Here is a 114,960-nt window from a genome sequence, read left to right as displayed (position 1 = left end):
TTAATAGAAGATGTTGCACGTAAAACAGAATATGTAGCAAAACAATTAGAAGCGCTTAATGAATATAAGCACGTAGGAGATATTCGTCAGTGCGGGCTAATGGTTGGCATTGAACTTGTGAAAAATAAGGAAACGAAAAAATCGTTTGAATGGACGGAAAGAGTCGGTGTTCAAGTGTGTAAACGTTCAAGAGCGTTAGGCATGATTTTACGTCCACTCGGTAACACCATTGTATTTATGCCTCCTCTTGCATCTACAGTGGCTGAAATTGATGAGATGTTACGCATTTTATATAAAGCAATCTCGGATGTTACGGAGGGAGAGTAATGAGTGGTTTCTTTATAACAGCAACGGATACAGAAGTTGGCAAAACGGTAGTGACAGGAGCATTGGCAGGTATATTTCGGGAGCTTGGACATAATGTTGGTGTATATAAACCGTTGCAAAGTGGTCATGTTGCTTCAAATCCAGAAGGAGATGCAGCAAGATTAAAAGCGTTCTCGGGTGTACCGACAAAAGAGGATGAAATTTGCCCTTATTCAATTGAAGAGCCACTTGCTCCGAGACTTGCTATGAAAAGAGCTGGAAGGACAGTAACATTAAAAGAAATTACTGATCACTATAATGAACTACTAAAAGAGTTTAATAGCCTATTTGTAGAAGGTGCTGGTGGGCTTGCCGTCCCATATGCAGAAGACGCTTTAGTAATTGATTTCGCAAAAGAGTTAAAGCTCCCTCTTATTGTAGTAGCGCGTCCTACACTTGGGACAGTTAATCATACTGTTTTAACAATTTCTTATGCGAAGGCACATGGTTTAACAGTAGCAGGTGTAATTTTATCTGGTTGTAAAAAATGTGAAAAAGAAAGAGTGCAAGAAAATAAAATAATGATTGAGGAGTTAAGTGGAGTGCCGGTTTTAGGGTTATTACCATTCCTTGAAGGAGAGTTTACAAAGGAAGAATTATTAGAATCGGCAAAAGAGCATATTATGATTTCAAAATTAGAGGAGCTCATCCAAAATGAATCAAACGTGGCGCGCGCATCTTCAATCTAAAGTAGAACAATTAAAGGAGCAAGGGCAGTATCGTAATTTACATATAACAGAGCGATCTGAAGAGACATGGCTTATTCGAAATAAGAAAAGGATGCTAAATCTAGCATCGAATAATTATTTAGGATTAGCTGGAGATGAAAGGCTGAAAGAAGCTGCTATTGCCTGCACAAGAAAATATGGAACTGGAGCGACAGCATCTCGTCTCGTTGTAGGAAATTATCCACTGTATGAAGAGGTTGAGAGAAGTATATGCGATTGGAAAGGCACTGAAAAAGCCTTAATTGTAAATAGTGGATATACCGCGAATATTGGGGCGATTTCTTCGTTAGTTGGTCGCCACGATAGTATTTTTAGTGACAAATTAAATCATGCAAGTATCGTTGATGGAATCATATTAAGCGGAGCAGAACATAAAAGATATCGTCATAATGATTTGGATCATTTAGAGAAGCTATTGAAAATGGCATCATCTGAAAAGAGAAAATTAATCGTAACAGATACTGTTTTTAGTATGGATGGAGATACCGCAAATTTACAAGATTTAGTGCAACTGAAAGAAAAATATGGGGCACTTCTTATGGTTGATGAAGCGCATGCGAGTGGAATATTTGGGAAAGATGGTGCCGGATTATCTCATATTGAAAAAGACATTGCCAATAACATTGATATACATATGGGGACGTTTAGTAAAGCGCTAGGATGTTATGGTGCTTACTTAACAGGTAATTCGACTTGTATAGAGTATTTACAAAATATGATGAGGGGCTTTATTTTTACTACAGCTTTACCACCAGGAACATTAGGAGCGATAAAGAAGGCAATTGAAATAGTGAAAGAAGATAACGAAAGAAGAGAGAGTCTCTTAGAAAACGGGGCATACTTCAGAAGTCGTTTACGAGAAGCCGGTTTTGATATTGGGAATAGTTCAACGCATATAGTTCCAATTATAGTCGGTTCCAATGAAAATGCTATGCGCTTTAGTAGAGAATTACAAGAGGTAGGTATTGCAGCAATTGCAATTCGTCCACCAACTGTTCCTGTTGGTAGTTCCCGAATTCGCTTTGCAGTTACGTCACAACATATGAGAGCTGATTTAAAGTGGGCAACGCAGCATATTATTCGCATTGGTAAAGAAGAGGGGTTTTTAGTATGAAAGAGCTGAAGATCATTTTTATTCCTGGATGGGGAATGGAAGAAGATGTTTGGACTTTAGTTCTGCCGTATTTTAAAGGATATTCTGTTCAATGTGTAGAGTGGCGTAACGTGAAAGAACAAAGTGAGTTTGAGGGACGAATAATAGGTGTAGCGCATGATGAAAATGTAATTTTGGTGGGATGGTCACTGGGAGCTTTAGCCGCAATTCAAGCTTATAAAAATATTAAGGCGAAAGGTATCGTATTAATTGGTGGTACTGCTAAATTTACAAATACGAGTGACTATACAAGTGGATGGAATTCTTTGCATGTAGAACGGTTGAAAAAGAATTTGGCGAGAAAGAAAGAAGATACGTTGAAGCGGTTCTATGCAAATATGTTCACCAAAGATGAGCTGAAAGAGAATAAAAGTTTTGAAGACATTGTAAAACGTTTTAAAGGTGATTCTATTCAGTCTTTACAATTAGGTTTGGATTATTTAATAGAAACAGATATGAGAGAGGAACTTAAAGAAATTAAGGTCCCTATACTACTTATTCATGGAGAGCAGGATGTAATATGCCCGTTGTCTGCAGCGCGTAGTATGACGGAAAATAGGAACGTCACGCTGAAAGTAGTAAGCGAAGCTGGGCATGCATTATGTGTTGTGAATTTTGAATATTGCGCAAATGAGATAATTCAATTTGTAGAGGGGATACGACATGATCAACAAAACGTTACTGCAAAAACGGTTTAATGGGGCAGCCGTATCTTACGATCAATATGCAAGTGTACAAAAGAAAATGGCACATTCGTTACTTTCTATATTGAATCGGCGATATAGTACAACAGCATCAATACGTATTTTAGAACTTGGGTGCGGGACAGGATATGTAACAGAGCAATTATCAAATTTATTTCCGAAAGCGCATATTACAGCTGTTGATTTTGCTGAAAGTATGATCGCAGTTGCGAAAACTAGACATAATGTGAAAAATGTAACGTTTCACTGTGAGGATATTGAACGATTACGACTAGAAGAATCATATGATGTCATTATTTCAAATGCCACATTTCAATGGCTGAATAATGTAAAACAAGTGATAAGAAATTTATTTCATCAATTGTCTATAGATGGCGTACTACTCTTTTCAACGTTTGGACATGAAACATTTCAAGAATTGCATGCTTCATTCCAGCGGGCGAAAGAAGAGAAAAATATACGAAATGAAACATCGATTGGTCAACGTTTTTATTCGAAAGATCAGTTACTCGATATATGTAGGATAGAAACAGGGGATGTGCATGTTTCTGAAACATGTTATATAGAAAGATTTACAGAAGTTAGGGAGTTTCTACACTCTATTCGAAAAGTAGGAGCGACCAATAGTAATGAAGAGTCTTATTGTCAAAGCCCTTCACTCTTTCGTACGATGCTTCGTATATACGAAAGAGACTTCACGGAAAAAGAAGGGATAGTAGCAACATATCATGCTTTATTTACGTATATAACAAAAGAGGGGAAGAAATGAAATGAAACAAGTACAAACAAAAAGGGATTGGAAAAAACTTGCATACGACGTAGTAGAGGAGAAAATGATTGCGAAAGAAGATGCAATTGCAATATTAGAAGCTGATGATACAGAGGTTTTAGAAATTATGAATGCAGCTTACATCATTCGCCATCATCATTTTGGTAAAAAAGTAAAGTTGAACATGATTATAAATACGAAATCTGGATTATGTCCTGAAGATTGCGGGTATTGTTCACAGTCTATTATTTCAGAAGCACCGATTGATAAGTATGCATGGTTAACACAAGAGAAAATTGTTGAAGGAGCGCACGAAGCAATTCGTCGTAAAGCGGGGACATATTGTATTGTTGCATCTGGTCGTCGTCCGACGGATAAAGAAGTAAATCACGTTATTGGAGCAGTTAAGGAAATTCGTGAAACGACAGATTTGAAAATTTGCTGTTGTTTAGGATTTTTAAATGAAGATCAAGCAGGTCAGTTAGCAGAAGCTGGTGTGCATCGTTATAACCACAATTTAAATACGCATGCCAACAATTATGATAGCATTTGTTCAACGCATACGTATGACGATCGTGTTGATACAGTCCAAAAAGCGAAGCAAGCCGGTATTTCTCCATGTTCTGGAGCGATTTTCGGAATGGGAGAAACGATTGAACAGCGCGCTGAAATTGCCTTTGAATTACAACGTTTAGATGCGGATTCTATTCCGTGTAATTTCCTTGTTGCTGTAAAGGGCACTCCGCTGGAAGGACAAAAAGAATTAACACCTGTAGAATGTTTAAAAGTGCTGGCGATGATGCGTTTTGTAAATCCAACGAAAGAAATTCGTATTTCAGGCGGTCGAGAACTTAATTTACGTTCTGTACAGCCACTTGGTTTATTTGCAGCAAACTCTATTTTTGTCGGGGACTATTTAACAACAGCTGGACAAGAGCCGACTGCGGACTGGGGTATGATTGAAGATTTAGGATTTGAGATTGAAGAATGTGCGCTATAAGATAGATGAAAAGCAAACTCTTTAAAGGGTTTGCTTTTTTTGTAAATAAAATGTAATGAAAATCCATTAACGCTTGATAGTAGTCACTTTTGGATGAGAAAAATAATTTTGTGGACGAATTTTCCAAGCTCTAATTGTACATAGTAAAAATGTAAGTTATATCGGGTTGGAGGATTTTACATGTACAAATACATATTAGCCATTATGACTTGTCTGATTTTAATAAAAGCGATAAGTGCTGATCCAGTTAAGGCGGCTGAAAATCCTGAACAAAAAGAAATGCAACAAAGAATTGAACAGCATTTTCGAACGAAAGCTGAACATTTTGGACTTGAAACAGAAGGAAAAGATTTAAAAGAAGTAAGGAAGGAAATTTCTATTATAGAAGAAGCGAAAAAGAGAGAAAATGTGTGGAGAACAGCACAAACTCTTCGTATAAAAACAGAAGGAAAAACGATGGATGAATTAATAGAAGATGTACGAAAAAAAGCGAAAAAATAAAAAGAGGCGTTAGCCTCTTTTTTTATGCCCATTGTTTTGATAAGTGAGCCATTTCAATGGCAGCAACGGCTGATTCATATCCTTTATTACCAGCTTTCGTGCCTGCACGTTCAATCGCTTGTTCAATTGTTTCTGTCGTTAATACACCGAAAATAACAGGGATGTCAGTTTGTAGTGATAAAGACGCAACACCTTTTGCTACTTCATTACAAACGTAATCGTAATGCGTTGTAGCACCGCGGATTACGGTACCTAATGTAATAACAGCATCATACTTTCCGCTACTAGCCATCTTTTTAGCGATTAAAGGAATTTCGAATGCACCAGGAACCCATGCAACATCAATATCATTTTCTTCTACACCGTGACGCTTTAATCCGTCTAAAGCACCGCCAAGTAACTTGCTTGTAATAAATTCATTAAAACGTCCAACAACAACCCCAACTTTTAACCCTGTACCAACTAAATGACCTTCGAATACCATAATTTATCTCTCCTTTAATTATAAAGTGAAACTATAATCAGTGGGGGTTCATCCCCCGCTGATTATTAGCCCTCACCAATCGGGCGTTTACGGGCAGCCCGACTCCCACCTAACTTCTTTGCTCCAGCCGAATTTTGAGGTGGGAGTTTTACTGCCCGTTAATGCGGGATAAGTTTAGTAAATGTCCTAATTTGCTTACTTTCGTTTGTAAATACGTTTTATTTTCTTCTTTTGTTGGCATTTGCAACGGTACACGCTCGGTTACTTCTAAATCATAACCTTGTAAGCCAGCAATTTTTCGTGGATTATTCGTTAATAATCGTAAACTTTGTAATCCTAAATCTTTTAAAATTTGAGCGCCAATACCGTAATCACGAAGATCAGCTGGGAACCCAAGTTTTTCATTTGCTTCTACAGTATCTAACCCTTCTTCTTGTAACTTATAAGCGCGAAGCTTATTAAGAAGGCCAATGCCTCGTCCTTCTTGTCTCATATAGAGAAGAACGCCTTTTCCTTCACGCTCAATTTGAGCAAGTGCAGCATGTAGCTGTGGTCCACAATCACAGCGGCACGAACCAAATACATCTCCTGTTAAGCATTCTGAATGAACGCGTACAAGTACAGGTTCGCCTGTTGAAATATCACCTTTTACGAGCGCGATATGTTCTTTCATATCTAATGAGTTAGAATAGCCAATTGCATGAAAAGTACCGAAATCTGTAGGTAATGTAATTGCCACTTCTCTCGTCACAAGTGTTTCGTGATGGCGGCGATAAGCAATTAAATCTTCAATTGTAATCATTTTCATATCAAATTGTTTGGCGCACTCTAGTAAATCAGGTACACGTGCCATCGTCCCATCTTCATTTATAATCTCGCAAATGACGCCGGCTGGCTCAGCTCCGCAAAGTTTTGCTAAATCAACAGCAGCTTCTGTATGACCTGCGCGGCGAAGGACGCCACCTTCTTTCGCAATTAATGGAAAGATATGTCCAGGACGGTTAAAATCAGTTCCTTTAGATGCGGGATTTAATAATTCCTGTATTGTTGTAGCACGCTCATGAGCACTAATGCCTGTTGTTGTAGAAACGTGATCGATACTTACTGTAAAAGCAGTATGATGCGAATCCGTATTATGAGAAACCATTGGTTCTAACTGTAAACGCTCTGCGTACCCTTCCGTAATCGGTACGCAAACGAGACCACGACCGTGTGTAATCATAAAATTAATCGTTTCTGGTGTAATGTACTCTGCTAAAGCAATAAAATCGCCTTCATTTTCCCGGTTTTCATCATCACATACGATAACGACTTTTCCTTGTTTTAAATCTTCTAGAGCTTCTTCAATACGATGAAACATTGTGCTTCCCCCTTATAGAAATCCGTTTTCTTGTAAAAAGCTTTCGGTCATTGAATCTGTTCTTTTTGCGGGCTGTGAAATAAAGCGTTCAATATATTTACCAATCATGTCACACTCAATGTTTACGATATCCCCAGCTTTTTTTTCTCCGATGACAGATTCACTTACTGTGTGCGGGATGAGTGAGATTGTAATTGAAGATTCGTCTATATCAAATATTGTTAAGCTAGTGCCATCAACAGCAACGGATCCTTTATGCAAACAATAGTGTAGTAACTCATCAGAAATTGCTATTTTGTAATAGACGGCATTGTAATGTTGTTTTTTAGTTAAAATCGTACCGATGCCGTCGATATGTCCGGTGACGAAATGTCCACCGAATCGTCCGTTTGCAGCCATCGCCCGTTCTAAATTCACTTTGGCACTTGGCTTTAGCATACGAAGTGATGTTGCTTTCATTGTTTCAGGCATTGCGTCGACAGTGAATGAAGTAGTTGTAAAATTAGTTACGGTTAAGCAAATGCCGTTAACCGCGATACTATCACCCAGCTTAACATCCGATAAAATTTGATTTGTGCTAATAGTTAGTTTCATTGCTTCCCCGCTTTGAGTCATGCTTGATATCGTTCCTAACTCTTCTACAATTCCTGTAAACATTCCGTCACCTCGCTTTTTAAGGTTGCAACAATTTTTATATCATTACCAATTTGTTTCATCTCTTGAATTGTTAAGGAAAGTGCGTCTTGTAACTTCGAAAAACCAGCTCCGCCAAATAAAGTGGGTGCATCTTTTCCACCAATTAATTTCGGGCTTATATAGGCCACAATTTCATTAAAACTATTTGTTTTTAAGAAGTTCGCATGCACCGTTTGACCACCTTCAACGAACAGAGAAAGAATTTGTTTTTCACCGAGTAGGGATAGGACATCTTGTATTTCAATTTGCTGTGTTTTCATTTGGAATACAGCTATATTGTTAGATTCATAAGACGCTATTTTCTCTTTATTTACATCCTTACCGACAATAATCCATGTCGGAGTTAAGCCATCTGTTATGACATGAGAAGATGGCGGCGTTCGTAAGTGGGTATCTAAAATAACACGTATAGGATGTTTACCTCCGTTTGGAATTCGTGTTGTTAAGTGTGGATTATCAGTTAGAACTGTATTCACACCGACTAGGATAGCATCATGCATATGACGATATTGGTGAACATCAGCGCGTGTTTCTTCGCCTGTAATCCACTGGCTTTCACCCGTTACAGTTGCTGTTTTTCCATCTAAGCTCATTGCTGTTTTTATTGTTACAAAGGGACGTTTCGTTTTCATATAGTGAAAAAAGTATCGATTTAATAAAGTGGCTTCCGCCTCAAGAACACCAGTAGTTACCTCGATTCCAGCTTCTTCTAATCTCCTTTTTCCATTGCCAGAAACGAGTGGATTGCAATCAAGGGTAGCAATTACAACCCGCTGGACTCCTTTTTCAATGAGTAATTCACAGCAAGGTGGTGTTTTTCCAAAATGGCTACATGGTTCAAGTGTTACATAAACAGTAGCGTCTTTTGCTCTTTCACCAGCCATGTGAAGAGCATGAACTTCAGCATGTTCTTCACCAGCACGCAAGTGAGCTCCCATTCCTATGATGTTTCCATCTTTTACAACAACAGCACCAACCATAGGATTTGGACTCGTTTGCCCAGTTGTACCGTGTGCTAACTGCAAGGCAATCCTCATATATTCTGGATCTGTCATTCTCTTCACCTCTCCTGAAAAAATCAAAAAACCCCAAGAATATAAAATCCTTGGGGTTTGGGAGACGTGATTTCTAGAAATATAGTTCGAATACGAAAGTATAGGAAAGAAACCTAACGATGACTGATATTTTGGCATAAGGAAAAAACCTAGCAAAATATCAAATTTTTTCAACGCTAGTCGTATCTTTTTATTTCAGTATAGAAACATAAGTATACAAAATAAAACATATATAAAGATTCAAAATGAAACTTTAAAAATATGCATACTGAAATAAAAGTGTATTCGCTATATAAAATTACTAGAAAACATATCCTTCTCCCATCCAGACTATACTGTCGGCCCTAGAGTTTCACTAGATCCACCGTTTTCGAGTTGAAAACGGGTCACGGACTTAGAAGCTCTCGCTTCATCACCGCCGGTTGGGAATTTCACCCGACCCCGAAGGATGTTGTTTGCTCACATTATAGCACAAAAAAGAAAAAAGCAAAGTGAAAAATATTCGAATGTGAAGAATTGTGTGAAAATAGATGTAATAGGAATGGGGATAAAATCAGTAGAAATGTTGCAAGGATACGGTGTTAATAGTAAAAAAACATGCACAAAAAAATGTGCATGTTACATCCAAAATTACTCTGCCTCTGGTGCTCTAACAACAGACTCGAATTTTCCTTTATGCGAAGCATCGCAATAAGGCATATTTTTTGATAAACCACAACGACATAAAGAAAATGCCGGTTTTGCTGGGAATACATTCCCTTGTGAGTCAACTAATTCCACGTCCCCTGTAACGCGAAAAGAGCCATTATCATTTACTTTAATTTGTACTTTTGCCAACGTTATCCCTCCTTTCCAAACGCTTACTCTCATCATATAATTAGGGAGAGTACTTGACAATATAAAAAGAGCACTTTGTTTGAGAGAGAAGAGAGTGTTATAATAGTTTTTATAACTGACTAGAGTAAGGTGACGAAAGATGGATAAAAAATTACAAACACTACAAAATATTGCAAATGAGCGCACATGGGCATCATTTTTGAATGATAATCATCCATATAGTTTACTTCATTGGTCAATCGCAGGTGTAGGACAAGAACCGAAAGATGTTTGGTTACTTCAAGATGAGGTGACTTTTCAAACGACGGAATTCTCAACGCTAGACGAGGCAGTAAAGTGGATTTCTGAAAATATGGAACAAGTTACAGACGTTTTAGCGCAGTAAAAAAACAGGCTTATGCAAGCCTGTTTTTTGTTTCTTTTACATATGTGTTTAAAAATTGATCGATGGCATCTTCGTATGCTTCTTTATTTTCATTATAAGAGCAAGCGTGTGCACCATGTTCTGCAATATAAAGCTGTTTATTATTTTCTTTCGCTTCATAAAGTGACTTCGTCATATCAGATAAAATATAGTCATCATCTTTACTATGAATAAAGAGAACAGGATTGTTAATATTTTTTATACAATCGATTGGTGAAACTTCACGAATTGTATAGCCATCACGAACTTTTAAAAAGGCATTTGCTAAAGGTAATAAAGGCCATTTTGGCAAATGAAACTCAACTTTCAAACGATGTTGTAACTGTCCATAAAAATCAGAGAAAGGACAATCAGCAATATAAAAATCAGCACCATCTTCTACAAGTCCTGCATATTGAAGAAGAGTTGCAGCACCCATAGATTCACCATGAATTCCGAGTGTAATATTCGTTCCGAAACGATCTTTTAGCCAGTCAACTACTGACTTTAAATCATGTTTTTCATAATAGCCATAACTTGTTGTTTTACCACCGGTTTTACCATGACGGCGATGATCATAAATAAATACGTTATATCCTCTATTTAAAAATAAGTTTGCATATTTAACGGAATTCATTTTATTTACAGTCACACCATGACAAAAAATCATAAACTTATTGGAATGACCAGCTGGCATGTAATATCCGTGAAGTTCGTATCCGAATTGAGAAGGGATGTGAACCTCTTCTTTTTGAATAGCCTTAAAATCGTCCAAATGAAAATGCCTTTTCGTTTCGCGTTCTAAAACTTCTTCCTCTGTTTTTTTCTTCAAGTACATAACTTTATTTGTAAAGAAAATCCCAATCGCAGTTAGTGCACCTAGTATAGTAAACAATGCTGTAAAAAAACGTTTCATACTTTACCTCATCCTCCAAATACCTCTACATATGATACACTTACATTGTATCACAATGATATAAAAAGGGGAGAAATCGTATATGGTTCATATACAAAAAATTACACCAGAAATGAAAGAAACCATTCGGGGGTTTATGTGTGAAAACTGGGGGAGTTCAATGATGGTCTCGCGAGGCAGAGCACATCAATTAGAAGAATTACCTGGTTTTATCGCACTTAAAAATGACAGAATAGTGGGAATTATAACGTGTGAAGTGCTAAAAAACATGTGTGAAGTTGTATCGCTAGATAGTTTTGAGGAAGGAAATGGGATTGGAACAAAACTGGTGGATTGTGTATTGCAAATGGCAAGGGAAAATGAGTGTGAAAAAGTGTGGCTCATTACGACGAATGATAATATGAACGCACTTCGTTTTTATCAAAAACGTAACTTCATGATGACGAATTTGTATATTGATGCGGTAAAGGAAGCACGAAAAATAAAGAAAGAAATTCCGTTTATTGGTTATGATAATATCGCGATTTCACATGAAATTCAGCTGGAGTATATTTTATGAGTAGAGTGGAAGTTGTGTAACAATTTTCAGAAATATAAAACAATAACCTTGACGAATGTTATATTTTGGTTTAGTTTAAAATTGTAATCTATTACCATATTAAGGGGTGACGATGTGGCAACTATACGTGATGTTGCAAAATTGGCCGGTGTTTCAGTCGCAACCGTTTCAAGAGTCATTAACGAAAAAGGATATGTCCATGAAGATACGGTGAAACAAGTAAAAAAAGCAATTGAAGAATTACATTATAGGCCGAATGCTACAGCAAAGCCTTTATTTAAGCAGCCTTCAACGATGATTGCATTACTTGTAGATAATTTGCATAATCCATCATACATCACCTTGCTTCGTTTCGTTGAGGAAATAGCATATAAAGAAGGGTATCAAGTAATAGTTTGTAATATAGAAAATAAGAATAGATACATAGATATGTTGGAGCAAAATAACATTGCAGGCGTTATAATGACGAAATCTGTTTTTCGAAGTATAGGAGAAATCTCACTTCCTTTCGCTGTGCTTGAAGAACGACAATCTCTTATGAGCTATTATGAAAGTGGTCAGAAAGCTGTTTCTTTATTAAAAGAGAAAGGCTGCCAGTTTCTTGCTTATATCGGTGAGGGAGTAGAGAGTGAAGAAATGGAAGAGCATGTGGCAGGATTTCTAGATACTGCTTGGAAAGAAGGACTTTCTTATCGAGAGGAAATTGTACAAGGGTATACGAATCAACAGTTTCTTGAATTGTTACAAAAGCATCCATACATAGATGGAGTTGTAGCTTCAAGTGATAAGGTCGCTATTGAGCTAATTAGGGCGGCGAAAACTCTTAATATCCATATACCAGGTAAGTTGCAAATCATTGGATTTAAGGGGAGTGTAGAGGGTGAATGGATAAGTCCATCATTAACGACGATTGGAAGTTATATCGAAGAAAATGGGGAAATAGCTTTTCAACAGTTAATAGGAAAAATAAAGAAGAAACAAGTGCGACAAGAAGAAGTGAAAACAGAATTTAGGTGCATTGAAAGAGAAACAACAAAGTAAAAGGTGCGTTTTTAAAACGCACCTTTTATAGTGTAATTGCGGCAATAAAGCCGAATATAAGTAACGGTATATTATAGTGCAGAAAAGTTGGAACGCACGTATCCCATATATGGTGGTGCTGACCATCAACATTTAAACCGGATGTTGGTCCAAGTGTACTATCAGATGCTGGAGAACCTGCATCACCAAGTGCACCAGCTGTACCGATAATTGCGATTGTAGCCATTGGACTAAATCCGAGCTGGACACATAACGGTACGAAAATTGTTGTTAAGATTGGGATGGTTGAAAAGGAAGAACCAATTCCCATCGTAACGAGAAGTCCAATAACGAGCATAAGAAATGCAGCAAGTGGTTTATTATTTCCGATTATATGTGCACTCGTTTGCACAAGAGATTCAACATGTCCAGTTTTTCGAAGAACAGCGCCAAATCCAGCGGCAGAAATCATAACAAATCCGATAAAGGACATCATACGCATTCCACTCGTTAAAATAGCATCGGCTTCTTTAAGAGGGAGACTACCGCTAACTGATAAGACGATAATACCTGCTAAAGCACCAAAAATCATTGATTCTGTTGCTAATTGCACAGTTAATGTAGCAATTATTGATAATAAACCAAAAGTAATACTTCTTTTCGTATAGGGAACGATTTCATTCTGTGCAGCATGAATTTGTTCTGTTTCATATGTACGTGGTTTTCGGTATGTAATAAAAACCGCTACACATAATCCGATAATCATACCGATTGCTGGAATAGTCATTGCTTTTGGAATAAGTGCGACATCAAATGTAAGACCGCTTTGCGCAGCATTTGTTTGCAATACGTCATGATAAATTTTTCCGAACCCTGCAGGGATCCACATATAAGGGGTAATTAACCCGAATGTAATAATACATGTAACAAGTCTGCGATCCACCCTCAGCTCATTTAATACTTTTAAAAGTGCTGGAATTAAGATTGGGATGAAGGCGATATGAACAGGGATAATATTTTGTGAGAAACAAGCCATTGTTAAAATGATAAATAATATAAGTATTTTAGAATAGACTTGTTTTTTCGTGTCTTGTTCGTTGCCAATCCATTTTAAAGCTGATTGGATCATTGCATCAGGAAGTCCTGTTTTTGAAAGGGAAATAGCAAATCCACCGAGCATTGCGTAGCTTAATGCGATAGGAGCACTGTTCCCAAGACCTGCTGTAAAAGTACTAATTGTTTCTGAAATACCGAGTCCGCCGATAAGTCCGCCTGTTAAAGCTCCAACGATAATGGCGACAATGACTTGGACACGTAACAAACTAAGCAGTAGCATGACTGCTACTGCGATGAGTACAGCGTTCATAATAAATGTAATCTCCCTAATTTTTATTCTGTTAAGGCAAGCAAGTGTTTGCAGTGACATATACTTGCGACATATCATTATAAAATGTTTTCTATGAAATGTAAAAGCGCCTTTTGTTATTAATGTTGAAAAGATAGTTCTTGTTTAATTGATTGTAAAGATTTAGCGAATAACTCAGGCTCTTCTAAATCTGGAGAATGTGCCGAGTTTGGAAACCAAATCATCTTTTTAATAGGAGCTTGAATGATATCGCAATATTGTTGAACGAGTGCATAAGGAGTTTGATAATCATAGCGACCAGAACAAAAATAAACAGGAACAGATAAACTTGAAATAGATGAAAAGAAATCGATTGTCAGCATCTCTTCCCATAAAACTCCGGATTTCAAATTTCCTGCGAGAAATTTGAACCAATCTAATAGCGTATATTCAGGAGAAAAGAAGCCTTTTCGTATGAAAGAAAAGGAAGATCCATTTTGGATTGCTCCTCCGAATGTCCCCAGCCACTTTCTTTGAATAATGAGGCGTCTCGTATCTAAAAAGGGTGGTTTCCCTAATTTTAAAAGAGAAGCTAATGCCTTTTTATGGTCATGTTTTTTGGCAGAGCTAATTAAATGTTGATATAGTAATTCTTCATTTTGCTTCATATGTACAATTTGACCGATGCCGATGTATGCTTCTATATATTCGGGACATTGATTAGCGATTTGTAGTCCGATAATACTTCCCCAAGAATGACCAGCGAGAAATAGTTTTTGCTTATTAAAGCGTTTGAGAAGATATTGAATAACCTTTTTTGCATCTGAAAAAAATTGATTAATCGTAAAATTTGTTTGGATATCCCGCCATAAAAAGGATTTACCTGCCCCTCGCTGATCCCAATTAATAACGATAAAGTGCTTTTCTAACTCTTTTTGAAAATGGCGAATAAAGCCGATTTGTGCCATACCAGGACCGCCATGACAGCATAATAAAATAGGCTGTGCCACGTTTTGGCCGCGTATAAGGAGAGATTGTTTCCGGTCATTAATCATAACGTTTTCTATCGTAGCGATACTGTTAGGGATTAATTGCTTCTTTTCGTTATAAAACTTTGGTGTATAGCTACGAAAAAGCATATGTAAACCTCCTTTTCTTAAATGGTATGAATCGCACAGGCTCTTTCTTTTGCATATACTACTAGAAAATCATTGTATCATAACATACTGGTTTGATTTCAAGTGTAGGCGATTAAGAGAGGAGGGAGAATGTGACGATTGGAGAAATTATTGATTCTTTAAATAGACGCGAATCAATCGCTATTATAGCGAAACGGCTTGAAATGAGCCCATATACATTATCAAAGAAATTAAGGGTGATTGGATATGAATATGATGGAGAGCAGAAAAAACGTATCTTTATAGGTGATGGTGAAGAGCCACGTCATTTGCAAATCCAAGAAGCTACTGCCCTTCAATATGCAAAAACAGACTATCAATTACTAATTTACGAACAATTACAAAGCATTTATGAATTGCTAAGAAAAAGAGAAGAAGTAAGTGTTCAAATTATAAGTAAGAGCACAGAGAAAAAGAAACGGACCTTTTCGATTAATATAGAAGTATTAGCAAGACTAGATGTTATATCGGAATCGAAAGGGATTCAAAAGTCTAAAATTGTAGAAGAAGCACTACAGGAATTTTTGCAACGGTATGATGTTAATCATGAACCGTATCCAGAGAAATAAAAGAAAGGATACTATGTTCCATATAAGAGCGTGTATCCTTTCTTTTATTCCATTTCATTGCATTCTTTGTTTTGTTTCGAAAAGTAATATAGGAACCAAACGGGATGATTTTGTTCATCATCAGCTGCGCGCCGAAATGTTTCTTTCATTTGTTGATTTATCACTTCGTCTGCAATATCTAAGTAAAAATCAACTGTTCGTTGCTCATCTTGCCGAATTTCAAGGATTTGATTTCGTTCATTTATTCCTGGAGCTAAATTAGCTAATCAGCATAACAATGAATGGCGCTATATTCTCCGTTAATGGCTTTCTCAATACTACGAATGAGTTTGTCGTTTTGTCGATATAATGTATCGTCATTGTTTGGATAGAAATACATACAAACCCTCCTATTATAGTTTTCTATATACTACGAGGAAACAAGGGCTATGTGCTTATCCTTTACTGCACTAGAAGAATGACAATACGAATGACTCTAAAAGAAGAAGCTCCTTGCATATAAAAGGAGCTTCTTCTTTCGAGTGTTACGTACTAGTTTGAATAGTGTTTAGTTGATTTTTTGAATACGTCCATCAATAATTGGCTGAATTGGTTCTTTCACTTGTTTTACATAATCGACTAATGCTTCAAAATCGTTTGGACCAGTTTCAGCATTTTTTCCATTTTTAAAGGATACGAATCCATCACCACCAGAAGCTAAGAAAGCATTTGCAACTACGCTATACGTTTTAGAGGAAGCTAATTCTTCACCATTTGTTAAACGGATATTAGTAACCTTTTCACCGTTTGGTTTGCTTGCATCCCAAGTATATTGAATACCTGAAATTTGCAGCATTCTCGTTGCTCCTTTTTGCCATTGTTGATTTAAAATATCACGAATATCTTGACCTGTTAAATCTACTTTAATCAACTGATTTCCAAAAGGTTGAATGCCGTACAATTCGCCCCATGTAATATCGCCAGCGTCTAAGTCATTACGAATGCCGCCAGGATTCATAAGTGCGATTTGAGTTTGCATCGTTTGGCGCTGTGCATCGGCAACTAAATTTCCAAGTGTAGATTCACCAGCATCGTTTTGTTTACGGTCAATAGGTGCTGTAGATTTTCCGACAACTTCATTTACAAGAGGTGCGATTTTTTCTTTATATTGATCTAACTTTTGTTTTACTTGTTTATCAGGTTCGACACCTTCATGGTATGTTGTAACAACTTCAGCTTTTTTCTTCACAATATCTTTTGTTTTTCTATCAATCGTTACATCTACATCAGAGAAAGCCATCCCGTAAGAGTTCGCTTGTACGATAAGCTTATTATTAACAGTACCATTTACATACGTATGACTATGTCCACCGAAAATAACATCAACTTCTGGATCCGTTTCATTTGCAATTCGAGTAAGGTCTCCATTTGTTACGCCAGACTCATCGGTAGTTCCGCCAACATGGGCGAGAACGACGATGGATTTAACGCCGAGACGTTTTAATTGTTGCGTTGATTTATTAATTGCTTCAACTTCGTCAGTGATTTGTACATTTTTAAGCATAGTAGGCATAACGACATTTGGTGTATCAGTTGTAACGACACCAATGAACCCTACAGGAACACCATCTACCATTTTTACAGTAAATGGTGGTAAAAATAAGCGGCCAGTTGATTTGTTATAGAAGTTTGCAGCGACATAAGGGAAGTTTGCTCCTTTGAAATTCCCTGTTTTTTCGTGATATCCACCGTAAATGAGGCGTTTCATTTCATCGATACCTTCATCGAATTCATGATTTCCAATTGTACCAACATCAAACTTTAAGTCATTTAAAAATTCAATAGTTGGTTCGTCTTGTAATAAAGCTGAAACTGGTGGGCTAGCACCGACAATATCTCCAGCATGTACAAGAAGTGTATTTGGATTTTGTTTTTTACGTTCTTTTAAATAAGTGGCTAAGTAATCAGCACCACCAGCTTCTTTGTTGTTAATTTTTTTTACAGTGTCTAGTTGTCCATGGAGATCATTAATACCAAGCATTTGTATGTCTATGTATCGGTTTTGTTCAGCAGGAGTCTGAGATGGAGGAGCGGCGAACACGCTTGAAAAAGTCATGGTGCTTAAAATAGCGACAGCAGGAATAATTTTTTTCCACATAATTAATTTCTCCTTTTTTTATAATCTGACATCATACGACATAATTTTAATAGATTAATAGGATTATATCTATAGTTAAATTTAGTTTTTTCGAAAAATTAACATATTTACAAAAAATGAATAATAGAGAATGCGAGAGTAATGTACCTTTTTTATTGTCGATTTCGCCGTGTATCCTCTATAATGGAGAAAAAAGTAAAAGGTGAGTAGTATGAAAAAAAAGAAGCAAAGACAAATGCAAAGACACTCTCAAATGAATCAAGCAGAGAAAGAATCACTTACACTAGGTGATCAATTGAACGATTCGTTAATGCAACAATTAAAGAATAAGAAAAAAGAGTTGCAAGTGAGAGAAGAGAAAAAAGAGGCAGCAGAACAAGAAAGAAAGCGTAAAGAACAAAAAGAACGTGAAAAGAATAAATCATTTGAAGAACTGTTAAGTGAAAGTAGCCTTACTTGGAAAGACTTTAAATAATAAAAGATGATCAGTGAAATGCCACTGATCATTTTTTTGACGAGTTTGTAAGAAAAGGGGAGTTAAAATGAGAAAAATTGTAGTCGTTCCGCATGAAAATCATTGGGGTGAAAAATTTCAAATGGAGGCTGAAAGATTAAAATTGGCGATGCCAGAAATGGTGAAAATTCATCATATTGGAAGTACATCAGTGCCAGGACTAGCAGCTAAACCTATTATTGATATGATCATGGAAGTAGAAAGTATCGACAGAGTAGATCAATGGAATGAGCAATTTAAAGAACTTGGTTACATCATTAAAGGAGAAAATGGTATTTCAGGCCGCCGTTATTTTATTCATGGAACGGAGGAAAAACGTTCGTATCACTTACACGTATTTGAAAAAGGAAATCCTGAGATAGTAAGGCATTTAGCATTTCGTGATTATATGATGGCTCATTGTGAAGAAGCAGAGGCGTATGCAGCTCTAAAGAAAGAACTAGCCGAAAAATATACATATGATGGTACGTTATATACGGAAGGGAAAAATGAGTTTGTACATAATGTTGATGAAAAAGCGAAGAAATGGATAGAAAGTAACGTGAATGGCTGAGTTCACGTTATTTTTTTTAAAAGGTGTATAAAATTATTATGTAAACTATACGTATGTTTTGACTTTTTGGATGAATCTTGTTGAAATAAAGTGGTGGTTTATAAAAATGTAACAATGAAAGGGAGAACGACTGTGTATATTCCAACAACTACACTTCATAACGGCGTGAAAATGCCGATGATTGGTTTAGGCGTTTATAAAGCGAAAGAAGGCGACGAAGTAAAAGAAGCAGTAAAAACAGCGTTAGAAGTTGGATACCGTTCGATTGATACAGCGACTGTATATGAAAATGAAAGCGGTGTCGGAGAGGCTATTTGTGAATCAGGGATCCCGCGAGAAGAATTGTTTATTACAACGAAAGTTTGGAACGATGACCAAGGATACGAGGAGACTCTTCGGGCGTTTGAAAAAAGTTTAAAGAAATTACAAATGGACTATGTAGATTTATATTTAATCCATTGGCCGATAAGAGGGAAGTATGTTGATACATACCGTGCCCTAGAAAAGCTATATGAAGAAGGTAAAGTGCGTGCCATTGGTGTTTCTAATTTTCATAAACATCACTTAGAACTGTTATTACCAAATTGCAAAGTGAAGCCGATGGTAAACCAAGTTGAACTTCATCCAATGTTAGCGCAATTTGAATTGCGTGATTTCTGTCAAGGTGAGCAAATTCAAATGGAAGCGTGGAGTCCTTTAATGAGAGGCGGCGAAGTATTCCAGCATCCAATTATTCAGGCTATTTCTAAAAAATATGAAAAGTCACCTGCACAAGTTATATTAAGGTGGGATATTCAAAGTGGGATTGTGACTATTCCTAAATCTGTTACGCCAACTCGTATTAAAGAGAACTTTACTATTTTTGATTTCTCATTAACTGAAAAAGAGATGGATCAAATTAATACGTTAAATCGTAATTTACATGTAGGAACGAATCCTGATAAATATGATACGTTATAAAAAGACGCTACCAGTATGGTAGCGCCTTTTTAACGATGTAAAGCATATGTATCAAATTTAACAATTTGCTGAAGTTGTGTATATTCTTCTTTTGTTAAAGACATTGGTTTCCCAGCATGTACATTTGCTTGCAACTGTTGAATAGAGCTTGCACCAGGTATAACAGATGCAACAGCTTCATTATTTAAGCAGTATTGAATGGCCGATTCAGTTAAAGATCTTTCTCCTATAATTTCTTTTACACTCGCGAGTGTTATATTTAATTCATCATAAGAATAGGAGAGGTAATCTTTTTTCTTTACTCTTTCTATCTTGCTTGCATTGTTGTTAGTTAAAATGCCTTTCGCAAGTGGTCCGCGTGCGATGACACTAATTTGATGTTCATTAAGAAGTGGGAACCATTCTTCAGGACGACGATTTAAAAGGCTGTATTCCATTAATACACTAACGATATTTGAACGTTTTGCATACTCACGAATGACATTTGGACGTATAGAAGAGATACCATAATGACGAATAATACCCTCTTTTTTCAATTCTTCAAAGGCTCCAATTGTTTCATCTATAGGATCTTCAGTCTTCCCGCCATGCAGTTGATATAAATCAATATAATCTGTTTGAAGTCTACGTAAACTCTCTTTTACTTCGGCCTTTATATAAGCTTTAGAAGGATCCCAAGACCAGCCGTTTTTTTCTTCTGTCCATCGATTTCCAACCTTTGTTGTAAGAACAATTTGGTCGCGTTTTCCTTTCAGAGCTTTTCCAACAAATTCTTCATTTAATCCATAATCGTATAAGTCCGCTGTATCAAAAAAGTTAATTCCTAAATCGATTGCCTCATCGATAATACGCATAGCTTCAGCCTCAGATGTACCGAGAGACATACAGCCAAATCCAATTTCCGTAACATATAAATCTGAGTTTCCTAATTGACGTTTTTTCATAGGTCAACCTCCTTACCTTTATTGTACGAAAGGGGAAGGAGGTTGACAAACGTTTACTTTTTATTTGCTGTAATCCACTCTTGTACAGTTGTATATTCTTTGCCATATTGTTTTAGCTTATGACGAATTTGCCATGCTTTGCCGACTAAAGTGACGCGATTTGGTAAAATGTAAACTTTCATTTCTATCACGCTCCTTTCAATGTGGTAAAATGTATGAAGAACGATTAGGAAATAGAACAGGGAGATGAAGTAGTATGAGTAATCTTGCAGAAAGAACAGTAAAAACTGAACCGATTTTTGATGGTAGAGTTATAAAAGTTCGTGTTGATGATGTAGTATTACCAAATGGAGAAATGAGTAAACGTGAAATCGTAAATCACCCTGGGGCAGTTGCTATTATTGCTATTACTGATGAGGGGAAAATTGTACTCGTTGAGCAGTATCGTAAAGCTCTCGAAAAGCCAATTGTGGAAATTCCTGCTGGGAAGTTAGAACCTGGGGAAAAGCCAGAGGTAACAGCAGTTCGTGAATTAGAAGAAGAAACAGGATATGTGTGTGAAAATATGGAGCTTATTACATCTTTCTATACATCACCTGGTTTTGCAGATGAGATTTTATATGTATATAAAGCGACAGGATTAAAACAAAAAGAAAATAAAGCAGCTTTAGATGAAGATGAATTTGTAGAATTAATGGAAGTGTCATTAGAAGAAGCGGTGGATCTTATGAAAGACCTTCGCATTCATGATGCTAAGACGATGTTTGCAGTACAATATTTACAATTACAAAAATAAACACTCGCCTAAGGCGAGTGTTTTTAGTTAATTTTTGCATATACACGTGCATCGCGTAAGCTGCCATCGGGTGCTAGGAAATCGTTTTCCATTGTACCTTCTAAAATAAATTCTAGACGTTCTGCCAAGTTACATGCGTTTATATTTGTTGCATCAGTACGAATTTCAATTCTTCTAGCACCTAGTTTATCAAATGCAAATTGAATCGCACCTTTAATGGCTTCTGTCATATAGCCATGCTTTGTATAAGCGCTATGTAGCCAGAAGTGAAGTGAAAACTTTGGAATATCCCAGTTTTCAGGTTTGAGAGTAATAGCTCCGATGAATGTACCAGATACTTTATCGTATAAGTGGAAATCAAGTGTTTCACGAAGTAAAAACTGTCCGTGAGCTTCGCGAACAATTTCTTCAGCACGTTCTTCTGTTTCAGCTGTAATTGGCATCCATGGTAATAAGTCTTCTAGAGAAGCTTGGATTGCTTCATATACTTCTGTGCCATCACCTGGAAACGGCTTACGTACTTGCAAGCGCTCAGTTTGAAATAATGTTGGAAAATCTAATAATAATGGTTTCAAGAGAAATCCCTCCTATTCTCTACTTTTTAGTTTAGCAAAGTAGAGCGGAATTTCAATGTTAATTCGTCATACTTTTTTTCTTTCTTTCATACATTTTTAGTAAGAGTGTGAACGGAGGGAAGGAAAATGTGGCGAAAAACGTGGCAAGACCGTGTAATGTCTCACATACAGGAAAATTCTTCACTATATATATTTAATGCGGTTTTATTACTGATGGGAGTAATATTTGGAGCGATTCTTGTGAATAGTTTACAAATAAACCAAAAGCAAGATTTATCATTTTATTTACAGCGTTTTTTTGGACAAGTTTCTAAAGGAGAATTTGCTGTCGCGGGCGAAATGTTTCGAGAAAGTTACTTTTCGCAATTAAAATATATCGGCTTTATTTGGATTTTGGGAATTTCAATTATTGGGTTGCCACTCATTTTTATCTTACTATTTTTAAAAGGGGTAGTTGTTGGATTTACAGTAGGTTTTTTAGTAAGTCAGCACGGATGGAATGGACTATTATTAGCATTTGTATCTGTATTGCCACAAAATTTAATTATAATTCCTGTATTTCTCGTAATGACAACAATTGCTGCAAGCTTTTCCTTGAGAATGATTAGGCATCAATTTATCCGGAAAATAACGGAGCCACTATTACCGTTATTAATTCGCTATACATGCTTTTTTCTCGTGATTGGAGCGGTATTAGCTATTGCTTCCAGTGTCGAAGCGTATGCATCACCAGTTTTAATGAAAGAAGTTGTGGAGGCTATCAACAAACAATAAATACTTTGTGAGAATAATTATCAATTTGTTTTTATTGTTTTTCTTTTGACAGGAGCCCTTCTTCTGATATAATGGTGTAAGAGTGGCGAGGAGGGAGTAGTACCGAATGGAAGAAAGAATTGAACGAATTAAGAAGCAATTACATGCAGCGAGCTATAAATTGACACCACAACGTGAAGCAACAGTTCGTGTGCTGCTAGAAAATGAAGAAGATCATTTAAGCGCAGAAGATGTATACCTCCTTGTAAAAGAAAAGTCGCCAGAGATCGGATTAGCAACCGTTTATCGAACTTTAGAGTTATTGTCTGAGTTGAAAGTTGTCGATAAGATTAACTTTGGAGACGGTGTTTCGCGTTATGACTTACGCCAAGAAGGTGCACAGCGTTTCCATCATCATTTAATCTGTACACAATGCGGTGCTGTACAAGAAATACAAGAAGATTTACTTGGTGAAGTGGAGAATAAAGTGGAACGAGACTGGAGCTTTAAGGTGAAAGATCATCGTTTAACATTCCATGGGATTTGTAAAAATTGTCAAGAAAATGAAACGGATGAAAAATAACCTTTTCCTATTTAACTAGGAAGAGGTTTTTTATTTGAATAAGGTATAAATTGGTGAAAGCTTGGCATATGTTGTAATAACTTATATTTTGGAGGAATTTACAATGCGCCGAGCTTTAAAATTAACTTTTGATGGGATGAAAGTATTTTTATTATTTACAAGTTGTACGATTTTGTTTTATTTCGCTATACTATGGATAAATGAAGAATATGAAAGTTACCATCGTTATGAAAAGCCAAAAGAAGAGACTGTAGAAAAAGTATCAGGGAATGAGGAGCTGGAAAAGGATGCTTTCGTAAATAGAATGATGTTTTTCTATGAAAATGGGGAGTAGTGTAGATTGGAAGATCAATTAAAAGATTTTATTCATTATATGATTGTTGAAAAAGGTTTGGCGAAAAATACAGTTGTATCTTATGAACGCGATTTGAAAAGCTATGTGAAGTATTTGCAAAATGTAGAACAAACGAAGACGTTTCATGAAGTGACACGCTTGCATATTGTTAACTTTTTGCAGCATTTAAAAGAAAACGGGAAATCTTCAAAAACATTGGCGCGTCATATTGCATCGATTCGTTCGTTTCATCAATTTTTACTTCGTGAACGAGCAGTGGAGCATGACCCATCGGTACATATTGAAACGCCGCAAGGGGAACGGAAATTGCCAAAAGTATTATCAATCGACGAAGTGGAAGCATTGCTTCAAACACCGAAAACGGCAAGTGCTTTTGGGATTCGTGATAAGGCAATGTTAGAGTTGTTGTATGCGACAGGACTTCGTGTTTCAGAATTAATTGCATTAAATTTAGAAGATGTACACTTAACGATGGGGTTTGTTCGCTGTATTGGGAAAGGGAATAAAGAAAGAATTATTCCATTAGGAAGTTTAGCGACAGAAGCGATTCAAAAGTACATTGAAAAAGGAAGAAGAGAATTGATGGGTAAAAAAGTAGTAGATGCACTATTTTTAAACCATCACGGCAATCGATTATCAAGACAAGGGTTTTGGAAAATTTTAAAACGATTAGCGAAAGAAGCGAATATTGAAAAAGAACTTACACCTCATACGTTGCGTCACTCGTTTGCTACTCATTTATTAGAAAATGGGGCAGATTTACGTGCTGTACAAGAAATGCTTGGACATGCAGATATTTCAACGACGCAAATTTATACGCACGTTTCAAAAGCTAGATTAAAAGATGTATATAAACAGTTTCATCCGAGAGCATAGTTACTATGCTCTTTTTTCATAGATTAAGAAGAGTAAACCGTTTCACAGAAACTTCACAAACATTTCGTATATTGTTTTCAGCAGAAGACTGGAATATTACAATGTATTTCCTCTATACTAAATAAAGTACGAAGGAGGAAATGATGATGAAAAAACTTATTGTGACGTTATTTATCGCGATGCTAGCATTGGCTGGTTGTAATACAAACAAAGAAGAACCGAAAAAAGAAAAGAAACTTGAAGCTATAAAAGTAGCAGTTCAAACGAATCCGAAAGAAATTAAACCTGGTGAAAAAACAGAAGTACAAGCACTTGTTACACAAGGAAAAGAAAGAGTAACGGATGCTGATGACGTAAAGTTTGAGATTTGGAAAGATGGCGATGAGAAACACGAGATGTTAGATGGTAAGCATAAAGGCAAAGGTGTTTATGCAGTAGAGAAAACATTTGAAACTGATGGAGTATATCATATTATTCCTCATACAAATGCACGTGATATGCACGTTATGGAAGAACACAAATTTGCTGTAGGGAATGCGAAAGTAGAAGATGCGAAAAAAGAAAGTGGTGATCATAGTGCAGGACACGGTGATCATAAAAGTGACACAATGATTCATCTTATGGCCGGTGACATAAAAGCAAATGCTGAATCAACAATGAAAGTCCATTTAAAGCAAAAAGAAGAAGCGTTAACTGGTGCTGAAGTGCAACTTGAGATTTGGAAAGATGGTGTTGAAAAACACGAATTTATTCCGGCGAAAGAAGGGAATAAAGGAGAGTATGAAAGTAAACATACTTTCAAAGAGAACGGTGCTTACAAAGTGAAAGTGCATGTAAGAAAAGGCGAACTGCATGAACATAAAGAAGAAACAGTAGAAGTAAAATAAAAAGCAGCTCTTTAGAGCTGCTTTTTATTTTTATATTAGGAAATATGTTATGAAATGATTAGCACTTCTTTGCAGAATGGATTACAATAGAAGGGTAAAGAAAATGAGAAATTCTACGAAAAGGTATTAAAAAGAAAGCGTAAACATGTTATGATATCAATATCAGATGTCTGACATCTGACTTAGAAAAAACTAGAAATTTTTTTGATTCGTTTGAAAGTAAAACGAAAAAGTTAGAGAATGATTTAAAGCAGTACTGTTTAATAATGAGGACGAAAGATAATTCCCATTGATAACAGTTTCACTTTATAGCGTTTTGAACATACTACAAGAAGTAGAACTGAACATATAGGAGGTTGCAGTTATGAATAAATATAAACGTATTTTCCTAGTCGTAATGGACTCTGTGGGGATCGGTGAAGCACCAGATGCTGAGCAGTTTGGTGATTTAGGTTCTGATACAATTGGTCATATCGCTGAACATATGAATGGATTACACATGCCAAATATGGTGAAATTAGGCCTTGGTAATATTCGTGAAATGAAAGGAATCTCTAAAGTAGAGAAACCGCTTGGATATTATACAAAAATGCAAGAGAAATCTACAGGTAAAGATACAATGACAGGTCACTGGGAAATCATGGGCCTTTACATTGATACACCATTCCAAGTGTTCCCTGAAGGATTCCCGAAAGAATTACTTGATGAATTAGAAGAAAAGACAGGTCGTAAAATTATCGGTAATAAACCAGCCTCTGGAACTGAGATTCTTGATGAGCTTGGTCAAGAGCAAATGGAAACAGGCTCTTTAATCGTTTACACTTCTGCTGATAGTGTATTACAAATAGCAGCACACGAAGAAGTAGTGCCACTTGATGAGTTATATAAAATTTGTAAAATTGCCCGTGAACTAACGTTAGATGAGAAGTACATGGTAGGACGTGTTATCGCTCGTCCGTTCGTTGGAGAACCAGGAAAATTCACACGTACACCAAATCGTCATGACTATGCGTTAAAACCATTCGGTCGCACAGTAATGAATGAATTAAAAGATAGTGACTACGATGTTATTGCTATCGGTAAAATTTCTGATATTTATGATGGCGAAGGGGTAACGGAATCACTTCGTACGAAGTCTAACATGGATGGAATGGATAAGCTTGTAGATACATTAAACATGGACTTTACAGGTCTTAGCTTCTTAAACTTAGTTGACTTTGATGCATTATTCGGTCACCGTCGTGATCCACAAGGATATGGAGAAGCTCTGCAAGAATATGATGCACGTCTTCCAGAAGTATTCGAAAAACTTAAAGAAGATGATTTATTATTAATTACAGCAGACCATGGTAATGATCCAGTACATCCTGGTACTGATCATACACGTGAATATGTACCGTTATTAGCATATAGCCCAGGCATGAAAGAAGGCGGACAAGAATTAGCACTTCGTCAAACATTTGCTGATATTGGTGCAACTGTAGCAGAAAACTTCGGTGTGAAAATGCCAGAATACGGAACAAGCTTCTTAAACGAGCTAAAGAAATAGGGGGATAAACAAATGAATCGTGAACTTATTACAAAATCAGCTTCATACTTAAAAGAGAAATTTCAAGAAACACCACAAGTAGGACTAATCCTTGGATCTGGACTAGGTGTATTAGCAGATGAAATCGAAAATGCGGTAACAGTGCCTTACAGCGAAATTCCTGAATTCCCAGTATCAACTGTAGAAGGACATGCAGGTCAACTAGTATTTGGTACACTTCAAGGTGTACCTGTAGTAGCAATGCAAGGACGTTTCCATTTCTACGAAGGATATGACATGCAAAAAGTAACATTCCCAGTTCGTGTTATGAAAGAACTAGGTGTAGAAACAGTTGTTGTAACGAACGCAGCTGGTGGTGTAAATACATCATTTGAACCAGGCGATCTTATGTTAATTTCAGACCACATCAACTTCATGGGTACGAACCCATTAATCGGACCGAATGATTCTGAAATGGGCGTACGTTTCCCTGATATGTCTACATCATATACGCCAGAACTTCGCGAAATGGCGAAACAAGTTGCAGCAGACTTAAACATTAAAGTACAAGAAGGTGTATACGTTGGAATGACAGGTCCTGTATATGAAACACCTGCTGAAATTCGTATGCTTCGTACACTTGGCGGAGATGCAGTTGGTATGTCAACAGTACCGGAAGTAATTGTAGCGCGTCACGCAGGTATGAAAGTACTAGGTATTTCTTGTATTTCAAATATGGCAGCTGGTATTTTAGATCAGCCACTTCACCACGATGAAGTAATTGAAACGACAGAACGTGTTAAAGCTAACTTCTTAGCACTAGTAAAAGCAATCGTAAAACAAATGAAGGGGTGACTTCACAATGAGAATGGTGGACCTAATTGCAAAAAAACGTGATGGACATGCATTAACGACAGAAGAAATTAACTTTATCGTTGAAGGATACACAAATGGTGATATTCCTGATTATCAAGTAAGTTCACTTGCAATGGCAATTTTCTTCCAAGATATGAATGATCAAGAACGTGCAGATTTAACGATGGCAATGGTAAATAGTGGTGATACAATTGATTTATCAGCCATTGAAGGAGTAAAAGTAGATAAGCATTCAACAGGTGGAGTTGGTGATACAACGACACTTGTATTAGGTCCATTAGTAGCTGCTTTAGGTGTACCAGTTGCGAAAATGTCTGGACGAGGTCTAGGACATACGGGTGGTACAATTGATAAATTAGAAGCAGTACCAGGATTCCATGTGGAAATTGAAAATGATGAATTCATGCGTCTTGTAAATGAAAATAAAATTGCTGTTATCGGTCAAAGTGGAAACTTAACACCTGCTGATAAAAAATTGTATGCACTTCGTGATGTAACGGCAACAGTAAACTCAATTCCGCTTATTGCAAGCTCGATTATGAGTAAAAAAATTGCTGCTGGTGCAGATGCAATTGTTCTTGATGTAAAAACTGGAGCAGGAGCATTTATGAAAACGGATGAAGATGCAAAACGTTTAGCAGAAGCAATGGTACGAATCGGTAATAACGTTGGTCGTAATACGATGGCAGTTATTTCTGATATGAGCCAGCCGCTTGGTGAGGCTATTGGTAACGCATTAGAAGTACAAGAAGCAATTGATACATTACAAGGTAAAGGACCAAAAGATTTAGAAGAGTTATGTTTAACGCTTGGAAGTCAAATGGTATACCTTGCTGGACAAGCTTCATCTTTAGAAGATGCTCGTGAAAAGTTAATTGAAGTAACGAACAACGGTAAAGCGCTAGAATCATTTAAAATGTTCTTATCAGCGCAAGGCGGCGATGCATCTGTTGTTGATGATCCTTCTAAATTACCACAAGCACAATTTAAAATTGAAGTGGAAGCAAAAGAAGACGGTTATGTATCGGAAATCGTTGCAGATGAAATCGGAACAGCAGCAATGCTTTTAGGGGCAGGTCGTGCGACGAAAGAGTCTGAAATCGATTTAGCAGTTGGTCTAATGCTTCGCAAAAAAGTAGGCGATAGCGTGAAAAAAGGTGACTCTCTTGTTACAATTTACGCAAACCGCGAAAATGTTGAAGACGTAAAAGCGAAAATTTATGAGAACATGAAAATCGCTAAAGACCATGTAGATGCACCAACTTTAGTACACGGTATTGTAACAAAGTAATAAAAAAAAAGCTGAGGAGATTTCTCCTTGGCTTTTTTGACTATTTTTTGTTTATAATAATAATGGGTGAAATTATGATTAGAATTTGTGCAGTAACGAAAAAAAACGAAGTTTTATATGATGTTTCGCTAGAAGAAACGCAAAAAGAAAATATCGTATGGTATTGGCTTGATTTATATAAGCCGACGAAAGAAGAGTATACATATATTTTGCAAGATCATTTTAAGTTCCATCCCCTTGCAATTGAAGATTGTGTAGAATATGTACAGAGACCAAAGGTAGATTTTTATGATGGTTATAATTTTTTAGTTCTCCATGCATTCGGCGAAGACGGATTAGAACCGCATGAAATCGATTTATTTGTTAGTGATCGATTTATAGTCTCTTTCCATTTTTCTCATAACAATGCGATTGAAAGGGTATGGAAAACGCTCGGTGAGAAGAAACGTATTAAGAAGAGTCCTTTAAATGTAGCGCATACCATTATTGACCAAATTGTAGATGATTATTTCGCACCTGTTTATTACATTGAAGACCATTTAAATGCAATTGATGATAATTTAACGGGCGAGACGGCAGGAAGCGTGCTAGAAGAGGTATTTGATATTCGTGCAGATTTATCTAAGCTAAGGCGTACGATTATTCCGATGCGTGATTTATTGTATCGCATTTTAAATTCAACTCGTTTTTACGGTATAAGCGACCATGAAATTTATTTTAAAGATATACATGATCATTTGCTTAAACTGACAGAGATGATTGAAGCGAGTCGTGAATTAACAGCAGATATTCGAGACAGTTACTTTTCATTGAATTCGCACCATATGAACAACATTATGAAAACATTAACTGTATTCTCGACGATTTTCATGCCATTAACATTTATCGCAGGGGTATATGGAATGAACTTTTCACATATGCCAGAGCTTGGCGGGAAATATAGTTATTTTATCTGTTTATTTTTAATGGCGTTAATTGGCGGGGGAATGATGGCTTGGTTTTATAAAAAAGGATGGTTTAAGTAAAAAAACACCGAGGGCTTTTCCTCGGTGTTTTTTACTAGCCAATAGCGTGTAATACGAACATGGCTAAGAATAAGCATGTAATGATATACATGGATGGTGCAACCTCTTTACGCTTTCCAATAGCAACTTTTAAAATAGGATAAGCGATAAATCCGAACGCAATGCCATCAGCGATACTATATGTGAGCGGAATCATAACGATAATTAAAAACGCTGGAAACCCTTCTGAAAAGTCGTTCAGAGGAATTTGTTGAATGCTTGTAATCATCAGGCCGCCAATAATAATTAAGATTGGTGCAATGGCACTATCAGGAATTAGTTTGACAAACGGAAGTGCGAACAGTGATGCGAAGAATAACAACCCTGTAACGATAGACGTCAGACCTGTCTTTCCGCCTGCAGTAATACCTGCGGCACTCTCTACTGTTGAAACGGTAGGGCTTGTGCCAAATAGACCACATGTCATTGCTGAAATTGCATTTGCTTGGTAAGCACGTGGGAATTTACGGTCATCTTCTAATAAACCGTGCAGTAGTCCCATGTTCTCAAAAATAAGCACCATGCTTAAGGAGAATGTTGCAATCCAAAATGGTAAGGAAGAAAGTTTCCCAAATGACATAGCTCCAAACACATCGCCGTAATTAGCGAATGAAAACGAACTATTTCCCATTTGACTCGTATCAACAAGACCAAACAGCCATGCAATACCAGTGCCAATTGCAATCGTCCATAAAAAGCTTCCACGTACGTTACGCACGAATAGCACAAGTGCGACAATAAGAGTAAGTAGTGTGGCAAGAACGACAGGACTACTTAATTTCCCCATTGCAACAGCAGTATTAGGATGCGAAACGACTAAACCACCTTTTTGCAAGCCGATGAAAGCTAAAAACAACCCGATACCGACAGTGATCGCTTCCTTTAATGACTTTGGAATCGATAACGAAAGCACGCGAGCAATCGGTGTAAAAGCAGCAATTGCAAAAATAATACCGGCGATAAAAACAGCTGCCAATGCTTCTTGCCAAGTTAAACCGAGCGTATGCACAGCAGTGTACGTGAAGAATGCATTTACACCCATACCAGGGACAAGAATAGCAGGTGCATTTGCCAAAAATGCCATGAGTAGACATCCGACAAATGAACTAAAAACAGTTGCCAAAATTCCTGCCTCAAGAGGAATGCCGGCATCTGATAAGATTGACGCATTTACAATCATAATATAAACAATTGTGAAAAATGACGTGACTCCAGCTAAAACTTCTTGTTTTGGTGACGTTTGGTGTAAGTCTAATTTAAATGTTCTTTCAAGTATTCCTTTCATGTTAAACCTTCTTTTTCATATCCCTCTCCCACCCGTGATATCTCTTATGTAAGAGCTCACCGTCCTTTATTATATCAGAACATCATGTTTTTACAACAACGAAAATGATAACGGTTACTTATAAATGAGTTTATTTATAAATACGTAAAAATTGCCCGGATAGATGAAATGATTTCTAGTTCTCCTGATTGAATGGGTGGAGCTGCTTGCGCATGCAAAGTAGCATATGATGCGATCTCCCGTGGTAATTGGACAGATTCTTCAACGAATGAGAGGGGAACAGGATTAATATTTAAATTGTAGGTACTCGCAATTGTACGAGCTTTGTCTACTGCTTGTTGCAGAGCTTGAATGAGAGCTTGCTCATAATATTTATTTGGATGAGATATTCGAAAACGTAATCCTTTTGCTACGTTTGCACCATTCGTAACGGCTATATCATATACTTCCCCTGCTTTCTGCACATTTAAAACGGTAATTTCATACAAATGTTCCACACGGTAGCCTTGTAGTAATGCTTTATCATTTACATATTCGTATTGAGGAGTAATCGTATAAGAAATGGTTTCTATATCTTTATCGGCAATACCTAGCTGTTTGAGTGCATCAAGCAATTGTTTCGATTGCACTGCATTTTCTTCTTGCGCTTGTTTTACATTTTTACTATCTGTTCGAATGCCTAGTGTTAATATGACAACATTTGGTTTTGCCTTTATAATGCCTTCTCCTTGTACAGTAATAGTAGCTTCTTTACCAGTATTTGTCGTACGGATATTATGTAAATACGGATTCATTCCACCTTGCATTTATGCTCACCATCCTTTTTTACATGTATATGTGTGAACAAAAAAGAAAATCGTATGAAAAAAGTTACATAAATGAGAATGTTGTGGGAAGAAAGCATATACAACATAGGTATTTATAGATTATAATATGTGTAAATATGATAAAAAGGGACGAGGCTAGTGAACGAAAATAGAGAAACACTGATTTTAGATTTATCTGCATCATTTCGAAAGATGATACGTTTATTACAAAATGATATTAATACACGTTTTTCAGAGCATATGCCATATAACGAATTCTCTGTATTACGTGCGTTATTTTTAAAAAGTCCACAGATGGCTTCGCAAATTGCGAGTGAAGTAAACGTAACCTCCAGTCATATTACAGCTGTAACAGATCGTCTCGTGCGAAAAGGGTTTGTTGAAAGAAAACGTTCAAATTCAGACCGTCGTATCGTGTACTTAGAAATTACAGAACACGGACGAGAAGTAACTGAAAAGCTTGAAGCTGTGCGTAAAGAATATTATAAAGAGAGATTTAAAGGTTGGAGCGACCAAGAGATAGAAATGGTTTTAGAACTATTTGGTCGCGTATTATAATAAATGAGGATAGGAAGCGAAAGCTTTCCTATCCTTTTTCTTTTGAATAAAAATATTTTGAAACTCCGATACTTTAATTAAACAGATCGGAGGAAAGATTATGAAATATATTGCTGCAATCACCATTTTATTTGGAAGTTTTTTCTGCTTTCAAACATTCATGTACGCCGATAGCCCTATACAAGTGGTGCAAAAAGAAGTGAAGTACATTGAAAACGATAATACTGTCTTATATTCGAAATTATGGGTTCGTTCTATGCGAAGTGCAGTATTATTCCACCATAGCGATAATATTCGTAATCAGGACACTTTGCGTAACGTAACAAGTTCATCGCTCGTTAAAGCGAAGCAATTACCGTTTCAAAAAGCATCTATGTACATCCCGAGATTATCGCAATACGTATCAAAAGCAGGAAAAGAAAATATCCAAGTGTATTACATTGCGGTGCACTATAATGTGAAAAAAGAAAATGCATATCAATTAAATGGTATGAACTATTTTCTGCAAGTGTTTCTGAAAGAGCGTGGGGAATGGAAAATTGCTGAAAGTGTAGTTGCACCGACAGAGCAAATTGTGAAAAATGGTGATGGATTTGGAATGAAGGAAGAGATGGTGTATGGGGATAGGAGAGAGAATGTGAAATAGCCTCCTTTTGAAGGAGGTTATTTCGTATGAAGTAAAAATTTTTTATTTATCAAATAGTGAAGTATTACATAGCCAAATAGTCCTATTATTATGAACCCAGCGTAATAACTTAATAGCGGATCGTTTTTTCCACCTGTTATCCGGCCTCCTAATAGAGCAAAACATATTGTAACACAAGGTATAAATAGTCGATGTAGTTTAGTGAATAATAATATTTTACCGTTATTTTCATTAGGAGTCCGATTATACAAAAATACTCCTAATGGTAAAAGAATGAGAATATATAGAATCGGAGTGATAAGCTTCCAGATGGGCTGGAATTGATGCTGCTCCTTAACGGATTCTTTTAAATTATTAATGTCTACTTCCTTTACTTCTGGATTAAATGTATAAGATATATAAGTATTATTAGTAGGTGCAAAAACTTCAATATTCTCTATATATGATGTATAATTCGTTTTCTTAATGAAAAACTCAGTTGCAGGTACATTTGTGTGAATCCAAGCAAAATGAAACAGTAACACGCCTATTCCATATGGTAATATAATGAAAATCAAGCTTAATATACTATGTGAAATAACATTCCCAGCAATTGTTCCGATAAAAATAGCTATTGTAAAAATCGCAATCCATGTAATGGTAACATAACATAATAATGTACCCATTGGCCCAAAAGATTGGTATTGGCTAAAAAGATTAATCTTTAGGATGAAATAAGTTAAGATGCCATTAAGACTCATTATGAATAGAATTGTGATTGTCCCGAACAGCCACTTAGAAAGAAAAAGCTCTTTTCTCGAGAATGGCATTGCAAATAACAGATAATCTGTTTGATTTTGTCTTTTCCAACTGATTAATGAACAGGCAAGTAATATGAAAATTGGAATGAAGGGAATGATAAGAGTATCCCCATTTAAACTATAGCTGAAATAGCCATCTTCGTTTGGCTGAACCTGTAAATCATTAAAGTAGCTAATAGGTAAAAACCAAAAACTACTACAGGCAAAGAGTAAAAGAATGTACTTACTTTGCTTGTAATGATGGAGCCATAAAGCTTTATGAAACATGTAATCCCTCCAGTACAAAATTGTGATAATGATGAGTTTATTTAGCGTTCCAAGAGAACTTCCATTTCAATAGCTTGGATAGAAGAAAATAGCTAATTGTGCCTGCGCCAAAAAATCCAATGTAAAAATTAAGTAATAATTTATCTCCCCTTAAGACTAAACCAGCAACGATTCCTATAAAGAAAATAACAAAGCTCATAACTATTTTTTGTAACTTCGGATAAAGTAAGAAACTGCCATTCCGCTCATTGACTGAACGAACATATAAATACATACCGAGCGATAATAAAATAATGGTATGTGTAATAGGTGCAATCAATAATTTTGCTGTAGGAACATATGTAAAGTTTGGCTCATTATGACGTACTCCATCTGGATCGGTATAGGCACTATATGGATCATAATCAAATCTAATACGAAAATCTTCTGCTGGACCAGAAATACGTATGTTTTCTAAGAAATGGTTCATATCACTACTGTTCTCATGAAAGTCAATATTTAAGTGAACAGCGATGACTCCTGAGATAAGTGATGGAAGTAATAATGGGAACATGAATATAGCTGCAGTGAGAAGTCCCTGCGAGATAATATTCCCAGTGATTGTTCCTATACATAAGGCAAGTGTATAAATAGCAATTAATACAATTAACATGTATATAAAATAAGAATGAAATGGGGAAAACACTTGATATTTATTATGAAAAGTCATCTTTTTCATAATAGCAAATAGTCCCCAGTTTATACTGACAGCTGCTATAATGTTACAAATACCAAAAAACCATTTTGTCATAAAAAGGTGTGAACGTTTAAAAGGCATAGACCAAAGAAAATCAATGGAATTATTGTGTCTTTCCCAACCGATTAAAGTACAGGCCAGAATGATAAGTGCACCACCTTGAAACATGACGGGATCCATAAGTGATAAATTGAAATGGTAATGATATACATAATCACCTTCTTTTGGCGTATTTAGAAGGTGTTGTTGTTCAATAGCTGCCATATAGTATTTGTATGACAAATTGTAGAAGCTAACGAACCAAAATAACCAGACCATATATTTACTTTGTTGATACGTCCTTAGCCATAATGCTTTTTGAAACATAGGATCTCTCCTTTAAAAGACTTTATAATTTGTAAGGCGCTTTAGTACGAAATAAGTGATGATTCCGGCAAAACACATACCGGTATATTGATTAAATAAGAAATTAAATAGAGGTAATCTATAGCTACCTAGTAATGCAAAATAGATTGTCGCTATCCATATCCATATTCGTAAATGCTTTTGGGAAATAAATACCTTTTGACTATTTTCAATTGGCGACCGCTTGTATAAATATGTGCCAATTAGTAAATAGAATATTGTATAAAAAATAGGAACTAGCATCGATTTAGCTGAATAATAACTCTGGAACTCTGGACCTTTTAAAAGCGATGAATCGGGTGTTTCCTGATCTCTTTCCGAATTATAGTAGTAACTAATAGAAAAATTATTTATCGGTGCAACGATATTTGTTTTTTCATTAATTTTGAAAAGACTTACATATAAGTGTCGGTCTTTCTTATATGTAATATCTAGAGAATTGATTGTAAAATTGTATAGTAATGAAATAAATGTAAGACCCATTAGTAACAAAGGAATACAAAAAACGACTTGTGAAACGACACTTCCAGTAAAAGTACCGATACATAATGCTGCTGTATAGACTGCAACATATGAAACAATCGCATAAAGAAAGTATCGATGAAATGGTCCAAATGATTGATACTCAAAATGAATTGTAGTTCTATAAATAAAATACATAAGAATCCAATTTATAAGAAATGAGCATACAATACAGAATGCACCGAAAGCCCATTTAGATAAGAAAACATCTTTTCGTTTAAAAGGCATTCCCATAAGTAAAGTAATAGATTGGTTGCTACGCTCCCATCCTATTAATAGACACGCTAAAGAAATAATAAGAATAGTTAACCAAAAACTACTATTATTTGACCCAAATGCGTAATGATAATCGAAAGTTCCTTTTTCTTTTAAATTATAATATTTAGCAAGTTGTAGTTGAGCTTCCCTATAGTATCTGAAAGATAAATAATAAAGTGAACTCAAGAAAAATAGTAACGCAGCGTATTTCCCGCGCTTCCAATTCCACATCCACAGCGCCTTATGAAACATACCCATCCTCCTCAAGTGTTGTAACAAAGACATCTTCCAGTGACATTGTTAATTCTTCAATGAGTATTGGTTGCTCTTTATAAAACTTCTCAAGAGTTGTAGCTACATTGCCTTCGATTAAAATCGTATATACTTTTCCGGTTTGGTTTAATATTTTAATATTGCTTAAGTTTTCTAGTTTTTGAGGTAATGATCGTTCATAAGCAACTTGTATTTTAGCAAATTGTGATTTTGCATCGTCTAGTGATGTAATAGAATCTACTGTATGCCCTTTTAAAATAATGATTGTATCGGCAATTTTTTCAACTTCATCTAAATGGTGAGTTGAGATGAAAATTGTAATTTCTTTTTCTGCTACTTCTTCAACGAGAAATTGTAGAATCTGTCTTTTAACGATAGGATCAAGTCCGTTTGTCGGTTCATCTAAAATGATATATTCTGCTTTTGCAGCGAAAGCTAAAATGATCGCAAGCAATGCTTTCATTCCTTTTGAGTAACTACGAATACGTTTGTTTGGTAAGTTGAAACGTTCTAACAGTTCATAGAAATATGATTCATCAAATGCTGTATAAACTGCTTTATAAAACTTCACGATTTCCTTCACTGTATATCCGTTCAGTATATTAGTAGAATCCGGCACGTATACAACTTTTTGTTTAATTTCAGGATGCTTATGAACATCTGTTTCTTCATATGTAACAGTTCCTGCATCTGGGTCTAAAATGCCGACCATCGTTCGTAATAAAGTTGTTTTTCCCGCGCCGTTTCTTCCGAGCAATCCGACGATACTACCTTTTTGTAATGTGAAAGAAACATCGTCTAAAATCGTTTGGTTATCAATTGTTTTCTTCAAGTTTGTCACTTTCAGCATCTATATTTCCTCCAATCTCTTTATAGTATGAATCTATCCAATCGTGAATTTTATCTTTCGTAATCCCAAGATAAGAGGCTTCTAGTAATAATTGATGAAATTGCTTTTCAACCATAGCGATTTTCCTTTCGTCTAATGTTGGGGTAATCGATTGGGCTACAAATGTTCCTTTTCCTCGTAATGTTTCAATAATCCCTTGTCGCTCTAATTCTTGATAAGCTTTACTTACTGTATTTGGATTTATAACGAGCAAAGAAGCAAGCTCGCGTACAGAAGGAAGCTTATCACTTGGAGCTAACATATTTTTTAGTACGAGCTCTTTTATATTTTGAACAATTTGTTCCCATATCGGAGTGTTGCTTCTTGGATCAAGTTGAATATGCAAGAGCAATGTCTCCTTCCTGGTGAGTATTAAGTGTACTACTACGTGTAATACACTTAATACAATATCGGCAATCACTTTATTTGTCAACTGAAAATAATAGAAAAATTTGGTATTAAAAAAAGAAAAATTGGGAAAAATAGGTTTGATATAGAATGGAGGGTTAGTCATGAAGCGAGTTTTTGGAATACTTGTTTGTTTCATGTTATTGCTTTCTGGTACTTCTGTTAGTTTCGCACAATCTGAGAAGACGAAGCAGGAGAAAACAGAAGAAACAATGCCTAAGTTAGCGGAACAAGCGTCGTCAGCGATCGTAATTGAGCAAGATACAGGTAAAGTTTTGTTTGATAAAAATCCGAATGAAAAGTTACCACCTGCTAGTATGACAAAGATTATGACGATGCTATTAATTATGGAACAAGTTGAAAAAGGAAAACTAAAACTAAACGATAAAGTTAGAGCGAGTGAACACGCAGCTTCAATGGGCGGATCACAAATTTTTCTAGAACCTGGGGAAGAGATGACTGTAAATGAAATGTTAAAGGGCATTGCAATTGCATCTGGAAATGATGCATCTGTTGCAGTAGCTGAGCATATCGCTGGTTCAGAAGAAGGCTTCGTAAATATGATGAACAAAAAAGCGAAAGATCTAGGACTGAAAAATACCCATTTTCAAAATCCGACAGGTCTCCCGGCCAAAGATCATTATTCTACAGCGAATGATATGGCTATTATGGCGAAAGAGTTGATGAAGTATCCACTTATTCGAAAATACACAGGTAAATATGAAGACTATTTACGTGAAAATACGGATAAGAAGTTTTGGCTCGTTAATACGAATAAGTTAGTACGTTTTTATCCTGGAGTAGATGGAGTGAAAACAGGCTTTACGACAGAAGCGAAATATTGTTTAACGGCATCGGCTGAGAAAAATGGTATGCGTGTTATTTCAGTTGTAATGGGAGCACCTACATCAAAAGAGCGGAACAATCAAGTAACGAAGCTTCTTGATTATGCATTTGGACAATACATGACAAAGAAATTGTATACACGTGGTGAGAAAATTAAGACTGTACAAGTAGGAAAAGGTAAGGAAGAAAAAGTAGATTTAGTTGCATCAGACAATGTGTCTCTTCTTATGAAGAAGGGCGAAAATATGGACAAAGTAAAACAAGAAGTGATTGCTGAAAAGAAAGTGAAGGCACCGATTAAAAAAGGTGATGCACTTGGCACACTTGTTATTAAAAGAGATAAAGATGTTTTATTAAAACAAACAATTGTAGCGAAAGAAGATGTTGAGGCAGCGAGCTGGTGGGAGTTATTTAAAAGAAGTTTTGGGATGTTTTCAACATCAAAATAGCGGCAAAAATTTTGACGTTTTTCTGTTCGTATTTACTGAAATAATTGCTGAAAGGTTTCACTTTATGACGAAATGGTTCTTCTTTTGTCAGTAGGAAGGATTCTTATTTTATATCACGAAAATCTTATGTTAATGAGTAAAGTTTGAGCATAAGGAGGAAATCGTGTGAGTCTTTCCATGCATTTAGAAGTAAAACGTGACGTCTTATGTGTGAGGCTAGAGGGCGAGTTAGATCATCATACTGCTGAAGAGTTGCGAACGAAAGTCACAGATATGATTGAGACACATGGTGTTCATCATATTGTTTTGAGCCTAGAGAACTTAACATTTATGGATAGTTCTGGTTTAGGCGTTATATTAGGCCGATATAAACATGTAAAGGGATTAGGTGGAGAAATGGTTGTCTGTGCAATTTCACCGCCTGTTAAACGTTTATTTGAAATGTCAGGTCTATTCAAAATTGTTCGTTTAGAAGAAAGTGAAGCGCATGCGCTCGCGACGTTGGGGGTGGCATAAATGAGAAACGAAATGAACCTTCAATTTTCAGCGTTAAGTCAGAATGAATCATTCGCTCGTGTTACGGTAGCTGCTTTTATTGCGCAATTAGACCCGACGATGGAAGAACTAACAGAGATTAAAACAGTTGTGTCAGAAGCGGTTACAAATGCAATTATTCATGGGTATGAAGGAAATGCAGAAGGTGTTGTTTATATTTCAGTGATTTTGGAAGAAGCAATGGTGAAACTCACGATTCGAGATGAAGGGATTGGTATCTTTAACTTAGATGAGGCAAGACAACCCCTTTTTACAACTAAACCTGAATTAGAGCGTTCCGGAATGGGATTTACTATCATGGAAAATTTTATGGATGAAGTAGAAGTTATTTCAAACGAATCTTTCGGGACAACAATCCATTTGACAAAATACTTATCAAATAGTAACGCTCTATGCAATTAAGGAGAATAGCCAATGGACATAGAGGTCAGAAATGAGAAGAAGAAACCTCAGTTAAAGGACCACGAGCTAAAAGCGTTAATTCAAAAAAGTCAAGATGGAGATCAACAAGCGAGAGATACAATCGTTCAAAGTAATATGCGTCTCGTATGGTCGGTTGTGCAGCGATTTCTTAATCGAGGATACGAACCAGACGATTTATTTCAAATTGGATGTATTGGACTCTTAAAATCGGTAGATAAATTTGATTTATCTTTCGACGTGAAATTTTCAACATATGCAGTTCCAATGATTATCGGTGAAATACAACGATTTTTACGTGACGATGGATCAGTGAAAGTAAGTAGATCTTTAAAAGAAACAGGAAACAAAGTCCGAAAGATGAGAGACGAGCTTTCGAAAGAATTTGGAAGGGCTCCAACGATTAATGAGGTAGCAGAGGCTCTTGAACTAACGCCGGAAGAAGTTGTTCTGGCGCAAGAAGCGAGTCGCGCTCCTTCGTCGATACATGAAACTGTGTATGAAAACGATGGAGATCCAATTACTATTTTAGATCAAATTGCCGATCAATCGGAAACGAAATGGTTTGATAAAATTGCTTTAAAAGAAGCAATTAGAGAATTAGATGAACGAGAAAGGTTAATTGTGTATTTGCGCTATTATAAAGACCAAACTCAATCAGAAGTAGCGGAGCGCATAGGCATTTCGCAAGTACAAGTTTCAAGACTTGAAAAGAAAATATTAAAACAGATGAAAGATCGAATAGATGAGTAGCTATCTATTCGATTTTTTTTGTTGTAACGTATGGTTGGTCGATAGCGGCAGCGTTTCTTATAGTTGCACTAGTCATTAGTCTGAAGAAATGGAATGCACAAATACATTCAGACTCTGCGCAGCTTGAAAAAGAATGGAGGGACCGAGGTGTTTCATGATGAACGGATCAGCGATTATGATGATGGTTATAGGTATGGTAGTCATTTGGGGAGGACTTGCATTAAGTATTGCAAATTTATTTAAGAAAAAGGCATAAGCTAAAAACATCTGTACCGAAATGGTACAGATGTTTTTTTATGAAAAAATTGTATTAGAAAAAATTCCAATAACCATACTACAACTACGAGGAAGAGTGAAGGGGTGAATGGAAATTGGAACAAACGATTTATATTAAAATGCGCAATCGCTTAAAAGTGTCTCCTACGTATGAAGTAAAGCTGAGCGACGTTGCTCAGCTTGCCGGGGATTCTTTGGTAGTTGAGTCGTTACAAAATGAGATAGTCTACAAAATAACAGCGCATGATAAAACACATGTTGTAATTGATGTTATGAAAGTGATTGAGATTATTCAACAAAAAGTGGCTCACATACAAATTAATTTACTTGGTTCTGGACAAACTCTTGTTGAAATTATATACGAAAAAAAGAAAGTGCATCCGGTTTTCTTCGGACTTGTATGGTTGTTACTTTTCATTGGAGCGGCCCTTGCGATCATTTATTTCCATGAAGATGTAAGTATGCAACAAGTACACCAACGGTTATATTACATGATTACTGGAGAATTTAAGGCGCAACCACTTTTATTTCAAATTCCTTATTCATTAGGTCTTGGATTAGGTATGGTCTTATTTTTTAATCATGTATTTCAAAAGAGAATTAATGAAGAGCCGAGCCCATTAGAAGTTGAGATGTTTCAATATCAGCAGTCGCTTGATCAATATGTAATTGTTCATGAAAACAAGGATAATATGAAACAGATTGCTGATGATTGAGTGTGCATTTGTTGTATTAATTGGTTTAGCTGGAGGGATCGCAGTAGGTAGCGGATATGTCGCGTTTTTAGCTGTACTTGGTATAATCCCTCGTTTAGCTCAATTAACGAGAAGTGGAAAGCATATTCAGTATTTTGAGTGGGCGGTCATTGCAGGTACTTTAGCAGGGGCTTGGTGTAGTCTGAAAAATATTACATTTCACACGTCACAATATTGGCTTGTTATATTAGGGATATTTTGTGGCACATTCATTGGAATGCTCGCTGCGGCGTTAACGGAAGTGTTAAACGTTTTACCTATTTTAGCGAAACGAGTAAGGGTAGAGGGGAAAATTGTTGTTTTACTCGTTGCTCTTGTACTTGGGAAAGTAATAGGCTCGTTGTTTCACTGGATTTATTTCGTAAAGTAGGAGGCAATATATATGGCAGGGCGAAAATTGAAGGACGATTACATAAATAAAGTGAAGGAGTACCATCCAAAACCGAACTATTTCATAAATTGTGTGAAGGCATTTCTTGTTGGTGGACTCATTTGTACGGCGGGAGAAGTATTGATGAAATTTTATATACATTACTTTCACTTTAGTGAGAAAGAGGCAGGAAACCCTACAGTTGCAACTCTTGTTTTACTATCAGCGATTTTAACAGGGTGTGGTGTATATGATAAAATCGGGCAGTTTTCTGGAGCGGGATCAGCAGTACCAGTTACCGGATTTGCGAATTCTATGGCGAGTGCCGCACTAGAACATAGAAGTGAAGGGATTGTTCTAGGAATCGCTACTAACATGTTTAAGCTTGCAGGAAGTGTCATCGTATTTGGAGTCGTCGGTGCATACATTATCGGGTTAATAAGATATACATTTCAAATTTTAATGTCTTAAAGGAGGGGTGGGTATGAGATTGACAGGAAAACAAACGTGGGTATTTCAAAATGATATCTTCGTGAATGCAACTGGTACTGCTGTCGGTCCGAAAGAAGCTGAAGGCCCTCTTGGAAAGGATTTTGATATTTCATATTCTGACTTACATTGCGGAGAGGAAAACTGGGAACTTGCTGAACGAAGGTTAATGTCAGACTCAATTCAACAAGCGATGCAAAAAGGGAATATAAAAAAATCGCAAATTGATTTCTTTTTAGCGGGAGATTTATTAAACCAAACAGTGACAGCAAATTATGTTGCTCGTGAGTATGGTATTCCTTTTTTAGGGATGTTCAGCGCTTGTGCGACGTCAATGGAAACTTTAGCGGTTGGATCAGCATTTATAGACGGTGGATTTGCGAATCGTGTCTTAGCTACGGTAAGTAGTCATAATGCAACGGCTGAAAGGCAATTTCGTTATCCAACAGAGTATGGGGGACAAAAGCCAGAAACCGCAAATTCAACTGTTACAGGTGCAGGATCCATATTAATTAGCAAAGAAAAAAGTGCAATTAAAATTACGGCAGCAACAATTGGTAAAGTACAAGATTTAGGAATTGCTAATCCTTTAGATATGGGATCAGCGATGGCACCAGCTGCTGCTCATACAATTCAACAGCATTTTGAAGATTTGAGAAGAAGTGCAGCTGATTATGACCTTATTGTTACTGGAGATTTATCAGCTGTTGGGACACCAATTGCGAAACAACTTTTACTTGAGGAAGGGTATGATTTGGGGAATGTATACAATGATTGTGGATTAATGATTTACAATTCAAATCAAGAAGAAGTGTTTGCAGGGGGGAGTGGTTGTGCTTGTTCAGCTGTTGTAACATACGGCCATTTATTGCGTGAAATGCAAAAAGGGAATTTACAAAGAATTTTTGTCGTTGCAACTGGAGCTCTATTAAGCCCCATGATGATGCAGCAGAAGGAAACGATTCCAACGATTGCACATGGTGTTGTGTTTGAATGCGTTAAAGGAGAGTGAATTGTGGATTTTATATATGCATTTCTTGTAGGAGGAGCTATTTGTGTAATTGGACAAGTGTTGCTAGATTTCGCAAAGTTAACGCCGGCACATTTAATGGCAACTTTTGTAGTCGCCGGAGCTATTTTAGACGGATTTGGATTATACGATAAGCTTATAAAATTTGCAGGTGCTGGGGCAACAGTCCCTATTACAAGTTTTGGACACTCACTATTGCACGGGGCAATGCATGCGGCAGAAAAACATGGATATTTAGGAATTGGAATCGGTATGTTTAGCTTAACGTCTGCGGGGATTTCAGCAGCGATATTATTTTCATTTTTTGTTGCACTTATATGTAAACCGAAAGGATAAATCAAATGAGACGAAGGGTTGTTTTGGTAACAGATGGAGATGAATATGCAAAGCGGACAATTGAGCTGTTAACAAAGGAATTTGGGGGAAGGTGTATTTCAGCATCGCAAAGTAATCCGACCAAATTGACAGGGAAGAAAGTTGTTGAGCTTATTATGCAAACGCCATATGACCCTGTATTTGTCATGTTTGATGACAGCGGATTTATAGGAGAAGGATCTGGTGAAAAGGCGTTAAAGTATGTCGCAACACATAAACAAGTCGATGTACTGGGTATTTTAGCAGTAGCATCTAATACACATCATTGGGAATGGGCACGTGTAGATGTAAGTGTAGATCGGAATGGGAATTTGACAGAATATGGCGTTGATAAATTTGGACTCCCAGATGGTGAAATTGGCAGGATTAGTGGGGATACGATTTATTGTTTAGATGGTCTGAATGTTCCTGTCATAGTGGGGGTAGGTGATATTGGCAAGATGTGCGGAAATGATGAATGGGAGAGAGGATCACCTATTACTAGAAAAGCGATTCAATTAATTTTGGAAAGGAGTGGGTTTTATGACGAAGCCTAAAAAAGTGAATATCCCGATTTCATCTTTTTTAAGTGATAATGAAAATTATTTAAAGCAAACGGTCGGACTCGGTGTTACATACGATGTTGGTATTCGTAAATTTCAAATTTTAAATAAAGAAATTGGTGTGTTATTTGTAAATGGACTTTGTGATACGAATTATATTATCCCTATTTTAGAAGAAGCGGTGGATACAAATGAAATAAGGGATGTAGAAGAAGATACAGTGAAGCTTTTAGAGAATCGTTTAATTCATCAACAAGTAAGTAAAGTGAAAACGATGGATGAGGTAATGATCCAAGTATTATCAGGACTCATTATTATATTTGTGGAAGGCGAAACGGAAGCGTTCGCAATAGATGTTCGTAGTTATCCGGGCAGGACACCGACAGAACCAGATACAGAAAAGGTAGTGCGCGGTGCAAGGGATGGTTTTGTTGAAAATATCGTTGTAAATACAGCATTAATTCGTAGAAGGATACGCGATCCACGTCTTCGAAATGAAATGATTCGAGTCGGGGATAGATCGCAAACGGATATTTGTATTACATACGTTCAAGATGTTGCAAATCCAGATTTAGTAAAGATTATAAAACAAGAATTAAATAACATTGATGTAGACGGGATTACGATGGCGGATAAAACAGTAGAAGAATTTGTAGTGAAACAAGGCTATAATCCATTCCCGCTTATTCGATACACAGAAAGACCAGATGTAGCAGCAAATCATCTATTAGAAGGACATGTGTTAGTACTTGTTGACACATCACCAAGTGTTATGATCACTCCAACAACATATTTCCACCATTTACAGCATGCAGAAGAGTTTAGACAAAATCCAGCTGTAGGTACATTTTTACGTTGGGTACGTTTTTTAGGTGTTATATTTTCGCTGTTCTTACTGCCATTTTGGTTAGTTTTTGTTTTTAATCCAACTCTTTTACCGGATAGTCTTGCTTTCATTGGACCAAACAAGATGACGCACTTACCAATTTTATTACAAATTTTGATGGCGGAAGTCGGACTCGAATTTTTAAGAATGGCTGCCATCCATACACCGACATCATTGTCGTCTGCAGCAGGATTAATTTCTGCCATATTAATCGGTCAAATTGCAATTGATGTAGGTTTATTTGTACCAGAAGTTATTTTGTATGTAGCGGTTTCTATGATTGGATCATTTGCAACGCCGAGTTATGAACTTGGACTTGGAAATAAGGTCGGAAAATTGTTTGTTATTATTTTAACAGGCATATTCCATGAAATGGGATTTGTCATTGGAATGACGATGTTGATTCTATTTTTAACATCTATAAGAAGCTTGCAAACACCATATTTATGGCCGTTTTTACCGTTTGATTGGGGCGCGTTAACGAAAATTTTACTTCGTCCAACTATGTCTAGTTTAAAGGTTCGTCCAAGTATTGTAAGACCTCAAAATGTGCGAAGACAAAAATAAGCGGGATTATACTTCCGCTTATTTTTTATTGAAAATTTATTGTTTTTTTAACAAAAATCAAACATTTTTTTTGTACAATTAGAGTAGATATTGTGTATGAAAGGGGAAGAGGACATGATTAAACTATTTGTAAGTGATTTAGATGATACGCTCGTTTACAATGTGAATCATATGCAAAAAGAAGATGAACGAGCGCTTTGTTGGCTAGCTGAAAAAGGGACAAATATTTGTTTTGCCTCTGGCCGTTTTACTCACCGAATTGATGAGGCGGTAAAAAGGTTTTCGTTCCCATATTACACAACTAGTTTAAATGGAGCGACAATGATACTACCGGATGGAAAAGTATTTCATGAATCGAGTTTTGAAGATGGGGTTGCCCAGGAAATATATCGATATATACATAAAAAGGGACTAGCAGATATTGTTTGTGCAAATGAGCAGCGATATACAAAAAGGAAGAATAAACATCATCATACTTTTGAAGAGTATATGGGAGTGCATATTGCTGAAATTGAAGAATTAGAAGAGGAATTTGGGAAGACTGTACATCCTGCGAAATTATTTGTTTTTGGAGAAGAAGAAAAAATTGTAGCATTAGATCAAGAGTTGCGAGATACATTTCATAGCGAAGCGGAGGTCTTTATATCGGGTAAACGCTATGTTGACATTATGCCAAGAGGTGTAAGTAAAGGAAGCGCTCTGAAGCGATTAATGGAACATTTACAAATTGAAGCAAATGAAGTTGCATGTATTGGAGATTCTTTCAATGATATTTCTATGTTTGAAGCAACCCCGCACTCCTTCACCCTCCACCATGCTCATCCGTATGTGAAGGAGAAAGCAAATCATGTTGTTCGTTCGGTTGAAGAAGCTGTTATGAAATTACCGTTACTTGTATAAAAAAGAAGCTCGTCAGTGACGAGCTTCTTTTTTACTTGAATAAAGATTTAACGAAATCAATTATACTAGAGAAGAAATCTTTTACTTTATCTAGGAAACTTTGTCCTTCTTCAGATCCTAAGAAGGCAGACACATGGTCTTTTGCTTTATCTAATTGGCTACCAACTTGGTTCCAATCGATATTAAGATTTTTCATTTTATCAAATAACGATACTAAGTTATCCAACTGTTCATCTGTTAATGTAATGCCAAGTTGATCAGCAATTTTTTTTATTAATGAACGCAAATCTTCAGTTGTTTTTGGCTGTTCTTTTGCAATTTCTTCTTTAATTTTTACAACAAGTTGAACTGCTTTTTCTTCACCGATTTTATCACCAAGTTTTGCTGTTTGTACCATTTCTTCATTGGCTACTTTTTTAACATCTTCTGGAATTTCTTTGTTCGATGTTGTTTCATAGGCCTTCATTAAACCTGTTAAAGCAGCAGTTCCGGAAACCTTAAATGGTGCAGTAATTTGAATCTCTGCATCTTTCACACCTGCTGTAATAAGTGCATTTGTGTACATTGCATCTGTTATCGAATTAATGTTCTTTGAGCGTACAATGAGACCTGATCCTGGCTTTGTGTATGTAATCATAGAAGAGGAAATTGCTCTCGTACCAATTTGTGCTTTTGGAACAATTCCTTCTAGAAATTTATGTTCTTCCGTATTAGACACAGTGATGATTGTAGCATCTTTTGGTGCTTTCATTTCTTTTAGCAGCTCTTGTTTTTGTTGTTCAGATAAGTTTTCTCCTAGTGTAACAATTGATTCTCCCTCAATGATGTCTGCAAATGAAGCTGTTGGCATAATAAATACGGCTACAGCTAATAGCAGAGCTAGTAATTTCGCTTTCACGAAAAATCGCTCCCTTTCTCTTTCTGAAATTTTCGGGCAACACAGTTATTATAGTATATTTTTAAAATTTGTCACCTAGCTTTTTCCACATTTCGAAAAAGAAGTATGCAGATTGTCGGATTCTTTTTGTTTCTCGTCATGAATATGGTAATATAGTGCTGAGATAGTTGAAAGGAGACATATACATATGAAAACTTTAGGATACATATTAATGGAAAATGGCGAAAAGATCGATTTAGAATTTTTCCCAGAAGAGGCACCAAAAACAGTAGAAAACTTTAAAAAATTAGCAGAGCAAGGATTTTATGATGGTGTGACATTCCACCGCGTTATTCCTGGCTTCGTAAGCCAAGGTGGAGACCCAACAGGCACAGGTGCAGGTGGCCCAGGTTACTCTATTCCATGTGAGACTGATGGAAATCCTCATAGACATCTTGTAGGATCACTTTCTATGGCACATGCTGGTCGTAATACAGGTGGTAGCCAATTCTTTGTTGTTCATGAGCCACAACCGCATTTAGATGGCGTACATACTGTATTCGGTAAAGCAACAAGCGGTATTGAAACGGTATTAAACATGCGTCAAGGCGATGTAATGAAAGAAGTTAAAGTTTGGGAAGAATAAGTTATGAGAAAAAGAGAGCGATTTTGCTCTCTTTTTTATTTCCTATAAACAGGAATTGGTATATATTTTAAAGTATATGACACAAATAGGACGGCTACTAACGTTAAATTATATTGTTCATGAGAACATACTTTTAATAAAATACATAGAATGGAGTACGAATTATATGCTTCAATAAATGTATTTCTCTTAACATATTGCTTTTGGTAGAACTACTTTGTTCAAATGTGGTTAATAAGTGCAATGTGATGAGAAGGGGATTTTCCTTTTAGTTCCTATACAGTATTGTCTCTTTTTTGAGCAGTGTAATAGAAAGAAATAGCGTGGAAACATATATTTGACTTTCTTCTTAACGCTTTGTATGATTATCAAGTTGTTTCAGCCTCTTCTCACTCTGGTAAAAATATTGTAGAATGAATGTGATATGAAAAGAGTGATTGATGGGATAAATAGTTTATAACTTTTGTAAGAAGGGATAAGGGTTATGTTAATTCGTTTTAAAAAAAGTTATGAAAAAATTGCAATGGGGCTTCTTTCATTTATGCCAACTGAAAAAGATGTAAAAACATTACAATTGACAATGAAAGAGTATGAAGCGAAAGAGGATTGGCAATTGTATTTGTGGAAACAAAATGAAGATTTTGTTGGGATAATGGGAATTATAAAAAAAGAAGATCAGGTATTGGAAATTCAGCATTTGAGCGTGAATCCGTCTCACCGTCATATGGGGATTGGGACGAAGATGGTTCAAGAGCTTAAGAGTAAATTTCTTGAGTTTACAATTTGCGGAAATGAGCAAACAGCAAGTTTTTGCAAAAAGTGTAAAGAGCTTGAACAAAATATACATTCATGAAAGCAGGGATAAGTAGTTTATTATCTCTGCTTTCTTTTTTGTAGTTGTTCGTGTCGTTCAGAAATGACTTCTGTTCGATCACGCAAAGTGTGCTTATTTATGATGTATTCACCAGGAATGACGGTCACATCTTTCCAAGAGAGGTTTTGTTTCTTACATAACTGTATGCATTGTTTTTCTAACGATGCGTCTAATAATGGTAAAAATAACGGTGTGAAAATGTCTTCTGTATGGATAGATTGTAATCTTTCATTTAACAAGAATAGTAGCTGTTTATGATCTATTCCTAATTGTTGTAAAGATGTACTGTTCTTTTCTAAAAGTGCTATTGCGCTTTTTATCATCTTCTCTGCACCATTCCAGTTCGATCGTCTGTGATGGTATAAGGAAACAGCAATTTGAATGAGACCGACTAAGTAATTGTCGCGTTCTCCTCTAGGTTTTAATTTCCAATACTCTTCTAATATTTCATGACATTCAAAATAATCATAGTCTCCGTGAAAATGAATTAAAAATTGTATGTACTCGGTAGGATACATTTGTTTCACTCCTGTCTAACGGTTATATGTACAGTTTATCATAGAAATATTAACAATAAGCGACTAGGGAAATATCCCTAGTCGCTTTATTGCTTCCTATTAGCAGAAGCAAGCTGCTCCTACAATGATTAGTAAAATGAACAGTACAACAAGTAATGCGAACCCACCGCTAAAACCGCAATCAACGTGACCCATAGTTTTTTGACCTCCTACATTGTTCTTACTACATTGTTATCATATGAAGCGGTGGGCATTATGACATGGGCATAGGTCTATTTTTAATTAAATTTCTTAAAAAGGTTGGATAGAACATGAGTATGCTCTATACTTATGTTGTTATAGAAAAAATGTGGTGGGATGCTTTGTGCAGTATAATTTTAAAGTAGAGGCTTTTGAAGGGCCTTTAGATCTATTGTTACACTTAATACATCGTTACGAAATTGATATATATAATATTCCTGTAGCGGAAATTACAGAGCAATATCTATCTTATGTCCATACGATGAAAGAATTACAATTAGATGTTGCCAGTGAGTATTTAGTAATGGCTGCAACGTTATTACAAATTAAAAGTAAAATGTTGTTACCGAAACAAGAAGAAGATGTACCTGATAACGGTGAAGACTTTATAGATGACCCTCGTCAAGAATTGATGGAGAGGTTAATTGAATATAAGAAATATAAGCAAGTTGCTACTGAGTTAAAAGAAAGAGAACAAGAAAGAGCACAGCTATATACACGTCCGCCAATTGATTTTACATCATTTCAACAAGAAGAGGAGACAAGCTTACCTCTTGATGTTACGTTATATGATATGTTAGCGGCATTTCAAAAGCTAATGCGTCGTAAAAAAGCAAAGACCCCCGTAACAACGCGAATTACTCGCCAAGAAATACCAATTGCACAGCGAATGACTGATATTCTACAACAGTTAGAAGTAAAAGGCGGTCGTCAAAGCTTTTATGATTTGTTTGCTGATGAAGAACGCGAAATAATGGTTGTAACATTTTTAGCGGTTCTTGAGCTAATGAAAAATCAACAAATCATAATCGAGCAAGAACATAATTTTGATGAAATTTTCGTGTTAAGCTCTAATAAATCCTTATAGAGCCAGCATGTGAAGATGGAATAGAAACATTTTATCTTATGTTAGGTTTTAATGTATCGTTTGGAACGAGAGAAGAAATATTGAACCGAACGCATTTACTGTGATTCGGTTTTTTTATGTGTATTTTTATGGAAAATAGGAGGAAGGAGCTCGTAAAATGGACAGAAAAGAACAAAAAGCGATTATTGAAGGGCTTTTATTTGTTGCAGGTGACGAAGGGATTTATCCGGAACAGATAGCAAAAGTTTTGGAAGTTGAAGTGGAAGAAGTAATAAACAGTATAGAGGAAATGCAAAAAGAATGTGAAGGGTCGAATCGAGGTTTGCAAATTGTACAATATGCAAAAGTGTATCGTTTTGCAACAAAGAAAGAACATGCTGCATACTATCAAAAATTAATAAATACCCCAACAACGGCTTCATTGTCTCAAGCAGCTCTTGAAACGTTGGCAATCGTTGCGTACCGTCAACCGATTACAAGGACAGAAATGGAAGAGATTCGAGGAGTGAAAACAGACAAGGCATTACAAACGTTAGTTTCACACTTACTTATAAAAGAAACGGGAAGAGCGGAAGGGCCAGGGCGCCCTATTTTATACGGAACGACGAAAGAATTTTTAGATACGTTTGGGTTGAAAACATTAGATGATTTACCACCTCTTTCGGAAGAAAATGAACAAATGAATGAAGCAGATTTATTCTTTGGTTCTTTACAGGAATTATCAAAATAAAAGCTTAGCATTTTGCTAAGCTTTTTTTGTATATCAATTACAGAGCGTGCCATACTAAATGAAAAAAGGAGACGAGTTATGAAAGGTGTACGGAGTATTCTATTGTTGGTTTCTGTTTTATTATGTTTTTCGTTAAACAGCGCATCGGCTAAAAGATATATGATGTCTATTCATACTACGTCTTCTATACATATGCAGCGGCAACATTTTGGTAAAATGAAAGTGAGTTTTTTAAACGTTGGACAAGGTGATGCAACACTTATTACATTGCCAAATGGTCAAACGATGTTAATAGATGGGGGCCCTTATGAAGCGGGAGAGGTTATTATTCAAAAACTAATTGAAAAAGGAATTAATCATTTAGATGTGATTGTAAGTACTCATCCTGATATGGACCATATAGGGGGGCTTATTCCAATTGTAGAACAAATGCCGGTTTCACTCGTATTAGATAGTGGAAAAACATATAGTTCATTTACTTATCATACGTATCGGAATAATATTAAAAAAAGGGGCATACCTTTCATTTCAGTGAAGGAAGGACAATATATACCGCTAGATCCACATGTTTCTATACAAGTATTGAACAATGGTAAATCGAAAGACGAGAATAATGAGTCTTCAATTGTGTTAAAGATTCGATATGGTAAAGCGGACTTTTTATTAATGGGTGATGCTGATATACGGACGGAAAATGAAATATTAAAGCAATTTGATGTACATGCAGATGTATTAAAAGTTGGGCATCATGGCTCATATACTTCAACGAGTGAAACGTTCTTAAAAAAAGTAGATCCACAATTCGCTATTCTTTCGTACGGGAGTAGAAATCCGTATGGGCATCCTCATCAAAGTGTAGTAAGACGATTAAAACAGCGTGGTATAATGATATATGGAACAAACAAGCGTACTGTAGAAATAGAAACAGATGGCGAACAAATTACTATGGGGGCTAGCGGTCTTATGCCATTACTTAAGTAACTAATTATATAAGAGGGTATTTTCCATTTTGGAAAAAATGAATAATATATATTATAATGAAAAAGAAATCAATTTCCTTTTTTCGCTGAACGAAGAGGAAATTTCATTAGAATGTATAGACAACTACTTGTGTGTATATTAAGATGGAATTAGGCGAATAAGGTAATAATAATAAGTAGGTATTTCATGGGAAAGGATCGATGAAAATGAAAACGCAAGTTGTCATCAATGCCAAAATTTATACAGGTAAAGAAGTAGTGGGAAACGGATTTATTCGTTACGCAGAAACAGTTAAAGAAATTGGTTTGATGGCTCAATATGTATCACAAGAAAATGAAACTGTGTTAGATGTGGCAGGAAAGATTGTGATTCCAGGTATGATTGATGTTCATATTCATGGTGGATACGATATTGATGCGATGGATGCAAATAGCGATGGATTAGTAACTCTTGGTAAAGAAATGTTAAAAGAAGGAGTTACAACTTACTTCCCAACAACAATGACACAAGCTCCAGAAGCGATTGAAGCGGCGCTAAGTGCTGCGAAGGAAGCGAAAGATAAAGGAGCACATTTCGAATATATTCACTTAGAAGGACCATATGTTTCAAAAAAACGTGCGGGTGCACAACCACTTGAACATATTGTTCCTGCGAGTATCGAGCAATTTAAACAATGGCAGGAAGCAAGCGGTAATCTAATTAAATTAGTAACATATGCACCGGAAGAAGCAGGTGCGTTAGAGTTTGAACAGTATCTTGCTGAAACAGGTGTTGTTGGCACAATGGGGCATACAGATGCGATTGATGCACAACTGAAAAATAGAAAAATTACACATGCAACACATTTATACAATCAAATGCGTGGATTACATCATCGTGAACCAGGAGTTGTTGGTCATGTGTTATTAAATCCAGATGTAATGGTTGAAGTAATTACAGATGGTATTCACATTCACCCTGATATGGTGAAATTAGCATATAAATTAAAAGGACCGAAAAAAGTAAGTGTCATTACAGACGCAATGCGCGCAAAAGGTCTTGAAGATGGATTATATGAACTTGGCGGACAGCCAGTACATGTAAAAGATGGCAGTGCCCGATTAGAAGATGGAACGTTAGCTGGTAGTATTTTAAAAATGGATCAAGCTTTCCGAAATGTAATTGAATTTACAGGATGTTCAATCGAGGAGGCAGTGTTAATGACATCAGTTAACCAAGCAGAAGAGTTTGGATTAAATAATAAAGGTGCGTTAGCGGTAGGGAAAGATGCAGACTTTGTTGTGATGACTGAAAATTTACATGTATATGATACCGTTCGTTTAGGAATTCATATGAAGGAAGGGAAGTAATTAAATGAATATTCTTGTTGTAAAAACTCCAGAGGAATTAGCAGAAGCAGGTTATAAGTTAATTAAAGAGGTTGTAAAATCAAAAGAAAATCCAACTTTAGGAATGGCTACAGGAAGCTCTCCATTAGGTATTTATGCAGAAATGCGAAAAAATAAACTTGATACAAGTCATGCAACCACTGTAAACTTAGATGAGTACGTAAATTTACCACACGAAGATAAAAACAGCTATCACTATTTCATGCAAGAACAGTTGTTTGATCATCTTCCATTTAAACAAACTTATGTACCGAATGGGATGGCAAGTGATTTAGAGGAAGAGTGCAAGCGTTATGAAGGCATTCTAGTAGCTAACCCAGTTGACTTACAGATTCTTGGAATCGGTGAAAACGGTCACATCGGATTTAATGAGCCAGGAACACCATTTAATTCTCCAACTAACATTGTAGAATTAACAGAATCTACGCGCCAAGCAAACCTTCGCTTCTTTGAAAATGAAGAAGATGTGCCAACTCATGCGATTACAATGGGAATTGGAAGTATTATGAAAGCGAAACAAATTCTACTTGTTGCTATGGGATCTAAAAAGGCAGAAGCTATTAAAGAATTATTGCAAGGTGAATATAGTGAGGCGTGTCCTGCGACAGTTTTACAACGTCATCCGAATGTAACCGTAATCGCAGATCCAGAAGCTCTATCTTTATGCAGTGAGGCGATTGCTGATGAACATCGACAAGTATTCACCATTTCCGATCTATTATCAGATTCAAGAGTGGGTGAAACAGCTAATTGAGGAAGGTGAATGGAAGCCGGGAGATAAAATTCCATCTGAGAATGAACTTTGTGATAAGTTCGAAGTGAGTCGTATGACAATCAGACAGGCGATTAATAACTTAGTGGAACAAGGTTATTTATACCGGAAACGTGGGATTGGAACGTTCGTCCAACTTCCGAAAGTGGAGCAAAAGTTGCAAGGAATGACGGGATTCACAGAAGATATGATTTCTCGTGGTATGAAACCGAGCAGCCAGTTATTAAGTTTCCGCCTAGTTCCAGCTACTGCTAAAATAGCAGACCGGCTGAGAATACAAGAGGGAGAATCGGTTTATGAAGTGAGGCGTACGCGCTTAGCTGATGACGAACCGATTGCATTTGAGACGACTTATTTGTCACCAACTCTTGTGAAAGATATTAACGAAGAAATATTGCAACAATCTTTATATGAACATTTAGAGAAAAAACTGGGCTTTAAGCTTGTTCGCGCTACTCAATCAATTGAAGCTTCAATTGCAACGGATAATGAAGCTGAACATCTGCATATTCCTAAAAAGGCGCCTGTACTTGTAATGCGTCAATGGTCATATTCAGAAGGTGAGTTACCGTTAGAGTATGTGAAATGTATTTATCGTGGGGATCGTTACAAGTTTATTACGAATATCGCACGTAACAAGTAATATATTTCAGTTTGTGAAGTACAGTGAACTTTGATGTTTTCAACATGTAAAGAACTAAAAATACGACTCATCCTTATAAGGATCGAGTCGTATTTTTAGTTGCTTCTTCATTATAAACAAGTACTTGGTTAACGGCATCTTTGACAGTATCTACTACATAGTGAGCGTGCTCTTTTACCGCGTCATCAGCTTGAGACATAGCAAAACTATGAGGAGTTAAAGAAAACATTGGAATATCATTGTAAGAATCCCCTATGCACGCGATCTCTTCTGGTTGTATTTGAAACTCTTGTAATAAAACAGAAATAGCAGAACCTTTACTAATATTTGGTGGCATTACATCTAAACATTGTTCAGCTGAAATGAAAGTACTAACTTTTCCACGGAATTTTTCATCAATCTTTTTTTGAAGGAGTTGTAAGTTTTCCTTTGTTCCACCGATAGAAATTTTATTTGGAAAAATTGTATCATCGATTTTCTGTAATAAATTTGGTTCTTCAACAGAAGTCATTGTTATTTGTTTTTCGAGGTCATGAATAAAAGGTGTCTTTTCTTCAATATAGTAATTATGCTCATCACTTACATAACGGAAATAAGGGTCTTCATTTGTCATTGCTAACAAATCAGGTAGAATACTGGAATCGAATGTTGCAGATAATAGTTGTTTATTTTCTTGTGTATATACGAAAACACCATTCACACTAATGCGATGGAAATTTGTATTTACAGCCTTCATTAAGTCTGCGATTTCATTATCAAGTCGCCCGGAAGCGAAACAAAGAATAACATTTTGCTCAGCAAGACCGCGAAGTGCTACAATATCTTGTTCATCAATTAGACCTCCATGTTGCATCATTGTACCGTCAATATCACTTACAAACATTTTAATCATGTTGCAATCTCCTTTCTATGTACAGTTGCCCTTACATTATACGCATCATATACAAACATGTCTAAAAAATGAATTTTTATTAAATGGTAGATGTTTTATATTGACGAAAAAGAAGAATGTTCTGTAACATAAAAGTAGGCTATTTAAGTACGAGGGTGGTGTTATATGAGTAATTATCTAGAAATTAAAAAAGTTTTAAATAATAATGTCATCATTGCTAGCCATCCTGAACACGAGGAAGTAGTAGTGATCGGTAAAGGAATTGGATTTGGGAAAAAGGCTGAAGATGTGTTGGAGCAAGAACAAATTGAGAAAATGTTTGTTTTAAAAAATGAACGTGATCGAGAACAATACAAACTTTTAGTACCACATGTGAGTGAAAAGCTAATTGAATTGATGAATGATATTATGTTATATATTCAAGAAAAAGCGGAGTCTCCATTAAATGAACATATTCATATCGCTTTAACAGATCATATTTCTTTTGCAATTAAAAGACTGAAACAAGGATTTACAATAGATAATCCTTTTTTAGTTGAAACGAAAATGCTATATCCAGAGGAATATAAAATTGCTGAAGGAGTTGTGCAACTTTTAAATTCTCGTTTGCAAATTATATTGCCAGAAGGAGAAGTTGGCTTTATCGCACTCCATATTTACAGCTCGCTTACAAACTCTGATTTATCTTCTGTTAATCAAAATTCCCGTCTTATTGCACAACTTGTGTCTTTAATTGAGATAAACCTGCAAATTACATTAGACCAAGAAAGCATTCATTATTTACGCCTTATTCGTCATTTACAATATGCTATTGAACGGGTGAAAAAAGGAGAAAAAGTAGAAGAAGCACAAAGTTTTGCTGATTTATTAAAGATGGAATATCCAGTTTGTTATAATTTGGCGTGGAAACTAGTCAAAGTAATGCAGAAAGAATTGCAACTTCCTGTTTATGAAGCGGAGAGTATTTATTTAACGATGCATTTACAACGATTAGTGAAAGCAGAACATGTGTAAAAAGACATATATTTTTGTCTAAAATGAAAACGTTAAAAAAAATGATTGAATCGCTTACAATAGTTATGTATAATAACTATTGCAAAGTTATACAAAATTCGACAAACACATTAAGGTAAATAACGAAAACGTTTGCTTTAATTATAGTGAACTTATACGTAATCCTATTTTTGACACGTGTTACTGATTCGATCAGGCATGAGTGGAGAAAAGCTGGGAATGTAAGCTAAAGAAAGGGACATACTACCCTTTGTATAGCTATCGTTCTATCTTTTTTTCCTCATGCCTTTTTGGCGTTTGTCGAAAAGTATCAATATAGATAAGAGAGGAAGGGTTTCCATGTTTAAGAAGATCTTTGGTGTTCTTCAAAAAGTCGGAAAAGCGCTTATGCTTCCAGTAGCGATTTTACCGGCAGCAGGTATTTTACTTGGATTTGGTAATGCATTTCAAAATCCACAGCTAACAGATGTTATTCCTGCTTTAAAAGCAGATTGGTTCGTAATGGTTGCAAAAATTATGGAACAATCTGGTGATATTATTTTCGCTAACCTTGCATTATTATTCGCAGTTGGGGTAGCAATTGGTTTAGCTGGTGGAGACGGAGTAGCTGGTTTAGCAGCATTCGTCGGCTACTTAATTATGAACAAAACGATGAGTGTGTTCTTAGAAGTAGATAAGCTAGTGAAAGTAACAAGTTCTGGAACAGATCCAGTGAAAATTGGATTTGCAGATCCAGCATATGCAAACGTATTAGGAATTCCAACGTTACAAACAGGAGTATTTGGTGGTATTATCGTCGGGATAGTAGCTGCATATTGCTACAATAAATACTTCAACATTGAATTACCATCATACTTAGGTTTCTTTGCAGGTAAGCGTTTCGTACCGATCGCAACTGCAACATTCTCTTTAGTAGTAGGTATTATCATGTGCTTCGTTTGGCCATACATTCAAGGTGGCTTAAATACGTTCTCACATCAAATGATTGATGCAAATAGAACGTTAGCAGCATTTATATTCGGTTTAATCGAACGTTCATTAATTCCATTTGGATTACATCATATTTTCTATTCGCCGTTCTGGTTCGAATTCGGTCAGTATACAAATGCAGCTGGCGAATTAATCCGCGGTGACCAAAAAATCTTTATGGCACAGTTAAAAGATGGTGTGGAATTAACAGCAGGTACATTTACAACTGGTAAATATCCGTTCATGATGTTCGGTCTTCCAGCAGCAGCTTTAGCGATGTACCATGAAGCACGTCCAGAAAATAAAAAATTAGCAGCGGGTATTTTAGGATCTGCTGCATTAACATCATTCTTAACAGGTATTACAGAACCACTTGAATTTTCATTCTTATTCGTAGCACCAGTATTATTCGGAATTCACGCTGTATTCGCTGGTCTATCATTTATGACAATGCAAATTTTAGGTGTTAAAATTGGTATGACATTCTCTGGTGGTTTAATCGACTTTATCTTATTCGGTGTACTACCAGGTCGTACGGCATGGTGGTGGGTAATTGTTGTTGGTCTTGTACTAGCAGTTATTTACTACTTCGGATTCCGTTTTGCAATCCGTAAATGGAATTTAAAAACACCTGGTCGTGAAGTAGCAAATGCTAATGACGGTGCAGGAAAAACAGAAGCAGGAGAACTGCCACGTGAAGTATTAGTAGCACTTGGTGGTAAAGAAAACATCGCTTCTTTAGATGCTTGTATTACTCGTTTACGCGTTCAAGTTAACGAACAAAAGAATGTAAATAAAGACCGCTTAAAAGAGCTTGGAGCAGCTGGTGTACTTGAAGTTGGAAATAACATTCAAGCTATTTTTGGACCGAAATCTGACACATTAAAATCACAAATTCATGATATTATGTCAGGTCGTACACCTCATGTTGAAAAAGAAGAGCCTGTAAAAGTGGAAGAAACTCCTCAACAAGTTGATGAAAATGAAACAATCGTTTCACCAATTGAAGGGAAAATCTTACCGATTACAGAAGTACCTGACCAAGTATTCTCAGGGAAAATGATGGGAGATGGATTTGCGATTGAGCCAACAGAAGGAACAGTAGTTTCTCCAGTTAATGGTGAGATTGTAAATGTATTCCCTACAAAACATGCGATTGGTATTCAGTCTGAAGGCGGAAAAGAAATTTTAATCCACTTTGGTATTGATACTGTAAAATTAAATGGTGAAGGCTTTGAAGCGCTTGTAGCACAAGGTGATAAAGTGAAGCAAGGACAACCATTATTAAAAGTAGATCTTGCATTTGTAAAAGAAAATGCACCATCTATTATTACACCAATCGTCTTTACAAATTTACAACAAGGGCAACAAGTCGAATTGAAAAAAGATGGAAATGTTAAAAAGGGCGAAAACGCTATTATTGACATTCAATAGGAATTTGACGCAAAATGTTTATAATTATAATAGGCGATGTGGTTGACCGAACATCGCCTATTATATACAATAGGTGATGTAGTACTCACGTCTATACAACTAAAAAATACGTAATTTAAAGGAGATAAATTATCATGGAAAAAATCTTTAAAGTAACTAGCGACTCAGGAATTCATGCTCGTCCAGCAACTCTACTTGTAAACACTGCAAGCAAATTCGGTTCTGACATTAACTTAGAGTATAACGGGAAGAACGTTAACTTAAAATCAATCATGGGTGTTATGTCTTTAGGAATTCAACAAGGCGCGGAAATTAAGGTCACTGCAAATGGTGATGATGCAGCTCAAGCACTAGCAGCTATCGAAGAAACTATGAAAAACGAAGGATTAGGAGAATAATGACTCTTAACATTCAAGGGATCGCTGCATCAAGTGGGATTGCTATTGCAAAGGCTTTCAGACTTGAGAATCCTGAATTTAACATTGAAAAGAAATCAATTACAAACGAAGCTGCTGAAATTGCACGCTTAGACGCTGCGCTTGAGAAAGCAAAATCTGAACTAGAAGCTATTAAGGACCACGCTTTTGCTGAGCTAGGTGCTGATAAAGCTGCTATCTTTGAAGCACATTTATTAGTATTAAATGATCCAGAATTAGTAAATCCAGTAAAAGATAAAGTAAATAGCGAAAAAGTAAATGCTGAATTTGCAATGGATGAAGTTGCATCAATGTTTATTTCTATGTTTGAAAACATGGATAACGAATATATGAAAGAACGTGCTGCGGATATTCGCGATGTAACAAAACGTGTTCTTGCACATTTACTAGGAATTAACTTCTCAAATCCTGGTACAATTTCTGAAGAAGTAATCATCATTGCTGAAGATTTAACACCATCTGACACAGCTCAGTTAAACCGTAAGTACGCAAAAGGTTTCACGACTGATATTGGTGGACGTACATCTCACTCTGCAATTATGGCTCGTTCTATGGAAATTCCTGCAGTTGTTGGTACGAAAGTTGTTATGGAGAAAATCCAAAACGGCGATATCGTAATCATCGACGGCTTAGATGGAGAAGTAATTGTAAACCCATCTGAAGAAACTCTTCGTTCTTTTGAAGAAAAGAAAGCGAAATTTGAAGAGCAAAAAGCTGTATGGGCAAAATTAAAAGACCAAGCGACTGTAACAAGTGATGGACATCACGTTGAGCTTGTTGCTAATATCGGAACACCAAATGATGTACAAGGTATTATCGATAATGGCGGAGAAGGCGTTGGTTTATACCGTACAGAATTCTTATACATGGGCCGTGACAATCTTCCAACAGAAGAAGAGCAGTTCGAAGCGTATAAAGCAGTTCTTGAAGGTGTAAAAGAAGATCAACCAGTCGTTGTTCGTACACTTGACATCGGTGGAGATAAAGAGCTTCCATACTTACATTTACCAAAAGAAATGAACCCATTCTTAGGATACCGTGCAATTCGCTTATGTCTTGATGAGCAAGATGTGTTCCGTACACAACTTCGTGCATTACTTCGTGCTAGCGTATACGGTAACTTAAAAATTATGTTCCCAATGATTGCAACTCTTGATGAGTTCCGTCAAGCGAAAGCAATCTTATTAGAAGAGAAAGAAAGACTTGTTCAAGCGGGTACAACTGTTTCTGATTCCATTGAAGTTGGTATGATGGTTGAAATTCCAGCTTCAGCAGTATTAGCAGATCAATTCGCAAAAGAAGTTGATTTCTTCTCTATCGGAACAAATGACTTAATCCAATACACAATGGCTGCGGACCGTATGAACGAACAAGTAGCTTACTTATACCAACCATATAACCCATCAATTTTACGTCTTGTAAAAATGGTTATCGATGCTGCTCATAAAGAAGGCAAATGGGCTGGTATGTGTGGTGAGATGGCTGGAGATTCACTTGCTATCCCATTATTATTAGGCTTAGGTTTAGATGAGTTCAGTATGAGTGCAACATCTATTCTTCCTGCAAGAACACAACTAAGCAAGTTGTCAAAAGCAGAAATGGAAACATTAGCAGAAAAAGCATTAACAATGTCAACTGCTGAAGAAGTTGTTGAATTAGTTAAAAGCATATAATAAAAAAACCTGAGTCGATTTGAAATCGGTCTCAGGTTTTTTCTATGAGAAAAGTAAATCTTATTTTCTTACTATAGAGGATAAGGAACAGAATTAGATAGCGATTGCAATAATATCAGTTGGGCATACACGTAAAATGCCAGTAAAAGTATTTTGATTTTGATTGTTCTTATCGTCTTTATTATTATTATCTTTGTCGTTATTATTACGAGCTAAAGCAGAGAAAAGAGCAACACCGTTACAGAATCCTTCAAAAATTACATTGCGGAATGATTGATGGCCTCTAATGCTTAAAAGAGAAATTTCTGTTCCAACTGAAATGGTAGCAAGTACGTTACATACAGCAGGTCGGTGTGGTCTAACTTCTTCTCTTTCTCTCTCTTTCTCGCGATGGTCACACTCTCTTTCACGATGATGACATTCTCTAAAGTTATCACAGCATCCAAATGATCCAAACATAATCCTCATCACCCCCTTCACACTTATAATCTATGTAAGTTCGGTAGTCGGTGACTGGACAGATAATGGAAATTTTTCTAGGGGATTTTCTCATTTTAAATGACTAGATGGGTATTTAGTATGGAATGATGTTTAAAATAGGGGAAATGCCACAAAAAAATGTAAAGACCACCGAAATGAATGAAATAGGTAGCCTTTACACTTTTTTACTTTTATATAAAACGATGATATATACAGGAAGAGCTAAGAGTAGTGGTGCAATGGATCGTGCAGTATGTTTTTCTGCTTCTAATTGTAACGCTTCTTCTTTTGGGAATTGTAACACTGATATGTTTGCAGCATCGCCAATAAAATATAGCAATAGTACAGTTACTATGTAACTTAAAAGTGCGATAAAGCTTCCGTATGAACTCAATGAAAATCCCTCTCTTGTTATCTATTTGTTATCATTGTATCACAATTGTAACAAAAATACACGGTTATATTTCTATACTTTAACAAATTTCGACATAAAACGTCATATTTGTTTATGGGGATAGCATAAAAATTACGATTTCTCTATGTATAGATGTCGAATAATACATTGTAATATTACGGATGTGTGACAGAATAATAAAAAAACGAAGGTAATGAAATTACCTTCGTTTTTTTATTATTTCGCCCATTCACTCACTTGTTCTACGCTCATGCGTGGTGCAGGGTGACCTTTTAAAGTTGATTCACCAATTGTAATAAGCATAATTGGTACGTAACGAGATGAAACATTAAATTCTTCCATTAGTGCTTGTGGGTTGAAACCACCAATTGCGCAAGTATCCCAGCCAGTTGCTTTAGCAGCAAGCATAAGTTGCATTGCTGCTAAAGCAGCATTTGAAAAGGCAGCATCTCGTGGGTATTGCTCACGAGTATATGCAGATTCAATGTTTTTAGCTAAGCGCTCTTTTGCTTCTTCTTTCATAAATCCTTGTTCTACAATTGGACTGTAAACAGGTTCAACATTTTTATATGCTTCTAAATCACCTAAAATAGCGACTACGGCAGAAGCATCAAGAATTTGTTGTTGGTTATAAGCAATTGGGTGTAATCGTTTTTGTACGTCTTCGCCTTGGAAAACAAGGAATTTCCAGTGTTGCAAGTTCCAAGCAGAAGGTGCTTGAGCAGCTGCTTTTAAAATTTCGTGTAATTCTGTAGATGAAATTTCTTTTTCAGGGTTGAATGCACGTGTAGATGTGCGTTCATATAAAACGTTAAAAAAGTCACTGTTTGTCATTATATATCCTCCAAATTGCATATCAGCTTAATTTAAAATACATGAAATATATTCTACTTACATTTTGTAAGTTATTGAATTTAAGAATATAATAACTTTATTTTAATTGTCAAGTTTTAAGTAATAAGGAGGGCATTCATACAAACGATACAATTCATATAATCATACACTAAAAAAGGAATTTCTAGAGTAGATAAGCGAAGATAACATTCTCAATTAGCTTGTTAATATGTATCCCTCACTAATCGGATGTTTTTGAGAACAATCTTTTATAAAATGATTGTGAGGAATTCAGCAAAACAAGATATATGAAGTGAGTGAAGACTAGTGATGAACATACTACATTTTTTATTAGAGAATACTGTTTTCCAAAATGTATTACAAGATCTTCAGTTGAATGTCCTTTATATAGAAGATGGATGTACACATCAACAAACGATAGAAAATGTCCATCCAAAATGTATGTTTATAGCAAATAGTTTTGAAGAAGGCGAAACATTGTTTCATAAGACTAAACCACATATTGTAATTATGTATGTAACAGATTTTGCTCAAATAAAATATATAAAGAATATATATGATTCACGGAGTACATTCATTATCATTTGGGATCAACAGATAACAAACGAGTTTACAGAGGTGCTTACGTTAGGAATACGTAATATTGTGATAGCGCCAGTAACTCCACAAGTAGTGTTAGAGGAAGTGAATAAGAGTCTGTATCAACTTTCTTTAGTACGGCAAGTAAGTTTGCAACAAGAACTACTTCAGACGATGTTTGATTTTCAAAATGATCTATTATTTATAGTAGAAGATGATGAGATTGTTGATTGTAATACGAATTTTTTAGAGTTTTTCGGATATGAAAATTTGTTTGCTTATCGTGAGCAACATTTAGTATTTGCTGAACATTTTATTAGAGAAAATGGATATTATTCAACGACTCATGATATAACATGGTTAGATGATACATTATCATATGATAGAAGAATTAAGATGTCCAATTATGAAGGGATCGTATCAACATTTTTATTACGTGCGACACCGTTGCCAGAAGATTTATCGAGATTTATTGTAAAGTGTACAGAGATTACAGAATTAGACGAAATCTATCAAGAGCAAGAAAGACTTGCTATGATAGATTCATTGACAGAGATTTATAATCGTTTGAAGTTCCAACAAATACTAGAGCTAGAGTGGGACAATGCAATACGTAACGATGAAAAATTAGCACTTATTTTATTTGATATAGATAATTTTAAAACAGTAAATGACACATATGGCCATGATTTTGGCGATTTAGCATTAATACAACTTGCAGATCTTATGAAATCTAAAGTGGAACATCAACATATATTTGCAAGGTGGGGAGGAGAGGAATTCATAATATTAGTGACAAATACGGTAGAAAAAGAAGCTTTTCAAGTTGCGGAATCATTGCGTTTTTTCATTGAAACAAAGCAATTCACTGGAATCTCAAAATTAACAGCGAGTTTTGGAGTTGCGTTACATGAGAAAGGGATTACTAAAGAAGAATTAATGCAAAGAGCGGATATTGCATTATATGAAGCAAAAAAAAATGGGAAAAATCAAGTATGTATATATAGAAAAGAAAAAATGTGATTTTTCGCAACAAATTGTTGCGATTTTTTTTTATTGCCTGATAATAGAATAGGGGAGACCATTCTTCACGAAGTAATTATGGAGGAACAATATGAAAAAAAAAATAATGATTATGGCTTCACTGTCTGCTGTAGTTTGCGGCGGAGTATACTATTTTCTCTATAGTCCAGATTTAAAGGAACAAGCAGTATTAACAACAAAGGTAACTCCCGCTATTGAGTCAGAGGTACAGGATAATATAGAAGAAGTACAAAAAATTGATTATGCTAGTATATCTCAAAAGTTAGATCAATATTTAGTAGGAAAGCAATTTAATGGGACAGTTTTGGTGACAGATAAAGAGCATGTTATATTGAATAAAGGATATGGATATGCTGATATTCAAAATAAAATAGAAAATACGCCTCAAACAAAATATCGTATCGGTTCTATTACGAAAACAGTTGTTGCTACGTCCATTTTACAGTTGCAAGAACAAGGGAAGTTAAATATTCAAGAGAATGTAAATAAGTACATTCCTTCATTTCCAGCAGATAAAAATATCACGTTATATCATTTATTAACACATACTTCTGGTTTACCTGAACATGCCAAAGGAAATGTGAATGCAGCCTCCCGTTTACAGTTAATTAATTGGATTGGACGTCAAAATGTAGAATTTCCTGCAGGAACAGGTTGGAGGTATACAGATTATAATTATATGGTGCTTGCTTATATTATAGAAAATATATCGAAAAAGCCTTTAGGAGATTACATAAAGGAGAATATATTTACAAAAGCAGAGATGCATGAATCAGGTATGGGAAATATGGTGCCTGGAGATAAAAACTTCACGAAGGGTTATGTGAAGAAAGATCAAGAACTTGTACCAGCGCAAAAATTAGGAATGGACTGGTTATATGGATCTGGTGAGATGTATACGACAGTAGGGGATATGAAAAAATTAGATGAAGCGATTATAAATGGAAAGCTTCTTTCTGAACAAAGTATACAAGCGATGTTTACACCTTCAGCAGAACGGAAATATGCATTTAGTTTTTATATATATCCGGACTATTTTCATAATCATGGTGTATTATCTGGTTGGAACACTTTCAATAATTTTAATAAAGAAAAAGGAACTTTTGTTATTTTATTTTCAAATGTGAAAAATAGTATGGATGATGATTTTAATAAAGAGTTCCGAAAGATGGTAAATGATTTATTAGAACAAAGGGGATGAGAAAATGGAACGTAAAACTTTATCAATAGGTTTCATCGGTATTGGTGTAATGGGAAAAAGTATGGTATATCATTTAATGCAAGGCGGTCATAAAGTATATGTATATAATAGAACGAAAGCGAAGGCAGCTTCTTTAGTGCAAGATGGTGCCAATTGGTGCGATACACCGAAAGCGTTAGTAAAGCAAGTTGATGTTGTTATGACAATGGTTGGTTATCCTCATGATGTAGAAGAAGTGTATTTTGGGGTAGATGGAATTTTAGAACATGCAAATGAAGGTACGATAGCGATTGACTTTACAACATCTACACCGACATTGGCAAAACGTATCCATGAATTTGCGAAGAGTAAGAATATATATACACTGGATGCACCTGTATCTGGAGGAGATGTTGGCGCTAAAGAAGCAAGACTCGCAATTATGGTCGGTGGAGAGAACGAAGTATATGATAAATGTTTGCCGTTATTTGAAAAGCTAGGAACAAATATTCAGCTGCAAGGACCAGCTGGGAGTGGACAGCATACAAAAATGTGTAATCAAATTGCGATTGCTTCCAACATGATTGGAGTATGTGAAGCTGTTGCTTATGCGAAAAAGGCTGGACTTAATGCAGATAAAGTATTAGAGAGTATTTCGACAGGAGCAGCAGGTAGCTGGTCATTAAGTAATTTAGCTCCTCGAATGTTAAAAGGAGATTTTGAACCTGGTTTTTATGTAAAGCATTTTATGAAAGATATGAAGATTGCTTTAGATGAAGCTGAAAAAATACAATTACCAGTACCGGGTTTAACCTTAGCGAAGGAATTGTATGAAGAACTAATAGCAGATGGAGAAGAGAATAGTGGAACACAAGTATTATACAAAAAGTATATAAGGGGGTAAATGAGATGGATCTCCAAAAGTTTGATGAGATGATTGATGCTGTGCAGCAATCAACTTGTGTACAGATTAATGATAAGCAAAAAGAAGCTTTTAAACAAAAATACGATTTTGAGCCAAGTTTTGAATATGGACGAGATGAGAAAGGGCATTATGTTATCCGAACTTCGAAAAAGATGTTAGAGGAAATGGATTTTTATTTGGCATTGAAATATGATCGAGATGGAATTGCCCTTTATATGCATGCTGAGATTGAAGGGACATGTCACGTATCTGTTAGCTATAGTGAAGATGCACTTCATTTGCAAGAATTGTTTCAATTTCTAGAAGAAAATAAATAAAAAGTCCTCATCTGAGGACTTTTTATTTATTTAGGCAGGCATAATATTTAAGTTGGATAATTTATCCCGCTATTTGTGGGTAGTAAAACTCCCACCTCAAAATTCAGCTGGAGCAGAGAAGTTAGGTGGGAGATCAACTGCCCGTAAACGCCCGATTGGTGAAGGCTAATAATCAGTGGGGATGAACAAAACCCCACTGATTAAAGTTTCACTTTATAGGCTGGAAGCACGGCGGCATCGTTCAATTGGGAATGGAATAACTTGTGCAATGTGATTAGGACCAAACTGTTTCGCACGAGCATGGCGTAGTATATAAAATGCGCACAGGATAGAAACAGGAATAGCGCCGTACAAACCGAAAAATAAAGCGCTTACACAAGATGCGACAAAACCTAAAACACCAACTTCTAATTCTTCCATAATAGCTCCTAAAATGACAGGAATAGCTCCGCATATAACTCCTAGTATAAGTGCGATAAGTAAACTCATGATTATCCCCCTCTGCTTGCAATATTCTTTTCCTTCTTATTAGTTGTAGTATATCATATATAAAACAGAATTTTCAGAAAAAATTCAAAAAAGTTCAATGAATGTTCAAAAAGTGTTCCGAAATGCACTTGAAAAAATGAAAGTGTGATTTGAGATATTTAATTTGAATAAACGAAAGGGACAAAGTATTTTAGTGAATAAAAAATCAGGCTTACTTCAATGTTATGAAATAAGCCTGTTCCATAGGAGGATGTATATATGTAGAGTGAATAAAAGATTGGAAAAGGGGTTCCAATCTTTTATTCAACTAGCTACCTTAATAAATTGGAACCCAACCTTCTGTTGTAACAAAAATACGAATAGCTACAACTTGGCGATCATCTTGTAAGGTAAAATAATGTCTTGCATTTTCAGATACAGATATAAGATCACCAGGCTCAAGTTCAACGTCAAAGAATCGACCATCTTTTCCTTCAATAGCGAAGATGCCATGACCACTGACAATAAAGCGAACTTCATCGTCAGTATGATGGTGTTCTTTTTGGAAATTAATTAATAACTCGTCAAGGTTAGGTGTGCTACTAGAAAGTGAAATCACATCATATGCTTTATAACCTCGGCGCTCTGAAACATCAGCAATTTCTTTTGAAAACACCGTTAATATTTCAGCTTTGTTTTCATCTGTTAAGGAGTAATTTTCTTTTAAATGAGTAGGAAGTTTAGAAATATTCCATTTCTCATATAAAACATCTTCTCCTTGTAGAAAGTTTGATACCTCTACTTCATTTTCAATACGAGTATTTTCCTCATGAATACGAATTTGCGCCATTAGAAACGCCTCCTTGAATTGATAATAGTTTTATATGAAATTGGAATAAAAACTCATAAGCTTCTAATCTTTTTTTTGCATCAAAGCTGTCACGGCCCCATACGGTAATGCCATGGTTTCGAATTAATACTGCTCCTGAATCTCCTTGTATATGCTTTCGAAATTTCTCTCCAAGCGTTGGGATATGAGCATCATTTTCGATAATAGGAATGTTAATCGATGCATCTTCTTCCCAAATATCAAGAGCTTTAATAATTTCTTGATTTTGAAGGGTGACTTTATCGCTATACAAATTTGTGATGACATTATTATCAGTTGTATGAACATGAAGTACGCACCCGGCATTCGTACTGTTATAAATATGTGTATGCAATATTGTTTCTGCTGAAGGGCTTAACTCAGTTTCTAACACGGGAACTCCTTGATGATTTACTAATAGAAAATCATCTGGAGTGGTTTTTGTTTTATCTTTTCCACTTGCTGTAATAAGAAAAGTAAGGGGATCATGACTGACTTTTATAGAAATATTTCCACTTGTTGCTGGAAACCAATTCCGAGTTGTTAATTCTTTTTTTATTTCACTTAAGTCATACCATTGACGAAAAAGTTGTTTCATGATTTTACCTCCAACAAATGTTGTAATTCGACTTGAATATCGTGAAATGTGTTAAAGGGTGTATAAGCAATATGATTTTCTTCACATTTTGTAATAAGGAAGTCACGGGCAAATACTTTATCTGCTTGTTTTGCTGCTTGTAAATCAGTAATAGAATCTCCTATCACAATATGAAAATCATCTTTAGAGCTTAGTTTACGAATTAATGATGATTTACAGAGACCGCAACTATGCTGACATTGCTCGTCACAAGGGTGCGGCCATTTAACTTCAACAAATTCTCCTGAAAAGTTAGTTGCATTACAATAAATTTGTTCTTTAGGGATTATTTCTTGTAAGAGTGGATAGACGAAGAAATCCATTCCACCTGATATAACGTAAAAGGAAATGTTATTTTCATTAATAAATTGTATGAATTCATGAAAACCTGTACGGATTTCAGCAGTTTCTTGTAAAAACTGAATAATATCATCGTGTAGATTAATAGGTATTAATCGAAATAATTGAGAAACACCTTCTTGAATAGAAAGTTCTTGCGATAAAATTCTTTGCTTTATTTCCTCTGCTTCTGGTGGTGCGAATTTTTCCATAATGGACATAATGTTATCGTTATTTGTAATCGTACCATCGAAATCACAAAACACTTGAATACTCATAATTTCACCTCATGAGAGGGATTGCCCCATATTTGTAGTGCGCTATGCAAATTTATGTCATCTACTTCATGGAGTAGTTTACCTTGCAAAGTAGCATCAATTGCAGTACGGAAAGCTTTTCCACCACCTTGCGCCCCATACGGATGCCCATGTATGCCGCCGCCCGCATTAATAACAACATCTTTACCGAAATCTCGTAGAATAAAGGGAACGAAACCAGGATGAATGCCAGCAGATGGGACAGAGAAACTTTTTTTGAAAAATGCATCGTCTTCAGTTAAATAGTTTGAAATGTTGAGAGCATCTTCCTTTTCTAACGCAACACTTCCGTATGGGGACGGGAATAAAGAAAAATCAGCACCAGCATAACGTAGTAGCTTTCCAAGTAATAATGGAGATGAGACCCCATATAGCTTGGATGCTGAATAAGCACCACTTACAGCAGGGTGTGCCATAATAGGAACTGGGATTTCATCATCTTCTGCAAGTGATTGTAGTACATCTAGTCCGTAAGCAAATACATTAAATAATAGAATATCAGCACCAGCTTGCACTGCGCGTTTCGCATTTTCTTTTAAGTCGAAAGTTCGCCCTGTTAAATTTGCGGCATATAACGTTTTATGGCCGTATGTTTCATATACGGATTGTAAAACTTCTTTTCCAGATACAATTCGCTGCGCAAGTGGTGTTAAGGAGTTCTCAAATAAAATTTCATCATCTTTTACGATATCTACACCACCAATTGCTTGATCGCGTAATTGAGTTTTTAAGTATCCAATATTTCGCCCAATCATTCCTTTGAAAATGCTCATTAAAAGAGGACGGTCATACACTTGTACAAGATTTCGAATACCATCTATACCGAACTTTGGACCAGGGAAATGCTTTTTTAATTCGTCTGAAAACGTTAAGTCAATTAATTTCACTTCGCCATCAAGTGATAGTTTTCCGAATGTAGTTGTTAAAATCGCTGGTAAATCTGGACTGAAATTTAATAATGGATATTCGATTTTAATAATCCCACGTTTTACTTTTTTGCGTAGATACGAATTGATATGTTCTTGTTCATCTAATTCCTCAATATGAATGACGTTGCCTTTATGTTGTTTTAATTGTTCTTGTAATAAATGTGGCAAATGAGTCCAAGAGCCAATTGTTAAACCGAGTGCAATTTGCTCAGCCTTTTTGTCTAAGTTATGTGAATCGTCATGGATTAAATACGTCGCTATAATTCCGCTCATTGTTATAACCTCCTAGTTAAATAAAAAAACCTCTCAGCTAAGGAGAGGTTTTTTTACAACCAGCTCCTTATCTGTCAGCGTAATGCTGCGAGAATTAGCACCGTGTCTACAATTGTAGATCGGTTGCCGGGCTTCGTCGGGCTCGTCCCTCCACCTGCTCTTGATAAGAAGTATTTAGAAATGTTTAAATTTTTAAGATAACTGAATTTTGTCAGATATTTTTCATGTTGTCAATGACTTTTTGAAAAAATTTAATTTATCAATTCGATTAATTGCTTCTCGTAATCGTTCTTCTGTATGCAAGAGACCAACGCGGACGTATCCTTCACCGTGTTCACCAAATCCAACACCAGGAGCAACTGCAACGTGTGCTTTTTCTAGCAAAATATCAGAAAATTCCTCAGATGTATATCCTTCTGGTACAGGAAGCCATGCAAAGAATGATCCGGTTGGAATATCTACATTCCAACCGATGGAGTGACAAGCTGAAATAAGAGAGTTTCTACGAGATTCGTAACTATTTACAAGGTCTACGACGCAAGATTGTGAACTTAATAGCGCTTCGCGGGCAGCGTCTTGAACTGCACCAAAAATACTAACATACATATGATCTTGCAATAGGTTAATTGTTTCGATGACACTTTCATTCCCCACTGCAAAAGCAATACGCCATCCAGCCATATTGAAAGTTTTGGATAATGTGTAAATTTCAATTCCTGTATCCTTTGCACCGTCTGCTTGCAAGAAACTAACCGGCTTTTGACCATCAAACCCGATAGCACCGTAAGCAAAATCGTGAACGACTAATATATTATGTTTATTAGCAAAATGAATGGTTTCATCAAAGAAATCTTTTGATGCAGTAGCACCAGTAGGATTGTTTGGATAGTTTAAAAACATTAACTTTGTGCGCTCTGCAATAGAGTCATCAATCTTCGTATAATCCGGTAAAAATTTATTTTCCGCGATAAGAGGCATTGTTTCAAATTGCGCTTTTGCTAAAGCAACTCCGGATAAATAATCTGGATAGCCTGGATCTGGAACGAGAATGGTATCACCTGGATTTGTAAAACAAATCGGTAATTCTACTAATCCAGCCTTCCCACCAAACAAAATAGAAACTTCAGTTTTTGGATTTAACTTGACACCGTATTCACGGTTATAGAATGTTGCCACGGCTTCCTTTAAGCTTGCATGTCCGCGAAATGGCGGATATTTATGATGAATGGCCTTTTCCGCAGCATGTTGTAAAGCTTTTACGATATGCTGCGGTGTTGGTTGATCTGGATTACCTTGACCTAGATTAATAACATCGTGACCAGCCGCAACGACTTTGTTAACTTTTGCAACAAGTGAAGCGAAAAATTGTGTTGGCAATGATGTTACTATCTCAGAAGGTTGAAATAATTTCATACTTTCCACCTCTTTTGAAAGTTGTTACAATTCTAGTGACAAATGATATAATCTTTCCAGTATTTTGTAAAGAGAAAATTAAGAATGGGGCTGAAAAAATGAAAGTCGCATGTATTCAAATGGATATTGTATTTGGAGATGTAGAAAAAAATATGGAGAATGCTAAAATTAAAATAAGTGAAGCGATGAAGGAAAGACCAGATGTTATCGTTTTACCAGAACTATGGACAACAGGATATGATTTAACGAGGCTTTCTGAAATTGCAGATAGGGATGGATTAGAAACGAAAGAAAAGTTGAAAGAATGGTCGAAGCAATATGGTGTACATATTGTTGGTGGTTCCATAGCAAAGCAAACAGAGCAAGGGGTTACAAATACAATGTATGTTGTAACTAATAAAGGTCAGCTAGTCAATGAATATAGTAAAGTGCATTTATTTCAGCTTATGGATGAACATAAATATTTAATCGCTGGAAATAGTACAGGCGAATTTAAGCTAGATGATGTAGAGTGCGCCGGTACAATTTGTTATGACATTCGTTTTCCGGAGTGGATGCGTGTTCATACTGCTAAAGGTGCAAAAGTTTTATTTGTTGTAGCAGAATGGCCATTAGTTCGTTTAGCTCATTGGCGTTTGCTATTGCAAGCAAGAGCAGTTGAAAACCAGTGTTATGTTGTTGCGTGTAATAGGTCAGGAAAGGATCCGAATAATGAGTTTGCAGGTCATTCTCTAATTGTAGATCCTTGGGGTGAAGTTGTAGTAGAGGCAAATGAAGAGGAATCCATTTTATTTGGAGAACTTATATTTGAGAAGATTAAAGAGGTGCGTAAAGGAATTCCAGTTTTTGCAGATCGCCGTCCAGAATTATACAAATAAAATGTTGACAAGTGATTTTTATTCTTGGTATAGTCTTCAACATAAAGTTAAAAATTCTAAAAAATTATATAACTCTTATCAAGAGCAGGTGGAGGGATTTGGCCCGATGAAGCCCAGCAACCGACCGTAATACCATTGTGAAATGGGGCGTTTATGACGCCAAAAGGCACGGTGCTAATTCCAGCAGAAAGTAAAATTTCTGGCAGATAAGAGGGGAGAAGATAAACTTCAAACCTCTTTCTTAGTGGAAAGAGGTTTTTCTGCGTTAGAAAAACCTCTGAATTTAAAAAGGAGGAAAAGACGATGGGATATTATTCATTAACAGAAGTAACAGCTGTACAATATGCGAAAGAACATGGATATTTTGAAAAAAAAGCGAATGTAGTTTGTCATGAAATCGGAGATGGAAATTTAAATTACGTGTTCAAATTAGATGATGGAGAGAGATCAATTATAATAAAACAAGCACTTCCATATGCGAAAGTAGTTGGTGAGAGCTGGCCGTTGTCTATAAAAAGAGCAACGATTGAAAGCAAGGCATTAAAAATTTTTGCGAAGTATGTACCAGATTATGTTCCGGTAGTGTACAGTCATGATGAAGAGTTAGCAGTTACAGTAATAGAAGACTTATCAAGGCTAACAATTACACGAAAAGGATTAATAGATGGAGAAGGATATCCACTTCTATCCCAGCATATCGGTCGTTTTCTAGCGCATGTTTTATTTTATACTTCAGATTTCGGTTTACAGTCAGAAGAGAAAAGGTTACTAGAAGGTACATTTGTAAATCCAGACCTTAGTAAAATTACAGAAGATTTAGTTTTTACTGATCCGTTTGGACATTACGATACGAATGATTATGAGTCGGATTTACAGTCAGTGATTGATGAACTTTGGAGTGATAAAACTTTAAAACTAAAAGTAGCACAATATAAATATAAGTTTTTAACGAGAAAAGAAGCGCTTATTCATGGCGATTTACATACTGGTAGTATTTTTTCATCACCTTCTGAAACGAAAGTGATTGATCCAGAATTTGCAACGTACGGTCCATTTGGATTTGATATCGGTCAATTTATTGCAAATCTATTATTAAATGCTTTATCTAGAGAAGAAGAAAAGAGAAGTGTACTATTTTTCCATATAGAAAAGACATGGAGTTATTTTGTAGAAAGTTTTACGAAGTTATGGATTGGAGAAGGTGTAGAAGCATATACGAAAGAAAAACAATGGTTACCAATTATTTTGCAAAATATCTTTACTGATGCCGTAGGGTTTGCCGGATGTGAACTGATTCGTAGAACAATTGGCTTAGCTCATGTAGCGGATTTAGATGGAATAGCAAATAAAGAAAAAAGAATTCAAGCTAAGAAGCAAGCGCTGTACTTAGGAAAAGAACTAATAAAATATGAATCTAAGTGTGCTGATATTCAACTGTTTCGAACATTATTTCAACAGACAGTTCCAGGAGGCATAAAAGCATGAGTACAATTGTAACTGTTCCGAGGTCTGTAAGTTGGAAAGGTGATGCAATTGCGGTATTAAATCAAACAAAGCTGCCTCATAGTACAGAATACAAAACGTTAACGACTATTGAAGAGGTATGGAAAAGTATCATTATGTTAGAAGTACGCGGAGCACCTGCAATTGGAATTGTAGCTGCGTTTGGTTTGGCGCTTGCGGCAAAGAAATACGATGCTACAAATATCGATGAATTTCAAAAGAAGTTTAATAGAGATTGTAACTATTTGGGGACATCACGCCCGACGGCAGTCAATTTATTTTGGGCAATTGATCGCATGAGAGAAGCTATACGAAGAATTGCTACAATAAAAGAAGCACAAAAAATATTAGAAGAAGAAGCACTTTGTATTCAGCAAGAGGATGAAAAGGTATGCCGAAGTATTGGAGAACATGCTTTAACATGTTTTAAAGACGGTGATAAGATTTTAACAATTTGTAACGCTGGAAGTATTGCAACTGCTAGATATGGAACTGCATTAGCACCGTTTTATATTGGGAAAGAGAAAGGTGTGCGTTTACATGCGTATGCGTGTGAAACGAGACCAGTTTTACAAGGTGGTCGTTTAACGACATGGGAATTGAAGCAAGCAGACATTGATGTAACGCTTATTACGGATAATACTGCAGCACATGCAATTCGAACGAAAGAAATCAATGCGATTATCGTAGGGGCAGATCGAATCGTTGAAAACGGTGATACTGCTAATAAAATTGGAACATTAAATTTAGCTATATTAGCAAAGTATTTCGGTATCCCATTTTACGTTGCAGCACCGTTATCTACATTTGATACTACGAAACAAACAGGTGCTGAAATTGTCATTGAAGAAAGAGATGAAGCAGAAGTTACGAAAATTTTTGGGAAACAAGTGGCGCCACTTGGAACGCCTGTATTTAACCCTGCATTTGATGTAACGCCGCATGAATTAATTACAGGAATTATAACTGAGGAAGGTATTTTACGTGGAGATTATAAGCAAGAAATTACATCATTATTTGAAAAAACAAGCTAATCACAAATAGCTTGTTTTTTTTATGCCTAAGATTCTCTTTTCCTCTTATTTATGTAATGAAGGGAGGAGAGAAGGATGGAAGAGTGGATCTCGATGATAGGTAATGTTGGGTTTCCAATTGTTGTAACAATATATTTACTACATCGTATTGAAAGTAAATTAGACGGAGTAATTGTTGCAATTGAGAAACTCCCTCAGCAATTACTAAAGTATGAAGATCCTCGCGATAGAAAGTAAAATAAAGTTTGCTCTTCGTGAGCAAACTTTATTTTTATTGAGCGGTATAACCACCGTCGATAACGACAGCTTGACCAGTTATGCCTTTTGCTTTTTCACTCGCTAAAAACATAGCATAATCAGCAATTTCTTGTACTTGTAACAACCGCTTCTGTGGTACAAGTGGATAAATAACATCTTCTAATACATTTTCAAGTGGCACATTTCGTGTAGTAGCTAAATCCTCTAGTTGATTGCGTACAAGAGGGGTATCGACATAACCAGGACAAAGGGCATTTACAGTAATACCATGGGTAGCACCTTCTAAAGCAGCAACTTTTGTTAATCCAATTACGCCATGTTTTGCGCTATTGTAGGCAGCTTTTCCAGCGAATCCGACAAGGCCGTTAATAGAAGCGACGTTAATAATCCGGCCGTATTTTTGTTTTTTCATAATAGGAAAAGCGTGTTTGATGGCGATAAATGGAGCGATTTGCATAATTTTAATAAGAAGTTCGAATTTCTCAGTTGGAAAGTCTTCAATCGGTGAAACATGTTGCATTCCTGCATTGTTAATTAATACATCTAGTGAACCGAAATGACTAACTGTTTGAGAAAGCGCTGCTGTAATTTCTTCTTCAGATGTAACGTCACATTTTAAACCGATAGCTTGAAAGCCTTCTTTTTGTAATTGTTCAGCAGCTTCTTTCGCACGATCTTCAAGGCGATCAGTAATAACAACTTTTGCGCCTTCTTTTGCAAAAGCGTTCCCCATTTCATATCCAATACCACTAGCAGCACCTGTTAAAAAGACAACTCGATTTGTAACCATGATGAAAAACACTCCTTCATAATAAAAGTTCTCTTATTGCTCTATTTAGAGGGGGAACTATGAAATCCCTGCAAACATTTGGAAAAAAACATTAGCTATCTTGTAAAACAAGATAGTGGGAGGATTCGAATTATGTCGACAAGTCAAATGCTGAAAGGGATTTTAGAAGGATGCTTACTTGCTATTATTTCTGAAGGTGAAATATACGGTTATGAAATGAGTGAAAAGCTAGCAAAGTATGGTTTTACAATGGCGAGTGAGGGAAGTATTTATCCGTTATTAATACGGATGCAAAAAGAGGGGCTAATATCAAGTGTAATGAAGGAATCTCCATCTGGTCCGAAACGGAAGTATTATACGTTAACAGAAAAGGGAGAAGATGAACTAGATGAATTTATGGGTCGCTGGGAAGCGATGCAAAGTAGTGTAGAACGTTTACTTGAAGGGAAGGGAAGGAGAAAATAATGCTATCAAGTGAAGCGCAAAAGTTTTTGTTAGATATGAGATTATTTTTGAGCGCAAAGAGTGTGAAAGAAAGCGATATGGAAAGCTTTTTAGAAGATGCAGAGTTGCATTTAATAGAAGGTGAGAGTGACGGGAAAAGTGTAGAAGAAATTTTTGGAAGCTCGCCGAAAGAATATGCCAATGAACTTGTAAAAGTGATGGAAAGAGATAGACAGGAAACGTGGAAGCAGATCGGTTTTACGGTAATGAATATTGTAGCGTTTTGGGTTATTGCTTCTATTTTAATAGTGAATAATGGAATTTTACAGATTTCACTTATTCAGTGCATTGGTTATAGTTTCACATTAATGTTAGCTGTTATAGGTCCTAATTTTTTGCTTCGTAAAATGACCTTTGTAGCAAGCTTTACAAAAACATGGTTTTCTATGTGGTCTTTAGTCATGATCGCTCCAATGTTTTTATTAGGAGCGGTTACGATATTAGACGTGATATATCCTACAAAAATGATTACATTCACCCAAATGCAAAGTTATATATTAGCTGGAATTATCTTAATTGTACTGTTAGTTGCTGAAGCATATATACTTGGCTGGATTGGAATATTAGCTGTCATTATACCGCTATTAATTATGTTTGTATTTAAAGAGTTAGGAAAGCAAAACCCGTATTGGGGAATGGTAGAGCCCTTACTTTTGTACGGAAGTTTATATGTATTAATGCGATGGTCTTTAAAAAATGAAGAGCAAAAAACTGTAAACTAGTTTGATGCTAATAGTGAGTGGACGAAATTTTTTACTAAGAGGAGAACAAATATGCAAAGCATATTTCTAGGTATATTATCTATTGTATTTTTAGGTTTAACGATTTTTGGGCTATATACTACCTTTTCGAAAAAGGTACATGATGACTATTTCAATACTTTATTAGATGACACATCAGGATATATTTTGTTCTTCGGGTTAATAGGAAAAGGGCTGCTCTGGATATGCAAAAAATTATTTCCAAAGAAATATTATATAGGGATTTTTAGAGGGATTACATTTACGTTTAGTTGTCTATTTTTATTTTTAGCAGCCGGAATTTGGTTTGTTGATTGGAATATATTGTTTTAAACAGTAACAATATCGTTACTGTTTTTTTCTTTGTAATAAAGAGCTTTGTAAAGAGAGTTCCTTTTGTTCGTCCGTTAATAAGGAATGAATATGAACGTTTTCTGGACGAGGGACTATAGGATACATGAGATTTAATGGAGAAGGGTGGTGTTCCGAGCCAGTTGGAGAATGAGGATCTGCATGTGTAAGTTTTCCGTGAACACGCCTTGTGAATAAAATATGGCCAATTTCGTGAGCGAGCGTATATATATTTTTCATAGGAGCGGCTGAATTTGTTAAAACGATATAACCAGTAAGTTGTTGTTGTTTAGCTAAAGAGTAAGCGCAGGCAATTACTGCTGTTTCTTTAAAATAATCACTGCCAATATAACAAATATAAAGATCGCATTCTGGAGCTTCATTTACACACGTTTGGAAAAAGGATGCTAATTTTTCCTGACTTTGAATAGAATTTTTATAACTAATTTCACGGTCTGAAAAACGGAAAAGCTCATTTAATACAATTACTTCTTGAATTTGAAATGTAATGGGGTGCCAAATTGATTCTGCGACTGCTAAATCTTTTGCGATACGGTCTTCAGAAATATTGGCGCCTGGCGTAATGCAAATACATATATTGACGTATGGATCCATAAGGAACACCTCAAATGAAAAAATTCTTCCTATAATATATGTGAGAAAAAGGTGCTATGTATGGATAAACGCCTTATTTATTACATGAATATATAGACTACAAGTCGAAAAAATTTCATAGTTCTATAACGTAGTATGGTCATCTTTTTGATATAGTAAAGGAAAGGGGGAGAATATATGTATACATTAAAAATCGTTTCAGACAGAGAAGCTCTTTATCAATTTGCGAGTTATGTAAAAGTTGTGCAAGGGGTTGAAGATGTATATGTAGAGGTGGGAGAACCTGTATATGAACATCCATTAATGAAGTTTTACGTACATATTAAGCTTCAAGAAACATATGACCAACATAAAGCGTTACAAGAAGTAGCAAGATTAGTAGAATTGGGGCGTTTTACATACGTCCATTATCGTAATGATGAAATTGAAGAAGCTTTTGAAGCTGTAAAATATGAAAGTTTTAAGAAATAAAGTGAAAAAAGGGAGCGAAAGCTTCCTTTTTTTCTTGAAATTTACATCAACAAAATGAGAAAAATTTTGTTATGATAAGGGAGGGTGAGGAAAGGAGAGTTTACATATTGGGGTATATTGAAGAGTTACGTAAAGTCGTTGGTACAAGGCCACTTATTTTAGTAGGATCAGCAATTATTATATTAAATGATAGGCAAGAAGTATTGCTTCAATATCGTTCAGATACATATGATTGGGGTGTACCTGGCGGAGCGATGGAGCTAGGAGAAACGACAGAAGAAACTGCTCGCAGAGAACTATTTGAAGAGACGGGACTAAATGCGAAAATTATGCAATTTATCGGGGTTCTTTCGGGAAAAGAAGTGTACTTCCAATATCCAAATGGAGATGAAATTTTTAATGTCATTCATTTGTATCAGGGGCATCATGTGAGTGGGGAAGTTAAGCTCGATCATGAAGGATTACAGCTTCAATATTTTCCGGTGGATAAGTTACCGAATTTGAATAAAACAACAGAGAAGATTTTACAAAAATTCCTATACGCATTAACAGAATAGAAGGTTAATTCCTTCTATTTTTATTATATTAAATATTTTGATTTTTTAGTATGTTTATAGTATGATAGTTGTAGATATACATCTTATGGAATTTCACCTAAAAACTGACTAGGGTACATAAGAGAGGGGCAAGTACAAAATGCATAATGTTGTCATTACAGCTGCAGTTCGTTCACCAATTGGAACTTTCGGAGGAGCACTAAAAAATATAACACCAGTAGAATTAGCTGTTCCCGTACTTCAGGAAGCTGTAAAACGAGGCGGGGTAGAACCACATGAAGTTGATGAAGTAATTTTAGGTCATTGTATTCAAAGAACTGATGAAGCAAATACGGCGAGAACGGCTGCATTAGCGGCAGGATTTCCTGACACAGTTACGGGTTATACAATCCAACGCCAATGTTCTTCAGGTATGCAAGCAATTATGTCAGCTGCAATGCAAATTCAATTAGGTGTGAGTGATGTTGTTATTGCAGGTGGAGTAGAAGCGATGAGTTCGAGCCCTTATGCATTGAAACAGCACCGCTGGGGACAACGTCTACAGCACGGAGAAATTCGTGATACGGTGTGGGAAGTGCTAGAAGATCCGATTCATCATATTATGATGGGTGAAACAGCGGAAAATTTAGTTGAACAATATGAAATTACAAGAGAGGAACAAGATGAAGTTGCTCTTCGCAGTCATACATTAGCGTTACAAGCAATCGAGTCTGGATACTTTGACGATCAAATTGTTCCTATTTCGATAAAAGAACGTAGAAAAGAAGTTGTATTTTCGAAGGATGAACATCCACGTGCAGATATTACAGCGGAAAAATTAGCGGGATTAAAACCAGCTTTCCGTAAAGATGGATCAGTAACTGCAGGGAATTCATCTGGTCTTAATGACGGAAGTGCAGTTCTAGTATTAATGAGTGAAGAAAAAGCGAAAGAAAAAGGCTTACAACCGTTAGCTAGAATTGTTGGATATTCAGTAGCTGGGGTAGATCCTAAAATTATGGGGATTGGACCAGCACCAGCAATTCGTAAAGGATTAGAAAAAGTAGATTGGTCATTAGAAGATGCTGATTTACTTGAAATTAACGAAGCTTTCGCTGCACAATATTTAGCTGTAGAGAAAGAATTAGGCTTGGATCGTGAAAAAGTGAATGTAAACGGTAGTGGTGTAGGACTTGGACACCCAATCGGTTGTACAGGAGCTCGTATCACTGTAAGTTTAATTCATGAATTAAAAAGACGTGGATTAGAAAAAGGAATTGCCTCTTTATGCGTCGGTGGCGGTATCGGGGTTGCCTTATTTATAGAAGCATTATAAAAAAGAAGCAGCAAATGCTGCTTCTTTTTTACGACTCGAATAGATGATGGAATAATCGATCACGATTTTCAAAGAAAAGTTTCGTCGTTTGGTAATGCTCCGTTTCTTCTAAAGATGATTCGTGAATCCCTTCTTGTGTTAAAGAGTATATAGTGGATTCAGGATAAGCCATTAAAATGGGAGAATGCGTCGCGATAACAAATTGTGAACCTTGTTCAGCTAGCTCGTGCATGCGAATGAGCATTGAAAGTTGCCTCATCGGTGATAAAGCTGCCTCAGGCTCATCTAAAATATATAAACCTTGTCCTGAAAAGCGGTTCATAAATAATGAGAAGAATGATTCGCCGTGTGATTGTTCGTGAAGTGAAACGCCGCCATAAGATTTTATAGCATCTATTTCATCGATATAAGAAGCGACGTTATAAAATGATTCAGCACGAAGAAAGAAACCATCGTTTGGTGTATTGAAACTTTTTGAAATTCGAAGATATTCATGTAAAGATGAATGTGAATCGTTTGTGCTAAAACGGAAATTCTTCGTTCCACCTTCTGCATTAAAACCTAAAGCAACTGCAATCGCTTCGAGTAATGTTGATTTACCCGTTCCGTTTTCTCCAATAATGAATGTTACATTCGGATGGAAAAGGAGTGATTGTAATGTTCGTATAGCCGGTAAGCAGTATGGATATGCGGAAAAGCTAGGGATATGTTCTTTTTTTAATGTGACACTTTTTAAAAAGGGTACGTCAATCAATATATAAACCTCAATTCATAAAGAATTTTGTTTCTAAAAAAGCAACGAATACAAGTGTAAGACAACTTGCTATTAAAGTGAAACTTTAATCAGTGGGGGCATTCCCCACTGATTATTAGCCCGCACCAATCGGGCTGCTCTTAAATAGCGGGATAATAATGTATATTGAAGCATGCCAAAACCGAGGCCTTCCCAGCTAAAAGGCATTCTTTTCAATAAAAAAATGAAGAGAACGCTAATAAAGCCAACTAGAGCGGGTATATACTTTATAATTTTTAAATGCTTCCATTGAAAAAATCTTATGTACGTACTTAGTAAAAGAATAGAAAGAATAAGAAAAAAGACAAGTGTTAATGACAAGTGAACCTCCCCTTATTTTCTGAATATTCCATGTGGATTATAACATTTAAACTATCATATTCCAATGTGAAAATAAATATTGCATAGAGATTGTTCATATCGTTATGATAGTATGTATTCTATTGAAATTATGAAAAGGAGTTAAAGCATGCCGTTTACATTTGCACATCCAGCAGCTGTTCTCCCTTTTGCTAAGAAACATTCTAGTTATATTTCAGTGACGGCTCTTATATTAGGTAGTATGGCACCTGATTTTGAATATTTTTTATATTTTAGGCCATACGGTATTATTGGCCATACATGGGCTGGTTTCTTATATTTGAATTTACCACTCGTTTTTTTATTAGCATATGCATATCATCTTATTTTAAAAGGACCGTTTATAACACATCTACCTAAGCCGTTTGCTACGTACTATAAATATATAGCTGATGAAAAGTGGGGGCTTTATACATGGAAAAATATTTTTGTATTTTGTTATTCTGCTTTATTCGGTATGGTGACGCATGTAGTTTGGGATGCTTTTACCCATAAGACAGGCTATTTTGTTATGAAATTACCACTGTTACAGCAAGAAGTATATAGTATTCCAATTTATAAATTTTTACAGCATGGGAGTACTTGTTTTGGTCTACTATTACTAGTAGATATACTATGGAAATATAGAAGAAGAGTGGATAGAGATACTAGTTTAACTTCGGGAAAAAAGAAATATTGGGCTTCATCCATCGTTGTGGCAGCCACTATATTTATCGTTCACGCGTTATTAGACCCCTATTTTCATATTTTCCAAATAGGAGGTATAATAGTATCTGGACTGACAAGTTCGTTTTGTGGACTTCTCATTGTTTCTATAGTTTACAAAACAAGGGACTAATATATTTTAATGAATGATAGTGTTAGGAGAAATTAAATGATGAAAGCATGGAAAAGTATTTTTGTTTTATGTAGTTTTCTTCTTATGTTAAGTGGTTGCTTCCATCAAGAAGAAAAGAAGGCAGAACCTAAAAAGAAAGAATCTATTCCTGAAACAAAAGAGTATGGTGGGCGTGAGCTTAAAAAAGTAGGGCAAAAGGTGAAAGAAAAAGGATGGGGGACATTTGAATTAGAACAGATTCATTCTGTGAATCAGACATTTGAAGTAGCCCCAATGAAAATTCACGTACAAGACGTTAAAGTTATCTCATTATCACAAATGAGCAAAGATGCAAAAAATACATTGAAAGTGTATACTGCATTAACTCCTGAAGAAGTAAAGCGTAGATTGGGAGATAAAGTGAGTCAAGAAGATGCTGAATTATATGCATCGTTAAGTGGAACAGAGATTAGCGATACGATTCGGTATGTTGAAATTACATATAAGGTAGAAAATAGTGGGAATAAGAACATGCAATTTTTCTCTATGAATGATGTTACTATAAATGACAAACAACATTTTAATGTAGCGACTCAAAACTTTTTATATGATGAAGATACGCTCGTTGGTACAAAGAGTGTTTCAAGGGAAGATTATAAGCCTGGTGAGACACGAGAAGGAATTATCGGTTTAATACTTGATGATGGAAAAGAAAAAGTAAAGGATATCAAGTTTACGACAGATGATTTAGCAACAGGAGACACAAATGAAGCTGTTAAAGAACCGCAAATTTTTAATATTTCACTCTCTAAATAAAGTGTCTTTATAATAATTTAAGAAAAAACAGTCAGCATAAAAAGTTATGCTGACTGTTTTTTTAGCTCTTTCACATATGAATCTACACTTTGAAAAGGCACTGTAATTTTAAAAGCATCTTTTTGCTCGTTAAATTGTTTTTCATTATAAGGACCGAATCGTTTATTATGCTTTACGTCAATAATCCAATAATGTTCACTTTTTTTATTTGTAATTGCGGCGTCAGGATTATTTGGATCTGATTTTTCCTCAATTTGTTTTGTGATAATGTATTTATCATCCCAAGCAATTTCTGTAATTTTTGCAGGGATGTATTGTGTAGCATATACAGCATCCTGCGATGGGAAAAGCTCAAATGCATCTCCAGAAGTATGTATGAGTTCATATTCATCGTTAATTGTATAGGTTAAATGGTTTGTATTGCCTGTGCAACCTGTTAATAAGAGTGCGGCAAATAGGATTATCCATCTTTTCAATATGGGAACCTCCTTTACAATGCTGTTGTAACACATTGTACAAGAAAAGTAAGCGAAACGCCAGTTTACAATGTTTTTTAGAAGTGGTACGATGAAACGGGTAAAGAAGGATATGAAGGAGTCGACACAAAATGAAGTTAAAGATGCATCGTCCAGCGCTTGTAATGAATCGCATAGGTGCTGCCCTTATTGACATGTTTCTAATCTCGGTTACGTACGGTGCAGTAGCAGCTATTATTACCGGAAACTATAGTGATATTTTCAATCGTTTTAATATAAGTTTAGGTGACTATAGATATGACCTTACACTTGTTTTCATATTAATGGCTATAAATTTTATTATGTTACCTTTTCTTTGGAACGGTTCTACACTTGGTAAAAAGGTAACAAGAACAAAAATAATCTCGTTAACAAGTGAAAAACTAACGTTACAAACATTAATAATACGATTTTTGGTAGTATTATTACCAAGCATATTATTACTTGGAGTTCCATTAATATGCAATGTATATATGATGTTATTCCGTAAAGATAATTGTGGCTTCCATGATTTAATTGCAAAGACGAAAGTGATGAGTCTTGTATAAAAAATATTTAGATTATACGTACTACTAATGAAATAAGACTTTTTATTGTTTGTATATAAAAAGTCTTATTTTAAATTTCGTGAAAAATCTCATCATTCTCTTATTTTTCCGCAAAATTCGATAAATGGAAATTATATAGGGAGGATATCTCCTATATCGTATCCTCCATATTATTGATGGGTGTTTAAAGAAGTTGTAGCTAATTCAAACATCCTATCTTCGTTTTAAATAGATTGAAAATTAAGATAATGGTATAATGGATATAAATAATATCGTTATATAACAAAGGGGGATTTAAAATGACTGGAGGTAGCTTAATATTTTGGGGAATTCTTATTTTTATCGGCTTAATCTTTGATCAATATAATAGTAAGAAAAAAGAAGGAGTAAAAAAGTAATCGGTTACAATTTGTAGCGTTAACTTTTCCTGCTTGCAGACTAATCTAATAAAGGAGTATACTGAATGACGGTAAGACTTATAGAAGGGGTAATGAAAATGAAGCTTGCAGGAAAAGTTGCCATTGTAACTGGCGGTGGCATCGGTATTGGACGTAGTACAGCTCTTTTGTTGGCTCAGCAAGGCGCAAAAGTAATTGTGACGGACATTGATCAAGAAAGTGGACAAGCAACAGTAGAGGAAATTACGGATCTAGGCGGAGAGGCACTTTTTGTATCCTATGATATGGGAAAGCAAGGAGATTGGCAACGCGTTATCAGTTTTGCGATGGAAGCATATAGTCGTATTGATATGCTTTTTCAAAATGCTGGTTTATATAAAATAGATTCTATATTTTCTCACCAACAAGAGAACGATTCCAATGCACTTTGTATTAATGACGTTTGGATAGAGATAAAACAATTAACGTCATCTTTTATGAAACAGCAAGAAGAAGTGGTGCTCAGTGACTTACCGATTTTCGGTATTATTAGCACGAGAGGACAATCATTTCATACAATAGAAGCCCTAGTATAATAATGAAAAACCGCCCTCAGTATATATGTGGACGGTTTTTTTGTATGCTCTATAATAGAACTTTAATTTTTAACGAATACGTTGTTCGGTTTGGCTATCAAAGAAATGAGCTTTATTCATATCAAAAGCAAGTTTAATTTGGTCACCAGGTGAAAAAGTATGTCTTGCATCAACACGTGCTGCAAAATCTTGATTTCCAAGTTTCATATATATAATGGATTCAGCCCCTAACAACTCTGCAACTTCAATTTTTGTTGTGAAAGTAGTAGATTGTGAAGCTTCTAAAAATAATAGTTCATCATGAATATCTTCTGGACGAATACCTAAAACAATCTCTTTATTTACATACCCTTGTTCGCGTAATAACTTCATTTTTCCTTCAGACACTTTAATCTTTAGTGAATTGTCTATAACGAAATCGGTTTCAGTTAATTTTCCACGGAAGAAATTCATTGCGGGTGAACCGATAAAACCACCAACGAAAATATTTTCAGGTGTTTCATATACTTCTTTTGGAGTTCCGATTTGTTGGATTTTTCCGTCTTTCATAACAACAAGACGTGAAGCCATTGTCATTGCCTCAGTTTGATCATGTGTTACATAAATTGTCGTTGTGCCAAGGCGGTGGTGCAATTTAGAAATTTCTGATCGCATTGCAACACGTAGTTTAGCGTCTAAGTTTGATAATGGTTCATCCATTAAGAAGACTTTTGCGTCTCGAACAATTGCTCTACCTAATGCAACACGTTGGCGTTGTCCACCTGATAAAGCTTTCGGTTTTCTATCTAAATATTGTTCAAGCCCTAAAATTTGAGCTGCATGTTTCACTCGACGGTCGATTTCATCTTTTGGTATTTTTCGAAGTTTTAATCCAAATGCCATATTATCATACACACTCATATGTGGATAAAGAGCATAGTTCTGGAAGACCATTGCGATATCTCGATCTTTTGGAGGAACATCGTTCATTAGCTTACCATCAATTGAAAATTCTCCTTTTGAAATATCTTCAAGTCCGGCTACCATTCGTAGTGTTGTAGATTTTCCACAGCCAGAAGGACCAACGAATACGATAAATTCTTTATCTTGAATGTGTAAATTAAAATCTGTTACGGCTGTTACGTTATTATCATATATTTTATAAATATTTTCTAATTTAAGTTCTGCCATGATATTTCCCCCTAGAAAGTTTATGCAAACGTTTTCTTTGAATTTATTATAAACGAATAGATTCAAAAAAGAAATAAAAACACTATAAAAAAATAAAACGTTTTCATTATTCCTATGAATATATAATAAGTTCCACATGTTTTATTAGAAAATGAAAATAAATATTGTAAGCGCTATTTTAAATTTGGATAGAATCTGTTATCATTCAATAATGAAAACGTTTGCGCCTTAAAAAAGAAAAAAGAATCAATAGTATAGATGAAATGGGGTAGCATAATGGGAAAACAATGGTGGAAAGAAAGTGTAGTATATCAAATTTATCCTCGTAGTTTTATGGATAGCAACGGTGATGGTATAGGTGATCTTCGTGGTATTCTTGCGAAGCTAGATTACTTAAAAGAATTAGGTATTGATGTAATTTGGTTATCACCAGTCTATGAATCTCCAAACGACGATAATGGTTACGATATAAGTGATTATTGTAACATTATGAACGAGTTCGGAACAATGGAAGATTGGGATGAACTATTACATGAAATGCATAAACGTAATATGAAACTTATGATGGACCTAGTTGTTAATCATACTTCAGATGAACATAATTGGTTTATTGAATCATGTAAATCGAAAGATAATAAATATAGAGACTATTATATATGGCGCCCTGGAAAAGAAGGGAAAGAGCCGAATAACTGGGGAGCAGCATTTAGTGGATCTGCATGGCAATATGATGAGATGACAGATGAATATTATTTACATCTGTTTTCTAAAAAACAGCCAGATTTAAACTGGGATAATGAAAAGGTAAGACAAGATGTTTATGACATGATGAAGTTTTGGTTAGAAAAAGGAATTGATGGGTTCCGTATGGATGTTATTAATTTTATTTCTAAAGAAGATGGCTTACCAGCTGTTGAAACGGATGAAGAAGGATATGTTTCAGGGCATAAACATTTTATGAACGGTCCGAACATTCATAAGTATTTGCATGAAATGAATGAAGACGTATTGTCTCAGTATGACATTATGACGGTTGGGGAAATGCCTGGTGTAACGACAGAAGAAGCTAAATTGTATACAGGGGAAGCTAGAAAAGAACTGCAAATGGTATTCCAATTTGAACATATGGATTTAGATTCTGGAGAAGGTGGGAAATGGGATGTAAAACCATGCTCACTTCTTACTTTGAAACAAAATTTAACAAAGTGGCAAAAAGCATTAGAACAAACAGGATGGAATAGCCTTTATTGGAATAACCATGACCAGCCTCGCGTTGTATCTCGTTTTGGTAATGATGGAGCTTATCATACTGAATCAGCGAAAATGTTAGCGACAGTACTTCATATGATGAAAGGGACACCATATATTTATCAAGGAGAAGAAATCGGAATGACCAATGTTCGATTTGAATCAATTGATGAATACCGAGATATTGAAACACTAAATATGTATAAAGAAAAAGTTATAGAGCGCGGCGAAGATATAGATAAAGTGATGCAGTCTATATATATAAAGGGCCGAGATAATGCTAGAACGCCGATGCAGTGGGATGATAGAGAACATGCTGGATTCACAACGGGTGAGCCTTGGATTGCGGTAAACCCTAACTACAAAGAGATTAATGTGAAACAGGCGATCCAAGACGAAGAATCGATTTTTTATTACTATAAAAAATTGATTGAGTTACGTAAAAACAATGAAATAGTTGTGTATGGAACATATGATTTGATACTAGAAAATAACCCTTCTATTTTTGCTTATGTAAGAACATATGGAGAAGAAAAGCTTCTGGTGATTGCAAACTTCACTGCAGATGAATGTGTATTTGAATTGCCAGAGGATATTGTTTACAGTGAAGCAGAGTTATTAATACACAATTATGATGTAGAAAATGTATTGATAGAAAACATTACATTACGACCGTATGAAGCAATGGTATTTAAAGTGAAATAAGAAAAAGCCTTATGCCACCCTGGCATGAGGCTTTTTCTATTACCATTTTAAAATAGAGAATCCGTACGGTGGAAGTGTAACTTGTAATACACTTGCTTCCGCTGAAAATTCTTCGTTTGTATAAATGTTAATTATTTTCTTCCGAGTAATATGAAGAGGGAGTGAAGTTGTAACTTCACTGTTAGTAGGATTTAAAACGAAAAAGATAGTCTCATCTTCATATGTTTTTGTATAAGAAATATAATTATGTTCATCATTTGCCTCAATGAATTGAAAAATACCGTTTCCTCCAAATGCTTTATGTTGTTTCCGTAATGAAATTAATGTTTGTATATGTGTAAATAAAAGAGTATCTTGTTCTTTTTCATCCCATATCATGCATTTGCGGCAATCCGGGTCCATTCCACCATCCATACCGATTTCATCGCCGTAATAAATACAAGGAGAACCGATGAAAGAAAGGTGAAATACATAGAGTAACTTTAACTTATTTTTATCCCCATTACATGTTGCTAAAATTCTAGGTGTGTCATGACTGTCTAATAAATGAAATGCCGCTTCATTTACATTCATAGAGTAGGAATGTAGAGAATCTGTAATTTGTTTCATAAATTCACTTGCATTAATGGACTCGTTAGCAAAGTAAGAAAGTAGAGCGTTGGTAACAGGATAGCTCATGACAGCATCAAATTGATCTCCTTGTAGCCATGGGAGTGCATCGTGCCAAATTTCTCCTAAAATATATACTTCAGGATTTAATGCTTTTATCTCACTTCGGAATTCTCTCCAAAAGCTGTGATCGACTTCATTTGCGACATCAAGGCGCCAACCGTCAACATTAAATTCTCTTACCCAATAACGTCCTACTTCAAGTAAATATTCTTTTACATCTGGGTGTGCTGTATTTAATTTAGGCATATATGGTGTAAATGCGAAAGTATCATAATTAGGAAGCGGCTCAGTTATAATTGGAAATTCATGAATATGGAACCAATCTTTATAGGCGGAATTCTCACCATGGTTCAGCACGTCTTGAAATTTATCGAAGAAGTATCCGCTATGATTAAAAACAGCGTCGAGCATTACTTTTATACCATGTTTATGACACGCCTGAACGAGTTCTTTGAAAGTTTCTTTCGTCCCAAATTGTGGATCGATTTCCATGTAATCAATTGTGTCATATTTATGATTCGAATGAGCTTTGAAAATAGGAGTGAAATAAATGCCAGAGATTCCAAGCTTCACAAGGTAATCAAGATTTTGAAGAATGCCAGCGAAATCACCCCCGAAAAAATTAGTAGCAGTTGGCTCTGCACTTCCCCAAGGAAGGGTGTTTACCGGATTTAATGCGCTATCCCCGTTAGCGAATCGTTCCGGGAAGATTTGATACCATACTGTGTCTTTAATCCAAGATGGTGCCCTGAAAACGTCTTTTGCATGAATGAATGGAAAGCAGAAAAAGTTACCGACATCGTCATTTGGAATGTTAGAAAAAAATCCTCTTTCTGTATAAATAAGAGTGTCTACGTCGTTTTTTAATTCGAATCCATATCGTAAGCGTTTAAATGTCGGTTCGATTGAAACCGACCAATAATCAAATAACTCAGTAGATCCGGTTTTTTTCATCGGTGTACTCGCTGTAATCCATTTCCCATCTTGCCATTCGTATGGATCACCGTAGATGAGGGCGGCGCTGTGAACATCATCTCTTTTTGTGTGTATTCGGATGTGAATTGTTTTTTTGTTGTAAGCGTATGCATAATTATCTTTTGGCCTATGATAGATCGCTTCTTTAAGCATATAGAAAATCCCCCTTTAATATCTCTATACATATTGTTACCTAAAACGAAATAATAAAGATTATGTTGCAAACGATTTCCTTTAACATAACTTTAATATTGCTTATAAGAGTAGTATTCATTTTATGTAAAGTCAATGAATAAAGAGTATGAGGAGATTATTTTGAAAATTAATATTTGCAAAATGAATAAAAGAATGTATAATGATAGACAAATAGCGCAAACGTTTTCATAGATTGAGATATTGTTTGCGCTTCTATTAAACCATTCAATGCAAACGTTTTCAATTTATAAGGTACATAGACAATTTAGGGAGGTTTTTTGGGATGAAGAAAGCATTATCACTATTAACGATTTCAGCATTGTCAATCGGTATGTTATCTGCATGTGGACCGAAAGATTCAGGGAAAAAGGAAGCAAGTAAAGAGAAGAAAGATTATGATCTTCTCGTTTGGGAAGATGAGAAAAAAGGTGTGGGTCTAGAGCCGGCAGTGAAAAGTTTTGAAAAGAAATATAATGTGAAAGTAAAAGTTGAAGAGGTTCAGATGACGAAACAAATAGAAAAACTTCGTCTCGACGGTCCGGCTGGTACAGGGCCAGATGTTGTAACATTGCCACATGATCATATTGGTAATGCGGTAACAGAAGGGCTACTTTCAGAGGTGAAAGTGGATGATACGGTAAAAAATAAATTTACAGATTTATCAATAAAGGCACAAACATACGACGGAAAACTATACGGTTTACCAAAAGCAATTGAAACACCAATCTTTATTTATAATAAAAAATTAATGTCAAAAGCACCAGAAACGATGGATGAGCTGTATAACTTCTCAAAAGACTTTACGAAAGATGACAAGTACGGATTTTTAACATTAGGAGATAACTTCTATTTTGCTAACGCATTTATGGAGGGTATGGGCGGTTATGTATTTGGTGAAAAAGATGGAAAACTGACTCCGACAGATATTGGATTAAATAATAGTGGTGCAGTACAAGGTGCTGAATATATTCAAAAATGGTATAAAGAAAAATTATTACCAAAAGGAATTATTGGTGAATCTGGCGGTTCAGCTGCAGATGGATTATTTAATGAAGGAAAAGCAGCATCTATTATGAATGGTCCATGGGCATTCCAAGCGATGGAAAAGGCTGGAATTGATTATGGTGTTGCTCCAATGCCGAAATTACCAAATGGTCAACCGATGAAAACATTTGTTGGGGTAAAAGGATGGCATGTAACAAGTTTCTCTAAACAAAATGATTTAGCTACAAAATTTACTGAGTGGGTAACAAATGAAGAAAACGCGAAAATTCGATTTGAGAAAACAAAAGAAATTCCTCCAGTAAAATCAGTGATGGAAGATCCAATTATTAAAGATAATGAGGCTGCAAAAGCAGTTGCGACTCAATCAGAAAATGGAATTCCGATGCCGAATATTCCAGAAATGCAAGAAGTTTGGAAACCAGCTGGAGATGCGCTTCAATTAGTTGTATCAAATAAACAAGAGCCAAAAGCAGCACTTGATAATGCAGTGAAACAAATTAAAGGTAATATTGAGGCAAACCACAGCAATAAAAAATAAGGTGAAATTCGTGCCTCTAAATATGAGAGGCACGAATTCTCTCCCTTCCAAGTAGGAAGAAAAAAGGGGGAAGGAACATGCAAACATCTATAGAACCAACGAAAGATGTGAACGGTTCAAAGCATAGGAAAATGGCGACCATGTTATCAATCATTCCAGGCATTGGTCAACTATATAATAAACAATACGTAAAAGGTCTTATTTTTCTAGTATTAACAGGCTCATTTATTGTAGCATTTGCTGATTTGTTAAATATAGGATTATGGGGAATTGTAACGCTCGGTACAGAAGTTCCACGTGACCATTCTGTCTTTCTATTAGTAGAAGGGATTTTGGCACTTATTGTTGTCGTGTTTGGACTAGGGGTATATGCATTTAACTTATATGATGCATACCAAAATGGGAAAAAACGCGATATAGGGACACCATTAAACTCAGTAAAAGAGCAATATCGCAATTTATTAGATCAAGGTTTTCCGTATTTAATGGTTTCACCAGGGTTTCTATTACTTATCTTTGTTGTCGTATTTCCAATCATTTTTGTTATCTTAATTGGATTTACAAACTATGATTTATATCACTCCCCTCCAGCTAAATTAGTAGATTGGGTGGGCTTTAAAAACTTTATTGATATTTTCACATTACCAATGTGGAGAGATACATTTTTAAGTGTATTTTCTTGGACTGTCATTTGGACGTTTGTTGCAACAACATTACAAGTTGCACTTGGTATTTTTTTAGCGATTATCGTAAATCAGCCTGGTATTAAAGGTAAGGCAATTATTCGAACAATCTTTATTTTACCGTGGGCTGTTCCAGCATTCGTATCTATTCTTGTATTTGCCGGTATGTTTAATGAAACATTTGGAGCAATTAATAACCAAGTATTAGCTTTATTCGGGATTGAAAAGATTGCTTGGATGACAGACCCATTTTGGGCGAAGATTGCTTTAATTATGATTCAAACGTGGCTTGGTTTCCCGTTCGTCTTTGCAATGACAACAGGTATATTGCAATCGATTCCAGGAGAATTATATGAAGCGGCTACAGTAGATGGAGCAACAGCTTGGCAACAGTTCCGCAAAATTACATTGCCACTTGTTTTATATGCAACAGCGCCAATATTAATTACGCAATATACGTTTAACTTTAATAATTTTAGTATTATTTATCTATTTAATAGCGGGGGACCTGCTGTGTCTGGACAAAATGCAGGTGGAACGGATATTTTAATTTCATGGATTTATAAGTTAACGATGACTTCGGCTCAGTACGGAAAAGCAGCAGCTCTTACAATGATTTTATCGTTAATCGTTATTACAGTTGCGTTATGGCAATTTAAGAGAACAAAATCATTCCAAGAAGAGGATATGATGTAAATGAATATTAAACGACAAAAGATGTTACGTCTTTCATTAAGTTATTTAGTTATCTTCATAATGTGTGCGATTATTTTCTATCCATTATTATGGATAATTGGCTCATCGTTTAATCCAGGGGATAGTTTATCTGGGTCAAGTATTATTCCGAAAAATGCCACGTTAGATCATTATCGCAAGCTACTTGATCTCGATTCAAGTAATTACTTACTTTGGTATAAAAATACTTTAAAAGTTAGCGTAATGACGATGATTTTCTCTGTGCTAGCCATTAGCTTTACTGCTTATGCATTTTCGAGATATCGTTTTGTTGGAAGAAAGAATGGTTTATTAACATTTTTAATTCTACAAATGATTCCGAACTTTGCAGCGTTAATCGCACTATATATATTAGCTCAGTTAACAGGATTACTTGATACACATCTTGCATTAATTTTAATTTATGTGGGCGGAGCAATTCCGATGAATACTTGGCTTATGAAAGGGTATTTTGATACGATTCCGAAAGAGTTGGATGAATCAGCTCGAATGGATGGAGCAGGGCATTTTCGTATTTTCTGGCAAATCATTATGCCGCTTGCAAAACCAATCGTAGCGGTTGTAGCTTTATTCACTTTCATCGGTCCATTTACAGATTTCATTTTAGCGAGTATTATTTTGCGCACGCCGGAAAATTATACTTTAGCAGTTGGACTATATGAAATGGTAGCGAAAAAATTTGGTAATGAATTTACGACATTTGCAGCTGGCTCAGTATTAATTGCAATTCCGATTTCTATTTTATTCTTATCGCTGCAAAAATATTTTGTTTCCGGTTTAACAGCTGGAGGTACGAAAGGATGAAAATGGGACATTACGTCCCATTTCTCTTTTCATCTCCCTATAAAAAATTTGTAGGGAGATGAAAAGAGATTTGACATTAAATGTGAAAAGAAGTGAAATAAATAGTATATTATAGTATAGGAAAAAAGAGCTATATCCCTTACAATACATGGAGAGGGAGAATATGATAGGTTTTGCAAGATAGAATAAATAAATGAAAGTTTATGACTTCTCCTATGACTTGCAATGAGTGCAAGATAAAATATATGAAAAATGGCAGAGAAGTGAGAGGAGGGGATTTTTATGACAGTTACAATTAAAGATGTGGCGAAGAAAGCAAATGTTGCACCATCGACGGTTTCCCGTGTAATTGCTGATAATCCAAGTATAAGTGAAAAGACAAAGCGCCGTGTTCGAAAAGTAATGAGTGAACTAGGCTATCATCCAAATTTAAATGCAAGAAACCTTGCGAACCAGACAACAAAAACGCTTGGGCTCGTTATGCCGAGCTCTGCAAGTAAAGCTTTTCAAAATCCGTTTTTCCCAGAAGTTATAAGAGGAATAAGCTCATTCGCACACATGGAAGGGTATGCGCTCTATATGTCGACAGGTGAAACGGAAGAAGAAATTTTTAATGGTGTTATAAAGATGGTACAAGGGCGTCAAATTGGTGGCATTATTCTTTTATATTCAAGAGAGAACGATCGGATTATTCAATATTTGCATGAACAAAATTTCCCGTTTGTTTTAATAGGAAAGCCATATGATCGAAAAGATGAAATTACATATGTAGATAATGACAATTATACAGCAGCAAGAGAAGTAGCTGAATATTTGATTTCATTAGGTCATAAACAAATCGCGTTCATCGGCGGTGGATCAGATTTACTTGTAACGAGAGATCGTTTGGCGGGGATGAGTGATGCTTTAAAACTAGCAGATATTCTATTACCGAAAGAGTATATTTTACACTTTGATTTTTCAAGAGAGAGTGGTCAACAGGCTGTTGAGGAATTAATGGGACTAAAGCAACCACCGACGGCAATTATGGCAACGGATGATTTAATTGGACTTGGCGTGTTAAGTGCGCTTTCTAAAAAAGGATTTGTTGTACCGAAAGATGTTTCGATTGTAAGCTTTAACAATGCTTTATTATCAGAAATTGCTAGTCCACCACTTTCGACAGTTGATGTGAATATTTATCAATTAGGGTATGAAGCGGCGAAAGCTTTAGTTGATAAGGTGGAGCATTCGGAGTCTACTGCAAAATGTATTATCATTCCACATAAATTATTGAAGCGTCAAACTTGTGATCAGTATGCAACAAAAAGCTAAGAGTTTAACTCTTAGCTTTTTGCTTTAGAAAGGCTTCTAAACGGTCACAGCCTTCTTTTAAAGTTTCGATACTATAAGCATAGGAAAGACGAAGATAACCTTCACCATATTCAGAAAATGCTGTTCCAGGAACAAGGGCTAGCCCAGCTTCTTTTACAAGATCAAGTGCAAAATCAAATGATGAAGATGTTAAATGTCCAACATATGGGAATAAATAAAATGCACCTGTGGGCTTCTCAACCGTTAAACCCATTTGAATGAGTCTATTATACACGTAATCACGGCGTTTTTTGTATTGATAGCGCATCATCTTCGGTGCATCTTTAGCAGCTGTTAAAGCTTCGATTGCAGCATATTGAGCAATTGAAGTAGCGCATGTAACATTGTATTGATGAACTTTTAAAATGTGTTTTGCTAAATAACTTGGGGCAAATAAAAGTCCGATACGCCAGCCAGTCATAGAATGTGATTTTGATAAGCCGTTAATGACAATAGTCTTATCACGCATTTCTGGGAAATGAGCGATAGATGTGTGTTTGTCTTCATATACAAGTTCGCTATAAATTTCATCGGAAAGAACGAAAATATTTTTATCTTTTAAGATAGATACAATATCTTCCAATTCTTCTTTTGATAAGGTAACACCAGTTGGATTAGAAGGATACGGTAAAACGACGCATCTTGTTCGTTCTGTAATTGCATTTTGCAGAGCTTCAGCTGTTAAACGAAATCCAGTTTCACGAACATCTATAAAAATAGGAGTTGCACCGCATAGTCGAATAATCGGCTCGTAACCAGGATAAATAGGAACAGGTAAAATTACTTCCGTTCCTGGTTCTAAAATAGTTCGGAATGCAACATCAATCGCTTCACTAGCGCCGATTGTAACAATGGCTTCGTTTTCAGGTGAATAGTGTAAATCGTAATTATCTTTTACAAAGTTACAAGCCGCCTCGCGTAATTCTAATAAACCAGCGTTGTGTGTATAGCTTGTATAATTTTCTGTAATGGCCCGTTTAGCAGCTTCTTTTACTAAAGAAGGTGTAGGGAAGTCGGGTTGCCCAATTGTTAAAGAGATGAGATTATCATAGTTTTGAATCATGTTAGAGAATTGACGGATTCCAGAAATTTGGATGTCCTTCACTCTAGGATTAATGAATTGTTCCATTGTATCTCCCTTTCTTCCGTTTGAAAATTAAGTTCATTTTATCATATTTTTAACTATTACGCTTTTTTTATAAAATTTCCCCTGCTATTTGTGAAAGATAAGAATCGTAGCTTAAAATTCAGTGGAAGTAAGAAATTATGTGAGGATTCAAATGTCCATAAGAGTATAAGCTGTGTGAGTTAATTAAAGTTTCACTCCATTTGTTTAAGCATAAACACAAAAAAAGCCGCTGCAAGCGACTTTTTAATAACCATATTCCCAATCTATTTCATCTTCGTTCCAAAGTACGGAAGATACTTTGCCAAGATGGACAACGGATTCATTTACAGCATATGTACAGTCTTCGTCCCCTGCTTTATGTTGCAATTCTTCGTATACTGATTTTTCAACGTTTTCTAGCACAACCAAATTTTCTTCTTTTAAAACAAGCGTAGTACCCGCCATATTTATCTTCCTCCTACTAAAGTAATGATCACTTATTTGTAAACATAGATAGTATGGATTATATGCTGTATTTTGCGATAGTTGTCCGTCTAGTGAAGTGTTTTTTATTTTCTTTGTAATCCGTATTCATTGTATACTGCACGAAGGAAATTTGGTACAGGGTTTACAATCATTTCGGAAATTTGTAACATTTATTATTAGTTGTTAACAAATAATTAACAAAAATGTTAAGAAAAATCAAAATTTTAAAACAAATAGACCTATAAAATGATATAATCATATCAAAATACATATAGGGGATGAGAGGCTATGGAGCTGATTCGTGATTTAATGATCCAAATTGCCATCATTATTTTACCATTATTTTTATATGAAGCGATTCGTTTAAATCGTTATCAAGAAATGCTTCCGAAGCCTAATCGCTACTTTATTATGTTTTTATCTAGCGTTACACTTGTTCTCTCCATGACATACTCTATTTGTTTTGGTACCGTTTGCGGATACAATTTTCATCCAATCCCAATTGTTAGTGGTTTTTTATATGGTGGGATTGTTGGGCTCATCCCTGCCATTATTTTTGTTGCACATGAATGGATTCTTAAGGGGCTCAGTTGGTTGCCTATCGTAGAAGTTATATTTCTTTCGATAATTCCATTGTTTTTGTCAAAGAAATGGTCTCTTTTTTCAAGGGATAAGAAGCTAATATCAGCTTTTATGATTGCATCATTTTATGTTCTTGTTTCATTAGTAGTCGGGATGTTGAATGTCCTTTTAGAAACAGGTTTTACACCGTACATATCTAATCTATATAGTGGGTATATATTTGCATCACTTATTATGGTTATGACAATGGTATTTCAAGTGTATTTGACTGAGTATTTAAATGAAAATGCATTATTGCGTACAGAAATGCAAAAATCAGAAAAACTTAATATTGTAAGTGAGTTAGCTGCAAGTGTTGCACATGAAGTTCGAAACCCTCTCACTGTTGTACGAGGGTTTATTCAATTGCTAGAGAGTACGGAAGACGTAAAAAACAAAGATTATATGCGTCTCGTATTAGCTGAACTGGATCGTGCTGAACAGATTATTTCAGATTATTTAAATTTAGCAAGGCCTCAAATTGAAAAAAAAGAACATATTTGTTTATCAGCACAATTAATTGAAATGACAACTCTTATGTCATCATTTGCAGCGATGCAGGGCGTTTATTTGCAAGTTGAGATTTCTGAGAGCCTTTATACTATCGGCGATAAGACGAAATTGAAGCAAGCTATTATGAATGTTGTTAAAAACGGTATTGAAGCAATTCAAGGAAACAAAGGGTACTTAAAAGTAACAGCTATTCAAAAAGATGAAATGATAATAATAAGAGTTAAAGATAGTGGTGTTGGAATGACAAAAGAACAGTTAGTAAGGCTTGGACAACCATATTATTCTTTAAAAGAAAAAGGAACAGGTTTAGGTCTTATGGTAACATTTAGTATTTTACAAGCGCATAATGGTACATTGGAATATAAAAGTGAAAGCGGAAAAGGAACTGAAGCTATTATTATATTGCCAGCTGTACGATATAAGGAATAAAAGTTACCGGTAGAAGGTAACTTTTTATTTTATTGTGAATTAGAAAAATATACGAAATTTCATTCATTTATTTTTTCTTGTTTTGTTCGAACGAATAAACTTTTAAATGATTGAAAGAAGCTTTGCTCTTTTGAGGCGGCGACTAATCTTTTTGTTTCTTGAATTTCGCGAATAACTTGCATAAGTTGTGCATCACGGTTGCTGTCTTTATTGTAAATTTGATTGACAAGTTTATTCATTTTTTCTTCTTGTTTGGATTCTCGCTTATACATATGATTCATTAATAAGTCCATCTTTTCTTTTTGGAGTGCATCTGTTTGGGCGGCATGAACAACTAGCTCTTGTAACATTTTTTCCTGAGAGCCTTCTTTTACATAAACTTGTTGCATTAGTTCATCTAATTTCTCGTCTTTTAAACGATTTTGTGTAATGAGAGTAGAGTTTTGATGAATAATTGCTTCATTTAATTGAGCAAGCATTTCAAGTTTTAACATGAACTCCTCAAAGTTACGTCCATCTTCTTTTGATTGTATCTCTTGTTTATCTTGAATAACAGGTGCAGGCGGGGCCTCTTTTTCTTTTAAAATAATAGGTATTGTTTCTGAAATGTCTTCTTGTAATGTAGCAGCTCTTTCATGTATAGATTTCAATAGTTTTAAATCATCCAATTTATAAATACGAGCATCAGCTGTTTTTGAAATGATATAACCGTGTTCCTCTAAGAGTTGGCTATATTTTCGGACTATATGTTTTGGGATACCTGTTTTATTTGTAACATCTTTCGTTTTATAAATAGCGTCCATGATAGTTCCTCCCCAAAAAGTATCGTATATATCATTTCAATCTTTTATGAGGACTTCCTTTAAAAAAGAATGTCGGAAGCTTATTAGTTTTCTACAGCATTAGTGAAAAGATGAGGAAAAATGAATGTTTTTGACGGAATGGAGAGGAAGAGCAAAAATAATGTCTGAAAACATACATAGAAGAAGTTTGTTATAATAACTGAGGAAAAGAAATTGGTAGGAACACGGAGGTACACATGAAGCAATTTAAAGGTATTATCATTTCAATTATTGCAATTCTTTCTCTTTTGGTAGCGGTATATGAAGTACTTGTGCCAGAGGAGACAAGTACTAAAAAAACAACTACGTATGATCAAATTCTAGAGTTCCCGAAAGAACGATATCCAGAGACCGGGAAACATATAACAGATGCTATAAAAGATGGGCATTCAGAAATGTGTACAATTGATCGTAATGGTGCAGCGGATAGAAGGAAATTATCGTTAGCGCCATATCCGACGAAGAAAGGTTATGATCGTGATGAATGGCCGATGGCGATGTGTAAGGAAGGCGGAAAAGGAGCTCATATTGAATATATAAGTCCAGCAGATAACCGCGGTGCAGGTTCTTGGGTAGGGAATAAGCTAGACAAATATCCAGATGGTACGCGTGTGAAATTTGAAGTGAAATAGTAATTGGCATACATTTCATAGTGGAGGAGAAGGATAGTTATGGAATTAACAATTTCATATTCGCAATTAATGATAATGAACTATGATGGTCAGCAGCCTTATGTAGATTGGACTCCTGAAGATTTTGAAAGAGGCTATGCTGAGGTGGATGGAGCTATTATTTTTGAGGCAATCTCTGACTATACTTGTGAAGTGGAAGTTACTTGCGGAAATCATATTGAGAAAGAAGAAGTGGTTAGAACGATATCAGTTCCTTTCACAGTGAAGAATGAAGAAGTATATATAACAAGTATTCTTTCTAATAAATTTCATATTCCTATTCCGAACGGGGAATATATGGTAGTCTTGCAGGCAACTCCTCTTGAAGAGCCAACAGACGATGAATTGTATAAAGTACAATACGACTTCTATTTTGAGAGTGTAGAATAAAAAAAACGTGTCATCCTTTTTGAAGGATGACACGTTTTTTATTATGCGTTTGTTTTTAGGAGAGAACGAGCGTCTTTTGCTGCCTGAACCATGTGCTCTAAAGCAGGTATAACTTCCTCAGTTCTTCGTGTTTTTAAGCCACAGTCTGGATTAATCCAGAAATATTTAGGGTCACATACTTGTAAAGATTGTTCTACGATTGTGAACATTTCATCTTTACTTGGGACACGTGGGCTATGAATATCATATACACCTAGACCAATTCCTTTTTCATATGTTGTATGTTTTAATGTATTAATAAATTCTCCATGGCTTCTTGATGTTTCGATAGAAATAACATCTGCATCTAACGCGCGAATTGCATCTACAATATCTTCGAAGTTACTGTAACACATATGAGTATGAATTTGTGTTTCATTTTCTACAGAAGATGTTGCTAAAAGGAATGATTGAACTGCCCATGTAATATATGTATCCCAATCTTTTTCTTTTAACGGCATACCTTCACGAAGTGCAGGCTCATCGACTTGGATCACTCTAATTCCGGAAGATTCAAGTAATTCAATTTCATGACGAAGTGCTAATGCAATTTGATATGAAACTTCTTTTCTTGCAATATCGTTTCGAACGAATGACCAATTTAAAATAGTGACAGGTCCAGTTAGCATACCTTTTACTACTTTCTCTGTTAAGCTTTGTGCATATACAGTTTCTTTAATAGTCATTCCACTTATAAAGGCAACATCACCATAAATAACAGGTGGCTTTACGCAGCGAGAACCGTATGATTGTACCCATCCGTTTTTAGTAAAGGAGAAACCAGCAAGTCTTTCTCCAAAATACTCCACCATGTCAGTTCTTTCGAATTCACCATGTACTAGTACATCAAGACCAATATCTTCTTGGTAACGAATCCACTTTGCAGTTTCTTTTTCAATGAATTGATTATATTGCTCATTTGTAATGTCGCCGTTACGCCACTGTTTACGTGTTTGACGAACTTCAGATGTTTGCGGGAAGCTACCGATAGTTGTTGTTGGTAACAACGGTAATTGTAAAGCTACTTGCTGTAGTTCATATCGTTTTTCAAATGGAAGAGGACGTGAGAAATCATCTTCTTTAAGTGATGTACGTGCCACTTTTACATCTTCACGATTACGTGCAGCTGATGAGCGGATTGCATTATGTGCATTACGATATGTTGTCAAATCGCTACTGATGCTTTCTACACCTTTAGTAAGAGCAGAATGGATAAGGACTAATTCTTCTAATTTTTGATTAGCAAATGCAAGTGCATCAAATAATTCAGTTGCTAAGTGTGTTTCTTCCGTTTTATCAATTGGAGTATGCAATAAGCTACAAGAAGGTTGAACAATTAAACCTTTTGCTGTGATTTGATTTTGTAATGTTGTAAATAAAGAAAGTACATCATCAAGATCAGCTCTCCAAATGTTACGGCCATCTATACAACCGATAGCTAAAATTTTATCAGCTGGGAATCCATATTTTGAAATAGCATTTACATTACCTTCTTTGCCATGAACAAAGTCTAATCCAATACCAGAAACAGGGAATGTAATAATTTCTTCATAGTTCTCTTCTACACTATCAAAATATGTTTGTAGAAGAAGATTAGCATTCGGAACTTCTTTATGAATAGCTTCGTAAAGTTCTTTCGCTTGATTAATTTCATCTTTTGTTAAAGATGCGAAGATTGGTTCGTCAACTTGAATAATTTGTGCTCCAGCTGCGTGTAATTCAGAGAATAATTGTACATAAGGTGCAACTAGCTCTTTTAAAATAGTGGCAAATTGCTCTTCGTTATAACCTTTTGCTAGTTTTAGGAATGTATAAGGGCCTAAAATAACTGGTTTTCCATCAACGCCTAACTCTTTTTTCGCTTCTTCATATAAACGAAGAGGACGATTGTCTTTTAAAGAGATTTGTAATCCTTCTTCATATTCAGGAACAATGTAATGATAGTTTGTGTTAAACCATTTTGTCATTTCAGAAGCAACGTGATCTTTAGAGCCGCGTGCCATTGCAAAATATACATCAAGGTAAGAGGTAAACTCTGAAAAACGTGACGGGATGAATCCTAACATGTAGGCCGTATCCAGAACGTGATCATAATATGTAAAATCGCCAACTGGAATTAATTCAATTCCTTTTTCTTGCTGTACTTTGACGTGTTGAAGGCGAATTTCTTTCATTGTCGTTAAAAATTGTTCTTCATCAATTTTATTGGACCAAAAAGCTTCCAATGTTTTTTTCCACTCTCGTTGTAGTCCGATACGTGGATAACCTAAGTTACTTGTTTGAATTGCCATTTTAAATTCCTCCCTAATTGAAAGTAAGCATTTCCGTTTACTCGGAAATACCTATAACAAAAAGCATAAAGGCATAGAAAAATAAGCCTTCCTTTTTGTTCTTAACACCTCATCATCATCCGTGAGTCTATCAGTGTTGTTAAAATAGGCAGGTCTCCTGACTTATGCTTCATATAATTCCTTTCACCTTCCCGTTTTCACAGTGGCACAAAAAAGAAATCTCAGCATTTACAGTGGCGGGACCGTGTTGGAGTTTCACCAAACTTCCCTTTTAAACACGAAGTGAAATATTCGTGTACCTATTTTCCTTTTGAAAGGAATTTAACAAGCGATATGATATTGAAACAAATTCTAACACAATTTTCGGAATTTTGTCCACTGTTTTAAAATAAGAAAATTCTAAAGTTTTTTTATTCCTATCCATTCAGAAAATTAAGGATTTTTAATAGTTATTTATTATTAAAATGAGGGTGTTTTGAGTTGCGAGGAATAATTATAGTGTTAAGTTTTTCTAAAAGAGGAGGCACCTCTTTTAGAAAAACTTAATCATTATCTACACCTATTTCTGAAAGACGACCTGCAGTTGCATCTTGTAAGAGTGTGTTTAGCCAACGTAATTCAACATTAATATGCTCAATGACGCTTTGTAGAATATATAGTTGAGCACGAGGAACTAGTTGTTTATTATGATCGTATATCGTTTGCATTGTATGTAAATATAGCATTGTATCATCTCTCTTTTTTTCCAAAATAGGAACTAGTGCTTGTTCGTCGCTAAAGTGAGCGAAAGAGAGCGCTGAATAAATAGGTTTATATATTTGGCTTTTCGCTTCAAATTGTTTTAATAATAAAGTATGGAAAAGGGTTTTTCCGTCCCCTGTTATATGGAAGATTGTTTTATCTGGTCTATTCGTATCTCGAACAATATTGGTAACGCTAATCGCACCTTGTTTTTCTAATTGCTCGAAGGCATAGTATAGCGATCCTTTGGCATATTTAATATAACAATCCATTTGTCGTTCTTTCATTATATGTTGAACTTCATATGGGTGTTTATCTCCTTCGAGTAACAAGCCGAGAATGACTAACTTCATGCTCATGCTGCCTCAACTCCTGTATATAGAAACTTTATATATTATAAACGGTATATCCTCTTTCATAAAGGGATATACCGTTTCGTTTTTCTATATTAGCTTACTTGTTTTTGTTTTTGCTTTGTTTTTGGTCCTGTGAAAAGACGTTCATTTCCCATAAGTAAAATACAAATTATACTTAGCGTAGCTGGGATAAGTGCCCAGAAAAATGTATTAGCAATAGATGTTGCAAGAGCCTCTTTAATTCCGATCAGTACTTCAGGAGGTAGCTTTTCAGTAGCATTTGGTGATAATAAAAAGCTTGTGTCTCCACCTTTAGGAGCCATTTTTTCTAGTTCAGGAGGGAAGACTGCTTTTAATTTATCAGTGAAAACATGATTTTGAATCGTACCGAAAATCGTGACGCCAAGGGTCATTCCAAGTGAACGGAAGAATGAGTTCGTGGATGTAGCAGAACCGCGATCTCTCATTTCTAGTTTGTGGATAGATGCCATACTTAAAACTGAGAAGGAGAATCCAACTCCAAGTCCAGCAAGCACCATAAACATAGTTACGAGTGTACGAGGTGTTTCCATTGTTAAAGTACTTAGTAAATAAATACCAAGAACGAAGAAAACTCCAGATACTATCATGATGTTACGATAACTTGTTCGTGAAGCTAACTGTCCACCAGTTTGACTTCCAATTACAGATCCTACCATCATAGGTGTCAAAATTAATCCAGCATTTGAGGCTGAACCACCGAGAACACCTTGAACGAAGATTGGAATATAAACTGTACAGATGATAAAAGCTGCGCCATAGAAAAAGGCAACACCTTGGCTAGCTGCAAATAAAGGTTTTTTAAATAAATGGAAAGAAATAATAGGCTCGGTTGCGTTTCTTTCTACGAAGAAGAAAATAATAAGCATAATAATAACAGTTGAAAATAAACCAATAATCACATTAGAGTCCCATGCATATTCCTTACCGCCAAGTTCTAGGGCAAACATTAAGCAAATGATACTAATGACAAGTGTAATGGCACCAGCCCAGTCAATTTTTTGTTTTCGATATTCTAGAGACTCGTTATAGTATTTAGTAATGAAGAAGAAAGAAATAAGTCCTAATGGAATATTAATATAGAAGACCCAGTGCCAACTTATATAATCTGTAATGTAAGCACCTAATAAAGGTCCGAAAACACTAGATGTTCCGAAAACAGCACCAAATAGTCCGGTCATTTTTCCGCGCTTTTCAGGCGGGAATATATCATACATAATGGTAAATGCGATAGGCATAAGAGCGCCGCCACCAATTCCTTGAATGGCTCTATAAATACTTAGTTGTTCAATACTTGATGCTGTCCCGCAAAGTGCAGAACCAAATAAGAAGAGAATTAATCCGCCAATATAAAAGCGTTTCCGTCCGTACATATCAGATAGCTTACCGAAAATAGGCATACCGGCCATGGTTGCTACCATATATGCAGATGTGACCCAAACGAATTTGTCGAACCCTCCTAAGTCTCCAACGATTGTTGCCATTGCAGTTGCGACTATTGTGTTATCCATTGCTGCCATTAGAATACCAAGTAGTAAACCAGCAACAACAAATTTTGTATTGTTGGAGTCTTTTTTTGATAATTGAGATTCCAAATATAACCCTCCTTTAATAATAAGTAAACAATATTAACTTTCGAGTGCAGCGCATAAAAATTTAAAGTATAGTTCTTTCAAATCAATTCACACAAGTGCACTGACAAAGCCATAAAGAATATTATAGTCAAATTTGACTAAAAGGCAAACTTTTTCTTCCGTCAAAATATTCTGTTGTATGGACAGAGAAAGAGTGAGTAATACTTAGTATTGGTATAAAGTCAATGAAGGAAATTGTAAAAAAATATTTCAGTAAGAATACCTTCTGTTAACAGAGGGAAAATGGTTTTTTCTTTATATTGTCGAATAGGATAAAAGGAAGAGTAATAACTATATATCGTTTGTAACAAGCTTTATTAATATTGTGTAGAGAGGCAGAATAAGGTCGTATGGATATGATGCATTTGAAATGGGGTGAATATTATTATGAAAATATGGAAACGAATTTCGGATCAAGGAAGGTATTCTATACCGTTACAGCCGGTTTTGTGGATGGATGGTTCTAAAAAGGACACGGAAGCACCGAATGTAGCAGTCACATTGCAAATCCGTAGTATGTATAAAGAAAAATTTTCATATGAACTGACCTATGATGTAAATGACATACTTATTATTCGAATTGAAGTTGAAAATAAAGGAATGGAAATGATTTCACGAGTTGTAGTAAGTCATATGATTCGAGATTATTTTGCATATATTCCAAACTCATTAAAGGCTGATAAGGGGATGAGTGAGTTCCTGTTCCAGCTTGTAAGGTGGCGAATCGATAATTTATTACCGAATGAGAAGGTAGAACTAATTTGTAAAATAAAAGCAAATAAAGATAAAGCACTCAAAAATGCATTATTTCAGGCTACATATACATTTCAATATAAAGAAGTATCATATGGTCCACTGCAAACAAATGAAGTTGTTGTGCGGCAATGATAAAAAGGAACCTGTACGAAAGGTTCCTTTTTTTAATGGAGGTTGTGTTTTTTGAGTACTTTTTTTTGCTCGATTCCTTTTTTTCCTACATAATTATTTTTATAACCAAAATATAGAATGAAAAGAAAGGAAGCAACATTTACAATAGCATCAATTTGATCGTTTGTAATAAAGTTCACTCCGAAAGAATTAAATAGTAATTTTAACGATAACAGAAAACCTGCTAGTAAACGTATAATATCTGATAGATTTTCTTTTTGTAGCATATAGGTCACCTCTTTCTAAAACGATATATAGTATATATATGAAATAGAATAGAAATGGTAGACAAGCTTAAGCGGAAATGTACATTGAACATGTACATTTTTTATTTTGTAGGAAAACATAATTGTTATAGAAACATATATTGGTATAGAAAGGAGGAGAAATATGAAACATAAAGGGAAAATTAGTGGGTTATTACTCGGGAATACAGTGGCAGTTACAGAATGGATTGCGCTTCAGGATGTAATTACAAAACTGGATTCGCGATCATTTTATACCGTCTTTATTATTTATATATTGCAAATGATACTCAGCTATTATTTTGGACATTGGTATGATAAAAGAGCGAGTGGGCGTATGGATACGGAAGTAGGGGGAATGGCGAGTAATGATTTTGTAGTTGATTTCTTTGAGAAAGTAGCTGCTTTATCAGAACGGGATTCTCATAATATTACAGTGTACATTCTTTCTGTGAAAGAATGGAAAGAACTAAAAGAAACAGTGCACGAAAAAAAATTGGAGGTGTTAGTACAAAAATTAGAGAGTACGATTGTAAAGACAATTCGTAAAGGGGATGTCGTTACTAAGTGGAATGAAAATAAGTATGTTGTTGTGGCGGTTGATAACGGACATGAAAAATCGACAATAACAAACCGATTAATGAAAAATATTGAAAGTGAAATAGAAAATGGCTTGTTAAGTATGACTCTATTATTTGGAGCTGCTAGTTATCCAGTAGAAGGAAAAACTTTTGAAGAATTGTTAAGAAAGGCACAAAATCAATTGTACCAGCATAGGAATTTGTAAGGAAATAAGTAAAACTTTGATTTAAAGAAATATGATATGAAGAAGTTTTGAATGTAACATTTTTTTGACTTTTATTACAAAAAGAACTTTTTTTGTAATAAAAGTCTTTAAAAATATATGGAATAAGCATATAATTATGATGGATGTGTCAATGCATTTTGCACAATGTGTTTCATTTTAAAAGTGTAGAGGAAAGCATGCTCTACACTTTTCCTTTTTAGGGAATGACAAGAATAATTGTAACTTGTTGCAAGGTAGCGTTTGTACTGTGTAAAATGAACAAAGAGATTATTTGATAGAAAGCGGGAAAGGGAATGATAGATGTGAGAGAACAACGAATATCTTTTATCAGGTGAATTATTACTGTTGTTCTTCAAATTATTATGGCTGTGATGAATTCCGTTGTACTTTTATGTAATACATAGTATGAACAGGTTTTAAAAAGTGCCAAGTAAAAGTATATGTAAAGATGGATACGAAACTGCTATTTAGTTCAAAAATGTAAAATGTGATTTCAAGTAATACAATTTGTACAAGCATTATAAATAATATCAATGATTTTCGTAAAAAGGTGCGAGTGCGGAGTTTATAGAAGGATATATAATTTTCATAGCTTTTTACACGATAATCGTATATAAGTAGGAGGAAAAAGATGTTGAAATATAGTAAATTAGCAATTGTAACTGCATTATCAATGACTTTACTAGCTGGTTGTTTCGGCCCAAAACCAGAAGAGGAGCTATATGTTGCATTTGAAAATGCTGCCAAGCAAGAAAAAACAATGTTTGAAGATGCGAAAAAATTAGAGTCATTAGAGAAAGAGGGGCAAGTATTATATAATCAAATTGTCCAAGAAGGAAAAGATAATAATCAGGCTGTTAAGGATAAGCTTGATCAAGCAGTGAAAAATACAGCTGAACGAGAAAAAGTTCTTATTAAAGAAAAAGAGGCGTTAAATAAAGCGCAAGAAGAAGTGAAGTCAGCTGATAAGCATGTAAAGAAAATTGAAGATAATAAATTAAAAGACCAGGCGGATAAAGTAAAGAGTACTTATGAGAAACGACATGATTCATTCCAAAAGATGTACGATAGCTATAATAAATCTTTAAAGCAAGAAAAAGAATTATATACAATGCTACAAGATAAAGGTACAAAATTAAAAGATATTAGCGAGAAAGTAAAGTTAGTAAACCAAGCATATAAAGATATTGAGACAGAAAAAGATAAGTTTAATGAATATACGAAATCATATAATACAGAAAAAGTTGCATTCTATAAACAAGCGAATATTAAAATTAAGGAAGATAAAAAATAAAACAGTTTGGCCTAATATGGGCCAAACTGTTTTATTTTTTTGTATAGGTACGGCTATACCATGGAACTGGTTCGCTTAATTTTTTTTCTTGTTTTAATGCTTCAGGACCAATATAATCTTGAAGTGTTTTTTTTGCTATTGTTAAAGATAAGGTTGTTTTCGGATTTCGATAGGAGGATTCAAGGTGACCAAGATGTGGTAGGGTGCGAAAATCATCTTTCGTAGGAGGGATATGGAAAAAATAATCACCTAAACGTATAAGAACATCGGATTGTTGTTGACTAAAACGTGGATTTCTAGAAAAATGTAATCCTTCTTTGATAGCCTTTTTTTCAGTAATTAAGCGTTCTAAAGCAGTCTTTTTTAACCAATATAAGTACTTAGGATTAGTTGCAGCTTTAGCATGACGATTCACAACGAAAATAGATTGAGCTAGTCTATTAATAGAATGTTGATTATGTAATTGAGATTGTGGTTGTGAAGGTTTCATATTGAATCTCCTTTCAAGTTTTCCTTATTATAGCATAAATAAAATGGGTTTTTATTATATGCAAAAAGTAATTGTATATATTTTCAATATTAAAGCAATATTGTTATAAAAAACAACTATTTTGTATAATAGTGATAGAATATGTTTCAGAAATTTGATAATGAAAGAGTGAGAAGTTTGAAAGAAATATTAAAACTACAATATGCCATTATAGACATTGGTTCTAATACAATGCGTTTAGTTATTTATGAAAAACAAAGCGGGGGTTTTTATAAAGAGATTGAAAATACGAAAGTGGTCGCTAGGTTAAGAAATTATTTAGTAAATGGTGTATTAAGTGAAGAAGGAATAGAAGTATTATTACAAACATTATTTCAATTTCAAGAAAGTACACGATTCCATAAGTTACATCATGTACTTTGTGTTGCAACGGCAACAATTAGACAGGCTGAAAATCAAGATGAAATTAAAAAACTTGTTGAAGGGCAAACAGATTTTACTCTTAGAGTTTTATCAGAATATGAAGAAGCGCGTTACGGTTATTTAGCAGTTATGAATTCTACTTCATTTTCAGAAGGAATTACAGTTGATATTGGTGGGGGGAGTACAGAAGTTACATACTTCCGAAATAGAGAAATTTTAGAATATCATAGCTTTCCTTTTGGAGCACTTTCTTTAAAGCAACAATTTATTCAAGGTGATATTCCTACTACTGAAGAGTTAGATGAGCTTAAGAGGTATTTATGGTATCAATTTCAAACGCTGCCGTGGTTAATAGCTAAAAAATTGCCTCTTATCGCAATTGGGGGTAGTGCGAGGAACATGGTGAAAATTCATCAAAATTTAATTTGTTATCCTATAGCTGGATTACATTTATACAAAATGAAAGAAGAAGATATTAAAAATGTAAAAGATGAATTAAAAGAATTGTCGTTCATAGAACTACAAAAATTGGAAGGGTTAGCAAAAGATCGAGCAGATACAATTATTCCAGCGGTCGAAGTCTTTCATATGCTTGTAAACGTGATAGAGGCACCGGCATTTGTATTGAGTAAAAAAGGATTAAGAGAAGGTGTTTTTTATGAAGAATTAACGAAAGATTTGGGGATTTCGTACTATCCGAACGTAGTAGAAGAAAGTTTATATTTATTATCATATGAATACGAAATGGATATGGAATTTGTAATTCAACTTATTAAACAAGGAACATTGATTTGTAAACAACTTGAAGGAGCAGGACTTATTTCTATGTCGGAAAAAGACTGGGAAATATTCCATCAAGCGGCGAAAGTATTTAATATAGGGAAGTACATTGATGAAGAAGCGAGCCGCTTACATACGTTTTATTTACTAGCGAATAAAACAATTGATGGTATGATGCATAAAGATCGAGTTAGATTAGCACTTATTGCTTCATACAAATCAAAAATGTTATTTAAACAACATTTAGCCCCATATGAAGGGTGGTTTGATAAAAGTGAACAAAAAAAAATCCGATTATTAGGAGCTGTTTTGCAATTTTCAGCCGCTTTACATGTGAGACAAAGAGCGCTTGTTGAAACGATATCTATAACAGAAAGTAAAGAAGGATTAACATTTAGAATTGTATGTGAGCAATCGGCATTAGCGGAAAAAGTACAAGCTGAAAAACAAAAAAAGCAGCTAGAAAGAGTATTAAAAACGAATATTAACTTATCATTCGAATCAAAATGTTAAGTTGTACGGATGTCTTTACGAAAAATTAACACTTTGGAATATTATAATTTGATAAAATGAAAGTAACTAAATTATAGTGAAAAAGTTTCAAAGGGAAGTGTGAAGAGAATGGAATTGCTAAAGGGGAATTTAGTAAATTTAAATGATACAGCGTATTATAATAACCGTGAGTTGAGCTGGCTAGCTTTTAATGAACGTGTACTACAAGAAGCGCAAGATGAAAAAAATCCACTTTTAGAAAGATTAAAGTTTATTAGTATTTTTAGTTCAAATTTAGATGAGTTTTTTATGGTGCGCGTAGCAGGTTTGAAAGATCAAGTAAGTGCCGGATTTAATCAGCCAGAAAATAAAGCAGGTTTAACACCGAAGAAACAGTTAAATAAGATTGCGATAAAAGCTCATGAATTAATGACTGTACAGTATGATACGTTTAAAAGTTACGTATTGCCAGCGCTTGAACTAGAGGGGATTGAGCGTCTAACATTCCATGATTTGACGAAAGAACAGAGGGAATTTATCGAAGAGTATTTTGATGAACAAATCTTTCCAGTGTTAACTCCTGTAGCTATTGATGCGTATCGTCCATTTCCTATGTTATTAAATAAAAGCTTGAATTTAGCTACTATTTTATACGATGAGAAGCAGGCAGAGGAAGAAAATCGCACGAAGTTAGGAATTGTCCAAGTGCCTTCTTTACTGGAGCGTTTCATATTTTTACCGAGTGAAGGGCAAAAACATAAATTTATTTTATTAGAAGATGTAATTAGTGGATTTACCCATAAATTATTCACAGGATATAACGTATCACCTGTTACTCGTTTCCGTATTACACGTAATGCTGATTTAACAATCCATGAAGAAGGTGCACGCGATTTATTAAAAGTAATTGAAAAAGAATTGAAAAAGAATTGAAAAAGCGTAAGTGGGGAGCTGCCGTTCGTTTAGAAATTGGTAAAGAACACATTGATGAAAGAGTGTTAGCGTTATTGTATGAGGTGTTGGAAGTAAAAGATGAAGATGTGTACATGATGGATGGACCGTTAGATTTAACATGTTTATTCTCCTTATATAAAAAATTAGCGCCTCTATATGAACATCTAGTATATCCGGCTCTTATTCCTCAACCTCCTCAAGATTTAGGTGATGAGGAAGATGTATTTGAAAAAGCGATAGAACATGATATTTTATTACACCATCCCTTTGAGTCGTTTCAGCCGGTCGTTGATTTTGTCCGTGATGCGGCAGATGACTCGAATGTACTTGCAATCAAACAAACATTATATCGTGTAAGTGGAGATTCTCCAATAATTCAGGCATTGAAGGTAGCAGCTGAAAAAGGAAAACAAGTGACGGTATTGGTTGAGCTAAAGGCGCGGTTTGATGAAGAAAATAATGTTCATTGGGCTAAAGAATTGGAACAGGCCGGATGTCACGTTATTTACGGAGTAAGTCACTTGAAAACGCATAGTAAAATTACGTTAGTTGTAAGAAGAAGAAACGGAAAAATTGAAAGGTTTGTACATCTTGGAACCGGAAATTATAATGATGCAACAGCGAAGTTATATACCGATTTTGGATATATTACATCGCGAAAAGACTTTGGTATAGATGCAACAAATTTCTTTAATTATTTGAGTGGCTATACAACGAAACCGCATTTTCATCATTTATCTGTTGCACCATTTGATATAAGAGAGCAATTTATGGATTTAATAGATGAGGAAATCCGTTACCATAGACAATATGGAAATGGATATATTATCGCTAAGATGAATTCGTTAACAGATAAACCGTTAATAAAAAAAATGTATGAAGCATCGCAAGCTGGGGTAAGGGTAGAGCTCATCGTTAGAGGGACATGTTGTTTAAGACCTGGGATTCCAAATGTAAGTGAAAATATTCGTGTAGTTAGTGTTGTGGGAAGATATTTAGAACATAGTCGTATTTATTATTTCCATCATAATGGAGATGAGAAAATATAC

The 114,960-nt window shown here is 35.4% G+C and carries 128 protein-coding genes, 3 pseudogenes and 4 riboswitches (2 of these 135 only partly in view); of the genes and pseudogenes, 83 read left to right on the top strand and 48 right to left on the bottom strand.

All coding sequences use genetic code 11. The features are described from left to right. The 7 genes from bioA to KPL75_RS07160 all read left to right on the top strand — a co-directional run. Positions 1–327 carry the final stretch of an adenosylmethionine--8-amino-7-oxononanoate transaminase gene (gene bioA, locus KPL75_RS07190; RefSeq protein ID WP_219920025.1) on the top strand. Its footprint begins 1,107 nt before the window's first position, so the window shows 327 of its 1,434 coding nt (coding positions 1,108–1,434); the start codon falls outside the window, past its left edge; its stop codon occupies positions 325–327. Beyond that, a complete protein-coding gene (gene bioD, locus KPL75_RS07185; RefSeq protein ID WP_219920024.1) occupies positions 327–1,055 on the top strand; it encodes a dethiobiotin synthase in 729 nt (242 codons plus the stop codon). Before bioA ends, bioD begins: the two co-directional genes overlap by 1 nt. After that, positions 1,021–2,208: an 8-amino-7-oxononanoate synthase gene (bioF, locus tag KPL75_RS07180; RefSeq protein WP_219920023.1), complete on the top strand. Its 1,188-nt coding sequence runs from the start codon at positions 1,021–1,023 to the stop codon at positions 2,206–2,208. Before bioD ends, bioF begins: the two co-directional genes overlap by 35 nt. After that, on the top strand, positions 2,205–2,945 hold the full coding sequence (locus tag KPL75_RS07175; protein WP_219920022.1) for an alpha/beta fold hydrolase: 741 nt from the start codon (positions 2,205–2,207) through the stop codon (positions 2,943–2,945). The genes bioF and KPL75_RS07175 overlap by 4 nt, the downstream gene beginning before the upstream one ends. After that, complete coding sequence (gene bioC / locus KPL75_RS07170) at positions 2,911–3,720, top strand: malonyl-ACP O-methyltransferase BioC (RefSeq protein WP_219920020.1); 810 nt, start codon at positions 2,911–2,913, stop codon at positions 3,718–3,720. The genes KPL75_RS07175 and bioC overlap by 35 nt, the downstream gene beginning before the upstream one ends. Position 3,721: 1 nt before the next feature. Next, positions 3,722–4,720 carry a biotin synthase gene (bioB, locus tag KPL75_RS07165; protein ID WP_002145880.1) on the top strand — a complete coding sequence of 333 codons (999 nt, stop codon included), beginning with the start codon at positions 3,722–3,724 and terminating at the stop codon, positions 4,718–4,720. 180 nt (positions 4,721–4,900) lie between these two features. After that, complete coding sequence (locus KPL75_RS07160) at positions 4,901–5,221, top strand: hypothetical protein (RefSeq protein ID WP_219920016.1); 321 nt, start codon at positions 4,901–4,903, stop codon at positions 5,219–5,221. A gap of 22 nt (positions 5,222–5,243) precedes the next feature. Here KPL75_RS07160 and ribH read toward each other — a convergent pair whose 3' ends face one another. The 5 genes from ribH to KPL75_RS07135 all read right to left on the bottom strand — a co-directional run bounded on the left by ribH (position 5,244) and on the right by KPL75_RS07135 (position 9,653). Next, positions 5,244–5,705, bottom strand: coding sequence for a 6,7-dimethyl-8-ribityllumazine synthase (ribH, locus tag KPL75_RS07155; protein WP_000230897.1), 462 nt, complete (start codon positions 5,703–5,705; stop codon positions 5,244–5,246). A 148-nt stretch (positions 5,706–5,853) separates the two neighbouring features. Further along, on the bottom strand, positions 5,854–7,065 hold the full coding sequence (gene ribBA / locus KPL75_RS07150) for a bifunctional 3,4-dihydroxy-2-butanone 4-phosphate synthase/GTP cyclohydrolase II (protein ID WP_219920014.1): 1,212 nt from the start codon (positions 7,063–7,065) through the stop codon (positions 5,854–5,856). 12 nt (positions 7,066–7,077) lie between these two features. Next, positions 7,078–7,722, bottom strand: coding sequence for a riboflavin synthase (ribE, locus tag KPL75_RS07145; RefSeq protein WP_219920012.1), 645 nt, complete (start codon positions 7,720–7,722; stop codon positions 7,078–7,080). Next, positions 7,704–8,816, bottom strand: a complete 1,113-nt coding sequence (gene ribD, locus KPL75_RS07140; RefSeq protein WP_219920010.1) for a bifunctional diaminohydroxyphosphoribosylaminopyrimidine deaminase/5-amino-6-(5-phosphoribosylamino)uracil reductase RibD — start codon at positions 8,814–8,816, stop codon at positions 7,704–7,706. The genes ribE and ribD overlap by 19 nt, the downstream gene beginning before the upstream one ends. A gap of 309 nt (positions 8,817–9,125) precedes the next feature. Continuing rightward, a riboswitch (FMN riboswitch) is annotated at positions 9,126–9,269 on the bottom strand. A gap of 177 nt (positions 9,270–9,446) precedes the next feature. Beyond that, positions 9,447–9,653 (bottom strand): CDGSH iron-sulfur domain-containing protein, encoded by a 207-nt coding sequence (locus KPL75_RS07135; protein ID WP_001151582.1) that lies wholly within the window; start codon positions 9,651–9,653, stop codon positions 9,447–9,449. Positions 9,654–9,792: 139 nt separating this feature from the next. Here KPL75_RS07135 and KPL75_RS07130 point away from each other — a divergent pair, with 139 nt between their 5' ends. Then, a complete protein-coding gene (locus KPL75_RS07130) occupies positions 9,793–10,038 on the top strand; it encodes a DUF2552 family protein (RefSeq protein WP_219920009.1) in 246 nt (81 codons plus the stop codon). Between the two features lie 10 nt (positions 10,039–10,048). Here the strand turns inward: KPL75_RS07130 and KPL75_RS07125 are convergent, their stop codons facing one another. Continuing rightward, a complete protein-coding gene (locus tag KPL75_RS07125; protein WP_219920007.1) occupies positions 10,049–10,972 on the bottom strand; it encodes an alpha/beta hydrolase in 924 nt (307 codons plus the stop codon). Positions 10,973–11,054: 82 nt separating this feature from the next. Between KPL75_RS07125 and KPL75_RS07120 the strand changes: the two genes are divergently transcribed. Beyond that, positions 11,055–11,531, top strand: a complete 477-nt coding sequence (locus tag KPL75_RS07120; RefSeq protein ID WP_219920005.1) for a GNAT family N-acetyltransferase — start codon at positions 11,055–11,057, stop codon at positions 11,529–11,531. A 114-nt stretch (positions 11,532–11,645) separates the two neighbouring features. Beyond that, positions 11,646–12,572, top strand: coding sequence for a LacI family DNA-binding transcriptional regulator (locus KPL75_RS07115; protein ID WP_219920004.1), 927 nt, complete (start codon positions 11,646–11,648; stop codon positions 12,570–12,572). A gap of 25 nt (positions 12,573–12,597) precedes the next feature. Here the strand turns inward: KPL75_RS07115 and KPL75_RS07110 are convergent, their stop codons facing one another. Together KPL75_RS07110 and KPL75_RS07105 are read right to left on the bottom strand one after the other, a co-directional pair. Next, positions 12,598–13,917 (bottom strand): Na+/H+ antiporter family protein, encoded by a 1,320-nt coding sequence (locus KPL75_RS07110; RefSeq protein WP_219920002.1) that lies wholly within the window; start codon positions 13,915–13,917, stop codon positions 12,598–12,600. 119 nt (positions 13,918–14,036) lie between these two features. After that, positions 14,037–15,035: an alpha/beta fold hydrolase gene (locus KPL75_RS07105; RefSeq protein ID WP_219920000.1), complete on the bottom strand. Its 999-nt coding sequence runs from the start codon at positions 15,033–15,035 to the stop codon at positions 14,037–14,039. Between the two features lie 131 nt (positions 15,036–15,166). Between KPL75_RS07105 and KPL75_RS07100 the strand changes: the two genes are divergently transcribed. After that, complete coding sequence (locus KPL75_RS07100) at positions 15,167–15,643, top strand: ribbon-helix-helix domain-containing protein (RefSeq protein WP_219919999.1); 477 nt, start codon at positions 15,167–15,169, stop codon at positions 15,641–15,643. A 44-nt stretch (positions 15,644–15,687) separates the two neighbouring features. Here KPL75_RS07100 and KPL75_RS07095 read toward each other — a convergent pair. Both KPL75_RS07095 and KPL75_RS07090 read right to left on the bottom strand, forming a co-directional pair. Beyond that, positions 15,688–16,022 (bottom strand): annotated as a pseudogene (locus tag KPL75_RS07095) (ferritin-like domain-containing protein). A 168-nt stretch (positions 16,023–16,190) separates the two neighbouring features. After that, a complete protein-coding gene (locus KPL75_RS07090) occupies positions 16,191–17,780 on the bottom strand; it encodes a bifunctional metallophosphatase/5'-nucleotidase (protein WP_219919997.1) in 1,590 nt (529 codons plus the stop codon). A 211-nt stretch (positions 17,781–17,991) separates the two neighbouring features. On the opposite strand from KPL75_RS07090, the gene KPL75_RS07085 reads away from it, so the two are divergent. The 3 genes from KPL75_RS07085 to KPL75_RS07075 all read left to right on the top strand — a co-directional run bounded on the left by KPL75_RS07085 (position 17,992) and on the right by KPL75_RS07075 (position 19,807). Then, complete coding sequence (locus tag KPL75_RS07085; RefSeq protein WP_219919996.1) at positions 17,992–18,255, top strand: YqkE family protein; 264 nt, start codon at positions 17,992–17,994, stop codon at positions 18,253–18,255. 67 nt (positions 18,256–18,322) lie between these two features. Then, entirely contained in the window at positions 18,323–18,847 is a 525-nt protein-coding gene (locus KPL75_RS07080; protein ID WP_219919994.1) for a GrpB family protein, read from the top strand. A 132-nt stretch (positions 18,848–18,979) separates the two neighbouring features. After that, positions 18,980–19,807, top strand: a complete 828-nt coding sequence (locus KPL75_RS07075) for an aldo/keto reductase (protein WP_219919992.1) — start codon at positions 18,980–18,982, stop codon at positions 19,805–19,807. Between the two features lie 29 nt (positions 19,808–19,836). On the opposite strand, the gene KPL75_RS07070 is transcribed toward KPL75_RS07075, so the two are convergent. Both KPL75_RS07070 and mciZ read right to left on the bottom strand, forming a co-directional pair. After that, the gene (locus KPL75_RS07070) at positions 19,837–20,751 is read right to left on the bottom strand and encodes an aldo/keto reductase (protein WP_219919990.1); all 915 of its coding nucleotides are present in this window, start codon (positions 20,749–20,751) and stop codon (positions 19,837–19,839) included. Positions 20,752–20,804: 53 nt separating this feature from the next. Next, positions 20,805–20,933, bottom strand: a complete 129-nt coding sequence (mciZ, locus tag KPL75_RS07065) for a Z-ring formation inhibitor MciZ (protein ID WP_000870295.1) — start codon at positions 20,931–20,933, stop codon at positions 20,805–20,807. Positions 20,934–21,007: 74 nt separating this feature from the next. Here mciZ and KPL75_RS07060 point away from each other — a divergent pair, with 74 nt between their 5' ends. After that, positions 21,008–21,547, top strand: coding sequence for an NUDIX hydrolase (locus KPL75_RS07060; protein WP_219919988.1), 540 nt, complete (start codon positions 21,008–21,010; stop codon positions 21,545–21,547). Positions 21,548–21,570: 23 nt separating this feature from the next. On the opposite strand, the gene KPL75_RS07055 is transcribed toward KPL75_RS07060, so the two are convergent. Then, positions 21,571–22,122 carry a GNAT family N-acetyltransferase gene (locus KPL75_RS07055; RefSeq protein WP_002033881.1) on the bottom strand — a complete coding sequence of 184 codons (552 nt, stop codon included), beginning with the start codon at positions 22,120–22,122 and terminating at the stop codon, positions 21,571–21,573. Positions 22,123–22,248: 126 nt separating this feature from the next. On the opposite strand from KPL75_RS07055, the gene spoIIM reads away from it, so the two are divergent. From spoIIM to corA, 9 genes are all read left to right on the top strand, one after another. Further along, positions 22,249–22,896: a stage II sporulation protein M gene (gene spoIIM / locus KPL75_RS07050; RefSeq protein WP_002111637.1), complete on the top strand. Its 648-nt coding sequence runs from the start codon at positions 22,249–22,251 to the stop codon at positions 22,894–22,896. Positions 22,897–23,002: 106 nt separating this feature from the next. Next, positions 23,003–23,458: a ferric iron uptake transcriptional regulator gene (locus tag KPL75_RS07045; protein WP_000392654.1), complete on the top strand. Its 456-nt coding sequence runs from the start codon at positions 23,003–23,005 to the stop codon at positions 23,456–23,458. Between the two features lie 103 nt (positions 23,459–23,561). Next, positions 23,562–23,792 carry a YqzK family protein gene (locus KPL75_RS07040; protein ID WP_219919986.1) on the top strand — a complete coding sequence of 77 codons (231 nt, stop codon included), beginning with the start codon at positions 23,562–23,564 and terminating at the stop codon, positions 23,790–23,792. Between the two features lie 6 nt (positions 23,793–23,798). Continuing rightward, positions 23,799–24,689, top strand: coding sequence for a site-specific tyrosine recombinase XerD (gene xerD, locus KPL75_RS07035; protein WP_219919984.1), 891 nt, complete (start codon positions 23,799–23,801; stop codon positions 24,687–24,689). 143 nt (positions 24,690–24,832) lie between these two features. Beyond that, positions 24,833–25,576 carry a FixH family protein gene (locus tag KPL75_RS07030; RefSeq protein ID WP_219919982.1) on the top strand — a complete coding sequence of 248 codons (744 nt, stop codon included), beginning with the start codon at positions 24,833–24,835 and terminating at the stop codon, positions 25,574–25,576. A 364-nt stretch (positions 25,577–25,940) separates the two neighbouring features. After that, positions 25,941–27,125, top strand: coding sequence for a phosphopentomutase (gene deoB / locus KPL75_RS07025; protein WP_219919980.1), 1,185 nt, complete (start codon positions 25,941–25,943; stop codon positions 27,123–27,125). 12 nt (positions 27,126–27,137) lie between these two features. After that, positions 27,138–27,959 (top strand): purine-nucleoside phosphorylase, encoded by an 822-nt coding sequence (locus KPL75_RS07020; RefSeq protein WP_001078440.1) that lies wholly within the window; start codon positions 27,138–27,140, stop codon positions 27,957–27,959. Between the two features lie 7 nt (positions 27,960–27,966). Next, positions 27,967–29,271: a pyrimidine-nucleoside phosphorylase gene (locus KPL75_RS07015; RefSeq protein WP_219919978.1), complete on the top strand. Its 1,305-nt coding sequence runs from the start codon at positions 27,967–27,969 to the stop codon at positions 29,269–29,271. A 62-nt stretch (positions 29,272–29,333) separates the two neighbouring features. Beyond that, on the top strand, positions 29,334–30,296 hold the full coding sequence (gene corA, locus KPL75_RS07010) for a magnesium/cobalt transporter CorA (RefSeq protein ID WP_002145900.1): 963 nt from the start codon (positions 29,334–29,336) through the stop codon (positions 30,294–30,296). 34 nt (positions 30,297–30,330) lie between these two features. Here corA and KPL75_RS07005 read toward each other — a convergent pair whose 3' ends face one another. Both KPL75_RS07005 and KPL75_RS07000 read right to left on the bottom strand, forming a co-directional pair. Beyond that, positions 30,331–31,620, bottom strand: a complete 1,290-nt coding sequence (locus tag KPL75_RS07005; RefSeq protein ID WP_219919976.1) for an NCS2 family permease — start codon at positions 31,618–31,620, stop codon at positions 30,331–30,333. 134 nt (positions 31,621–31,754) lie between these two features. Further along, entirely contained in the window at positions 31,755–32,426 is a 672-nt protein-coding gene (locus tag KPL75_RS07000) for an SIMPL domain-containing protein (protein ID WP_219919973.1), read from the bottom strand. Positions 32,427–32,585: 159 nt separating this feature from the next. Between KPL75_RS07000 and KPL75_RS06995 the strand changes: the two genes are divergently transcribed. Beyond that, positions 32,586–33,005: a MarR family winged helix-turn-helix transcriptional regulator gene (locus tag KPL75_RS06995; RefSeq protein WP_070144749.1), complete on the top strand. Its 420-nt coding sequence runs from the start codon at positions 32,586–32,588 to the stop codon at positions 33,003–33,005. 100 nt (positions 33,006–33,105) lie between these two features. After that, complete coding sequence (locus KPL75_RS06990) at positions 33,106–33,651, top strand: hypothetical protein (RefSeq protein WP_219919971.1); 546 nt, start codon at positions 33,106–33,108, stop codon at positions 33,649–33,651. A gap of 17 nt (positions 33,652–33,668) precedes the next feature. Here KPL75_RS06990 and KPL75_RS06985 read toward each other — a convergent pair whose 3' ends face one another. The 5 genes from KPL75_RS06985 to KPL75_RS06965 are packed head-to-tail and all read right to left on the bottom strand — an operon-like array spanning position 33,669 to position 38,147. Further along, complete coding sequence (locus tag KPL75_RS06985) at positions 33,669–34,718, bottom strand: ABC transporter permease (RefSeq protein ID WP_219919966.1); 1,050 nt, start codon at positions 34,716–34,718, stop codon at positions 33,669–33,671. Between the two features lie 37 nt (positions 34,719–34,755). After that, entirely contained in the window at positions 34,756–35,820 is a 1,065-nt protein-coding gene (locus KPL75_RS06980) for an ABC transporter permease subunit (protein WP_219919964.1), read from the bottom strand. A gap of 12 nt (positions 35,821–35,832) precedes the next feature. Next, entirely contained in the window at positions 35,833–36,891 is a 1,059-nt protein-coding gene (locus tag KPL75_RS06975; protein WP_002145905.1) for an ABC transporter permease subunit, read from the bottom strand. Continuing rightward, positions 36,881–37,762: an ABC transporter ATP-binding protein gene (locus KPL75_RS06970; protein WP_219919962.1), complete on the bottom strand. Its 882-nt coding sequence runs from the start codon at positions 37,760–37,762 to the stop codon at positions 36,881–36,883. The genes KPL75_RS06975 and KPL75_RS06970 overlap by 11 nt, the downstream gene beginning before the upstream one ends. Further along, complete coding sequence (locus tag KPL75_RS06965) at positions 37,728–38,147, bottom strand: GntR family transcriptional regulator (RefSeq protein ID WP_219919960.1); 420 nt, start codon at positions 38,145–38,147, stop codon at positions 37,728–37,730. The genes KPL75_RS06970 and KPL75_RS06965 overlap by 35 nt, the downstream gene beginning before the upstream one ends. Positions 38,148–38,313: 166 nt before the next feature. Here KPL75_RS06965 and dacF point away from each other — a divergent pair, with 166 nt between their 5' ends. From dacF to KPL75_RS06900, 13 genes are all read left to right on the top strand, one after another. Then, entirely contained in the window at positions 38,314–39,504 is a 1,191-nt protein-coding gene (dacF, locus tag KPL75_RS06960; RefSeq protein ID WP_219919958.1) for a serine-type D-Ala-D-Ala carboxypeptidase DacF, read from the top strand. Between the two features lie 165 nt (positions 39,505–39,669). After that, positions 39,670–40,020, top strand: coding sequence for an anti-sigma F factor antagonist (spoIIAA, locus tag KPL75_RS06955; protein WP_002088460.1), 351 nt, complete (start codon positions 39,670–39,672; stop codon positions 40,018–40,020). Further along, entirely contained in the window at positions 40,021–40,461 is a 441-nt protein-coding gene (gene spoIIAB / locus KPL75_RS06950) for an anti-sigma F factor (protein ID WP_001243400.1), read from the top strand. Between the two features lie 12 nt (positions 40,462–40,473). Beyond that, complete coding sequence (gene sigF / locus KPL75_RS06945) at positions 40,474–41,232, top strand: RNA polymerase sporulation sigma factor SigF (RefSeq protein ID WP_002111619.1); 759 nt, start codon at positions 40,474–40,476, stop codon at positions 41,230–41,232. 154 nt (positions 41,233–41,386) lie between these two features. Further along, positions 41,387–41,488, top strand: a complete 102-nt coding sequence (locus tag KPL75_RS06940; RefSeq protein WP_258237018.1) for a methionine/alanine import family NSS transporter small subunit — start codon at positions 41,387–41,389, stop codon at positions 41,486–41,488. Positions 41,489–41,627: 139 nt separating this feature from the next. Then, positions 41,628–42,224, top strand: a complete 597-nt coding sequence (locus tag KPL75_RS06935) for a stage V sporulation protein AA (protein ID WP_258237037.1) — start codon at positions 41,628–41,630, stop codon at positions 42,222–42,224. Beyond that, a complete protein-coding gene (gene spoVAB, locus KPL75_RS06930; protein WP_219921077.1) occupies positions 42,217–42,633 on the top strand; it encodes a stage V sporulation protein SpoVAB in 417 nt (138 codons plus the stop codon). The genes KPL75_RS06935 and spoVAB overlap by 8 nt, the downstream gene beginning before the upstream one ends. A 12-nt stretch (positions 42,634–42,645) precedes the next feature. Beyond that, positions 42,646–43,104, top strand: coding sequence for a stage V sporulation protein AC (gene spoVAC, locus KPL75_RS06925; RefSeq protein WP_002067042.1), 459 nt, complete (start codon positions 42,646–42,648; stop codon positions 43,102–43,104). A gap of 13 nt (positions 43,105–43,117) precedes the next feature. After that, complete coding sequence (gene spoVAD, locus KPL75_RS06920; RefSeq protein ID WP_219919954.1) at positions 43,118–44,134, top strand: stage V sporulation protein AD; 1,017 nt, start codon at positions 43,118–43,120, stop codon at positions 44,132–44,134. Positions 44,135–44,137: 3 nt separating this feature from the next. After that, positions 44,138–44,488, top strand: a complete 351-nt coding sequence (spoVAE, locus tag KPL75_RS06915) for a stage V sporulation protein AE (RefSeq protein ID WP_002014916.1) — start codon at positions 44,138–44,140, stop codon at positions 44,486–44,488. Positions 44,489–44,493: 5 nt separating this feature from the next. Next, positions 44,494–45,063 (top strand): stage V sporulation protein SpoVABEA, encoded by a 570-nt coding sequence (locus KPL75_RS06910; protein ID WP_002088445.1) that lies wholly within the window; start codon positions 44,494–44,496, stop codon positions 45,061–45,063. Further along, positions 45,050–46,522, top strand: coding sequence for a spore germination protein SpoVAF (spoVAF, locus tag KPL75_RS06905; protein WP_219919952.1), 1,473 nt, complete (start codon positions 45,050–45,052; stop codon positions 46,520–46,522). The genes KPL75_RS06910 and spoVAF overlap by 14 nt, the downstream gene beginning before the upstream one ends. Before the next feature lie 96 nt (positions 46,523–46,618). After that, complete coding sequence (locus KPL75_RS06900; protein ID WP_002145920.1) at positions 46,619–47,422, top strand: Cof-type HAD-IIB family hydrolase; 804 nt, start codon at positions 46,619–46,621, stop codon at positions 47,420–47,422. Positions 47,423–47,453: 31 nt separating this feature from the next. On the opposite strand, the gene KPL75_RS06895 is transcribed toward KPL75_RS06900, so the two are convergent. Continuing rightward, positions 47,454–48,320 (bottom strand): DUF1002 domain-containing protein, encoded by an 867-nt coding sequence (locus KPL75_RS06895; RefSeq protein ID WP_219919951.1) that lies wholly within the window; start codon positions 48,318–48,320, stop codon positions 47,454–47,456. A 187-nt stretch (positions 48,321–48,507) separates the two neighbouring features. Between KPL75_RS06895 and KPL75_RS06890 the strand changes: the two genes are divergently transcribed. Beyond that, positions 48,508–48,945 carry a peptidylprolyl isomerase gene (locus KPL75_RS06890; RefSeq protein ID WP_000853785.1) on the top strand — a complete coding sequence of 146 codons (438 nt, stop codon included), beginning with the start codon at positions 48,508–48,510 and terminating at the stop codon, positions 48,943–48,945. 484 nt (positions 48,946–49,429) lie between these two features. After that, positions 49,430–49,798, top strand: a complete 369-nt coding sequence (ribT, locus tag KPL75_RS06885) for a GNAT family N-acetyltransferase RibT (RefSeq protein WP_000908403.1) — start codon at positions 49,430–49,432, stop codon at positions 49,796–49,798. Positions 49,799–49,818: 20 nt separating this feature from the next. Here ribT and KPL75_RS06880 read toward each other — a convergent pair whose 3' ends face one another. Further along, the gene (locus KPL75_RS06880; protein ID WP_219919950.1) at positions 49,819–50,337 is read right to left on the bottom strand and encodes a DUF309 domain-containing protein; all 519 of its coding nucleotides are present in this window, start codon (positions 50,335–50,337) and stop codon (positions 49,819–49,821) included. 99 nt (positions 50,338–50,436) lie between these two features. Beyond that, positions 50,437–50,532, bottom strand: a complete 96-nt coding sequence (locus tag KPL75_RS06875) for a YjcZ family sporulation protein (RefSeq protein ID WP_000510194.1) — start codon at positions 50,530–50,532, stop codon at positions 50,437–50,439. 169 nt (positions 50,533–50,701) lie between these two features. Here KPL75_RS06875 and KPL75_RS06870 point away from each other — a divergent pair, with 169 nt between their 5' ends. From KPL75_RS06870 to phnF, 6 genes are all read left to right on the top strand, one after another. Further along, positions 50,702–51,445, top strand: a complete 744-nt coding sequence (locus tag KPL75_RS06870) for a segregation/condensation protein A (RefSeq protein WP_219919949.1) — start codon at positions 50,702–50,704, stop codon at positions 51,443–51,445. Between the two features lie 157 nt (positions 51,446–51,602). Next, positions 51,603–52,175 (top strand): SMC-Scp complex subunit ScpB, encoded by a 573-nt coding sequence (gene scpB / locus KPL75_RS06865; RefSeq protein WP_002088435.1) that lies wholly within the window; start codon positions 51,603–51,605, stop codon positions 52,173–52,175. 78 nt (positions 52,176–52,253) lie between these two features. Then, positions 52,254–53,156 (top strand): ComEC/Rec2 family competence protein, encoded by a 903-nt coding sequence (locus KPL75_RS06860; RefSeq protein WP_219919947.1) that lies wholly within the window; start codon positions 52,254–52,256, stop codon positions 53,154–53,156. A gap of 206 nt (positions 53,157–53,362) precedes the next feature. Beyond that, complete coding sequence (gene nagA, locus KPL75_RS06855; RefSeq protein WP_219921076.1) at positions 53,363–54,505, top strand: N-acetylglucosamine-6-phosphate deacetylase; 1,143 nt, start codon at positions 53,363–53,365, stop codon at positions 54,503–54,505. Positions 54,506–54,509: 4 nt separating this feature from the next. After that, positions 54,510–55,298 carry a glucosamine-6-phosphate deaminase gene (gene nagB / locus KPL75_RS06850; protein ID WP_002033913.1) on the top strand — a complete coding sequence of 263 codons (789 nt, stop codon included), beginning with the start codon at positions 54,510–54,512 and terminating at the stop codon, positions 55,296–55,298. Beyond that, the gene (phnF, locus tag KPL75_RS06845; RefSeq protein WP_078172874.1) at positions 55,228–55,959 is read left to right on the top strand and encodes a phosphonate metabolism transcriptional regulator PhnF; all 732 of its coding nucleotides are present in this window, start codon (positions 55,228–55,230) and stop codon (positions 55,957–55,959) included. Before nagB ends, phnF begins: the two co-directional genes overlap by 71 nt. Before the next feature lie 73 nt (positions 55,960–56,032). Here the strand turns inward: phnF and KPL75_RS06840 are convergent, their stop codons facing one another. After that, positions 56,033–56,851: an HAD family hydrolase gene (locus KPL75_RS06840; protein ID WP_219919945.1), complete on the bottom strand. Its 819-nt coding sequence runs from the start codon at positions 56,849–56,851 to the stop codon at positions 56,033–56,035. Positions 56,852–57,016: 165 nt separating this feature from the next. Between KPL75_RS06840 and glcT the strand changes: the two genes are divergently transcribed. From glcT to ptsP, 4 genes are all read left to right on the top strand, one after another. Continuing rightward, on the top strand, positions 57,017–57,865 hold the full coding sequence (gene glcT, locus KPL75_RS06835; protein ID WP_219919943.1) for a glucose PTS transporter transcription antiterminator GlcT: 849 nt from the start codon (positions 57,017–57,019) through the stop codon (positions 57,863–57,865). Positions 57,866–58,204: 339 nt separating this feature from the next. Then, the gene (ptsG, locus tag KPL75_RS06830; protein WP_000473171.1) at positions 58,205–60,268 is read left to right on the top strand and encodes a PTS glucose transporter subunit IIABC; all 2,064 of its coding nucleotides are present in this window, start codon (positions 58,205–58,207) and stop codon (positions 60,266–60,268) included. A 134-nt stretch (positions 60,269–60,402) separates the two neighbouring features. Further along, entirely contained in the window at positions 60,403–60,666 is a 264-nt protein-coding gene (gene ptsH / locus KPL75_RS06825; protein ID WP_002033915.1) for a phosphocarrier protein HPr, read from the top strand. Then, a complete protein-coding gene (gene ptsP, locus KPL75_RS06820; RefSeq protein WP_144504347.1) occupies positions 60,666–62,378 on the top strand; it encodes a phosphoenolpyruvate--protein phosphotransferase in 1,713 nt (570 codons plus the stop codon). The genes ptsH and ptsP overlap by 1 nt, the downstream gene beginning before the upstream one ends. Before the next feature lie 93 nt (positions 62,379–62,471). On the opposite strand, the gene KPL75_RS06815 is transcribed toward ptsP, so the two are convergent. The 3 genes from KPL75_RS06815 to KPL75_RS06805 form a co-directional block, all read right to left on the bottom strand. Further along, positions 62,472–62,837, bottom strand: a complete 366-nt coding sequence (locus KPL75_RS06815; RefSeq protein WP_219919941.1) for a DUF3915 family protein — start codon at positions 62,835–62,837, stop codon at positions 62,472–62,474. Between the two features lie 196 nt (positions 62,838–63,033). Continuing rightward, positions 63,034–63,252, bottom strand: a complete 219-nt coding sequence (locus tag KPL75_RS06810) for a hypothetical protein (protein ID WP_002088422.1) — start codon at positions 63,250–63,252, stop codon at positions 63,034–63,036. Positions 63,253–63,489: 237 nt separating this feature from the next. Further along, positions 63,490–64,107 (bottom strand): nitroreductase family protein, encoded by a 618-nt coding sequence (locus KPL75_RS06805; protein WP_219919939.1) that lies wholly within the window; start codon positions 64,105–64,107, stop codon positions 63,490–63,492. Between the two features lie 330 nt (positions 64,108–64,437). Between KPL75_RS06805 and KPL75_RS06800 the strand changes: the two genes are divergently transcribed. The 4 genes from KPL75_RS06800 (at position 64,438) to KPL75_RS06785 (ending at position 68,173) form a co-directional block, all read left to right on the top strand. After that, positions 64,438–65,730, top strand: coding sequence for a GGDEF domain-containing protein (locus tag KPL75_RS06800; RefSeq protein WP_219919937.1), 1,293 nt, complete (start codon positions 64,438–64,440; stop codon positions 65,728–65,730). Positions 65,731–65,821: 91 nt separating this feature from the next. Further along, positions 65,822–66,952 carry a serine hydrolase domain-containing protein gene (locus KPL75_RS06795; RefSeq protein WP_219919935.1) on the top strand — a complete coding sequence of 377 codons (1,131 nt, stop codon included), beginning with the start codon at positions 65,822–65,824 and terminating at the stop codon, positions 66,950–66,952. Between the two features lie 4 nt (positions 66,953–66,956). Then, on the top strand, positions 66,957–67,835 hold the full coding sequence (locus KPL75_RS06790; RefSeq protein WP_219919933.1) for an NAD(P)-dependent oxidoreductase: 879 nt from the start codon (positions 66,957–66,959) through the stop codon (positions 67,833–67,835). Positions 67,836–67,840: 5 nt separating this feature from the next. Beyond that, a complete protein-coding gene (locus tag KPL75_RS06785; RefSeq protein WP_071746935.1) occupies positions 67,841–68,173 on the top strand; it encodes a DUF3909 family protein in 333 nt (110 codons plus the stop codon). A 213-nt stretch (positions 68,174–68,386) separates the two neighbouring features. On the opposite strand, the gene KPL75_RS06780 is transcribed toward KPL75_RS06785, so the two are convergent. From KPL75_RS06780 to KPL75_RS06755, 6 genes are all read right to left on the bottom strand, one after another. Continuing rightward, complete coding sequence (locus KPL75_RS06780; RefSeq protein WP_219919931.1) at positions 68,387–68,662, bottom strand: hypothetical protein; 276 nt, start codon at positions 68,660–68,662, stop codon at positions 68,387–68,389. A gap of 316 nt (positions 68,663–68,978) precedes the next feature. Continuing rightward, positions 68,979–69,491, bottom strand: coding sequence for a 1,2-dihydroxy-3-keto-5-methylthiopentene dioxygenase (locus KPL75_RS06775; protein WP_219919929.1), 513 nt, complete (start codon positions 69,489–69,491; stop codon positions 68,979–68,981). Beyond that, a complete protein-coding gene (locus KPL75_RS06770; protein ID WP_219919927.1) occupies positions 69,469–70,107 on the bottom strand; it encodes a methylthioribulose 1-phosphate dehydratase in 639 nt (212 codons plus the stop codon). Before KPL75_RS06770 ends, KPL75_RS06775 begins: the two co-directional genes overlap by 23 nt. Further along, the gene (locus KPL75_RS06765; protein WP_219919925.1) at positions 70,104–70,763 is read right to left on the bottom strand and encodes a 2-hydroxy-3-keto-5-methylthiopentenyl-1-phosphate phosphatase; all 660 of its coding nucleotides are present in this window, start codon (positions 70,761–70,763) and stop codon (positions 70,104–70,106) included. Before KPL75_RS06765 ends, KPL75_RS06770 begins: the two co-directional genes overlap by 4 nt. Continuing rightward, positions 70,760–72,004 carry a 2,3-diketo-5-methylthiopentyl-1-phosphate enolase gene (mtnW, locus tag KPL75_RS06760; RefSeq protein WP_219919923.1) on the bottom strand — a complete coding sequence of 415 codons (1,245 nt, stop codon included), beginning with the start codon at positions 72,002–72,004 and terminating at the stop codon, positions 70,760–70,762. Before mtnW ends, KPL75_RS06765 begins: the two co-directional genes overlap by 4 nt. Before the next feature lie 64 nt (positions 72,005–72,068). Further along, a riboswitch (SAM riboswitch) is annotated at positions 72,069–72,174 on the bottom strand. A 52-nt stretch (positions 72,175–72,226) separates the two neighbouring features. Continuing rightward, entirely contained in the window at positions 72,227–73,417 is a 1,191-nt protein-coding gene (locus tag KPL75_RS06755; protein ID WP_219919921.1) for a pyridoxal phosphate-dependent aminotransferase, read from the bottom strand. A gap of 14 nt (positions 73,418–73,431) precedes the next feature. On the opposite strand from KPL75_RS06755, the gene KPL75_RS06750 reads away from it, so the two are divergent. From KPL75_RS06750 to KPL75_RS06735, 4 genes are all read left to right on the top strand, one after another. Next, positions 73,432–74,295 carry a carbon-nitrogen family hydrolase gene (locus KPL75_RS06750; RefSeq protein WP_219921075.1) on the top strand — a complete coding sequence of 288 codons (864 nt, stop codon included), beginning with the start codon at positions 73,432–73,434 and terminating at the stop codon, positions 74,293–74,295. Between the two features lie 72 nt (positions 74,296–74,367). Further along, positions 74,368–74,508: riboswitch (SAM riboswitch) on the top strand. A gap of 90 nt (positions 74,509–74,598) precedes the next feature. Continuing rightward, on the top strand, positions 74,599–75,780 hold the full coding sequence (gene mtnK, locus KPL75_RS06745) for an S-methyl-5-thioribose kinase (RefSeq protein ID WP_219919919.1): 1,182 nt from the start codon (positions 74,599–74,601) through the stop codon (positions 75,778–75,780). Continuing rightward, positions 75,777–76,832: an S-methyl-5-thioribose-1-phosphate isomerase gene (mtnA, locus tag KPL75_RS06740; protein ID WP_219919916.1), complete on the top strand. Its 1,056-nt coding sequence runs from the start codon at positions 75,777–75,779 to the stop codon at positions 76,830–76,832. Before mtnK ends, mtnA begins: the two co-directional genes overlap by 4 nt. Positions 76,833–76,907: 75 nt before the next feature. Beyond that, positions 76,908–77,069, top strand: coding sequence for a YvrJ family protein (locus KPL75_RS06735; RefSeq protein ID WP_219919914.1), 162 nt, complete (start codon positions 76,908–76,910; stop codon positions 77,067–77,069). Positions 77,070–77,103: 34 nt separating this feature from the next. On the opposite strand, the gene KPL75_RS06730 is transcribed toward KPL75_RS06735, so the two are convergent. After that, positions 77,104–77,880 (bottom strand): 3-hydroxybutyrate dehydrogenase, encoded by a 777-nt coding sequence (locus tag KPL75_RS06730; RefSeq protein WP_219919910.1) that lies wholly within the window; start codon positions 77,878–77,880, stop codon positions 77,104–77,106. Positions 77,881–78,012: 132 nt separating this feature from the next. On the opposite strand from KPL75_RS06730, the gene KPL75_RS06725 reads away from it, so the two are divergent. Genes KPL75_RS06725 through KPL75_RS06715 form a run of 3 tightly spaced genes read left to right on the top strand, consistent with a single transcriptional unit; the run spans position 78,013 to position 79,457 of the window. Further along, positions 78,013–78,345: a PadR family transcriptional regulator gene (locus KPL75_RS06725; protein ID WP_000107974.1), complete on the top strand. Its 333-nt coding sequence runs from the start codon at positions 78,013–78,015 to the stop codon at positions 78,343–78,345. Continuing rightward, positions 78,345–79,106: a DUF1129 domain-containing protein gene (locus KPL75_RS06720; RefSeq protein WP_219919908.1), complete on the top strand. Its 762-nt coding sequence runs from the start codon at positions 78,345–78,347 to the stop codon at positions 79,104–79,106. The genes KPL75_RS06725 and KPL75_RS06720 overlap by 1 nt, the downstream gene beginning before the upstream one ends. A 51-nt stretch (positions 79,107–79,157) precedes the next feature. Continuing rightward, positions 79,158–79,457 (top strand): DNA-binding protein, encoded by a 300-nt coding sequence (locus KPL75_RS06715; protein ID WP_219919906.1) that lies wholly within the window; start codon positions 79,158–79,160, stop codon positions 79,455–79,457. Between the two features lie 15 nt (positions 79,458–79,472). Here KPL75_RS06715 and KPL75_RS06710 read toward each other — a convergent pair whose 3' ends face one another. Next, positions 79,473–80,090, bottom strand: coding sequence for an ImmA/IrrE family metallo-endopeptidase (locus KPL75_RS06710; RefSeq protein ID WP_219919904.1), 618 nt, complete (start codon positions 80,088–80,090; stop codon positions 79,473–79,475). Between the two features lie 177 nt (positions 80,091–80,267). On the opposite strand from KPL75_RS06710, the gene KPL75_RS06705 reads away from it, so the two are divergent. The 3 genes from KPL75_RS06705 to KPL75_RS06695 all read left to right on the top strand — a co-directional run bounded on the left by KPL75_RS06705 (position 80,268) and on the right by KPL75_RS06695 (position 82,433). After that, positions 80,268–80,561, top strand: coding sequence for a DUF3928 family protein (locus KPL75_RS06705; protein WP_219919902.1), 294 nt, complete (start codon positions 80,268–80,270; stop codon positions 80,559–80,561). 107 nt (positions 80,562–80,668) lie between these two features. Then, entirely contained in the window at positions 80,669–81,118 is a 450-nt protein-coding gene (locus KPL75_RS06700; RefSeq protein WP_000540531.1) for an NUDIX hydrolase, read from the top strand. A gap of 139 nt (positions 81,119–81,257) precedes the next feature. Continuing rightward, positions 81,258–82,433, top strand: coding sequence for an acetyl-CoA C-acetyltransferase (locus KPL75_RS06695; RefSeq protein WP_219919900.1), 1,176 nt, complete (start codon positions 81,258–81,260; stop codon positions 82,431–82,433). A 28-nt stretch (positions 82,434–82,461) separates the two neighbouring features. On the opposite strand, the gene KPL75_RS06690 is transcribed toward KPL75_RS06695, so the two are convergent. Beyond that, positions 82,462–83,187: an AAA family ATPase gene (locus tag KPL75_RS06690; protein WP_219919899.1), complete on the bottom strand. Its 726-nt coding sequence runs from the start codon at positions 83,185–83,187 to the stop codon at positions 82,462–82,464. Between the two features lie 10 nt (positions 83,188–83,197). Continuing rightward, a pseudogene (locus KPL75_RS27665) lies at positions 83,198–83,547 on the bottom strand (hypothetical protein). 148 nt (positions 83,548–83,695) lie between these two features. Here KPL75_RS27665 and KPL75_RS06685 point away from each other — a divergent pair. Together KPL75_RS06685 and KPL75_RS06680 are read left to right on the top strand one after the other, a co-directional pair. After that, positions 83,696–84,424, top strand: a complete 729-nt coding sequence (locus KPL75_RS06685) for a DUF4184 family protein (RefSeq protein ID WP_219919897.1) — start codon at positions 83,696–83,698, stop codon at positions 84,422–84,424. A gap of 36 nt (positions 84,425–84,460) precedes the next feature. Continuing rightward, positions 84,461–85,219, top strand: coding sequence for a hypothetical protein (locus KPL75_RS06680; RefSeq protein WP_219919896.1), 759 nt, complete (start codon positions 84,461–84,463; stop codon positions 85,217–85,219). A 44-nt stretch (positions 85,220–85,263) separates the two neighbouring features. On the opposite strand, the gene KPL75_RS06675 is transcribed toward KPL75_RS06680, so the two are convergent. Further along, positions 85,264–85,695, bottom strand: coding sequence for a DUF3997 domain-containing protein (locus KPL75_RS06675; protein WP_002033805.1), 432 nt, complete (start codon positions 85,693–85,695; stop codon positions 85,264–85,266). Between the two features lie 131 nt (positions 85,696–85,826). On the opposite strand from KPL75_RS06675, the gene KPL75_RS06670 reads away from it, so the two are divergent. The 3 genes from KPL75_RS06670 (at position 85,827) to KPL75_RS06660 (ending at position 87,255) form a co-directional block, all read left to right on the top strand. After that, positions 85,827–86,282: an RDD family protein gene (locus KPL75_RS06670; protein ID WP_219919894.1), complete on the top strand. Its 456-nt coding sequence runs from the start codon at positions 85,827–85,829 to the stop codon at positions 86,280–86,282. Between the two features lie 299 nt (positions 86,283–86,581). Then, positions 86,582–86,680, top strand: a complete 99-nt coding sequence (locus KPL75_RS06665; RefSeq protein ID WP_002173252.1) for a hypothetical protein — start codon at positions 86,582–86,584, stop codon at positions 86,678–86,680. A 65-nt stretch (positions 86,681–86,745) separates the two neighbouring features. Next, the gene (locus tag KPL75_RS06660; protein ID WP_002014801.1) at positions 86,746–87,255 is read left to right on the top strand and encodes an SDR family NAD(P)-dependent oxidoreductase; all 510 of its coding nucleotides are present in this window, start codon (positions 86,746–86,748) and stop codon (positions 87,253–87,255) included. A gap of 69 nt (positions 87,256–87,324) precedes the next feature. On the opposite strand, the gene KPL75_RS06655 is transcribed toward KPL75_RS06660, so the two are convergent. Then, positions 87,325–88,425 carry an ABC transporter ATP-binding protein gene (locus tag KPL75_RS06655; protein WP_219919892.1) on the bottom strand — a complete coding sequence of 367 codons (1,101 nt, stop codon included), beginning with the start codon at positions 88,423–88,425 and terminating at the stop codon, positions 87,325–87,327. A gap of 276 nt (positions 88,426–88,701) precedes the next feature. On the opposite strand from KPL75_RS06655, the gene KPL75_RS06650 reads away from it, so the two are divergent. Beyond that, complete coding sequence (locus KPL75_RS06650; protein WP_219919889.1) at positions 88,702–90,378, top strand: glycoside hydrolase family 13 protein; 1,677 nt, start codon at positions 88,702–88,704, stop codon at positions 90,376–90,378. Between the two features lie 39 nt (positions 90,379–90,417). Here KPL75_RS06650 and KPL75_RS06645 read toward each other — a convergent pair whose 3' ends face one another. Continuing rightward, positions 90,418–92,178: an alpha-glycosidase gene (locus KPL75_RS06645; RefSeq protein ID WP_219919885.1), complete on the bottom strand. Its 1,761-nt coding sequence runs from the start codon at positions 92,176–92,178 to the stop codon at positions 90,418–90,420. A 325-nt stretch (positions 92,179–92,503) separates the two neighbouring features. On the opposite strand from KPL75_RS06645, the gene KPL75_RS06640 reads away from it, so the two are divergent. From KPL75_RS06640 to malR, 4 genes are all read left to right on the top strand, one after another. Then, on the top strand, positions 92,504–93,763 hold the full coding sequence (locus KPL75_RS06640) for an extracellular solute-binding protein (protein ID WP_088034422.1): 1,260 nt from the start codon (positions 92,504–92,506) through the stop codon (positions 93,761–93,763). 77 nt (positions 93,764–93,840) lie between these two features. Beyond that, a complete protein-coding gene (gene malC, locus KPL75_RS06635) occupies positions 93,841–95,142 on the top strand; it encodes a maltosaccharide ABC transporter permease MalC (protein WP_219919883.1) in 1,302 nt (433 codons plus the stop codon). Continuing rightward, positions 95,143–95,985 (top strand): maltosaccharide ABC transporter permease MalD, encoded by an 843-nt coding sequence (malD, locus tag KPL75_RS06630; RefSeq protein ID WP_001022600.1) that lies wholly within the window; start codon positions 95,143–95,145, stop codon positions 95,983–95,985. Between the two features lie 282 nt (positions 95,986–96,267). Continuing rightward, positions 96,268–97,299, top strand: coding sequence for a maltose operon transcriptional repressor MalR (malR, locus tag KPL75_RS06625; protein ID WP_219919882.1), 1,032 nt, complete (start codon positions 96,268–96,270; stop codon positions 97,297–97,299). Between the two features lie 4 nt (positions 97,300–97,303). Here malR and KPL75_RS06620 read toward each other — a convergent pair whose 3' ends face one another. After that, positions 97,304–98,467: an aminotransferase A gene (locus tag KPL75_RS06620; protein WP_219919880.1), complete on the bottom strand. Its 1,164-nt coding sequence runs from the start codon at positions 98,465–98,467 to the stop codon at positions 97,304–97,306. Positions 98,468–98,710: 243 nt separating this feature from the next. Continuing rightward, positions 98,711–98,911: a hypothetical protein gene (locus KPL75_RS06615; protein ID WP_219919878.1), complete on the bottom strand. Its 201-nt coding sequence runs from the start codon at positions 98,909–98,911 to the stop codon at positions 98,711–98,713. Between the two features lie 309 nt (positions 98,912–99,220). Between KPL75_RS06615 and KPL75_RS06610 the strand changes: the two genes are divergently transcribed. After that, positions 99,221–100,495, top strand: coding sequence for a sensor histidine kinase (locus KPL75_RS06610; protein ID WP_219919876.1), 1,275 nt, complete (start codon positions 99,221–99,223; stop codon positions 100,493–100,495). A 59-nt stretch (positions 100,496–100,554) separates the two neighbouring features. On the opposite strand, the gene KPL75_RS06605 is transcribed toward KPL75_RS06610, so the two are convergent. Beyond that, positions 100,555–101,298 carry a DUF3967 domain-containing protein gene (locus tag KPL75_RS06605; RefSeq protein WP_219919874.1) on the bottom strand — a complete coding sequence of 248 codons (744 nt, stop codon included), beginning with the start codon at positions 101,296–101,298 and terminating at the stop codon, positions 100,555–100,557. Positions 101,299–101,534: 236 nt separating this feature from the next. On the opposite strand from KPL75_RS06605, the gene nucA reads away from it, so the two are divergent. Further along, positions 101,535–101,969, top strand: a complete 435-nt coding sequence (gene nucA, locus KPL75_RS06600; protein ID WP_219919869.1) for a DNA-entry nuclease — start codon at positions 101,535–101,537, stop codon at positions 101,967–101,969. A 39-nt stretch (positions 101,970–102,008) separates the two neighbouring features. Next, positions 102,009–102,398: a competence protein ComJ gene (comJ, locus tag KPL75_RS06595; RefSeq protein ID WP_219919867.1), complete on the top strand. Its 390-nt coding sequence runs from the start codon at positions 102,009–102,011 to the stop codon at positions 102,396–102,398. Between the two features lie 41 nt (positions 102,399–102,439). Here the strand turns inward: comJ and metE are convergent, their stop codons facing one another. The 3 genes from metE to KPL75_RS06580 all read right to left on the bottom strand — a co-directional run bounded on the left by metE (position 102,440) and on the right by KPL75_RS06580 (position 107,459). Further along, complete coding sequence (metE, locus tag KPL75_RS06590; protein WP_219919865.1) at positions 102,440–104,728, bottom strand: 5-methyltetrahydropteroyltriglutamate--homocysteine S-methyltransferase; 2,289 nt, start codon at positions 104,726–104,728, stop codon at positions 102,440–102,442. A 129-nt stretch (positions 104,729–104,857) separates the two neighbouring features. Further along, a riboswitch (cobalamin riboswitch) is annotated at positions 104,858–105,046 on the bottom strand. A gap of 224 nt (positions 105,047–105,270) precedes the next feature. Then, complete coding sequence (locus KPL75_RS06585) at positions 105,271–105,828, bottom strand: PadR family transcriptional regulator (protein ID WP_219919863.1); 558 nt, start codon at positions 105,826–105,828, stop codon at positions 105,271–105,273. An 89-nt stretch (positions 105,829–105,917) separates the two neighbouring features. Further along, the gene (locus tag KPL75_RS06580) at positions 105,918–107,459 is read right to left on the bottom strand and encodes an MDR family MFS transporter (protein WP_219919861.1); all 1,542 of its coding nucleotides are present in this window, start codon (positions 107,457–107,459) and stop codon (positions 105,918–105,920) included. A 426-nt stretch (positions 107,460–107,885) separates the two neighbouring features. Between KPL75_RS06580 and KPL75_RS06575 the strand changes: the two genes are divergently transcribed. Beyond that, positions 107,886–108,386 carry a hypothetical protein gene (locus KPL75_RS06575; RefSeq protein ID WP_219919859.1) on the top strand — a complete coding sequence of 167 codons (501 nt, stop codon included), beginning with the start codon at positions 107,886–107,888 and terminating at the stop codon, positions 108,384–108,386. 32 nt (positions 108,387–108,418) lie between these two features. Here the strand turns inward: KPL75_RS06575 and KPL75_RS06570 are convergent, their stop codons facing one another. Then, the gene (locus KPL75_RS06570) at positions 108,419–108,652 is read right to left on the bottom strand and encodes an SPP1 phage holin family protein (protein ID WP_000939452.1); all 234 of its coding nucleotides are present in this window, start codon (positions 108,650–108,652) and stop codon (positions 108,419–108,421) included. Positions 108,653–108,815: 163 nt separating this feature from the next. On the opposite strand from KPL75_RS06570, the gene KPL75_RS06565 reads away from it, so the two are divergent. Both KPL75_RS06565 and KPL75_RS06560 read left to right on the top strand, forming a co-directional pair. Then, a complete protein-coding gene (locus tag KPL75_RS06565) occupies positions 108,816–109,457 on the top strand; it encodes a diguanylate cyclase domain-containing protein (RefSeq protein WP_219919857.1) in 642 nt (213 codons plus the stop codon). Positions 109,458–110,109: 652 nt separating this feature from the next. Then, positions 110,110–110,772, top strand: coding sequence for a YkyA family protein (locus KPL75_RS06560; RefSeq protein ID WP_219919853.1), 663 nt, complete (start codon positions 110,110–110,112; stop codon positions 110,770–110,772). A gap of 31 nt (positions 110,773–110,803) precedes the next feature. On the opposite strand, the gene KPL75_RS06555 is transcribed toward KPL75_RS06560, so the two are convergent. Continuing rightward, positions 110,804–111,262: a YkyB family protein gene (locus KPL75_RS06555; RefSeq protein ID WP_000804854.1), complete on the bottom strand. Its 459-nt coding sequence runs from the start codon at positions 111,260–111,262 to the stop codon at positions 110,804–110,806. 141 nt (positions 111,263–111,403) lie between these two features. On the opposite strand from KPL75_RS06555, the gene KPL75_RS06550 reads away from it, so the two are divergent. Together KPL75_RS06550 and KPL75_RS06545 are read left to right on the top strand one after the other, a co-directional pair. Further along, positions 111,404–112,978 (top strand): Ppx/GppA family phosphatase, encoded by a 1,575-nt coding sequence (locus KPL75_RS06550; protein ID WP_219919851.1) that lies wholly within the window; start codon positions 111,404–111,406, stop codon positions 112,976–112,978. Between the two features lie 108 nt (positions 112,979–113,086). Next, positions 113,087–114,960 (top strand): annotated as a pseudogene (locus tag KPL75_RS06545) (polyphosphate kinase) (it continues 246 nt past the right edge of the window).

The sequence above is a fragment of the Bacillus sp. NP247 genome (genome assembly GCF_018966865.1).
Classification (GTDB): Bacteria; Bacillota; Bacilli; order Bacillales; family Bacillaceae_G; genus Bacillus_A.
The sequence above is the reverse complement of the archived record's forward strand: the minus strand, read 5'-3'. Positions and strand labels throughout refer to the sequence as shown.

Coding starts and splice junctions, on each gene's coding strand:
- bioD (WP_219920024.1), top strand. CDS start 327: ATGAGTGGTTTCTTTATAACAGCAACGGATACAGAAGTTGGCAAAACG.
- bioF (WP_219920023.1), top strand. CDS start 1,021: ATGAATCAAACGTGGCGCGCGCATCTTCAATCTAAAGTAGAACAATTA.
- KPL75_RS07175 (WP_219920022.1), top strand. CDS start 2,205: ATGAAAGAGCTGAAGATCATTTTTATTCCTGGATGGGGAATGGAAGAA.
- bioC (WP_219920020.1), top strand. CDS start 2,911: ATGATCAACAAAACGTTACTGCAAAAACGGTTTAATGGGGCAGCCGTA.
- bioB (WP_002145880.1), top strand. CDS start 3,722: ATGAAACAAGTACAAACAAAAAGGGATTGGAAAAAACTTGCATACGAC.
- KPL75_RS07160 (WP_219920016.1), top strand. CDS start 4,901: ATGTACAAATACATATTAGCCATTATGACTTGTCTGATTTTAATAAAA.
- ribH (WP_000230897.1), bottom strand. CDS start 5,705: ATGGTATTCGAAGGTCATTTAGTTGGTACAGGGTTAAAAGTTGGGGTT.
- ribBA (WP_219920014.1), bottom strand. CDS start 7,065: ATGTTTCATCGTATTGAAGAAGCTCTAGAAGATTTAAAACAAGGAAAA.
- ribE (WP_219920012.1), bottom strand. CDS start 7,722: ATGTTTACAGGAATTGTAGAAGAGTTAGGAACGATATCAAGCATGACT.
- ribD (WP_219920010.1), bottom strand. CDS start 8,816: ATGACAGATCCAGAATATATGAGGATTGCCTTGCAGTTAGCACACGGT.
- KPL75_RS07130 (WP_219920009.1), top strand. CDS start 9,793: ATGGATAAAAAATTACAAACACTACAAAATATTGCAAATGAGCGCACA.
- KPL75_RS07125 (WP_219920007.1), bottom strand. CDS start 10,972: ATGAAACGTTTTTTTACAGCATTGTTTACTATACTAGGTGCACTAACT.
- KPL75_RS07120 (WP_219920005.1), top strand. CDS start 11,055: ATGGTTCATATACAAAAAATTACACCAGAAATGAAAGAAACCATTCGG.
- KPL75_RS07110 (WP_219920002.1), bottom strand. CDS start 13,917: ATGAACGCTGTACTCATCGCAGTAGCAGTCATGCTACTGCTTAGTTTG.
- KPL75_RS07105 (WP_219920000.1), bottom strand. CDS start 15,035: ATGCTTTTTCGTAGCTATACACCAAAGTTTTATAACGAAAAGAAGCAA.
- KPL75_RS07090 (WP_219919997.1), bottom strand. CDS start 17,780: ATGTGGAAAAAAATTATTCCTGCTGTCGCTATTTTAAGCACCATGACT.
- KPL75_RS07085 (WP_219919996.1), top strand. CDS start 17,992: ATGAAAAAAAAGAAGCAAAGACAAATGCAAAGACACTCTCAAATGAAT.
- KPL75_RS07080 (WP_219919994.1), top strand. CDS start 18,323: ATGAGAAAAATTGTAGTCGTTCCGCATGAAAATCATTGGGGTGAAAAA.
- KPL75_RS07070 (WP_219919990.1), bottom strand. CDS start 20,751: ATGAAAAAACGTCAATTAGGAAACTCAGATTTATATGTTACGGAAATT.
- mciZ (WP_000870295.1), bottom strand. CDS start 20,933: ATGAAAGTTTACATTTTACCAAATCGCGTCACTTTAGTCGGCAAAGCA.
- KPL75_RS07060 (WP_219919988.1), top strand. CDS start 21,008: ATGAGTAATCTTGCAGAAAGAACAGTAAAAACTGAACCGATTTTTGAT.
- spoIIM (WP_002111637.1), top strand. CDS start 22,249: ATGTGGCGAAAAACGTGGCAAGACCGTGTAATGTCTCACATACAGGAA.
- KPL75_RS07045 (WP_000392654.1), top strand. CDS start 23,003: ATGGAAGAAAGAATTGAACGAATTAAGAAGCAATTACATGCAGCGAGC.
- KPL75_RS07040 (WP_219919986.1), top strand. CDS start 23,562: ATGCGCCGAGCTTTAAAATTAACTTTTGATGGGATGAAAGTATTTTTA.
- KPL75_RS07030 (WP_219919982.1), top strand. CDS start 24,833: ATGATGAAAAAACTTATTGTGACGTTATTTATCGCGATGCTAGCATTG.
- deoB (WP_219919980.1), top strand. CDS start 25,941: ATGAATAAATATAAACGTATTTTCCTAGTCGTAATGGACTCTGTGGGG.
- KPL75_RS07020 (WP_001078440.1), top strand. CDS start 27,138: ATGAATCGTGAACTTATTACAAAATCAGCTTCATACTTAAAAGAGAAA.
- KPL75_RS07015 (WP_219919978.1), top strand. CDS start 27,967: ATGAGAATGGTGGACCTAATTGCAAAAAAACGTGATGGACATGCATTA.
- corA (WP_002145900.1), top strand. CDS start 29,334: ATGGGTGAAATTATGATTAGAATTTGTGCAGTAACGAAAAAAAACGAA.
- KPL75_RS07005 (WP_219919976.1), bottom strand. CDS start 31,620: ATGAAAGGAATACTTGAAAGAACATTTAAATTAGACTTACACCAAACG.
- KPL75_RS07000 (WP_219919973.1), bottom strand. CDS start 32,426: ATGCAAGGTGGAATGAATCCGTATTTACATAATATCCGTACGACAAAT.
- KPL75_RS06990 (WP_219919971.1), top strand. CDS start 33,106: ATGAAATATATTGCTGCAATCACCATTTTATTTGGAAGTTTTTTCTGC.
- KPL75_RS06985 (WP_219919966.1), bottom strand. CDS start 34,718: ATGTTTCATAAAGCTTTATGGCTCCATCATTACAAGCAAAGTAAGTAC.
- KPL75_RS06980 (WP_219919964.1), bottom strand. CDS start 35,820: ATGTTTCAAAAAGCATTATGGCTAAGGACGTATCAACAAAGTAAATAT.
- KPL75_RS06975 (WP_002145905.1), bottom strand. CDS start 36,891: ATGTTTCATAAGGCGCTGTGGATGTGGAATTGGAAGCGCGGGAAATAC.
- KPL75_RS06970 (WP_219919962.1), bottom strand. CDS start 37,762: ATGCTGAAAGTGACAAACTTGAAGAAAACAATTGATAACCAAACGATT.
- dacF (WP_219919958.1), top strand. CDS start 38,314: ATGAAGCGAGTTTTTGGAATACTTGTTTGTTTCATGTTATTGCTTTCT.
- spoIIAB (WP_001243400.1), top strand. CDS start 40,021: ATGAGAAACGAAATGAACCTTCAATTTTCAGCGTTAAGTCAGAATGAA.
- sigF (WP_002111619.1), top strand. CDS start 40,474: ATGGACATAGAGGTCAGAAATGAGAAGAAGAAACCTCAGTTAAAGGAC.
- KPL75_RS06940 (WP_258237018.1), top strand. CDS start 41,387: ATGATGAACGGATCAGCGATTATGATGATGGTTATAGGTATGGTAGTC.
- KPL75_RS06935 (WP_258237037.1), top strand. CDS start 41,628: ATGCGCAATCGCTTAAAAGTGTCTCCTACGTATGAAGTAAAGCTGAGC.
- spoVAB (WP_219921077.1), top strand. CDS start 42,217: ATGATTGAGTGTGCATTTGTTGTATTAATTGGTTTAGCTGGAGGGATC.
- spoVAC (WP_002067042.1), top strand. CDS start 42,646: ATGGCAGGGCGAAAATTGAAGGACGATTACATAAATAAAGTGAAGGAG.
- spoVAD (WP_219919954.1), top strand. CDS start 43,118: ATGAGATTGACAGGAAAACAAACGTGGGTATTTCAAAATGATATCTTC.
- KPL75_RS06910 (WP_002088445.1), top strand. CDS start 44,494: ATGAGACGAAGGGTTGTTTTGGTAACAGATGGAGATGAATATGCAAAG.
- spoVAF (WP_219919952.1), top strand. CDS start 45,050: ATGACGAAGCCTAAAAAAGTGAATATCCCGATTTCATCTTTTTTAAGT.
- KPL75_RS06900 (WP_002145920.1), top strand. CDS start 46,619: ATGAAAGGGGAAGAGGACATGATTAAACTATTTGTAAGTGATTTAGAT.
- KPL75_RS06890 (WP_000853785.1), top strand. CDS start 48,508: ATGAAAACTTTAGGATACATATTAATGGAAAATGGCGAAAAGATCGAT.
- ribT (WP_000908403.1), top strand. CDS start 49,430: ATGTTAATTCGTTTTAAAAAAAGTTATGAAAAAATTGCAATGGGGCTT.
- KPL75_RS06880 (WP_219919950.1), bottom strand. CDS start 50,337: ATGTATCCTACCGAGTACATACAATTTTTAATTCATTTTCACGGAGAC.
- KPL75_RS06875 (WP_000510194.1), bottom strand. CDS start 50,532: ATGGGTCACGTTGATTGCGGTTTTAGCGGTGGGTTCGCATTACTTGTT.
- scpB (WP_002088435.1), top strand. CDS start 51,603: ATGGACAGAAAAGAACAAAAAGCGATTATTGAAGGGCTTTTATTTGTT.
- KPL75_RS06860 (WP_219919947.1), top strand. CDS start 52,254: ATGAAAGGTGTACGGAGTATTCTATTGTTGGTTTCTGTTTTATTATGT.
- nagA (WP_219921076.1), top strand. CDS start 53,363: ATGAAAACGCAAGTTGTCATCAATGCCAAAATTTATACAGGTAAAGAA.
- nagB (WP_002033913.1), top strand. CDS start 54,510: ATGAATATTCTTGTTGTAAAAACTCCAGAGGAATTAGCAGAAGCAGGT.
- phnF (WP_078172874.1), top strand. CDS start 55,228: ATGAACATCGACAAGTATTCACCATTTCCGATCTATTATCAGATTCAA.
- KPL75_RS06840 (WP_219919945.1), bottom strand. CDS start 56,851: ATGATTAAAATGTTTGTAAGTGATATTGACGGTACAATGATGCAACAT.
- glcT (WP_219919943.1), top strand. CDS start 57,017: ATGAGTAATTATCTAGAAATTAAAAAAGTTTTAAATAATAATGTCATC.
- ptsG (WP_000473171.1), top strand. CDS start 58,205: ATGTTTAAGAAGATCTTTGGTGTTCTTCAAAAAGTCGGAAAAGCGCTT.
- ptsH (WP_002033915.1), top strand. CDS start 60,403: ATGGAAAAAATCTTTAAAGTAACTAGCGACTCAGGAATTCATGCTCGT.
- ptsP (WP_144504347.1), top strand. CDS start 60,666: ATGACTCTTAACATTCAAGGGATCGCTGCATCAAGTGGGATTGCTATT.
- KPL75_RS06815 (WP_219919941.1), bottom strand. CDS start 62,837: ATGTTTGGATCATTTGGATGCTGTGATAACTTTAGAGAATGTCATCAT.
- KPL75_RS06805 (WP_219919939.1), bottom strand. CDS start 64,107: ATGACAAACAGTGACTTTTTTAACGTTTTATATGAACGCACATCTACA.
- KPL75_RS06800 (WP_219919937.1), top strand. CDS start 64,438: ATGAACATACTACATTTTTTATTAGAGAATACTGTTTTCCAAAATGTA.
- KPL75_RS06795 (WP_219919935.1), top strand. CDS start 65,822: ATGAAAAAAAAAATAATGATTATGGCTTCACTGTCTGCTGTAGTTTGC.
- KPL75_RS06790 (WP_219919933.1), top strand. CDS start 66,957: ATGGAACGTAAAACTTTATCAATAGGTTTCATCGGTATTGGTGTAATG.
- KPL75_RS06785 (WP_071746935.1), top strand. CDS start 67,841: ATGGATCTCCAAAAGTTTGATGAGATGATTGATGCTGTGCAGCAATCA.
- KPL75_RS06780 (WP_219919931.1), bottom strand. CDS start 68,662: ATGAGTTTACTTATCGCACTTATACTAGGAGTTATATGCGGAGCTATT.
- KPL75_RS06775 (WP_219919929.1), bottom strand. CDS start 69,491: ATGGCGCAAATTCGTATTCATGAGGAAAATACTCGTATTGAAAATGAA.
- KPL75_RS06770 (WP_219919927.1), bottom strand. CDS start 70,107: ATGAAACAACTTTTTCGTCAATGGTATGACTTAAGTGAAATAAAAAAA.
- KPL75_RS06765 (WP_219919925.1), bottom strand. CDS start 70,763: ATGAGTATTCAAGTGTTTTGTGATTTCGATGGTACGATTACAAATAAC.
- mtnW (WP_219919923.1), bottom strand. CDS start 72,004: ATGAGCGGAATTATAGCGACGTATTTAATCCATGACGATTCACATAAC.
- KPL75_RS06755 (WP_219919921.1), bottom strand. CDS start 73,417: ATGAAATTATTTCAACCTTCTGAGATAGTAACATCATTGCCAACACAA.
- mtnK (WP_219919919.1), top strand. CDS start 74,599: ATGGGATATTATTCATTAACAGAAGTAACAGCTGTACAATATGCGAAA.
- mtnA (WP_219919916.1), top strand. CDS start 75,777: ATGAGTACAATTGTAACTGTTCCGAGGTCTGTAAGTTGGAAAGGTGAT.
- KPL75_RS06735 (WP_219919914.1), top strand. CDS start 76,908: ATGGAAGAGTGGATCTCGATGATAGGTAATGTTGGGTTTCCAATTGTT.
- KPL75_RS06730 (WP_219919910.1), bottom strand. CDS start 77,880: ATGGTTACAAATCGAGTTGTCTTTTTAACAGGTGCTGCTAGTGGTATT.
- KPL75_RS06725 (WP_000107974.1), top strand. CDS start 78,013: ATGTCGACAAGTCAAATGCTGAAAGGGATTTTAGAAGGATGCTTACTT.
- KPL75_RS06720 (WP_219919908.1), top strand. CDS start 78,345: ATGCTATCAAGTGAAGCGCAAAAGTTTTTGTTAGATATGAGATTATTT.
- KPL75_RS06715 (WP_219919906.1), top strand. CDS start 79,158: ATGCAAAGCATATTTCTAGGTATATTATCTATTGTATTTTTAGGTTTA.
- KPL75_RS06710 (WP_219919904.1), bottom strand. CDS start 80,090: ATGGATCCATACGTCAATATATGTATTTGCATTACGCCAGGCGCCAAT.
- KPL75_RS06705 (WP_219919902.1), top strand. CDS start 80,268: ATGTATACATTAAAAATCGTTTCAGACAGAGAAGCTCTTTATCAATTT.
- KPL75_RS06695 (WP_219919900.1), top strand. CDS start 81,258: ATGCATAATGTTGTCATTACAGCTGCAGTTCGTTCACCAATTGGAACT.
- KPL75_RS06685 (WP_219919897.1), top strand. CDS start 83,696: ATGCCGTTTACATTTGCACATCCAGCAGCTGTTCTCCCTTTTGCTAAG.
- KPL75_RS06680 (WP_219919896.1), top strand. CDS start 84,461: ATGATGAAAGCATGGAAAAGTATTTTTGTTTTATGTAGTTTTCTTCTT.
- KPL75_RS06670 (WP_219919894.1), top strand. CDS start 85,827: ATGAAGTTAAAGATGCATCGTCCAGCGCTTGTAATGAATCGCATAGGT.
- KPL75_RS06665 (WP_002173252.1), top strand. CDS start 86,582: ATGACTGGAGGTAGCTTAATATTTTGGGGAATTCTTATTTTTATCGGC.
- KPL75_RS06660 (WP_002014801.1), top strand. CDS start 86,746: ATGACGGTAAGACTTATAGAAGGGGTAATGAAAATGAAGCTTGCAGGA.
- KPL75_RS06655 (WP_219919892.1), bottom strand. CDS start 88,425: ATGGCAGAACTTAAATTAGAAAATATTTATAAAATATATGATAATAAC.
- KPL75_RS06650 (WP_219919889.1), top strand. CDS start 88,702: ATGGGAAAACAATGGTGGAAAGAAAGTGTAGTATATCAAATTTATCCT.
- KPL75_RS06645 (WP_219919885.1), bottom strand. CDS start 92,178: ATGCTTAAAGAAGCGATCTATCATAGGCCAAAAGATAATTATGCATAC.
- KPL75_RS06640 (WP_088034422.1), top strand. CDS start 92,504: ATGAAGAAAGCATTATCACTATTAACGATTTCAGCATTGTCAATCGGT.
- malC (WP_219919883.1), top strand. CDS start 93,841: ATGCAAACATCTATAGAACCAACGAAAGATGTGAACGGTTCAAAGCAT.
- malD (WP_001022600.1), top strand. CDS start 95,143: ATGAATATTAAACGACAAAAGATGTTACGTCTTTCATTAAGTTATTTA.
- malR (WP_219919882.1), top strand. CDS start 96,268: ATGACAGTTACAATTAAAGATGTGGCGAAGAAAGCAAATGTTGCACCA.
- KPL75_RS06620 (WP_219919880.1), bottom strand. CDS start 98,467: ATGGAACAATTCATTAATCCTAGAGTGAAGGACATCCAAATTTCTGGA.
- KPL75_RS06615 (WP_219919878.1), bottom strand. CDS start 98,911: ATGGCGGGTACTACGCTTGTTTTAAAAGAAGAAAATTTGGTTGTGCTA.
- KPL75_RS06610 (WP_219919876.1), top strand. CDS start 99,221: ATGGAGCTGATTCGTGATTTAATGATCCAAATTGCCATCATTATTTTA.
- KPL75_RS06605 (WP_219919874.1), bottom strand. CDS start 101,298: ATGGACGCTATTTATAAAACGAAAGATGTTACAAATAAAACAGGTATC.
- nucA (WP_219919869.1), top strand. CDS start 101,535: ATGAAGCAATTTAAAGGTATTATCATTTCAATTATTGCAATTCTTTCT.
- comJ (WP_219919867.1), top strand. CDS start 102,009: ATGGAATTAACAATTTCATATTCGCAATTAATGATAATGAACTATGAT.
- metE (WP_219919865.1), bottom strand. CDS start 104,728: ATGGCAATTCAAACAAGTAACTTAGGTTATCCACGTATCGGACTACAA.
- KPL75_RS06585 (WP_219919863.1), bottom strand. CDS start 105,828: ATGAGCATGAAGTTAGTCATTCTCGGCTTGTTACTCGAAGGAGATAAA.
- KPL75_RS06575 (WP_219919859.1), top strand. CDS start 107,886: ATGAAAATATGGAAACGAATTTCGGATCAAGGAAGGTATTCTATACCG.
- KPL75_RS06570 (WP_000939452.1), bottom strand. CDS start 108,652: ATGCTACAAAAAGAAAATCTATCAGATATTATACGTTTACTAGCAGGT.
- KPL75_RS06565 (WP_219919857.1), top strand. CDS start 108,816: ATGAAACATAAAGGGAAAATTAGTGGGTTATTACTCGGGAATACAGTG.
- KPL75_RS06560 (WP_219919853.1), top strand. CDS start 110,110: ATGTTGAAATATAGTAAATTAGCAATTGTAACTGCATTATCAATGACT.
- KPL75_RS06555 (WP_000804854.1), bottom strand. CDS start 111,262: ATGAAACCTTCACAACCACAATCTCAATTACATAATCAACATTCTATT.
- KPL75_RS06550 (WP_219919851.1), top strand. CDS start 111,404: ATGTTTCAGAAATTTGATAATGAAAGAGTGAGAAGTTTGAAAGAAATA.